Below are 88,074 nucleotides of genomic sequence, written 5' to 3'. Positions count from 1 at the left end.
TGCACAGACTGGACTTCCTCATTCCTTCCGAAAGATGTCTCGATAAGCCACCGCAGTCACACGGTTTCTTGCTTAACTGAAGACGGATGGTCGTTTCGGTAAAGCCCCGTCCTCAAGGAGTGACCGACCGTCGCAAGGCAGGAGGGAGCGAGTAGGGCGGGGTAGTTTACTGCCCCATCGCGCCCCCGAGGGGCTGGTAATGCGGGAACATCGGATGTGGGAGGTGAACACCGAGTGCCATCAATCCGTGCGCGAAAAGCACGTACCCCAGCACAACGAACACCACACCGAGTAGCCGATGAACGCGTCGCCGGTGGGCAACGTCGATCGACTGGATAATTGTCCCGTAGAGGAAGACGGCTGGAATCGTCCCGATACCGAGGGCACCGAGAGCGATTCCTCCAGTGGTGGGGGACCCGCTCGCGAAGGCGAACAGATACGCGGGATACAGCATCGGGCAGGGAAGAAGCGCGTGGACGGCGCCGAGGCCGACAATACTTGGGCTGTTCACGTGTCGGTGAACTCTCGTCGCGAGCCACGACGTGACGCGCTGGACGCCGGGTATTCGGATATCGCCTCCACTCCCCCCGATGACGTACCGAACGCCCGTCGCCACGATGAATCCCCCTACCGCGAGACCGACAGCACCCCGCAGGAGATCAGCGATCGGTGTCAACTGGTCAGCGGTGACGAACACGACGCTTCCGAGCGCGCCGAAGACGGCCCCGAGAATCGCGTACGTTGTCGCCCGGCCGACGTTGAACAGGAAGTGCTGGCGAACCTCGTAGGTCGTGAGATGACTGGCACGTCCGTCGTTGGCTGTCACCGTCCCGCCGTCTGGCTGCGGCGTCATCTGCTTCGAGTACATCGTCACAAGCGGACCGCACATCCCGATGCAGTGTGCGCCGCCGAGCACGCCGATGAGAACGAAGAGGACGACGTCAATCCGGAGGAGCGACTCGATCATAGTCGTTCTCGGTTGCGTACAGATTTGTGTCGTCTGGTGTGTCTCTCGAACGAGCCCGGACAGATACCGAGGACGTGTCACGGTAGGCTACAAGAGGTCGGACTCGGCTGGAGACGTTCGCAAGCATCGGAGTGTAGCTCTTGGCGGAACAATTCTTCACAGTAGGCGCCAATACACAGACGATGACGGACGAAATCGACATCCCAACCGAGCCGCGGGCTGCGGTCGACGCACTGGCGACCCACCTAACTGCGACCGCAGATCGCCCAGTACCGCCAGCGACGAACCGATGGCTCGGAGAGGCAGAAGCCGTCGCCCGCGATGCTGCCAGTGACGGTCTTGACACGCAAACCAGACAGAAACGGGTTCGGCAAGTTGCTACACTGCTTGAGTCGGCTGATGAAACGGGCGACGTGGTCGCCGACCGCCACATCGAAGCAGCGATCGAGTGCTGTCAAGTCATTCTCGCTAGCGAGTGACGGTAACCCTGTTTCTACCGAATGGTCCTCTCGCTAAATATTAAATTTTATTGAGTAGAGAAACCGAATTAAACCATACAAAGTTATTCATTTTCGTTAAAGAAACCGTCATAAGTTACTAACGAGTGTTCTAGCGCACCACACTTATATTTGTAGTCTCTGAAGAATACTTTGATGAGTTCAAAACAAGACGATCTCAAAGAGACGAACACCGAGGCCCGTTTCGAGTTCAAAAAGGAGGAGAAGTCTGCCTTCCAGACCGAGAAGGGGCTCACCGAGGAGACGGTCCGCGTCATCTCGGAGGACAAAGACGAACCCGAGTGGATGCTGGAGCGCCGCCTGCGAGCGCTCGAACAGTTCCAAGAGATGCCGATGCCGACCGACTGGCCCGGTCAGCCGGACCTGAGCGAAGTCGACGTCGACGAGATCGTCCCCTACATTCGGCCGGACGTCGACGTCCGCGCCGGCGTCGACGACTGGACCGAACTTCCAGACGACATCAAAGACACCTTCGACAAGCTGGGCATCCCCGAAGCCGAGAAAAACGCCCTCTCCGGCGTCGGCGCGCAGTACGAATCGGAGGTTGTCTACCAGAACATGCAGGAGCGCTGGGAGGAGAAGGGCGTCATCTTCTGTAACATGGACGAGGCGGTCCAAGAGCACGAAGAGCTCGTCCGCGAGCACTTCATGACGAACTGCGTCCCCCCGAGCGACAACAAGTTCGCGGCGCTTCACGGCGCCATCTGGTCCGGCGGCTCGTTCGTCTACGTGCCCGAAAACACCACCGTCGACATGCCCGTTCAAGCGTACTTCCGGATGAACTCCGAGGGGATGGGCCAGTTCGAGCACACGCTCATCATCGCCGAGGAGGGCTCGGAAGTCCACTACATCGANGGATGGGCCAGTTCGAGCACACGCTCATCATCGCCGAGGAGGGCTCGGAAGTCCACTACATCGAGGGCTGCTCCGCGCCGAAGTACTCGAAATTCAATCTTCACTGTGGCGGTGTCGAAGTCTTCGTCGACGAGGACGCCCACGTCCAGTACTCGACCGTCCAGAACTGGTCGAAAAACACGTACAACCTCAACACGAAACGTGCCATCGCGGAGAAGGGCGGGCGCATGGAGTGGATTTCGGGGTCGATGGGGTCGAAGGCGACGATGCTGTACCCGTCGACGATCCTGAAGGGCCGCGGCGCCTCCGACANTGGATTTCGGGGTCGATGGGGTCGAAGGCGACGATGCTGTACCCGTCGACGATCCTGAAGGGCCGCGGCGCCTCCGACAACCACATCACTATCGCCATGGCCGGCGAGGGCCAGGACATCGACACCGGCGCGAAGGTGTACCACAACGCGCCCGAGACCAAATCCACCGTCGAGTCGAAGTCGATCGCGAAGGACGGCGGTCGCACGAACTACCGCGGGCTCGTCCACATCGCGGACGGCGCCGAGAACTCCTCGACGGCCGTCGAGTGCGACGCGCTGATGTTCGACAACGAGTCGACGTCGGACACCATGCCGTACATGGAGATCAACGAGTCGAAGGTCGATGTCGCCCACGAGGCGACCGTTGGCAAGATCGGTGACGAGGACATCTTCTACCTACAGTCGCGCGGTCTCGACGACGACGACGCCAAACAGATGATCGTCTCCGGGTTCATCGAGCCGATCACCGAAGAGCTGCCGATCGAGTACGCCGTCGAGCTGAACCGACTCGTCGAACTGGAGATGGAGGGCTCGCTCGGATAGTAGTTCGTCTGGACTACGCCACCCTTATCAAGAAATTCTCATGGCTATCGATCCACACTTCGAAGCGAACCGCGATGTCGCTGAGCAACACGAGGGGCACCGAGTCTGGGGGCCGGTCGACGAACCGGAACAGCAGGGAATCCACGGCACACACGTGGCTGTCGACTTCGATATCTGTATGGCTGATGGTGCCTGCCTCGAGGACTGTCCCGTCGACGTGTTCGAGTGGACGGATACACCCGGCCACCCCGAGAGCGACATCAAAGCCGATCCGATTAACGAGACACAGTGTATCGACTGTATGCTTTGTGTCGACGTGTGTCCCGTCGACGCCATCGATGTCGATCCCGGACGAGCGGGGCGCCTGTGAGGGGTGATTGAGGAACCACTTATGACCCTACCACTCCAGTGCTACCGGTGCGGAGCAGAGTATACCTATATCGGTAAGAGTCCACATTCCGCACAGTGCCCAGCATGCGGCTCCTCTTGCGTTCCGCCGGCTGGCAGTCTCACCGTCGTCAACAGCGTTCACTGGGAGAGTGCAAACGGGCTCGCGAAAGTCTGGGTCCACAGTGTGGATGAACGTGACCGACCGTTCGAATTCGAAGTCGCTGCACACGGTCGCCGTGGCAAGTTGGTTGCGATCAAAGTTGACGGCGTACCGATTAACCCACAAGTTGACGAGACACTGGAAACGCTCCCACCGGCAGTGAAGGCCAAAATCGAAGCACAGGGAATAACAGACGTCGATATCGCGACAGTCACGAACTCGAAAGCATGATACCAAGCCAGATTACGCAACGACCGACACCCGCGAGCATCGGCTCGAAGGATGTCCTCTTACATACGGTCGAAGGGGGACGGTAAGGTGATGAGTACCGACATCAGATTCACTGACTTCAAATCCGACAAGCAGCCAACGTGGTGTCCCGGTTGCGGGGATTTCGGCACCATGAACGGGATGATGAAAGCCCTCGCGAACACCGGGAACGACCCGGACAACACGTTCGTCGTCGCAGGGATCGGCTGTTCCGGGAAGATCGGGACCTATATGCACAGCTACGCACTCCACGGCGTTCACGGTCGCGCCCTTCCCGTGGGAATCGGGGCGAAGCTAGCGAATCCGAACCTCGAAGTGATGGTCGCCGGCGGCGACGGAGATGGCTACTCGATTGGCGCTGGCCATTTCATCCACGCGGTCCGCCGCAACGTCGATATGACATATGTCGTCATGGACAACCGCATCTACGGCCTCACGAAGGGGCAAGCCTCGCCAACATCGCGTGAGGACTTCGAAACCTCGACGACGCCCGAAGGGCCGAAACAGCCGCCGGTCAACCCACTTGCGCTCGCGCTGGCTGCCGGCGGGACGTTCATTGCCCAGTCGTTCAGTTCGGACAGCCAGCGCCACACCGAGATCGTTCAGAAAGCCGTCGAACACGACGGGTTCGGCTTCGTCAACGTCTACAGCCCTTGTGTGACGTTTAACGACGTCGATACCTACGACTACTTCCGAGACACGATTGTCGATCTCGCCGAGACAGACCACGATCCGACGGCTTACGATGACGCTACAGACATGATTATGGATGGAAATAAAGAGTACCAGGGTGTACTCTATCAGGACGAGCACTCGGTTGCCTACGAAGAGCGTGAAGGGCTCTCAGACAATATGGCGGTCATACCCGACGGAGCTCCGGACAATGCAACGAATCTCGTTCGGGAGTTCTACTGATACACATGCCTGATTGTGCTACCTGTGGCGAGCATATTTCTGCTCAGTTTGTACAGGTGTTCGGCGACAAGGACGGCGTCGTTCTTGCATTCCCGTCCTGCTCGGCCAATGCTGGTATTGGAAAGGAAATACGACAGCGAACGGACGATATATGAAGATTCTCTCTCTATTGGGCCCTATTCACTCGTATTGTCACGCCCATGGGCGGGATGAGCCGTACAAATTATCAAAGCAAGCGAAGAACACTATATGACCTAAATGACCTTTTCATTTGACACGACTTACAAAGAGTTAGACTCGGAGCTGTATTCGAGAGTGACACCGAAGAGTATCGCTCATCCCGAAATTGTGGTTCGTAACGACGAGCTATGCGCTGACCTTGGGTTGGATACAGCGAAGCTTGATGCAGAGATGCTAGCAGGTCAAGATCGCTTGGAAGAACCGATCGCCCAAGCATATGCGGGTCACCAGTATGGGAGTTTTACGGTCTTGGGCGACGGGAGGGCGATGATACTCGGCGAGCACGTGCACGATGGGAGTAGATACGATATTCAACTGAAAGGGTCTGGTCGAACGCCCTACTCCGGAAGAGGCGATGGAAACGCAACTGTCAGCTCGATGCTCAGAGAGTATCTGTACTCGTATGCGATGCGAAATCTAAATATCAAAACATCGAGAAGTCTTGCGGTCGTCGAGACTGACGACGCGGTCAACCGACGCCGGACAGAGCCCGGAGCCGTCCTAGTCCGAGTAATGAACAGCCACATTCGGTACGGAACCTTCCAGTACGTCGCAGCTCGAGCATCCGACGAACTACAGCGGTTCACCGACTACGTAATTGACAGGCACTACCCGCAGCTACACGAAAAAGATCGTACATATGTGGAGTTCTTCGATGTAGTCATGCAGTCAGCGATCGAAATGGTTGTTGACTGGTTGCGTGTCGGATTCGTCCATGGTGTGATGAATACGGACAACATGAGTATCGATGGAGAGACGTTTGATTACGGACCCTGTGCCTTCATGAATTACTACGACGAGGAGACGGTCTTCAGCTCAATCGATAAGCACGGGAGATACGCATTCGGAAACCAGCGACCTGTCCTGCGGTGGAATCTCGAGCGGTTCGCGGAGGCACTCCAACCGCTGTGTACACAGTCAGCGCTCACGTATGGTGAACTCGAAGCCAAGCTAGACGAATTTGAGGATCGATTTGATGCGCAGTACTACGCAATGATGCAGAAGAAGCTGGGGATCGGCTCAGATGGCGAGGAAGAGCTCGTCGATGAATTCCTGGAGTGGCTTCGCAAAACGAACGCAGACTACACTAATACATTCCTCGAATTAGAGGCACCCAAGACGTTTGATGACCCGGTGTTTGCAACTGCGGAATTCGAGCAGCTGAGGGATAAGTTGGCTGCGGTCGGCCTGAATGAAGAGTTGATGCAGGAGGTCAATCCGCGGTATATTCCCCGCAATTATCTAGTTGAAGAGTCACTAGATGAGTATCTCGAAACTGGAGAGCTATCCAAATTCAAGCGGTTACTGACCGTGTTGGAAACCCCCTATACGTCAAAGGATATGGGTTCGCAGTTCCAGCAACCACCGCCACGAGAGTTCGATGCCGAGTATACAACGTACTGTAACACGTGAGCAGACAGCATCACATCGGCATGTATGATTATGAGAAAATGCTCTGTTGAACGCAAGACAGCGACAGAATCAGTATTATGACATTAGATTTTTCACGGGTAACTACGCTCTCTCTGCGGATTCTAAGATCGGACGATTCAATTTTAGCGGCTTTACGCAGTGATCAAAACATCAGTTTCACAGGATACCGCACGAAGGATGAGGTGGACGATGGCGATGCCTCTTCCGGATACGTCCGGAGAAAGGGAGCAGGCGGCGAGCCCTAACTCGCCGCCTGCGTTAGGTTATGTACGATGCACTTGCGCGTGAGCTCCCGGAATTGGCCATGCCAGCTCCGGGAGCGGATCTCGTCGCCGTCGTCCTTCAGCATCGCAAACACTGTCTCACTCATCGACCGCTGGTTGTAGACGTCGTCGTCAATTCTGGCGTTGTGAGCTTTCTTCAGTGCGTTTTGCTCACAGTGTTTGATCACTGGTCGCGTTGACGCGTCACGGCAGGCTTCACGGAGATCGCTCCACGAGTGCATTTTGTCAGCCAGCAACTCCTGCAGGTCTTCGGCGTTACGCCGACAGACCTGCAGTCCGATATGGCCGTCATAGGCTTTCTTCGTCGTGAAATGAGCGTCCATGATGGCAAGTGAGTCCGTATCAACGAGCAGCGTCGTCTTCATCGCATTGAACGAGTAATCGACTCGATTTCGGTAGTGTGAGCTGGCTTGATCTCGTTGGAAGCCACTGGCGTCAATCGACGCAGTGCCCGAAAGCCCCGCCTGCTCCGCTGACTGGCGGAGCAGGCGGCGCAACTCTTTCATCGGAAATTCACCGTCCCAAACGCTGGACGACGAGTAATCAGGATATTTCTCAAGGCCGAACACATTAAGGATTCCCGGCATCTCGTTCAGGTAATCTTCGAGCTTCCGGAGTGGTTTGTTGATTTCCTCTTTAAGCAGAAGCAGCGCGATTTTCGTGGAGTTAGCGTACCCGCCCGCGCCGTCCGGCGCGGCGGGTACGTCTGGTTCTTCTACGTGGTTCGTGGCAAAGTCTCGAAACGTCTGTGCGAGGGTCTTGAGACGCCCCATATCGCAAGACGGCGTCGAATCCCCCTGAAATCAGCGATATAATCCGCAGACGGCGTCAGGATTCAACGGAGCATCCGAGGGAAGTTCCTCGGCCTCGTCGAGAAGCGTGTGCCGACTCACGCTGAATGGCATATCTGTATGAATGACGCCGGGAGGACAAAACTCCGCGGCTAACGCTCTCACCCCGATACACGTTCCAGACGAGTATATTCGAGTGAGCTACCCTCCACCACTGTGGTCGTCGCCTTCGAGCGCGTCCCGAAGCCCGTCCGGGAGTAGGGAAAACGGCTTCTCCGCGTGAAAGGCGACGTTCTCGTAGGCCTGCTCGACGTGTTTTCGCTTCGAGTCTGCACACTCCTCGGCGAGCGTGTCCAGTTCGTCCATCATGGACCGGAGTTCGTCCTCGGCTTCGAGCATCTCGGCGGTCAGCGCCAGTTCCTTGGTCGCCTTGGCGGCCGCGCGTCGCACGCGGCCGTCGTCGTCGCGGAGCGCGTCCGCGTAGAGGTCCCGCAGTCGTTCGCGGTGGGTCGCGATTTCGTCGAGCGTCCACTCACCCGGTAACGCCTCGTCGGTGAGGTCCGCACCGACCGTTCGATAGGCCAAGCGCGGATACAGACTGGCCGCAAAGCGAATCACGGACTGTCGCTGGTATCCATCGTCGGCCTCGTAAAGGTCGAGACACATATCGAAATACTCGTCGAACAGGGCGGCTCGTTCCTCGAGTTCGGTATTCTCGATTTCGTCGATCGCCCGATTCACGCGCTCGGTGTCACCCGAGGAGAGTGCGTCGGCGAACGCATCGGGAGTGTGATCCATACGCGCTCTTGGTCGGATGGCGGCGTAATTCCTCGGATTGGCCTTCGAGAGAATCTCCGTTCCTCACCGGGCGGCGTCGTTGACGTAGTCTTCACGCCACCAGACGGTCCGGCCTGCAGGCGACCTGACCGCAGTCGCCGTGAACACCTCGACGGAGAACGTTTCCGTTACGGCCGTACCCGATCCGTGTAGATGGGTAGCGAGATAGCGCAGTAATTCTGGGATCGCTTCGTCACTCCACCTTCTCCCGGAGCACGAGCAGGGCGTATGTCCGATCCTCGTCGAGTGATCAGATCGTGGCTGTGGCGAGCTGGCGTTGACGTGATCGTCGGCGACCACGTCCGGGTGTGTGGTGTCGATGTGCCAGAGTGTCGCTTCTTCGGACTGAAAGAGCGGAAGCGGATCGAGGTTCTCAGACTGGAGATGTTCGGGCGTCAGTTCCATATGTGGTTTGTACGGTCGGCAGAGAATAATCTGTCCAGCACGGGGAATTCTAAAGGAGAGCTACCGCGAACGAACAGTTATGGTCGACTACATCGTGGAAATCAAAGACTCGGTCTTTCACGAGACACCACTCGCGGAGGCGAATTTCGATGAGGATGGTCGACTCGCCTTCGACTCGAAAGCGGACGCAGAGGAGTGAGTGACTGAACAGAACCGAGAACACACGAAGGGGGCAACTCACGCTACACACCGCGCATCCGGCCGACACGTCGGATGTCGACGCCTGCGTCGTCTTCCAGCCGGTGAAAGGCGTCTGGGTTCCAGATTCGTAGGCACACAGCCACCCAACCGTCCACCACAATTACTACGGGTTTAATCCGTAGATACCATACGAGCGATGGTTGATCCCGACCCGACACTCACGGAGGCAGCAGTCCGGGATCTGGCACGCCCCCAGTCATACGACCGGGGGGGAAACTACTACGCCGAGGGTGCCGTCGTCAATCTCGTCCGGCGCGGTGAGACGATCCGAGCGGCGGTTGAAGGCAGCCAGTACGAGCCCTACCGGGTGCGGATCGATCTCGACGAAACTGGGGTCGTTGACACGGCGTGTTCCTGTCCGTACGATCACGGTGGGATTTGCAAGCACCGTGTCGCCGTCCTCCTGACGTACGTCCGCGATTCCGATGGGATCGACCAGCGACCGCCCATCTCCGAACTGATCGCGGATGCCGAGCCCGAGATCCTCCGTGACGTTCTCACCAGCCTCATTGAGAGTCGCCCGGAGCTGGCATCCCAGATCGAATCCGAACTCGAAACAGCCGAGTCAGAAGACGAGACGGAGGATGGCGAACACGGTCGAACCCCGGACATCAATCGCGAATCGATCCGCAAGCAGGTACAGTACGTTCTCGGACCGACTAAGGGGCGAAGCGCTCACGCCTACGACCCGTACGAGGCAGCCGAAACCGACGTCGAGAAGTTGCGAGGCCTTCTCGATCAGGCACGCACAGCCGTTGAGACTGGCGACGGCGAGACGGCACTGGACATCCTCGAACCGCTGGCCAACGAACTCATGGACGAAGAGTGGCTCGCGCTCTCGTACGACGATTCGAACGCGCTCTTCAACTTCTTCGACGAGGTCGACCGAGTGCTGGCCGAGGCGCTGCTCACCGCCGACCTCTCGGAGGCCGAGCGTACCGATTGGAAGGACCGCCTCTGGACATGGGAACAGGAGATGGGAGGCCATACACACCATCCGCCGTACAGTGTCGCGCTCGAAGCCGCCCAACGGGGCTGGGATTTCGAACCGGTTCAGCGAGCGATGCAGGGCGATATCGGCTACGCCGATCTCTGGGGAGGGGATCCACCGTGGTACGCCGAGGACTTGATCAGGGCTCGCCTCAACGTCCTCAAGCGCCAAGGTCGCAACGAGGAGTACCTGGATCTGGCGGAGGCTGCGGATCTGATCGATGACTACGTAACCAAGCTCGTAGAGGATGGACGGATCGACGAGGCGATCGAATACGGCCGACACAACTTGTCCTCCCCGAACGAAGCACTCACACTGGCCCAGACGCTGCGGAACCATGATCGGCCCCAAGCAGCACTGGAGGTGGCCCAACACGGATTGACGCTGGACGGCAGCGAGAAAGCGGAGCTGGCCGAGTGGCTCCGCGATCGAGCCGCCAGCCTCGACGAACCGGAGGTGGCCTTGGAGGCGGCTATCGCCGCATTCGAAGCCTCGCCGACGCTTGCGGCCTACCAAGCGGCAGAGGAACTCGCCGGTGAGGAGTGGATGACTATTCGCGAAGAGTTGCTGACATCGCTTCGGAACAAGGACACGACGCAGCGAGTTGCGCGACGGCACGTCGAAATCTTCCTGTACGCAGAGCAGTACGAGGCGGCTATCGATATCGCGGATCGCTTTTCGGACTACAAGGTCGTGGAGCCGGTCGTCGAGGAAGTCTGGGAGGAGCACCCAGACTGGACGATCGACGCCTGCAAGGAACATGCCAAGCCAATCATCGAGGAGGGACAGTCCCAGCGGTATCGGCACGCCGTCCAGTGGCTGGAAACTGCCGGAAAGGCCGCCCGAGCTGTCGGTGAACTCGATGAGTGGTGTGTCTACGTCGAAGATCTCAGAGACGAACATTACCGGAAATATAAGCTCCGCCCGATGCTCGAGGAGCTGTTGGAGGGCTTCACGGAGTAATCGAAACCAGGTGAGGATAATGGATAGGACTACCAAAGACCGCGTTCTCACCGTGCTGGACGAGTGTGACATCGGCCTGCCTGAAGATGGGTTGACACTGGAAAAGATCAGAGAGCGGGCTTTCAGATTCCAGTTCGAAGCAGATGACATGCTCTCGTTGCGGATCGAGCGTCATCCGACGATGCACCTTTCGGACATGGGTGTGCCGGGTGTCGATGCCTCACCTGCTCGGTTTCACGTGGTGACGGAGTATCAGCTGGATTTGAACGACGAGACGTGGCATATCGAAGAACTTTCTTCGACCTTCGAGTACGAACCATGGCTGGTACTCGAAGCCGAGCTTGGAGCCGGAGGGCCTCACGAGATGATTCAGAAGGGGATCGAGGACGTCAGGGCTGCAGACGATCCAGAAGACACATTCGAGGACGTGTTCGGGTCGTGGATAGATCACTGGGAAGAGAAGTTCGACGAACTCGACGGCAGGAACGTTCCCGAGGAGGACAGAGAAGCGATCCTCGATCTCCTAGTCGGCGAGCTGAAAGAGCGGGCAAAACTCGATTGATCGGTGGCTGCTGTTCGTCCCGACATGCAGCCTCGTGCGACACGTTTTGTTGATTCCGATCGTAGGATACAGACATGCAAACCGAGACGTGGATCGAGCGGTTACTCATCGATCAACTCACTACCCACGACAGACGATACAAACACGATTACGCTGGCGTCGAAAAGACGACTGACGACCTCGTTGCAGCCTGTACGCAACTCGACGCTATCACGACAGAAGGTGGATCCGAAGAGCCGTCACTCGAAGAGCTCCTCTCGATTGATGCGGAGTTCGGACCTGAAGTCGAAACCGCGCTTCAAACACTGCAAGAACGGGGATTCGTCGAGTGTGTCGGAGAACGCGAGCGATCTGGGCCGTCGTTCGAATCAGGGGACTACGGCACGACAACCATCTGGAAGCCGACCGTCGAGGGGCGGGCCGAAGCGAGAGCGATCCGCGAGGCATATTCTGACGAGGTGGAAACACTCGCGGACTCGCACGGTGAGGAGTCCGAAGAGTTCCGCGAAGAGATCGTCTCGGTCGCCAGAACGTATGGAATCCTTCCGAGTGATGTCGAATAGCAGACTACCAAAACCATGACCGATTCAGAGACGGAGATACTGGAGCGATTTGTTATCGAAGTCAGTCAGATAGGGACTGTCGACCATATCGTCGACGTGAAAGCAGAACCAGTCGGCAGGTCGACCTATTCCCCTCGTCGGGAGTTACCCGGCGAGAAGCTGTGTGATCGGAGTACGCGCTCACCCGCGAGTGAATACATCGATTTACCGCGATATGCTGACTGGAAAGGTCTCGACAAGACGGCATTCGAGGGCGATGCGCCAGATGAGATCTGTTCGTATTGCTGGGCTGCAACACTTGAGGAGATCGACCAGCTGAGACAGGATACAAGCATGGAGGTAGAATCTCGTATCGACACCACCGGCTACCGTCTTCGCTGGAAACAGAAGGGTCGCGCTCGCGAGGAGTGGTACGATATCGTCGTTCGGCCGGAAACGACGATAGCGGAACTCGATCGGCTCGTGTGTCGATTCAGTACGCTCGATGATCTTCACCTCCGGATGTACGGCCTCGAAGACGAGTATCTGGACTCGTCACTCAACGTTCTCCCGGACCACCAGTATGAGAAGATCGACGACCCCTCGTACACGAACGCGAGTGACGTGTCGATCGGAGACATCGCTGAACGTGCGACGCTCCGAGAAGGGGATCGGCTCAGCATGGTCTACGACTTCGGAACGCCGTCACAGTACTACTGCATCGTCAAGGATGTCTACGATCCAGACGAGATCGACGACCTGCTGGCAGAATCCGACACAATCGCCGGGACAGATACCGCCGCCATCATTGACGAAAAACGACTGTAGGCGTGACAACCACCCGCTACTCGTCCATATCGGGATATTGGGACGGTGCGTGCCCTTGTTCGTCGACGACCACGGGGCTACTGTCCAACGATGCGTCGCGAGTATCCTGGAGTTCGATGTAGTGTTCCCAGTTGTCACCCATGTCGAACGTGTAGGAGAGCGCTCCCAGCTCTTCCGGATCTAACTCGTCGATCGTGGTGTCGGCGGCGTTACATCTGCTGGGCCACGTTCATTAGCCTGAGGGATCTAGAAAGGCTCTGAGGTGTAGAGAGCCGCTGTCAAAATAGTGTCACACGTGTCCCTCCCCCCCATACAGAGAGGCCATGCATGGAGACCCCCAATCCAGAAGCAATCCTTGGCACCTGCTCGTTTTGCGGCGAGACAGTCGCAGACAGACACGTGCTCATTCAGTATGAAAAAGAGTCCGGAGATCAGGGTGTTTGGGCCGAATGCCCCGAATGTCTGGAGGTCGTCGACCCCGCGTCTCAATCTCGGATATGACGCGATAATCTCTACCTGAGAATAGAACCGCCAGTCAGTGGATCCAGCTGTAGCCGTTGCTCAGTGGGACTGAAGACACATCGAGATAGTAGTACTACTCGTCGACGACGGTCGCCTCTTCAGGCGGCGCGATATCGAGCTCGGCAGCGCCACGCTCGATCTCCTCGGGCGTGGTCCCCTCAGCATCGGCGAGCATCTCAGTGAGCTCCTCGTCCGAGACCATGTCGGCGTCGGCCGGGGCTTCACGACTCATACTGCGTTCTACCCGGCCCGAACGGATAAACGTAGGTGTCGGTTCACCACCATCCGACCTCGACGGCGGGCGCCCCGGCGATCGACGCTCTTCGAAGACATCGACGAAGTACTGAGCCTCGCGTTTGAGGTAGTTGGCACAGCCGCGGATGACTGCCCCTCGACTTATCGGCAGTGGCGCATGAGGGAGTTGGAGGTGAACAGTCGGCTGCGAACGGCGGGCGACGTCGACGTGGAGTCCCTCGCGGTACACGTCATGCCCGAGTGCCGACGTCTCGTTGTGGTCCATCCGGGCGATTGCCGTCCACTCGATCGGGTCGGTCGCGACGCGATAGTGAAGCTGAACGAGGAAGCGCGGGATGTGTTGCTGGTGCTGGTCGAACCCGACCGTGAGCAGGCAGTCACGACGGCCAGCTGGGACGTGCTTGGAGACGTCGTAGCCGGTCGGGAGCGACGGGGCACTCATTCGTTCGGCCGATCGTCACCCGGTACGGTGTCGCTTTCGCTTTCGCCCTCGACGTCGGGGCGACATCCGGGCTACACTCGCTGGAGTTGCGATAGGTCAGTTCTCCCGCTCCCACCATTCATCGATTTCTTGCGCGCTGATGTCCACGGTTGCGGTGATCCCGCACGAACAGTGGATGCCGACGGTGCCGGGGTGCGTCGTGATCGGGCCCTTCTCCTGTCCACAGCCCGGGCAGTTGACGCGGAAGATATCGCCCATACACACCGATCTGTGTGGTCCGGGAAAGCCGCTCTGCTCAGTCTTAACCAACGATCGGTGGTAGAACTGCCGACTGTTGGTTAAGACTGAACGCTCTTATGTAGAAACGCGGAAAGACCGTATAATTACACTAAGTCGCCGGTAATCGGGAGGTATGACCTCCACTGAGCCAGCGTTNACGCTCTTATGTAGAAACGCGGAAAGACCGTATAATTACACTAAGTCGCCGGTAATCGGGAGGTATGACCTCCACTGAGCCAGCGTTCGGTCGTCTGTTTCAGCAGCTGATTGAATTAGATGTCATCAAGATCGATACGGAGCCGCTCGATGCCCGCATCGAGCGGCGACTCAAGGAGTTCTGGGAGAACACATCCTGTCCTCGTTGCGGGAATCAGCGTATCGTCACGTGGGAGAATACGGACCGTATTTGGTGTCGAGACTGTGATTTCAAGCCGGCCTACACCTACGGAACGCCCTTCCACGAGAAGCATCTCACCTGCGGCGAGATACTTCTCGCGTTCACGCTCTACGCCGATACGTTGCTCAGTATCAACCAGATTGCGCCGCTTCTCGATCGAGCCTACAAAACCGTTCACACGGTGATTCGAGAGGTGGAAGCCGCGGTTCAGCGCGGCTTTCCCGCGGTTTGGAAGCACCTCGACCAGATCATCGATGGACCAACGCAAGTCGACGAATCTGGCAGGGTTTGTTCGGGCTACAAAGGACAAGAGCCGCCGCGGAACAGCCGTTCTCGCGGCGGCTCGTCACAGTCTGGCCGGTCACGCTGGCGGGGGCGCCACGGTGATCAGCTGACGCTCGTCGCGGCGTGCCGCGACTCACTGCGCGTGATTCGTGGACACCGTGGAATCGACTATCAAGACGATCTTGAGCCAGTGATTCAGGAGGCTGAAGACCTCTCCCAGCCGCTGGGAGAGGTCTGGACTGATGGACTCCAAGCGTACCGAGAGATGGATCGGACCCACCGAACAGTCGTCCACAAAGAGAGATACGTATCGCCCGACGGAGTCCACATCAACCAATCTGAGTGTCTGTTTTCAATCGTCCAGCCGTGGCTACGGAAGTTCCGCGGCCTGTCCAAGCAGGGCTTGGAACAGGCCGCTCACACCTTCGGTATCGTTCGTTCACTCACTCTCGCCGGAGGATCTGTCGAGACAGCGGTTGAGTGTCTCGTTATCGGGTCTTTCCGTAGTTCTACATAAGAGCGNTCGTTCACTCACTCTCGCCGGAGGATCTGTCGAGACAGCGGTTGAGTGTCTCGTTATCGGGTCTTTCCGTAGTTCTACATAAGAGCGAACACGAATGATAGTACGAATTGACTACATTGTCTCGCTTGTAGCTAACTCGAGGTCGAGGAGACACCCCTCTATCGATGTGTTCACGATCTAGAGTGGTAGTCGAGACCGTAGCAGAAAGTGTCGACCACTTCACCTTACAACCAGAGCGTCTCCGTTGATATCGATCCTGGCTCGTGGACGTGACTGTCCGCGCGCCGTTCGCCGAGAGACACACCCCTCTATCGATGTGTTTCTACGCGAGACTCCACAGCGATTTCCTCATCACGTCTGGTGAGTATAGCGATTATCTCTCTAATATCGGCAGTAAACGCCTGCTTGAACGGTTTTAGATGGGAGAGAAGGAGAGGAGTGTAACGTCGTTTGTGAAACCACAGAACACTGCTGCTAAAACACATCGAACACATCGATAGAGGGGTGTGTGTGTTGTGTGTTAATAGAAAGAAAAGAAGAGAAGAAAGAGACGAGTTTCAATCACGGATAAAAACCGCTTAAATGGGATATCCCGTGTATTCAAGCCCGTACCGTCATCAACTGGCAGCTACTGGAATCGAGATCCCCATTCTACCCCCCCTCCCCGAGAAGACACCGAACACATCGATAGAGGGGTGTGTGTCTTCGACGGAGTTCTTTTGAACACATCGTCACTGGCTAGCGGATAACCGACGCGAATCGCGCTCCACTCGATGGTAATGAGCGAATGGACGTTTTAAACGTTGAATCACACTTCGATAGAGGTACGAACCTTTTTCATACGGGCCGGTGTCACTCCGAGTATGGATATCGACGATTCCGATGATCTCTCTGCGGATCCGGGATCGCTGGAGGACGAACCTCCGGCACACTCCGATGGAGCGAACACTGCGGACGTAGAACGCTCATCAGAGTCCTCTGCGAGGAATGGTACCGACCAGTCGGCGACCGAGCCGACTGACGCGTCCCAACAATCGATCGAGGACATGCTGCTGGAGTTCGACGAACAGCAGGGGCTCATCCGTGACCGATCACTGCTTGATCCCAATTTTGTCGTCGAGGAGGACCGTATCGTCGGTCGTGACGACCAGCTCCAGGAGGTTACGAAGATGCTTCGTGTCGCGCTCGGTGACAACCGCCCTCCGAACTTGTTTCTGTACGGGCCATCGGGAACTGGGAAATCGCTCATCACCAAAGCCGTCTGTCACAACATCAGCCGCATCTGCGAGTCCCGGGACATCCAATTCGGAACAATCGAGGTAAACTGCCAAGACCTGGATACGCTCGGCGTCGCCGTATATGAACTCGCCCAACAAGCGGCAGACGAGGCGGGCGTGGAGGTTCGTGTCCCAAAACACGGCGTGGCGACGAAGGAAAAATGGGATGAGCTGTACCGAATCGTGAATGAGAACTTCGACTCAGTCGTGTTCGTCCTTGATGAGCTGGATATGCTCGTCGGTCGGCGTGATAAACAGGATCCTGCGTTCTCACGGCTGCTGTATCAGCTCTCTCGCGCCGGTGCGAACGACGAGCTTGATGCGTACATTTCGGTTGTTGCCATCTCAAACGATACGAAAATGATGGAGGCTGTGGGCAGCCGGGCAGTCAGTTCGTTCACCCCGGAAGACGTCCATTTCGACGATTACGACGCCGACCAGCTCAAGGCCATCCTTCGGCGGCGTCAGGACGCGTTCCACGACGACGTCGTCGACGACGACGTGATCCCACTCGCAGCGGCGTTCGCTGCGCAAACCCACGGGGACGCGCGCAAAGCGATTGACTTGATGCGTGTCGCCGGCGAGCTCGCTGAACGGGAAGGTGACGGTCGCGTTCGTGAAGAACACGTCCGTGCCGCTCAGGCAAAAGTCGAAAAGAATCGTGTGTTGGAAGTTGTCCGCGGAATCAGTACCCAAAAGAAACTCTGTCTGTACGCTACTGCAGCTGTGGCGTCACAATCAGCCGATGGGACGGCACGGAGCACGACGGGATACCGTGTGTACCAGTATCTGACTGACGCGATCGACGCCGACCAGTACCATCAAGAAACGTACGTAAACAAGATGAAAGAGCTCACGACGTACTCGCTCGTCGACTTCGAACGGCGGAGTCACGGACCGAGCTCAGGGATGTTTCTCGAGTTCCAGTTCGGTGAACGGCCGGAAACAATTCTCGAGACGCTGCGTGAGGATTCGCGTATTGAGATGGTTTCCGAGAGCGAAGTGCACTCTGTCGTCAAAGCACAAATTCGGAACCAGACGTAGCGACCTCCAGCGGGTGTCTGCGAGTCACCATCGTTCCAGACACCCCTCTATCGATGTGTACACTCTGTCTGGTAGCAAATCACGTACGGCAGGTCGCGCTGAAAGCCAGCGAGGTCATACATGTCCTTCAGGGCGTGGTAGCTAACTAGCAACCAGTTGTATCCCTAACTGACACCCCTCTATCGATGTGTTCGAGAGGGAACGGGCTGGGTACACCCCTCTATCGATGTGTTGGTGGGGGAACCGACTGGATACACCCCTCTATCGATGTGTTGGTGGGGGAACCGACTGGATACACCCNCTATCGATGTGTTGGTGGGGGAACCGACTGGATACACCCCTCTATCGATGTGTTGGTGGGGGAACCGACTGGATACACCCCTCTATCGAAGTGTTTTTGATTTGTTGGTGTCAGATACCGGACCATCTGTTCTCTCCACCCCCGACCACGAAGCAGATGCAACAGCGTCAGAATCTGGGGCCAGTCTCTTGTCTTAAAATTGAAAAATATCGTATACCCACAGGTAGGAACGCCGCGAGCAACAGTGGTTTCTTGATATCAAAACGCACTTCATATATTATTGCTTATGTATACACCAACTTATTTTCAACGAGAGAAGTCGTTAGACTGAGCGAAGTAGGGTGGCGTTGTTGACTAGAGCCGGTCCACGTATCAATTTGTGTCGAAACGGTGTCAACAACCCCACCCTACTTCGCTCACCCTGACGGGTTCGCTCGTTGAGGGAGGGGCTTGTCCGTGAGCTCGGCCTCGAACCCGTCCGGGTGGGCGGTGAATCCGCCACTTGGCGTCACCGTTCCAGACTTCAGGGCGAGTTGACTGTCGCCCGTCCGTCGAGACGACTGTTGGCCTCGACGGACGTACCGCATCCCGATGTTCTTCGCCGCATTGTAATCCGCGTTCGCTTCCGACTCACACTTCATACATCGAAAGTCGTTGCGAGTTCGGCGATTCTCGTCTGCCGTGAATCCACATTCGGCGCACCGTTGGGATGTGTATGCCGACCCCACTTGCTTCACCGGGATACCGACTGCTTCGGCTTTATATTCCACCTGTTCGTACAGCGTTCCGAACGCCCACTTGTGTCCCCACGACGCTCCCGTACGGTCGCGGATATTGGTTAGGTCCTCGAACGCGATCACGTCGCACTCGTACCGGAGCGCTTCCGAGACGATAGCGTTGGATGCTCGGTGGAGTACATCCCGAACGTAGCGAAGTTCACGGCCACTCGACTGTTCGAGCGTCCGGTGGGCACTCCTCGTCCCGGTCTGTTGCAGGCCAGCGCGTACTTTCTCAAACTCTCGGAGATTGTGGGTTAACTCCCGCCCGCTGACAAAAGAGGCGGTGCTTGTGACGGCGAGGTTTTCGATACCGAGATCAACCCCCAGGACCGTTCCGTCCTCGGCGGTGTTCTTTTCAGTATCAGTTTTGGGCCGACGGAAGCCCATGTGTAAGAAGTAGTCGCCGTCACGGGCGGTGAGTGTGCTTTCCGTGACGCTCCAGGTGTCCGAGTCGAGGTACTGCCGTTGGTAGCCATCGTCGGCGTCGGGAAGGACAAGCGGACACCGAACGCGACTCTCCGTAGTGGAGAGCGACACCGTCTCGTCGTCAAACAGGGTCAGCGTCCGCGTGTCGTACTTCACTGTGGGTGCGGTGAACGTCGGTTTGCTGACTCTCTTCCCTTTGGAGCGGCGTTCGAGACAGCCAGTGATGGCTTGAGCGGCTTGGTGTGTGGCGAGAATCGCGTGCTGACTCCCGAGGTCGGTGTGTTCGCGCACGTCGTCGTAAGCGAGGGGCTGTACGTCGCTTTTCGCGTTACAGTTGCCCCACGCCATGTCGGTGGCGAGTTGGCACCCGCGCTTCCAGTTGGAGATCGTCTCTTCGAGCAGGTCGCGTTGCTCGTCTGTAACCTCCAGACGAGTGATTGCCGTCCGACGCACGTAGTCGTCTGCCACAGTTTCAATGTATATAGAAGGCTACTTATAAGTAGTGTTTATGACTGATACGAACGCGCTCCTCCCCTCCCTACTCACTCCCTTCGGTCGCTCCTTGAGGAAGGGGACTCCGCGCTACCGCTTCAGTTGATCTCAGTCTAACGAATCTGCCACGAACACCTATGAAAATATACTTTGAGTAATAATCATCATTTTTTGTATATTAATTATTAGATAATCTCGAACCTATCGAATCAATTGTATTTGGAATTCCCGAACCACACCGCTGCCGGGCGGCCGCGATCGGTTAACGCGTATCGGACCAGAACCGACTTTTCGGTCACCATCTCGCGATCGTCTCAGCCGCGTTTGTCTCCGAGGTCGGCACGTATTTGGTTATCGCAAGAGACTGTCCAATCACATCCGAATGGCTGTACTGGACGATCTCTCGGGATTTGAATTCGAGGACGTGATAGAGGACGTCTTCCGCAACCTCGGCTACGAGAACGTCCGCCAAGCTGAGAAGACTGCTGATGAGGGTCGCGACGTCATCATGGAAGAGGTCGTCGACGGCACGCGGCGAGCGATTATCGTCGAGTGCAAGCACACGGGGACGGTCGGGCGGCCGGTCGTCCAGAAGCTCCACTCGGCGATCGCGACGTTCGACTTCGACGGCCCCAAACGCGGGATGGTCGTCACGACCGGCCGGTTCACGAACCCTGCCCAAGAGTACGCCCGGCGGCTCCAGCAAAACGACGATCCATACCCCATCGAGCTGATCGACGGCGAGGACCTCCGGGAGATCGCCGACGAGATCGGCCTCGACCTCTACAACGGTCGCATTGAGATTCTCTGCGACGAGACGCTGCGCCCCTACGACCCGGCCGCTGACTTCGGCGCACCGGTCGCGGAGGCGTTCCGCGACATCGCAAACATCGAGGCCGCCGATCTCCCGACACCGCACTCGGCGGCGACGTTCCGCCCGGTGGTCGCGGTCACCGCCGACACGAACGCCGTCTTCGAGACGTCCGTCGGCGTCATCCACCGGATCAACGATCGGACCCGCTTCGTCGCTCACGCCGAACGCGGACAGCCGCAGGTCGTCGACGAGACCGTTGCGACGCTGGTCACCGAGAACCTCCAGACGAGGATCGAACTTGACCCGGAACAGTTCGGGGAGGTGTTCGACGACGTCGAGGAGCGCCGGTTCGGCCAGACCCAAACGGAGTACAAAGAGTGGGCCGTCGACCGGCTCCAGCAGCACCACACGTCGACGGTCACCTACACCGGCGACAACAACGTCACGTACAACAAGACGTGTGAGCCGAATCTCTCGGACATCTCCGTGCAATCGATCGAGCCGGTGTACCTCCCCGAGGTTCGACACACTACCGACATCCAGGAGTACACCTACCCCTACGAGTACTACGCGGCAGGGCCGTCACGAGTGACCGTCGAAGACGGTATCCATCGGTGCGTCCACTGCGAAACGAGCGGCGCCGACGAGACGTACACCTACTGTCCGAACTGCGGGGCGATCGCCTGCACCAGCCACATCAAAACGGAGCGGCTGGAGGGGGAGCCGGTCTGTACGGGCTGTGCGGTGACCGAACGGTTCGCCTTGAAGACGAAATACTTCTACGACGAACAGAATCTCGAGGCGTTCCGCGAGGAGTACGCCGAGATGCCGCTTCACGAGAAGGTGATGGAGAACAAGTTCCTGGCCGGGGGGAGCGTGGTCGCGACGCTGCTGCTCATCGTCGGACTACTCGTCATCGGCGGCATCATCTGAGCGGGCTCGGTGGTCACGCCGGTTCGGCGACCATCTCTTCGAGCCCGTCCTTCACCGGACCGTGGAACTCTTGACGAGGCCTCCATCGCTTCGTTGCCACGGACGCTCGACGGTTCCGGATGTTCCGTGACTGAAGTGGTTACCGCATCGTGACATTGCTCTTTCACACTGAAAAACCCGCGCCACGCTTCGCTGTTTCCCTGAATGACCTGGTGCGCGGCGGACGCACTGAGCGCGCCCTTGCATCTGCCACTATCTCGTACAACTATCATATTTAAATATAGTTACTTTATTCAAGCAGTCGGGTGAAAACGGAGCCACACTGCGGTTAAAAACTTGGTTGAAAAGGCTGATTCACAGCCAGCTCACAGCGAAATGTTCGGATCGAGTCACGGTCGTTCAGAAATCAATACGGGGTACCGACGACGAGCACTAGCCGTACGCTTTAGTCAATCTTGAACCTGGAATAATTTATTCGTTCGGTATTTCGACGGAATAGTCTCCGATCGTCCGAGAATAACACACCGAGTTGTGCGAAAATTCTGATATTTCCGACGCCGTAGTTCTGTCGATGACGCCGCGCACCTCGCAGGCGGTCTTCGTCGAGAATGGTCCGAGTCCCGCATCGAGATCAACGGCAGTAGAAATCAAATAGAATATATTTTAGAAGGTATGAAACTATACCTATTCGTTTTCAAACTATTCTAGTAATGCCTCATCTGTAGGCCGCGGAAACGTTGATGCTGGCTACGACGTCCGGTGGGATATTCAGTATCCTACAGCTGAGCGTTGGTCGTTTCACTCGTTTCATTCGTTTTGTTCGTTCTATTCATTTTACCCGTTCTATTCATTACCACCCTTCGCTACGCTCTTCTCTATCGTTTCGGAGCGCTGCAGACAATCGTTGAGGCGAGTCGATCGATTTGTCTAGTCTGCCCGGGGCTATCTCCGAGGAGAGGGTCCGTAGGACGCTGTCACCTGAACGGCGAATTTATCGCCTCCGTCAATTCGGTGGTAGAAGGTGTAGCCCACTGACACGCCCACGACTTCGGTCGTGGGTCACTGACACTGTGGGCAGATCTCGATGCGATCCGGGGCGTTTAGAACGATCAGCTTTGAGATGGATGTTCCGCAGGATGTGCACTCTTCCTTTATTTTTATTGTGTTATTCGGGTATTGATGCATGGTAACATGATTCTCACTCTGATATAAAAAACTACCTTGCCATGTTATATTAACAATCGGCATTCGTGTATTACTGTTATACCACATATTATGTTTGTGTAGACTCCCTGCTCTTTGGATCGTCTCTGGGCTAGAGTACGTGCTTAGACCTGCTTAACGGACACTGCAGTGAATTCCTCCAAACTTATATTATACTGAAAAACCACTGTAGCGGATATGCATCGGGAACAATCAGAAACACGAAGGGAAAAAGTGTGCCAAGCGCTCTCGATGACCGAGTGGAAAGACTGCTTCGATATCGCGAACCAAACGGGATTCACCCTCGCGGGATGTAGTAAATTGCTCGGGGAGCTATATCGAGAGGGATATCTTCGACGTCGAGCGTCAAGCCGAAACAACAACGCCGATTACGAGTATCTGCTGCGTGCCGATATTGACGATGCTAATTGAGCGTCACGCGTGGACCGGGACTACTGATCTGATGGACCGGCTATCGATATTACGTTGCTTTTCGAGAGTCACAAACGTTGGAGAGAAACGAATGTATCTGAGCGACGCGCTAGCGGCTATCGAACGCCATGTACCGCTCACTGAGTGAGTAGCAGTTGAGTCGGTGCCTTTCGGTGCCTATCGACTGGTAGCGGGTGATTAGCGATACGTCAGCCCGCCATCGGGGTGGAGAACGCTCCCGGCGATGAACGACGACTTCTCGCTGGCCAGGAACTCGACGGTGTCGACGATCTCCTCTGGCGTCCCGTTACGCGGGAGGCACTGCTGGTCGGCGATGGCGTCGAGGTATTCCTGGTCGAGTTGTTGGCTGGCCGCTGTGGTCACGAGGCCGGGCGCGACAGCGTTGACGCGGACGCCGTTTTCGCCGGCCTCGGCTGCGATCGCTCTAGTCAGAGACGGGACGGCGCCCTTCGACGTGACGTAGTGAGGGTACCCGGTCGACCCGCCGTACATCACCGCCGAGGAGATGTTGACGACGCTGCCGTGGCCTTGGGCCTCCATGTGTGGGACCAGTTCCTTACAGCAAATGAACATCCCGGTGGTGTTGACGTCGATCACGTCGCGCCACTCGTCGACCGGGATCTCGTCGTACCGGCGGTCGCGTTTCGGAACAAGCGGCCCGTAGATTGCGGCGTTGTTCACGAGTACGTCGATACTGCCGAAGCGATCGATGGTCTCTGTCGCGAGACGCTCCACGTCGTCCCGGTCAGTAACATCGGTTTGTACGCCGAGCGCCGCCGTCGAGAGTTCTGCTGCCGCTTCGTCTGCGCCCTTGACGTCGGCGATGACGACGTCGGCACCGCCGGATGCGAACCGCTCGGCCATTTGCTTGCCAATCCCCCGGCCTGCACCGGTGATTACGACTGTCGAGTCGTCAAACCTCATACCACCCCGATCGAACGACCCACGCAAAGCCGTTGTTCTTCCAGCAAAACCCGACACTTCGTGGAACGGCCCGAACGAGTCCCGTCTGCACGAGGGACAGCGTCGCTGATCTGCCCGGTCGTGCGTGAACCGTGTCGGCGTCGGGCTCGCGGGGCGCTCGGCTCGCTGGGGCTTCACCCATAGATTTAATCCCATTGTGTGGTAGTATCAGACACGATTGAGCGCATGGGTTACCGAATAGGTACTGACATCGGCGGAACGTGTACCGACTCGACGATCATGGACGACTCAGGAGCCGTAACTATCGGCAAGGATCTGACGACGTATCCGGACCTCTCAGAGGGTATATTCGACTCCCTCAGAGACGCGACGGAAGACTTGGACCTCGGGTTGTCCGAACTGCTGGCGAACACCGACCTGTTTCTCCACGCGACCTCTGTCGGGGAGAACGCCCTCTTCGAGCGAGAGGGGGCCGAGACGGGGCTGCTAGCCACGGCTGGTTTCGAGGAGACCCTCCACGCAACTCGGGGTGGGTACGGCCGCTGGTCGGGGCTCCCGTTCGAGCAAGTGAAGGACATCATCAACACTGACAAGCCCGAACCGCTGCTCCCGCGAACGCGTATCAAGGGAGTTTCCGAGCGAGCCTACCGCGACCGGATCGTCGAAAATATCGACGATGAAGAGGTACTGAAAAGCATCGACGCCCTCGTCGAGGACGGCGTTGAGTCGGTCGCCGCCTGTCTGCTGTGGTCGTTCAGTTCGCCTGAGCACGAGCGGCGAATTAAGGAATTGCTGTCGGAGCGGTACCCGGAGTTGTACGTCACTATTTCCAGCGACGTGTCTCCGACGATGGGTGAGTACGAGCGCACGTCCACCACGGTGCTTAACGCCTACCTCGGTCCGACGGCAGAGGAATACCTCACTAACCTGCGTTCGACGCTGTCCGAGTACGGCTTCGACGGCCTGCTCCTGTTGATGTTCTCGCATGGCGGGTTGGTGTCTCGAGAAGACGCCATCGAGCGCCCCGTCGGACTCATAGAATCCGGTCCAGTCGGGGGGCTATTAGGGAGCCAGTTCGTCGCTAACCGCCGGGGCATCGACAATGTCATTTCGACCGATATGGGGGGAACCACGTTCAAAGTCGGCGTCATCGATGACAACCGCATCGAGTACGCCGACGAGCCGATGGTGGGCCGCCACCACTACCAGTTCCCCAAACGCGACATCCACTCCATCGCTGTCGCGGGCGGCAGCATCATCTCTTTGGAAGAAGGGACGAACGTCCCGCAGGTCGGCCCAGAGAGCGCTGGTTCGGATCCGGGCCCGGCCTGCTACGGTCGCGGTGGGGATCGTCCAACGGTAACTGACGTGGACCTCATCCAGGGGTACTTCTCCCCCGAGTACTTCCTGGGCGGGGACAAGACGATGGACCCCGATCATGCTTATGAGGTGTTCGACGAGCGGGTCGCGGACCCGCTCGGGAAACCAACTGAGGAGGCAGCGGCGGACATCTACAAGCTCATCAACTCTATCATCGCGGACCTACTCCGGGAGACCACCGTCGAGAAGGGGATCGATCCCCGGAAGTTCAGTTTAGTCGCTATCGGCGGTGCGGCCGGCATGCACGCCGCCTCCTACGCCAGGGAGCTGGACATCCCGGAGGTGCTGGTGCCATACACCGCATCGGTCAACAGCGCGTTGGGATTACTTTCGACGGACGTGACACACGAACACCTCGACGTCCAGGGGATCAAGCCACCCTTTGACGCCGACCAGGTCAACGGGGTGTTCGACGACCTGTCAGCGACCGCCCGCGAGAAACTCATCGACGAGGGGTTCGACGCCGAGGAGGTCGTACTTGACCGCTCGATCAGCATGCACTATCAGCGTCAGGTGCACGAACTACTCACGCCCGTCAAGGCGGAGGGACGACTCACCGACGAGGACGTCGCGGCGACAGTCGACCGCTTCGAGGATCTGTACGAACAGCGCTACGGCCAGGGATCTGCGTACAAGGAGGGCGGGATCGAGATGACTGAGTTTCGCGTGCGCGGGGTCGGCCCACTGTCGACGCCCGAACTGAACGAACACCCTGTCAGCGAGTCGAACCCCGAACGGGCGCGGCTCGGGACTAAGGAGATGCACTTCGAGGCGGCCGGTGGCCGCATCGACGGCGTGCTCTACGACTTCGAGGAACTGACGCCCGGCGATGAGATCACAGAGCCGGGCGTCATTTTGACGCCGGTGACGACCATCGTCGTGAACCCCGGCGACGTGGCACAGATGGACCGATACAAGAACATCCGTATCAGCGTCCAGGAGGGTACCAATGAGTGAAACCGACCCCACCGAAGACATCGATTTGAGTGTGGAGGAGATCGACCCGGTCACGTTTCAGATCATCAAACACCGCTTGGTCAGAGTCACAGACGAGGCTGTTAAGGCGCTAAAACGGGTCTCTGGCGCGCCAAACACCAACGAGGGCCACGACCTGATGGTCGCGCTGTACACGAAGGACGGGTCATTGCTGACCGGGGGCGTCGGGTTTCTCCACCACTACCTCGGAGCCTCTGAAGCGACCAAGCATATTATTGACCGCTTTGAGGGCAACATCGGGCCCGGAGACATGTTTATTCTCAACGACCCGTACACGGCGGCGCTGCACCCACCCGACGTGTACATCATCTGTCCGATCTTCCACGACGGGGAGCTCCAGGCCTTCTCAGCGAGTTTCGTCCACGTCGCGGACATCGGGTCTATCGACCCCGGCGGCTTCTCGCCTAATGCGACGACCGTCTTCCACGAGGGGTTCCAAACCCCCGGAATGAAGCTTATCGAGGGCGGCGAGATGCGCCAGGACATCCTCGACACCATCCTTAACATGAGCCGGGACCCGGGGATGGTCGAACTCGATCTCCGGTCGGAGATTGCAGCGAACAACGTGGCGAAAGACCGGCTTCAGGAGCTGATGGCCGAGTACTCTCCGGAGACTATCGAACACGTCGGCGAGCAGCTCATCGACCAGTCCGAAAAGAAGCTCCGAAAGCGTCTCCGCGAGCTCCCCGACGGTCGCTGGGAAGAGCGCCAGTACCTCGATTCGACCAGCGAAAACCGAGCCTTCACCGTCCAGCTGGCCCTGGAGAAAGAGGGCGACTCGCTTCGCTTCGACTTTGCGGGGACCGACGAGCAGAGCGAAGTGGGATTCAACTGCACGGAGATCGGTACCATCGGGGGCGTTATCGCGCCGCTGTTACCTCTCTTGTGTCACGATATGACCTGGAACGATGGCATCATTCGCGCTATCGACGTGGACGCACCCGAAGGGACGATCGTCAACGCCGAGCGGCCTGCTCCCATCTCGATTGCCACTATCGGGACGCTTCAGATGTGCAACTCCCTCTCGACGCTTGCGGTCTCGAAGCTCCTCGGGGCCAGCGAAGCGTACGCCGACCGAGCCACCGGGGTCTGGCACGGCGCTCACTGCCACGTCGGGCTGGAGATCGAACACGGCAGTGACACACAAGTGGAGACCCTGACCGACACGTTCGCTGGTGCCGGCGGGGCCAGGGCCTTCGACGATGGCGTCGATCTCGGCGGCGAAGTCGTCAACATCGTCGCTCGGTGGGGCAACGCCGAACGCCACGAGGCGGTGCTCCCGCTGATGTACCTCTACCGTCGATTCGTCGCCGACTCCGGCGGCCCCGGGGAGTTCCGGGGGGGACTGGGCCACGAGTTCGCGGTCACGCCAGCCGACAGCGAGGAGTACGACGAGATCGACGTCGTGACGATGGCCCGAGGGATCGAGGTTCCCCAGTCGACGGGCGTGTTTGGTGGCTACCCCGGCGCGAACACCGACTTCCTCGCCTATCGCGACGGCGCGGGGACGGACGGTCAGTACCCACCGACTGAGGACTCACTCCCCGAACCCGAACACGCCAGGTGGGGCGTGGAGACTCTCGGCGACGACGACGTGTTCCACGTTCGACACCCAGGGAGCGGAGGCTACGGCGATCCGCTGGACCGCGATCCCGAGCGTGTCGCTCGAGACGTCGCCGAAAAGAAAATCTCCGCCGAGACCGCTCGCGAAGTCTACTGTGTCCCCGTCGACGAGGACGGTACCATCACTGGATCCGTCGAGGACGCCCGCGAACAGTGCTACCGCGACCGCTTAGAGCGAGCGTCAGTCCCAGACGAGACGCCCTCACCGGGGGAGATCGAGCCGACGACGTACCGTCTCGGCGCGAACGTGGCCGTCGAAGCCGACGAGGCGGAGCGACTGTACGCGACGTGTGACAGCTGTGGGACTCACGTCGGGCGCGCCGACGAGGACTGGAAGGGAACGGCCGCCGTCAGCGAGGAGTCACTCGCCACTGTTGGCGAGGCGACGCACCACACGGCGGGATACCGCCTTCGCCAGTTCCTCTGTCCGGATTGCGGAACGCTGCTCGATACGGAGGTCGCGAAGCGAGACGACCCACGACTCGTGAGCCGACTCTCCCCCTGACGAGCTTCCACAGCACGACTTCTTGATCGCCGTCGCGGGTTCACATACCCCCTCGAGGCCCGTCGCCCGCCTGCGGTGTCACACACTTCCGTCCGCAATGCCTGAGGCGACCGTAACGCGTTCAGCGGCCTCACGCGCCCGATCCAAAAGATCGGGGTACGCGTCCGCGATGCCGACCGCGGTCCCGTCTTCAACGACTACCTCGCCGCCACAGACTACCGTCTCGACCTCGCTGCCGAGCGTCTGGTGGACGAGCGCACGGACGATGTCGGGTGAGGGCGTCAACCGAGGGGCGTCGATGTCCACGACGGCGAGGTCCGCCTGCTTGGCGCGTTCGAGCGAGCCTAGCTCGTTGCCCTTCCGTATGGCCCGCGCGGCTTCGATCGTCACCATATCGAGGGCCTCGCCGGCGGTGACTACCCCGGGATCCGTGTGGTGGCCCTTGTGAGCCAGCCCGGCCAGGCGCAGGTCTGCCAACAGATTGACGGTGTCGCTCAGGGTCGAGTTGTCGGTGCCGATCCCGACCGCGATACCCCGGGCCCGCATTGCCGGCACCGGTGCAAATCCGTTCCCCAGCGCGAGGTTCGAGGCGATGTTGTGAGCGACCCGCGTGTCCGTTTCGGCCAGTAGCCGCAAGTCCCGCTCGTTCACCTGCACACAGTGTGCCAAGAGGGCGTGCTCGCCGAGCGATCCGGCGTTCCGGAGGTGTTCGATAGGCGAGAGTGCCCCACCGGCTTGGACGGGCGCCTCCGCGGTGTGGATGGTCGTCATCACGTCGTGCTCCGCGGCGAACTGATACGTCTCCGACAGTCCGTCGTCTGTCATCCCTTCGACGATTGCCGGAGCGACCCAGATCTCGTGGCGCCCGTCGGCGGTGCCGTGGTACTCGTCGTAAAGCGATTCCAGTTCGTCGAGCCAGTCGTCGATGTGCTCCACGTACCTCCCTTGACCGGGGGTGTCGACGGCCGGGTCTCGCCGGCTGATGCGTTCAATGAGCGCCACGAACGCCTCGTCTGGCGGGAGGTCACGCACGCCGCGCGCGTAGATGCTCCGCGCCCCTGCCGTTCTGTAGGCGTCGAACTTCGCTTCCATGGTGTCAAGGGCACCGTGGGGGAGTTCCCCGTCGTTTTCGACGAAGGTGGTGATACCAGCTGACAGCGCTTCCGCGCAGTACAGCGCCGCCGCAATTTCGTGATCGGTTTCAGTCATGGCTGCGATGCCGGGCTGTTTGACGTTGAACAACCAGTCGTACAGCCCCCGGTCGGTCCCGCAGCTCCCCCGTAACAGAATATCTGAGACGTGGGTGTGTGGGTTCACCAACCCGGGAATAACCGCCTTTCCGGTCGCGTCTATTCGGCGGTCCGAGTCGTACTTCTCGTCGAGACGCGCGGTCGGACCCACGTCGACGATCGTGTCCCCGTCAACCGCGACAGCACCGTTTTCCAGCACCTCCCTGTCGGAATTTTGCGTGACGACGATCCCGTTTGTGATGAGTAAGCTTACCATACACCACGATTTCCCGCATCGACGCATAAAATTGCCGCCCCACATCTGCGCTCAACTCGGCTTCGTCAGTCCTCGTCGGTCGAGCCGTGAGTCCGGACCGCCTCGCTACGGTTCGATTCGTCCCTGCTTCCCACCGATGTCAGTCCAGCGAGAGAATGACGTTTTTCGTCTGTGTGAAAGCTTTCAGCGCCTGTGTCCCCTTCGACCGTCCGATGCCGCTTTGCTTGTACCCGCCCGAGACCGCCGCCGGCGAGAGGACGGGATAGTCGTTGACCGCGACCGTTCCGCTTTCGAGTCCGCCCGCCACGGTGTGAGCGCGCGCGACCTGATCGGTCCAGACGACGTTCAAGAGGCCGTATCGGGTGTTGTTGGCCCGTTCGACCGCCTCCGCAGCGGTGTCGAACTCATGGAGCGTTACGACCGGCCCGAACACTTCCTCACAGGCGATGGGCGCGTCGTCGGCGACCCCGTCGACGAGCGTCGGCGCGTAGAAGTGACCGGTCTCTCGCGGGATCTCGCCGCCGGTGAGAACCCGTCCGTCCCCCTCCCTGACACTGTTGACGAACGCCGCGACGTTGTCGCGCGCGTCGGCCGTGACGACCGGGCCAACGTCGGGGTCATCAGCCGCCGGACCGACTGTTAGCGCCTCGACGCGTTCGACGGCCCGGTCGACGAACTCGTCGTAGATGTCCGACTGGACGAACACGCGCGTCGGCGCGAAGCAGAGCTGGCCGGCGTTGTTGAACGTCGCTGCGACACATTCCAGCGCCGCGTCGAGGTCGGCGTCGGCGAACACGATGTTGGCACCCTTCCCGCCAAGTTCGAGGTGGACGTCGGTGATCGACTCGGCGGCCGTCTGCATCACTTTCGTCCCCGTCGAGGTCGAGCCGGTGAATTCCACCGCTCGCACCCGGTCGTCGCGTATGAGTGTGGTCCCGGTCCCCGATCCGCTCCCAGTCACGACGTTCAACACGCCGTCCGGCAGTCCTACGTCGCCGGCGATGACGCCCAGTTCGATCACCGACAGCGGTGCCTGTCGGGGCGCCTTCGCAACGGTCGTGTTGCCAGCCGCTAACGCGGGCGCGATGCCACGGGCCGCCAGCACGATCGGGGCGTTCCAGGGGACGATCTGTGCAGTCACGCCGTACGGTTCGCGAACGGTGTAATCGAGGTGGTCGCCATCGGTCGGTAGCGGAATCTGTTTGCCCTCAACTTTGTCGGTGAGACCGGCGTAGTACTCGAAGTAGCCGGCGGCGGCCCGCGCCGACGCACGCGATTCGCTGACGGGTCGCCCCATCGCCCGAGTTTCGAGGTGGCCGAGTCGGTCCGCGTTCGCCCGTATCGCGTCCGCGACCTTATCGAGGATGCGTCCCCGCTCGACAGCGTCGAACTCCGCCCACGCCTCGCTCGCGGTGTCGGCCGAGGCGATAGCGTCGTCAGCCCCTTCTGTTCCCGCTTCTGGAACGGTGGCAAACACTTTTCCGGTCGACGGATCGGACACCCTCACCGCGTCGTTCGGGCGACGCCGGTCACCGTCGATTACGTAGCCGTACGCGTTTATATCCGGGCTCATCAATCGAACACTCCCGAGCCAGGAACTTATACTTTGACTCCCCCTGTCTCTGAGACCCCCCGCCACAGCGGACGTACGGACCGTACTGAATCGGCGGTCGAGTGAACGACCCCGTCGTGAGGCCGCCTCTCATTCCGCCGCTCAGTACCGCCGGTCGGTCCACTCGGTCGCCCGCTCGAACGCGTCGGCGACTTCGATCACCGTCTCCTCGTCGAAGTGACTCCCGACGAGCATCAGCCCGATAGGGAGCCCGTCCTCGTCCCTACCACAGGGGACGGAGATCGACGGGTGCCCCGTCATGTCGAACGGCATCGTGTTTCGCGTCCGTCCGCGCTTCCCTTGGGCCCGATTGACGGCCTCCTTGCGTCCGATGTCCTCCTCCAATTTGAAAGCGGTCATCGGCGTCGTCGGCATCACGAGGACGTCGTACTCCTCGAGCTGTTCGTCATACGCCTCGCGCAGGGCCGGCCTCAGATTCGACGCCTTTCCGTGGTAGCGGCCGTAGTAACGCTGTTTCACGTACTGGCCCAGGATACATTTGAGTTTCACCGTCGGCGCGAACTCGTCGGCCTGTGCGCGGCGGGCCTTGCCGAAGGCCGCAGCGTAGTCCGTGTCGTAGTGGCCGCCGGCGAAGTAACCGGTCCCCTCGGCGTCGAACATCACTGCCGTCTCCTCGTTCTCGACAGCGAGCCACACGTAGAAGCCGTCGACGTGCCACGGTATCGATACCTCCTCGGCGCTCGCACCGAGCCGTTCCAGTTCGTCGACGGCGTCGCGCACTCCGTCGTTGACAGCCGCTTCCCCGCCGTCGAACTCGAAGGCTTCGGTGACGACGCCGATTTTGATCCCGTCGATGTCGGTGTCGACCGCGTTCAGGTAGTCGCCGACCTCAACCGCCCCCTGGCGCGGGTCTTTCGGGTCCGTCCCTGCGATGGCTTGGAGGGCCCGGGCCGCGTCCTCAACGGTGCGGGCCATGGGGCCGACGTGGTCGTACGAGAATCCCAACGGGGCGATCCCGCGGAAGGAGACGAGGCCGTGTGTCGGCTTGAAACCGACACAGCCGCTCCAGGACGCGGGCGTCCGTAGCGACCCGGCCTGATCGGTCCCGAGTGCCACGTCGACGAGGCCAGTAGCGACAGCGACAGCCGACCCGCTGGAAGAGCCCCCGGAGAGGTATTCGTCGTCATACGGGTTTAACACCGGGCCGAACGCGGACATCTCGCCGCTGCCGGAGACGGCCATCTCGCTCATATTGGTCTTGGCGGTGACGGTCCCGCCCTCTGCCAGTACGTTCTCGACCACCGCGGCGTCGTAGGCCGGGGTGTAGCCGGCTAGGACCGTCGAACCAGCGGTCAGTTCGACGCCCGCGACCGCAATGTTGTCCTTGATCCCCACGTCGTACCCCGACAGTAGCCCTTCGTCGTCGCTCTCAACGCTACAGATCGTGATGACGGCGTTTTTGGGATCCTCTTCACCTGTCGCCCGGTAGCCGGGGTCTCGGCGAGCCGCCGGGCGCTCCATCGTTCGATCGGAGAGTTCGTCGATTCGCTGGCAGTACTGTATCTTCTCGGCCGCGAGATCGTGGAAATCCTCGATCTCCTCGTCACTGAGGGTCATGTGGTACTGCTCGGCGAGGTCGCGTATCTCCGCACGAGTCGGTGGCCTGAGGGTGGGGGGTAGATATGTCACACGACACCATTGGACAATCGAGATATAAATCCTTCCGTCAAACCGAGTTCCGCCGGCCGGTGCGTATCTGGTTTAATTCGTCGATCACCCGGGTCGTTAAACCCGGTCTGATCTGTCCGTTTCGCTCCCGTCGTCGTTGAGTCCCAGGTCGTCTTCAGTCCAGCCGACGGTCCAGAAGTCCGTTTCGGTGAGGCTCGCAGCGATAGTGATCAGCGAGTCCATCACTGGCGTCGCCACGCCAGCGTACCGACCGAGCGCACTCATCGGGACGACCCCGAACGGGAAGTCCTCGTGGAAGTATCGATGGTCGACCGACGACGGTGCTTTGATCGATTTGTTCGGTTCGCTCTCTCGGAGCATCCGCAGGAAGGACCCGCTTTTGCCCGCCGCCTCGGTGGTCGAGCCGATGTCGGCGAACATTCGCGGGAAGGGTTCAACGTCGAGTGCTAGCGCGTCAGCAATGGCCAGTCGCTCTTCATCGATGTCGGCCATGACGTTCGCCACGGCCGGCGTTCCGGCGTCGTAGTAGAATCGGAAATCACCGTCAGAGTGTTCGATCCAGGCCGCCGAGAGCACGGCGCCGGGTGCATGAAGCACCGCGTTGACGTTACTCAACCCAGCGTGCAACACGTCCGAGACAGGCTGAATCGAGGGATAAAGCTCCCGAACCGTCTCGATGACTGATGGTTGGTCCGACGACGGAACCGCCGCACAGCGGACGTTCTCCACCAGCGACGAGATGTGGACGTGCTCGTCGCTTCGCTTGCGACAGATGTATGTGAGCGTGTTCGTCTGTGCTACGGGTGGCAGCGGGGAACGGCCCGCCTCGCGGAGGACCCGTCGGACCACGAGTGCGCCACCGGTCCCGCCCGGATTGAGCAGTATCGGTCGCACTCCGTTGAGGTGTGTGGCCAGTTGGTCCGCCAGCGGCGCTAGGGCGTTCGCCGGGAGACAGACCATCACGAGATCCGCGCCGTCAAGCGCTTGCCCCAGATCCGTGGTGACGACCGGCACTGTCGCGAACCCTTCGCCTTCGCTGAGGACGCCACTGTACCGGATCCCGCCCTCGCGCTGGATAGCGGCGATGGTCTCCTTCGAGCGGTTGTACAGCTGTGGCGTGTGCCCGAGCGTCGAGAGGTGGGCGGCCGCGGCGAACCCGCCGTTGCCGCCCCCCAGCACGGCGATCCTTGTCACGAATTCTCTCCCATCACGCGTCCGCCTCGATACTGTATTCGGCCAGCTTCTCCTCGTCGACCTCGATACCCAGGCCCGGGCCTTCCGGAACCAGTACGGCACCGTCCTCGTAGCCGAAGGGGTCCGCAACGATGTCGTCTTCGTAGTAGACGCTAGCGATCTGGTCGTCGTAGGCCTCGGCCGGTCGATTCACCGGGGTGACGCTGGCGAGTTCCGCGATCGGGACGGCCGCGCCTAGGTGGAGATTCGCCGCGTTTCCGATTCCCATCTCGATCGAGCCGCCGATGTCGCACTGCATCCCCGCCGCCTCGGCCACGACGCCGACCTGCCGGGCGCGGTACAGTCCGCCGGGCTTGGTGACGTACAGCGCGAACAGCTCCGCCGCGCGGTGTTCTCGCAGAGAGAGAATATTCTGTCGCGTCCACGCGCCTTCGTCGGCCATGAGCGGGACGGAGACGTCCCGCGCCACCTGGGCCATGTCCTCGACATCGGACACCGGCTGTTCCATGTATGCGATGTCGTACTCGTTCATCTCCTTGATGACGCGAGCGGCCTCGCTCGGGAGGTCATAGCCCTCGTTGGCGTCGACGCGGATGGTCACGTCCGGACCGAGCGCCTCCCGCAGTCGGCGAATGAGGTCGACGTCCCGTTCCGGGTCGAGCCCAGCCTTGACCTTGATCGTCTCGACTCCCTCCTCGACGGCCTCTTCGGCTTCCGAGACGGCTTTGTCGGTCTCCATGATGCCGAGGCTATGGGCGATGGGCATGCGGTTGCGGTGCTGGCCGCCGAGCAGTTTGGAGACCGGCACGCCCAGTTCCTTTCCCGCGAGGTCGTGCAACGCGATGTCCAGCGCCGCCTTCGCGTAGGGATGGCCCTTAACGGCCTTGTCCATCGCGTGGTGGAGCGGACCGATGTCAAGCGGCGATTCTCCCTCCAGTTGGGGGAAGAGGTAGTCGGTGACGATGTGGCGGGCGGTCTTTGCAGTCTCGCCGTAGTACTCCATGTGCGGACCGCCCCAAGTGGCGATGGCCGGGGTTTCTCCCCACCCGACAGCTCCCTCGTCGGTCTCCAGACGCACGACTAGGTGAGAGCCGATGGGTGTGTCCATCTTGCTCGCCCAGTTGTGCGTTCGCCGCGGCGGCAGCTTCACGTAGTAACACTGCAGGCCGGTGATCTCCATGTTCACGATAGCCACACGGGATAACTTAATTGTACGCATCGGTCTGCATCACGGCCCGCAACAATTCGGCAGCGACCTGCGTGCCCGGTTCCGGTGGTACTCCCGAGTGACCGGTGGCTTCGGATCCGCGCTGTCACCGGTGGGTGCCGTGTCGTCGGGGCGGAGCGACCAGGTGGTCGGCACCCCTACGATTAAGTAACGCTCACCCCGTCTTTGGTATGCATGTACACGGACGACGCCAAGCAGATGTACGAATCGGACGCGTCCCAAAGCGGTGACTCCCTCGCAGGCGTCACGGCGGCCGTCGTCGGTGGCGACGGCCGGGAAGTCGAGTACCTCAGGGGACTCCAAGCGAGCGGTGCCGAGGTCCGTGCGTGCGGCCTGCCGCCGGCGGCCGAGGAGGTTATGGGTCACCCACAGACTGAGACACCCGAGGACGCCGTCGACGGGGCGGACGCCGTGTTCACCACCGTCGTCCACATCACTGAAGAGGGTGAACTGTACACTCCAGAGTGGGACGGTGACATCTACCAGACCGCCTTCTCGCATATCGACGCCGGAAGCACCCTTTTCATCGGGACGAGTACACCCGAAATTGACGGCTATGCCGAGGAGAACGGCTTCGACGTCGTCGAGTACGGGGACGACGACGAGCTCATGTACCTTCGGGCACCCACCATCATCGAGGGCGTGCTCGGGATCACTATCGATCACACGGACGTCTCGATCCACGACTCCGAGTCGATCGTGTTGGGATTCGGACGCATGGGTTTCTCTATGACCCGCACGTTGGAGGCGCTAGGCGCTCACACGACGGTTGTCGCCCGCGATGGGGCGCAACTCGCCCGCGCTCGCGAACTCGGCGCCCGCCCGGTACACCTCGACGAGCTGACCGCGGTCGTCAGCGAGGCAGACATGGTTTTCAACACGATACCGGCGGAGGTACTGACTCGGGACGCGCTCGAAGAGATGCCCCGAGACAGTTTCGTGCTCGACCTGGCGAGCACCCCCGGCGGGACCGACTTCGACGCCGCCGAGGAACTGGGGATCGACGCCGTGCTCGCACCCGGTCTGGGTGGCCGCGCGCCGAAGACCGCTGGCCGATATCAGTGGATGGGGCTCCGACGCATGTTGCTCGAGGAACTCGATCGCCAGGACTGACCGTCGTGTGACCAGCCGTCAGGGATACGGTTCGAGGCGCCGGTTTGTCATCCGAAGACCGGGAGTGACTCCGCGGCCTCGGTGAGCGTTTCGACGCCGTCTTCGGTGACAACCACTTCGTCCTCGATCAGGAACCCGCCTGTGCCCAGTTCGTTGTACGGCGGCTCGACACACATGACCATTCCCTCGGTGAGCTCGCCGGCACCCGGGACGATCGTCGGCGGGTCGTAAATCTCGACGCCGATCCCGTGACCGAGGTGGAACGGATCGAACTTCGCGACGGCGTCGACGCCGAACTCGCGGACGGCCGTGACGCCCGCCTCGTAGACTTCGCCGGTGTTCACCCCGTCGCGGATTCGCCCGAGAGCGGCGTCGAGACCCGCGTAGAGGGCTTCGTACGTTTGCTCGGCCGCGCGGTCGGCCGACCCGAACGCGTAGGTTCGCCCAATGTCCGAACAGTAGTTCTCGTACGTACACCCACCGTCCCACCGGACGAGATCGCCGGTCTGAATTTCACGGTCTCCGGGGAGGGGATGAGTGTATGCGGTCCGCTCCCCGAACCCGACAGTGAGAAACAGAGGCTCGCCGCCCTTTCGACAGACTCGCGCCCGAAACTCGTTTGCCAGATCCTGTTCGGTCATCCCCGGTTCGAGCTCCGCCATGGCCTCTTCCATCGATGTCTCGGTGATCTCAGCGGAGCGGCGCAGACGCCGTCTTTCCTCTTCGGTCTTGACCCGTCGAAGGTCGTGAAGCACGTCGGCCGCCGGTTCGAGGGTGTACCCCTCAAGCGCGCCGGAGAGCCGAGCGTAGCTGTCGGGATCGAACCCCTCGCGCTCGACGGCTACCGTCGACTCCCCAGCGAGGTCCTCGATGGCAGCCGAGAGCGCATCGATGGGATCGTCGAACTCGCCAGCCTCCTGGACGTCTAGCACGCGACGGTCGGTCGACGACAGCGAATCCCCACGATAGATGTTCGACGATCCGAACGGATACACGCCCGCCGGGTCGACTCCGTTGTCGACGAGGCTGCTCCCCTCCCGCGCTGGCATCACGAGGTACGGCCCGCCAGCGTCGGCCGACCAGAGGCAGAACGACGCTTCGCCGAGACCCTTCGTGGCGACGCTGTAGGTCCCCGAGGTATAGAACACGTTTTCGAGCGACGACGCAACAAGAAGGTCGAACTTACTCTCGTCGAGTGCGTGCTCGATCCAGTCGGTTGGCATCATGTCACATGGACTCTCCAACGGACTGAATATAAATTGTCGGATGCCTCCATCGACTTGACCGTTCGACAGGCACAGGACGTTGAGTCCGGCGAGGGTCGCCTCACCGATCGCGGCGGTAAGCTTTTCTCGGTTGGGAATGCTTCTCTCATACCGAGGGACACAAGCATGCCCGTTGTCACTATCGATATGTACGAGGGTCGGACGACCGAACGGAAGCAGCAACTCGTCGAGAGTATCACCGAGGCGATGGTCGACCACGCCGACGCATCACCCGAGCATCTCCATGTCATAATCAACGACGTACCGAAGGAGAGCTGGGGTCGAAACGGCAAGCTCGGCATCCATCGAGAGGACTGACTATGGTCGAAAACGTGGGAACGATCTCGCACCTGCTCATCCAGGCGGTCGATTTGGAACGGTCAGTTGAGTTTTATACCGATGTCGTCGGGTTCCACATCAAGGAACGAACCGACTTTGGCGACGGCCGCCCGCTCGTCATCTTCGAAGAGCGGATGGGGCTGACCGAACTTCCGGCCGATCGCGCCGAGGCAGGACAAGCGGTGGAACATGTGGCGTTCCAGGTTCCGGAGTTCGACGCCTTGGTGGAGTCGCTTGAGGCCAACGATGTCACCATCGACGATGGCCCAAAGGCGACCAGCTACGGAACGTCGGTCTACTTTTTTGATCCGGATGGAAACCGGATCGAGTGTCACGACTGACCGGGCTCGGGAGGGACCGATGACGACGGTCCCCAGATGACCCCACCTGACGGTGTCGTACTCCTCACACTGCACCAAGACGCGATCGCCCATCGCGCCGACAGTATCATTACAGATGCTACAGAACTGATCTGACGACGCAAATGGAGTATCCACAAGATGGAAAATCTACTAATAAAAGACGTCGACATCGTCATTACCGTTGACTCCAGCGACAGTGTGCTCGAGGACACATCGATCGTCGTTGAGGGAAGTACGATCGAGGATATCGGTCCTGCTGACGAGATTGGTGAGAAGTATCGCGAACCGGATTTCGACCGCGTCCTTGACGGAAGCGGCATGCTCCTCATGCCCGGACTTGTGGATTCGCACTTCCACCTCTCGGAACACCTGAGTCGGGGGCTGTTCCCGGACAATATGTCCACGCGACCGTGGGTATTCAACTGGGCGAAACCGTACTACGCGTCGGTTGATGAGGTGGCCGAACCGTGGAGCATCCGGATGGCCTGTCTGGAGATGATCAAGACCGGCACGACCTGTTTCCTCGATATGGGTTCCCAGACCGACGCCGGCATCAGCGTCAAAGCGGCCGCCGAGACCGGAATGCGTGGTGTTACCGGGCGCCACGCTGCAGACGTCATGCCCGACGAGATCCCGCCGTACTGGTCCGAAGAGATGGTCGACCACCACTTCTTCGACGATGCCGACGAGGCGCTGGCTGCCCTCAGGGAAAGCGTCGAGGAGTGGAACAACTACGCCGACGGGAGGATTCGCTGCTGGGCAAACATCGAAGGCAAAGAGCCGTGCAGTGCCGAACTCCACCGCGGGGCGAGCGAGCTAGCCGAGGAGCTCGGCGTCGGGACGACCTATCACATCGCGTCGTCGATCGAAGAGGCTGAAGGAAGCCAGGAGAAGTACGGCAAGTGGCCCGTAAGCCGTCTCGCGGACATCGATGCGCTCGGCCCGAACGTGGTGCTGGCTCACGTGGTCGCACTCAAGGACCACGAAATCGATCTCCTCGCAAAACACGACACGAAGGTCGCCTTCAACCCGGGGACCTCGTTTAAACTCGCAAAGGGCGCGGCGAACATCGGCAAGTACCCAGAAATGCTCGACGCTGGCGTCACCGTCTCGCTCGGGTGTGACGGGAACTCGGCGGCCGGGTCGGCCGACATGTTCAAGCAGATGTACATTACTGCGGGCCTCTTCAAAGACGCTCGGATGGATCCCGAACTGGTGCCCGCGAGGAAGGCCGTCCGGATGGCGACGATCGACGGGGCCCGTTCGCTGCTCTGGGACGACGAAATCGGATCGGTGGAGGTCGGTAAGCGGGCCGACCTCATCATGCTCGACCTCGACGAACTGGAGTGGACACCATTCCACCGGCCGGTCCAGACGCTCGTCTACTCGGCGAACTCCCACAACGTCCACCACTCCGTTATCGACGGCGACATCGTCATGGAAGACCGGGAAGTCACGACAATGGACGAGGCAGAAATAAAAGAGCAAGCACGCAAGCACGCGATCCGGACGGCCGAAAACTCCGGTCTCTCCGACGAGGTCCCCACGACGACGACGCTTTACGACTAACTACCCCGCGCCAGGCCAGCCTGTTACCGATTAGCGGGTTCGTGGTCTCGCGAACCCTTCTCTGCCCGCCGATAGCGGCCGCCGTCAGCGCTCATCGCGGACGACGGTACGGTCCGCGGTCAGCGGAACACCGCGACGGTGACCCTCCGCCCGACCGGGACTCCTGTTGAAAAGCACCTGACGAGATGCTGTGACCACAGTGTCACTCGCGGTTGCGTCACTCGACACGTTGGGTCCGCCTCTCCAATTCGCGCTCCTATCTTTCTCAAGTCACCCTGTCCGGCCCGAGAATAGTCAGTGGATCCGCCGCTTGCACCCGGAATGGAGCGTGGATGGACACGTGAGAATTCGTTCAATGAGAGTAAACAAATAGCTCACAGCTGTCCGTCGCCCGCCGCACCCGGAGTGGGATGGGTGCACCAACAGAAAATTACAGTCGTACTAGTGTAATTGTAGCCCTGATTACAGCGATATTCTGTCGCAACGAGGACCGATCGTCGCGTGAGGCCGTCACGGAATCCTCTTCGTCGTTTCCACACGACCTCTTAGAAGTTGGAAATATAGAGAGTTTTCTCAGCAGTTCGCGACTACTCTTGATTACATGGCACATTATTTGCCAGATATTTCACACAACTGTAAGGAACGTGTCATTGAAAACGTTTTGTTCAATTGGTACGAACGGTATCGCGCTTCACAGGCTGTCGACAGAGCCGACACGATACCGACAGTCCGGCAATTTGTCGAGGGTATCTGCCTCAGTTAATCCTCTATCGGTCGAAATCAGTCGATAAGAGAGTCGAACTCAGCTACAGTCGTTCCGGCCCGGTGTTATGCCAAGCGTTAACACGAATATCACGATCTTGTTTTGTTTAATCTTAGTAAACGGAATATTCCACCCCAGATTATAAATTATTCGCCGTGTAAAATAACTGTGACTAACCTAAACATACGGCTTTTGTCGTAATAACACCGTGAACCGATTTTGTCTGACCCCCGACAGTCGGACTCGAAGAGCCGGTCCCGCGAGGTGGTGCTGGCGGACTACCCGTACTCGACAGTGACTTCGATGCGATTTGCCGCGCTTCGGAGTCGCTCGTAGATCGGCTCCGGGGACTCCATCCGGCTGACTGTGGCGGAAACGCTCAGCGCACCGTACACATTTTGATCGACGACGATCGGTACGGCGATGCACGATACCCCCCGAAGGTTCTCCTCCTTGTCGCGCGCGTACCCCCTTTCACGGATGACGTCAAGTTGGTCCAGTAACTCGTCTCGGTCGGTGATCGTGCGCTCAGTTACCGCGGGGAGCCCGTGGCGCTCGATTATCTCTTCTACCCGATCCGGACCCATCTGGGACATGATCGCTTTGCCGAGCGCCGTCGTGTTGAGCGGCTTATGTCTCCCGGGGGTCGTCCTGAGGTCGATTGCCTCGTCGCCTTGCACCGAGTAGAGGTACACTCCGATGCCGTCTTCCTCGATCATGAGGTTCACCAGTTCGTTCAGGTCGTCCGCGACAGCGTCGACCGCCTCTTTGGCTTGGTCGAAGATCGTCCTGGAGCGCACTTGGCCACCGATCTCGAGGTACCGCAAGGAGAGCCGGTACTGGTCTCCCGACTTTATGACGAGGTCCTGATCGACTAGTGTCGACAGGTGCGTGTAGACGGTACTCTTCGGAAGTCCGAGCTCGTTCCCCAGTTCTGTCACCCCACAAGACTCCCGATCGTAGAGCGCGTTAACAACCCGCACACTCGTTTTGACCGCGTCGATATGGTTCGGATCTGAGTCCATACGGGCTAATCAGGCTGCGCCGAATTAACGTTTACTCCTAATAAACGGGTTTCTGGGCCTGATCGGCCGGCTGGAATACCCTCGACGGTGGGGGCCTCCGGTCACTATCAAATACCCGACTGACCTGTTTACCCACTGCGGCGTGCCGGGACACCCGCTCCGATTCGCCGGCCGCTGTCAGCAACCGGTCGTCGAGACGCTACCAGGACGTGACATCCACGTTTTCGAGGGGGCGGTTGAGCGGAAGCGAGACGTGTCCGCCGGTGAAGTCTGAGATGTAGAGGGCGATAATAATCTCCAGCGATCGGATCGCATCCTCGCCGCTGGAGCGGTTCGACTCCGCCCCAGTAATGACTGACTCGATGTGTTCGACAGCGTTCGCGAACCCCTTCGCGTAGCCGTCCGGATCTGGCTCCAAGTCTGGCAACTCCTTTTCGACGTGAGCGCCATCGACGAGATCCCAGTACCGCCAGGAGCCCTCGACGATGTTGACTTCAACACGCCCGTCCGTGCCGAGGAAATGATAGGCGTACGTCGACTCGTCGCGGGAGACGGTACAGTCGACCGTGGCGAAGGTCCCGTCTTCGAAGATGATGTGACCGCCACCGCCCGAATCGTCGACCGACTCGTCCGCGCCGAGCGCGTCGACTGCGTCGTTTTCCCCATTCAGATACCCGCTCACGCGCTGCCCGCGGGAGTCAGTCATCAAGGTCATCGTGTCGAGGACGTGTGTTGAGTTCCTGAGCAGCTCTCTGCGGAACAGTCCAGTCATCGAGCGAATATCGCCGATGAGTCCGTCCCTGATGTGCTCGTGGAGCGTCCGCATATTATCCGTGAACCTGGACGTGTGATTCACAACGAGCTCCGTTTTCGCCTCAGAACAGACATCCACCATGTTCCGTGCGTCCGATACGTTCGATGCGATCGGTTTCTCACACCAAATCGCGTCTGGGTCGGCGAGCTGAACGGCATCGACGACGTGGTCGTGGTGTAGGAAGGTCGGTGTCGCGACCGAGACAACATCGAGGTCCTCGGTCTCTAACATCGCCTCGTGTCCGATGTATCGTCCGGATTCTGGGATGTCCCAGACCTCACCGAACCGATTGAGCTTTTCTTCGTTGATATCCGCAACTGCGACGAGCTCGACCGAGTCGCTCTTCGCATATCCACCTGCGTGACTTGCCTGAACGGGTTTCGTCCCGATGTCACCTTCGTCGTGGACGCCGAGCAGCCCCATACCGGCAACGCCACCGGTGCCTATAATACCAGCTTGTAGACTCATACAACGCCATTGCCAGCCACCCATTAAAATAGTATCGCGTCCCCGACCGTCCCGACATCTGCACTGGACACCGACCGCAGCTTGCAGCCCGACAACTCCGGAAACTCTCGGATAGGGTAGATGTACGTCCCTACAGACCGCCGGCCGAGGTGTGGTGACACTCCCTTACAGCCCCTCAGTTTTTATTCTTGGTTGTCATTCACATGCATATGTCTCAAAAGACCGCAGCCGGTATTGACCGGTCAGCCATCCAGAAGTATCTTTCAGATGTTACGTTCGATACACTACCGGGCGAAGGGTTCGGCGAGGCGATATCACACCTGCCGGAGGGCGCGCGTCTAGCCGTCGTGCTGACGCCCAATCTGGGAATGGAACAGACGGTGGAAAAGACCGAACTAGCACGGGAACACGGCTACGAGGTGGTTCCGCACGTAGCCGCTCGATTCGTCGAGGACGCCGACGAACTCGACCGGATCGCTGGCCGGCTCAAGCAAGCCGGTGTCACCGACATCTTCGTTCCCGGCGGCGACCGGGACGAACCGATCGGGGAGTTTGAGTCCGCACTCGATGTCCTCCTCGAACTCGAACGGCTGGGATACGAGTTCGAGGAGGTGGGTATCGGAGGGTATCCCACCGGCCACAGCGAGATAGCCGCGGAGATACTGGACGAGGCCATGCAGCGCAAGGCTCCGCACGCGACCTACCTCGTCACGCAGATGTGTTTCGACGCCGAAGCCATCGTTGACTGGATCGACGGTGTCCGGGACCGGGGCATTGAACTGCCGGTCGAGACTGGGATCCCTGGCGTAATGGAGTATCGGCAACTGATGACACTGGCTCGTCGGTGGGGAGTCGCTGGTCCGCTCAGTTTCGCTAGAAAGACTGCGGGCGTGTTCACTTTCCTCCGCATGCTCATTGGGTCGGGAGGCCATTACAAACCCGACGATATGCTGCCCGTCATCGCTCCTTCGTTGGAGGATCCGCACTACAATATCAGGCGGCTCAGACTTTACACATTTAATCAAACGCGGACAACGGAGTCCTGGCGCAGGGATTGGCTCGACAAATGAGCCGACTTCGGAGCGAACAGCGACGACAAGAGTGGACGAAGGTAAGAAAGTACGAAAATAAACGAGACGGCTACGGGAGGCCCGGCCGAGTTGATAGCGAAGTGGCCCACTGAGAGAATAGGGTCGCGAGCTCGAAGCTGCGAGAGTCGAGAGGAACTACACCTCGGTCGCCTCGACGACGTCCCAGTCAATATCCACCCCTAAGCCGGGGTCGTCAGGCGGCGTCACGTACCCGTCCTCGGTGACAATCGTCTCTTTGAGCATGAAATCCCGCTCCTCCGGAAGGAATCCCGGCGGTTCGTGGGGGTACTCACACCACTGAGCCTGTGTCGCGGCCAGCAGGTGAAGGTTCGCGGCGAGGCCGATGCCGTTCGACCACGTATGCGGGGCGAACTCGAAGCCGAAGGCCTCGGCCATCCCAGCGACTTTTTTTCCGTCGAGGATCCCAGTCGCGAAGATGGCATCGGGCTGCAGCACGTCCAACGAACGGTGGTCGATGTACTCCCGGAATGAGGCGAGGCCGCCGGTCGACTCGCCGCCTGCGATCGCAATCGACGTGCTGTCTCGGAGTTCAGCGAGTCGTTGGTAATTGCGCTGTGGGAGCGGCTCCTCTAGCCACGCGACATCACCGATCGCCTCCAGTCCGGCCGCCACCTGCTTGGCCTCGGCGAGGGACCACTCGTGACCGACTTCGCCGGCTAGGCGCATACTCCAACCGTTGTTAGCATCGACCATGAGCGTCAGATCCGGAAACTCCTCGCGTATCGTACGGGCCACGTCGAGGTCTGTCTCGACGTCAGGCGATCCGAACCGGAGTTTGACCGCCTCGAACCCCTCCGCCACGCGATCTGCTACGTAGTCGAGCCGCTCCTCGGCGGGTTTTATGGCGCCGGTACTCGCGTACGCGGCGATCGGCTCGTCATCACCCCCGAGCAGTTCGTAGATCGGCTTTCCGGCGTCTTTCCCGATGATGTCCCACAGAGCCACCTCGATGTAGCGGGCGTCCGCTCCCAAGAACTCGACCGTGTCGAGGAAGTCGAGTATCCGCTCGACGTGGTGGGGGTTCTCGCCCACCAACTGGCTCTCGAAAACCGGTTCGAGGTCGAGCCCTCCTGGGAAGGACGGCATCGCCGTCACGCCGGTGATTCCTTCGTCGGTGTGTACCTCGAAGAGATCAACGGCTAGCTCTGTCTGCTGTCCGCCCGGGACCCACGAAGCGTCGAATGGGGCGGGGAGTTCGTGCTGTAGCCTGTGCTGGGTGATACCAGTGATTTCCACAGTGGCACAGAATCTGACGGCGCGTAACATAAATTCAGGGGGTGAAACGCCCTTGCTCGTCAGCAATCTCGCGAGGAGGGCGGCTGAACAGCTATCGGCGGTGGTATCTATACGGCAGCCCGCTACCGGTCGGTCCATCCGTCGTTAGATCCGCTAGCGATCCGCCATCAGTCGGTCGGCTGATTGCCCTGAGTACTTCCCAACCAGCCGACGGTTGTTGCTCCGCTCAACCGATAATAATGAATTTACGACGCTAAAATATTGGAATACGTCCGATTATAAGCTGGTTTCCAGTCTACTACATTAATTCAGTTATCATTAATCACATAGTTGGCCAGTTGAGCAAGATTTATGTGTGTGGTCGGGATTTCGTGCTATATGGGAGACAATAACAAGAAAAGTGTCAACCCGGTAACGCGCCGTAGAATAGTTCAAGGCAGCACGCTCGCGCTGGCGGGGTTGGCAGGATGCGGCGGGGACAACGGCGACACCTCGGATGGCAGTGATGGCAGTGATGGCAGCGACGGTGACGACGGCGGCGACGGCGACGACGGGTCCACTTCGGAACCGGATTTCCCTGACCAGATGACGCTTCTCCACTTCGAGACAAACCAAGACCGGCGGGACGCGATCACCGAGATCGCTGAACCGTGGGAGGAGGAGACGGGCGTCGAGTTGAACCAGCGTGCCATCGCGGAAGCAGACCTGCCAACCGAGATCGGCAGCTCTGCCGCCGCCGGGACGCTTCCGGGAACCGCGGAACTGTCGAACCGGGCGCTGTTCAGTGGTCGAGGTGTCGTCTCGAGGGAAGACCCGACGCAAGTGGTCCAGAGTATCGGGGAGGACGCCTTCTACGACCGGGCGCTCCAGTTCGTCAACGATGGTCAGGGCAACTACCTCGGCGTGCCGCTGTACGTCTGGACGCAGACGATCCCGTACAGCGAGGACTACCGACAGGAGAACGATCTGCCGGTCCCCAACACCTGGGAGGGGTTCGAGACGTTCGCGGAGGCGGCTAACGACCCCGACAACAACCAGTACGGCTGCCTGCTGGCATCCGACCAGAGCCAGTTCACCACGCAGACGTTCCAGATGTTCGCGCTCTCGAACGACGCGCACGTCTTCGACACGGACGGCAACATCGTTTTCGACGACGACGCGATGGTCGAGGCCTTGGAGTTCTACGGGCGGATGTGCCGGGACTACAACCCGCCGGGCGATATGGGGGCGGGGGACGTCGGCCCTATCTGGAACGACCGGCAGGTGTACCTCTACAGCAGTAACATCATCAGTATCTACTTCGAAACCGCGTTCCAAGCTGAGACGACTGAGGACCTAGACTACTACGACTTCGCCGCGCTGCTTGACGGTCCGGAGAAGGAGACGACCTTCGGCGAAGTGGTCTCCACGACGACTTTCAACGTGGATGCCGGGACACGCCGGGCCTCGCGGTCGTTCCAAGAGCACTTCCAAAGCACCGAAGGCGGGGTCGAGAGTCCGTACATTTCGTTCCTGCACCTCCAGCCCGCGTTGTTCAACCCACCGCGGCCGGATATCATGGAGAGCGATGCGTTCCGTGACCAAGAGATCATCCAGCGGTTCCGCGACGAGTGGATCGACGAGGTCATTCCCAACGCGATCGAGAACATGGAACGGTTCGGTCGCCGAGGCGAAGAGGTGTTCCCCGAGATCGGAGATATCACCGGCAACTTCCTCATCACCGACGCCGTCCGGTCTGTCATCGACGGTGATGACCCAGAAACGGTCGCGAGCGAGACAGCTGACGAGATGCGCGATCTGATCGAATGATCTGGCCTGATTGCAAAAATAAATAACTAAAACTAAGACAACACAACAAATGTCAACATCCTTCCGAGATTGGATCGCTGGGCGGTCGGTGTTCGACCGAGACATGACCATCAAGCAGAAAGAGATGCTGCTGGGGTACGTCCTCATTCTGCCCTCTGTGCTACTCGTTGGGGCGTCGCTGGTGTATCCGGTGGCGTACAACATCTATCTCAGTTTCACTGAAATTCCCGTCGACCCAACTCAGTCCCCCGAGTGGGTCGGCCTGGCCAACTACCAGGCGTTAGTGTCCGATCCGGAGTTCTGGGAGGCCGTCCAAAACACGCTCATCTTCACCTTTTTCAGCGACGTGGGTGCGACGGCTCTCGGACTGGGCGTAGCCCTGCTCTTCCGAAACAAGTTCCGCGGTGACGGGATCATGCGTGGGCTCGTCCTGCTGCCGTACATCGCCCCGCTGATCGCCATCGCGTTCACGTGGAGATGGCTGTTGCAGCCGACCTATGGAATCGTTCCTCACCTGCTGCAGGACGTGCTCGAACTGTACCCGTCGGGCACGAATATCCGCGAGACGCTGGGAATGGTGATCCTATTCGACACTTGGCGGTACTTTCCGTTCGCCTTTCTGCTGATCCTGGCACGGGTTCGCTCGATCCCCAACGAGCTCTACGAGGCGGCAAAAATAGATGGAGCCGGGCGAGTGGCTCGATTCAAAGATATCACGCTCCCGGAACTAAAATTCGTGCTCGCAGCGGTGTTTCTGCTGCGATGGATCTGGAACTTCAACGTGTTCTCCGACGTGTGGCTGTTCGTCGGCAACAACGTTCCAATCCTCGGCACGTTCGTCTATGTGCGGGGGTTCAACACGATCCCACCGAACCAGGGATACGCAGCAGCCGTGGCAAACTTGATGGTCATTGGGCTGTTTGTCATGGTCATCGGCTACGTCAAATACTTCTTGGACTGGTAACATGTTCACGAAAATCATCACAAAGACGTCGCAGGCGGTCAGTAGCATGAGCCGACGGCTGCGGCGCCAATCGATAGAGGCACCGTTGTGGGAACGAGTCGGGTTCTTCCTCACGCTCGGTCTCGTCGGGTTCGTGTCGGTGTTTCCGTTCTACTGGATGGGCGTCACGAGCTTCGTCGACGAGGCGTGGCTGTACCAGCGGACGCCTCAGCTAGTTCCCGCCGTGTCAGACCTGTCGCTCACCAACTATCAAACGCTATTCGGTGCTGAAACGGTCCCGTTCGTGCAGTACTTCTTGAATAGTCTGTTCATTGGTACAGTGTCGGCGGCACTCGGGCTCGCCTTCGCGATTTTCGGCGCGTACAGCTTCGCGCGTCTGGAGTACCCCGGCCGGTGGATCTTCTCCCGGGGGGTTCTCGTCAACTACATGTTTGCAGGAATCCTGCTCGTTATCCCGATTTTCCAAATTCTCGTCACGCTCGGGTTGGTCAACAACCGACTGGGCATCATCGTGACCCACTTCATCTTCGTGATCCCCCTGGGGCTGTATCTGCTGGGTAACTACTTCCGGTCGATCCCGAAAGAGATCGAGGAAGCGGGGTTGATGGACGGCTACTCTCGAATCGAAGTGATCGCGCGGATCACCATCCCGATGAGCAAACCCGCGATCGTCGCCACGTACATGTACGCGTTCCTCCTGTCTTGGAACGAGTACCTGTACGCGAGCGTCATCCTGCGTGACCAGGGGCTCTACACGCTCCCGATTGGCATCGAACAGCTCCAGTACGCCTTCGAGAACGTCTGGGGGGACGTCATGGCGGCATCGGTCGTGACGACGATCCCGGTGTTGATTATTTTCCTGTACCTCCAGAAGTACCTCGTCGAGGGACTCAGCTTCGGCAACATGGACTAACATGTCACAGATAGACACCCACACGGACGACGGTGAGTCGGGAATCGACGGCTCGACAGGCTACCGAATCACACTCGAATCGGTGACGAAACACTTCGAGGACACTGTCGCGGTCGACGGCATCTCGCTTGAGGTTCAGCCAGGCGAGTTGCTCGTCCTCCTCGGTCCCTCCGGATGTGGGAAAACGACTACCCTGCGGATGATCGCAGGCCTAGAGACGGTTACGGGGGGTCAGATCCGTATCGGTTCTGAGGACGTTACAGAGACCCTGCCCCAGAACCGGGACGTGTCGATGGTGTTCCAGAGCTACGCGCTGTATCCACACAAGACGGTCCGCGGTAACCTCGCATTTCCGCTCGGGAAGACAGACTTGGAGGGCGACGCCAAGCAGCAAAAGATCGAAGAGGTCGCCGAAATGCTCGAGATCACCGAACTCCTCGAAAAGGATCCCGACCAGCTATCGGGCGGCCAGCGACAGCGGGTAGCAGTCGGTCGGACAATCATCCGCGAACCGCGGGTCTTCCTTCTCGACGAGCCGCTCTCGAACCTCGACGCCAAGCTCCGCGTCCAGACCCGCGCCGAGTTGCACTCTCTTCAGCGTCATCTCGGCACTACCACGGTGTACGTCACCCACGATCAAGAAGAGGCCCTATCGATCGCCGACAGAGTCGTCATCATGAACAATGGGGAAATCGAACAGGTCGGCACTCCAAAAGAGGTCTACAAACAGCCGATCAACGAGTTCGTGGCAACGTTCCTCGGCGACCCCGCAATAAACCTCATCGACGTCACCGACGGCGGACTGTTCAACGGCGAGGTGCTGATGACCGAGATCGGGATTGACGCGCCCCCCGAGACGGCCCGTATCGGCGTTCGCCCGGAGGACGCGATCGTGAAGGGCGGCTCCACCGAAGGTCGATTCACGGATCCAGTGACGTTCGAGCTCGACGTGATCGAACCGCTGGGCCACACCTACGAGGCGACGCTCAAACGCAACGACCGGCTGTTTTCGATCCAGTCTCCAAACCTGACCGGTGCACCAGGTGACTCGGTCCAAGTGCAGTTCGACGTGGATCAGATCGTCGCGTTCGACAGCGCGGGGAGGCGGCTCTAATGACTCGCGTTACGCTCGAAGGCGTCTCGAAGGTGTACAACGACGCACAGGGGACCGAGCGAGCGGTCGACGACCTGAACATGACCATCGGCGATGGACAGTTCGCCGTCATCGTCGGCCCCTCCGGCTGCGGGAAGACGACGACCCTACGAATGATTGCGGGCCTCGAGACGGTCACGGAGGGGACGATCAATATCGGCGACCGAGAAGTGCAGGACTTGGCACCGGCCGAGCGTAACGTTGCCATGGTGTTCCAGAACTACGCTCTGTATCCCAGCATGACTGGCCGGGAGAACATGGCCTACGGGCTGAAACACGCCGGAGGCATGTCGAAGGACGAGCGCGACGAGCACGTCACCGAGATGGCCGAACTGCTTGAGATCACGGACATTCTCGATGACACGCCTGACGAGATGTCTGGCGGTCAGAAACAGCGGGTCGCGCTGGGTCGTGCGATCGTCCGCGAACCGGACGTGTTCCTCCTCGATGAACCCCTCTCGAACCTCGACGCCAAACTTCGGTCGGAAATGCGCCGCGAACTACAGCGCATCCACCGGGACCTCGACATCACTACAATATACGTCACTCACGATCAAAAGGAGGCGATGACGATGTCCGACCGGATCGCCATCCTGAATGACGGACGGCTGCAGCAAGCCGCAAGCCCGGAGGAGGCGTACACCCAGCCTGCGAACCGATTCGTCGGTGAGTTCCTCGGCAGTCCGTCGATGAACACCGTCGAACGCAGTGTCGACGGGGAGACTGTCAGCCTATTCGGTCAGGAACTGGGTACGATTGACTCGACGGGCGCCGACGGCAGGGTCCGGAATGTCGTGTTCGGCCTCCGACCCGAGGATATCGTCGTCGGCGAATCGAGGGACCTCTCGGCCACCGCGTCAGTGACTGAGGTAGAGTACCAAGGCGACGGTAACTTCTTGTTCCTGAGCGTCGAGAACACGGATATGACGGTGAGGGCGCCAGCGTCAGTCCGCCCCTCACCCGGGGATTTGGTTACGGCAGGCATCGACCGGGCCAATGTCTACTTGTTCGATGCGGACAGCGGCGAGGCGATCAGCCTGAAGAATCAGGCGGTTCAGTAGCCTTCAGACGACAGTGCCCCGTTCTCAGGGGCTGCTTTCGAGGTGTTCTCTGTCCGGTATTCCGCCAACTGTCTCCCTTTGGCCACGCCCGTTGTCGGCCATGTCTGTTCGTCCGCCGGTTCCGGGTAGGAGGCATCCCCGGACCGATCGCCGCCGGTCAGCCGAGGTCGAGCCCCGCGTCTCGGTACAGTCGTTCGATGGTCCGCATGTCCTCGAGGCCGTGTCGGCCGTCAGGGGCTACGTCTACGTCGGTGAGGACGCGGCTCGCGAAGTAGTCGAACTCCTCGATCATCTCGTTTTCTTCGCCCGGTTCGACGGTTAGAGTCCCTTCGTCGGTCTGGAGGGTGGCCTCGACTTCACCGAAGAAGGTCGGTTCGAGTCTGACGGTCCCCGCCGTCCCGGTGACGTGGAGGTGGCTCGTCACGTCGGATCGCTGGCTTGCCGTGTAGGCTCCCACCGTTCCGTCGTCGTAGCTGACAGTGAACGCGATCGATTCGTCCACGCCCTCGAACGCGTCGTGGCGGTTGCTCACCTGCGCGGTGACCTCGGTCGGGTCGGCATCTAGGAGGAATCGGCTGGTGTTCAGCGGGTACAACCCGAGGTCGGCCAGTGCGGCCCCGCCGGAGAGCTCCGGATCCAGACGCCATTGATTCGGGTCGGGCGAGATTGCCTCGAAGATGTCCTGGGACATGGCGCCCCTGACGTGGACCGGCATCCCGAGGGTCCCTTCACGGAGGAGGCTCCGCACCCAGCGGACGGTCGGGTTAAACTGGAGTCGATACGCTACCATCAGTGTTACACCCGCGGCCTCACACGTCTCGACCATCTCTCGAGCGCGGTCGGCCGTGGCCTCCATCGGCTTTTCACAGAGGACGTGCTTCCCGTTGGCTGCGGCGTGTTCGGCGTAGGGCAGGTGCAGGGCGTTCGGCGTCGCGATGTACACCGCGTCGTAGCTGTCGTCAGCCGTGCCGTCGAGGAACCCCTCGTACGTGACGGCCGACCCGACGCCGTGTTCCTCGGCGATTCGGTCGGCTTTCTCCGCGTCCCCACTGACAAGACAGGTCGCCTCGTTGTACGTCGACCGCTCCAAGGCAGGAATGATCCACTCGCGCGTGAATGACCCGAGTCCGACGAGTGCGAACCGAACACTGCCCTCGGGTTCGGTCTTCAGCCAGTCTCGACGACGAAAGCGTTCGAGCGACGGAACGGTCTCCATACGGACCTGACGGACGAATCGACCAAAACAGTTACGCGTCCCTCGCGGCACGGATATCGGTGAACCACCCCCGTCTCACAGTGACGGCGAGAGGTGTTCGATCCGGTTGACGATGTCGAGCCACACCTCGTCTTCGACGACCACTTCGGTGATGCTGCCATTGGCAATCTTGTAGTCCAGAAGCGCGCGGTCGATGGTAATGTCCTCTACCGCGGCGATAATAGTCCTGATAGCCCCGCTGTGGGTGACCAAGAGGACCGTCTCGTCGGTGGTCCGCAGCTCCGACCATCCGTCCAAGATGCGATCTCTAAACTGGATGTAGCTCTCCCCGTCTTCTGGCACGTTCTGCTTCGCCCCTTCTAGCCCGTCGATGACTGCAAACTCGGGGTTCTCTTGGAAGAACGTGTCTCCCCGGTCTCCTTCGTAGATGCCGAAGTCTCGCTCGCGCCACCGCGTGTCGTACTCGACGTTGAGGTCATCGAACGTGGGGGCTGAAACGACGGTTTCGGCCGTCTCCGCGGCTCGCGACAGGTCAGAGGCGACTATGCGGTTGAGATCCGGATACTGCTCCGCGAGAAACTGCGACGCTGCCCTAGACTGGCTCCGACCACGGTCGTTGAGTGAGATGTCTCGCCACCCCTGGATCCGGTCGACTCGGTTCCATTCGGTCTCCCCGTGTCGGAGTAGTAGTATCTTGCCCATCGGAATAATTAATTCACCCCTGGTATATATATCGTGTGCTGCCTGTTCGGTGTTAGCCCGCCGAATCGAGGTGTTCCCGCCGGACGATTCACTTCGCCGGTGGTCAGTGGTCGCCGATTCGTACCGTCGATCGCCGCCGAAGACGACAACGACCCGGATCAGTCCTCGTCGGCCTCCGCCAAGATGTCGTGCAGTCGATCGAGGTGGAACGCGACCGCCTTCTCGCCGGTCCATTCCGGGTATCGCGGTCGGGTGACGACCCCGTGTGAGTCGACTGCCGATCGGAGGACTGCCACGAGGGAGAAGACCGTCGGTACCGTTGGGTACGGACGGACCGACTCGTACCCGTCGCGGAACGCCGACCGGACCGGCGCGGTGTCTTCGACGTACCAGTCCGCGATAAGGTGTTGCGCTTTTGCGACGGCAAGCCCCGGTGGGGCCGCGAGCGGGTCGCCCCAGTCCAGGACTGCGGACAGTTCGCCGTCCATGGCAAGCGCGTTCCCCGGACGGAGGTCCCACGGAAAGAGACGCGGGTCCCAGTCGCTGTCGTATCCCCACGACAGAACCGCGTCTTCGAGCCGACCACGAACCGGGTCGAACGGGTCGGGCAACGCTTCGATTCCCTCCCTCGCGTATCGGCGAAACCAGCCCTCGAAGTCATCAGACTCAGCGGCGTGGAACTGCAGGCCGTCCGGTCCCATCGAACTGTTGACTTGACCCACTCCCTCAAAGCTGAACGCGTCGTGAATCTCGGCGAGGTAGTGGCCGAACTGCCGAGCGATCCGCTGCTGCGGTTCACGGTCGAGACCGGCGAACCGGCTGTGCAGGTTCTTCCCCGGAGCCAGCTCGCTGACGATGTAGCTGCTCGCTCCATGGGACCCGATTTCGACAACCCGCGGGACTGGAACGGCCGTTCGGGTGCGGATTGCGCGCGCCAATTCGCCCTCGGTCCGCAGTGACGAGTCGGTGGAGTACTGTAACACCACAGGATCCTCCTCCTCGAACCACACGGCGACCGTCCGCTTAGAGTTCCCGGCGGTCGAGGCGGATGCCGACTCGACGGCACGATCGGGGAAAACCGACGCAATCAGGCTCCTACTCTCAGGCATTACCTATCCTAAGAATCAGTTCGTTATGACTCCTTTGCCTGTCAAAGTCGGCGTGGTCCGGAGTGATCTGTCCGTGCGAATCAGTCGTGGCCGCAGTGGTTGGTCAATGTGCCGATGCCCTCGATTCCGACCTCGACGGTGTCACTGTCCTGCAAATAAATTGGCGGCTCCCGGAACGCACCCACGCCCGGTGGCGTCCCAGTGAGGATCACGTCCCCCGGCTCGAGCGTGAACGCGTCGCTACAGAACGAAACGAGGGTGTCAATGTCGAAGATGAGGTTCGATGTCGACGAGTCTTGGAGTCGCTCGCCGTTTACTTCCGTCCAGATCGAGCAGGCCTCGGGGTCGTCGAGTTCGTCTTCGGTGACGATGGAGGGGCCGAGCGGACAGAACCCGTCGAGGCTTTTACCACGGACCCACTGGTCGTCGGCGAACTGTAGATCCCTCGCGGAGACGTCGTTCGCGACGGTGTAGCCCGCGAGGTGATCCGTCGCCTCCTCCGGGGCCACTCTGCGCGTGCGGTCGCCCACGACGAGGGCGAGCTCTGCCTCGTAATCGACCTCCGCTGTTAACTCCGGGTCCCACGCAATCTCCGAGTCCGGGCCGGTGATGGCGTTCGTGAACTTCGAGAACAGGATCGGGTTCTCCGGGCGCTCCTGCCCGCCCTCCTCGACGTGTTCAATGTAGTTGAGACCCACACAGATGATTTTTCCAGGGGACTCGATGGGTGCCAGCAGCTCAACGGTTTCCGCGTCGCGTTCGCCTGCCCCGGTTTCCGCCGCGTGGGTCACGAGCAGATCGAGCTTCTCGCGCCACCGTGGCTCGGCCAGCAGTTCCGGCATGGTTTCCGAGAGCCCGACATCGAGTTCATCGCCGATCGTTTCGAGGTCGACCACCACGCCGCTATCGGGCTTGTGGACGCCGAGACTCGCAGTGGCACCGTCCGTCGCGAACCTTATCAGCCGCATACTGATAGCTCACGAGCGCCCGGGTCATATAACCGGATCACCCTGGCATGGATCGCCGGGAGATAGCCGTCTGGGAGGCGGAGGCCGCACCCGAGCACTGCGTTCACCCGTTCGCCAGAGTTCGAGCACACACCCGGGGAATGATATATTAGGGTTGGATGTGGAGGGTGTTAGTATGCCGCGTGCAACGGTCGCAGAAGCGACGGTGTTAGCAGAGCGTGACGACGGGGTGGTTCTGGACTGCGAGGTCGAGTACGACGGCGGTGAAGTCGGAAACTTTTCGCTCCCGAAAACTGGCTATCCGGTCGAAATCCGGTTTTACAACGACAGCGTGTTCCGCTTCGAGTTCTACGCGACACCTGAAGTGCGGGACGGGACCGAGACGCTGCCGCTCAACGAGAGCGTCTGGGACGGTCCCAACCAACTCGACATCCAGCAAAACGACGGAACCCTCGTGATCGAGACCACCGATTTGTGTGTCACAGTTGAGCTGACGGAGTGGTCCTTTCGGGTCGAGACCGTGGACGGCCGGTGGTTACTATCAGAACAGCGGGACGACGCCGTCGCCAAGGGCGGTGCTCGATCACGGCCACTCGGATTCACCGCGGAAGAGACGAACCGATGGCCGCTTCGGACCACGGAGACCGGTGCCGCGTTTAAACTCCAGGGAGACGAGCGCATCTTCGGGCTCGGCGAGAAGTTCACCGAATTCGAAAAGCGCGGCCAACACGTCGAGTCTTGGGTCACGCAACCGCACGGCACCGACACGACTCATTCCTACAAGAACGTCCCGTTCTTCCTCTCGTCGAAGGGGTACGGATTCCTCGCGGACACCTACCGGAAGGTGGATTTCGACATCGGGAGCGAGTCGACGGTGTCGAACGAGGTTGCCGTTCACGACGATAACTTCCAGTTTGTCTTCTTTTACGGTCCCTCATTTAAAGACATCATTGAGAACTACACGGCGTTGAGCGGACGGCCCGGTTCGATTCCGAAGTGGAGCCTCGGGATCTGGATGTCACGGCTGGCATACCAGAATCGAGAGGAGTTAGAGTCGGTCGCAACCCGGCTCCGATCGGAGGAGATCCCCAGCGACGTGTTGCATCTGGATCCGCCGTGGCTCAAGGACGACCAGTTGTGTGACCTCTTGTGGGACCGCGAGGATTTCCCCGACCCCGAGGGAATGATCGAACAGCTACACGACGAAGGATTCAAACTCTCCCTGTGGGAGAATCCGTATCTGTCGACATCGACGGAGGCATTCGATGAGGCCAGGGAGAACGGCTATCTGGTGTCCGACCCAGGGGGGAAGCCGTACATGTTGTCGCGGCTGAACTGGTCACCCACCCGCAGTAGTATCGTCGACTTCTCGAACCCCGAGGCCGTCGAGTGGTGGAAGGACCGTCACGCACACCTCTTGGACATGGGTGTTGACGCCTTCAAAACGGACTTCGGCGAATATCTGCCCGAAGACGCTATCTGTCACGATATGACGAGCGGTAAAGTCAGTCGGAATCGGCAGGCACACCGCTATACGGAGACCGTCTACGAGGCGATGGCCGAAGCCAGACCCGACCGTCGACCGATTCTATGGGCACGTCCAGGGTGGGCCGGTGGCCAGCAGTATCCCATCCACTGGGGCGGCGACCCCAACACCACCTTTGAGGCGATGGCGGCGTCCCTCCGCGGTGGGTTGAGTCTCATCCTCTCGGGCTACGCATTCTGGGGCGCGGACATCGGCGGGTTCCACGGTGAACCATCGACCGAACTGTACGTCAGGTGGGCGCAGTTCGGCTTACTCGGTAACAGCCACGCCCGGTTCCACGGGACGACCCCGAGAGAACCGTGGGAGTTCGGCGACCGTGCGCTCGACATCGTCCGTGACTACGCGCGGGAGCGGTACCGACTGTTACCGTACCTCTTCTCGTACGCTGAGCGCGCTCCCGAGACGGGCCTCCCCGTGATGCGGCCGCTCGTACTCGAATTCCAGAACGACCGTGGCGTCCAGGGCATTGGCGACCAGTTCATGATCGGTGAGAACCTCCTGCTCGCGCCGGTGTTGACACGTGACGGGTACGTCGACATCTACCTCCCGGACGGGACCTGGGTCGACTACTGGACGGGTAAGCGGTACGAGGGCGGACAGACCATCTCTCGGGAAGTCGACCTCGACGACATGCCGGTGTTTCTCCGGGCCGGCACCATCACGCCGACGATGGAACCGACTGAGTCGGTGCCGGACGCCGCCTTCGAAGCCGTGACGCTTCAGATCCCACTCGACCGCGGCCGGAACGACGCAGCCTTCGAGTACGCCGATGGTGATGTTGCCGGGACAATACGGCTCGAAGCGAACGAGACACACGAATCACTCGCGTTCAGATTCGAACCAGCAGCTGACGGGTCACTCTCGGAAACCCGGTTCAGCGCTACCGTCGAGGGGGTCGAACGGATTCCGGCGACCGTGACGATCGAGACCGAGGAGACGAGCGCCCCCGAGACACTCGAAAGGGTTGACCGGAACCCAGACGCGGGTGAGTGGGCCGTGACCGAGGACGAAACACTCGCCGTCGAGTTCTAAAAGAACAGTTCGCTGTCCTCGGTGAGGTACTCCGCTGCGACATCGCGGTCGATTTCGATGCCGAGACCCGGTCCCTCCGGGAGGTCGACGGTTCCGTCCTCGATGACCGGGCCGGACTCACCGGTTCGAGTGATGAGGTCGTCCCACCACGGGACGTCCCGGGCGTGGTACTCCAAGGCGATCACGTTCGGTATCGCGGCCATCGCGTGGACACCGCCCATCGTGCCGACCGGACTCGCGATGTTGTGCGGCGCAAGCGGGACGCCGTACATATCGCAGATCGTCGCAATCTTTCGAAGCTCCCACAGGCCGCCACACCGGTTGACGTCCGGTGCCGCGATGTCGAGCGCGTCCTGGGTCACGAGATCGTTGAACCCGTCGACGGTGACCACGTTCTCGCCGGTCAGTATCGGCGTCGTTGACTGCTCAGTGACCCGACGGTGGGCTTCGATGCGCTTGGGGGGGACTGGATCCTCGACCCACGCAAGGTCGTATGGTTCGAGTTTGTCGACGAGACGCATCGCTGTCTCGGCTGTGAAGTTCCAGTGAAGATCGACACCCAAATCGATATCGTATCCGATCTCGTCCCGCACCGCTTCGATCAGTGAGACCTTGTGTTCGATGGCCTCGTTGTCGAGGCGACGGGAAGCGGTATCCGCCGAACGGTGCGTCGGCACGTCGAGGTCGAACTTCAGGATATCAAACCCCTCGTCGACCACGCCGCGGGCCGCCTCGGCGTACGACTCCGGAGTGTAGACATCACGGGGGTCTCGCTTCTGGGCCTCTCCCAGCGACTCACCGCCGTGGGTGTCACAGTACACCCTGACTTCGTCGCGGTACTTCCCACCAAGAAGTTCGTACACGGGGAGGTCGGCAACCTTTCCTTTGAGATCGAGGAGGGCCGTCTGGACGGCGCTGAATGCCGCCTGCCCCATCGTCCCCGTCGCCGTGCGGTTCTGTTCTAAGTGTTCGCTCAGCCTATCGACGTCAAGTGGATTCTCGCCGACGAGGAGGTGCGCGTCACGCTCAACGATATCCAACGCCTCCTGACCGACGAACACCTCACCGATGCCGTAGTGGTCGGTGTCTGTCTCGATTTTTATAAGCCCCCAAGTGAAATTCCCTTGGAGAGCCATCGTCTCGATAGCAGTGATCTCCAGTTCACGCTCTGTCGGGCGATTGGCCTCGTCCATCGTCAGGTCCCGCCAAGGAACTCCCCCGCCTGGCGGGATCACGTACTCTTCGTCGGTCATTTAACTGATTAGTGCTGGGAAACCATTTGAAACTTTCCCGTTTCCTTGGCTTGCAGGGTGACGAGAGAGTGGTAGTGAATACAGCGGGCAAACCGCAGCTGCGAACTGTGGTGAACCGCGGGAACCGAAGCGTCTACCGGGATGTCCGTTTCGTGGCAAATTGCCGTTCCGAGTCGCAGACCGGTCTCTTAAGCAGGGGCCTCCGTGGAGTCGTTTCGTCTAGCCGAGTGATCCGCCAGCCGTCGCCACGACACCGGACCGGTTGAAGGACGACCCTGACGGTGTCGCCGGGACCCAGTTGTTTTAATCGTTCGCGGACCGCCTCAGCAGCGTCGATAACTTGATACGTCCGCCCGTTGACACCGCACAGCGTCACGGCCATATCGCGGTTCGGTTCCGCTACGACTCGACAGCGCCGCCGAACATTCTCAGTTGCTCCCATCGACTCGGGACACTCACGGTACGAGCATAAAACGAACTATGAGCCCGGTATACGGCGATAGAGCGCTATTGACCGGTATCGAGACGGTTGGTCCAGAACGAACACACTCTTTCGGTTCTCTCCGAGAGAAGCTTAACCCCCTAAAACTCCCTAAACGAGCATAACGAGCATAACGAACAAAATGAATAGAACGAAGTAAACGAAAATATTGAACGCGTTCTGGAAAACGAACTGGTTGAGCCTGAACTGGGTGCCTTCTATTCGATGAAAAGAATGAGAAACACGAATAAAACGAAAGAAACGAATTAAACGAACTGAATGAGTGGGTTGATGGAAACGAGTGTGTTCGGTTCAACGAGTGTAACGAGCAGTTGGTTTTAATATGGTCGTGTTCCTCCACCCGAGTGAAACTCCCTCACCGAACCTAACGAACCGAACGATCAAAACGAACGAAACGAATACAACGAGAGAAACGAAACAATGGCTGACACCAACACAGCACGAATCACGGTGGCGAATCAGAAGGGAGGCGCGGGGAAGACGACTGACGTCATTCATGCCGGCGGCGCACTCTCCGCCCGCGGCCACGACGTCCTCCTGGTCGATATCGACTACCACGGGGGACTCACCTGTTCGCTTGGCTACAACGATCTGTACTACGACACCGACCGCACGACGCTGTTCGACGTCCTCGACTTCGACCAGATGGAGTCGGTGAACGACATCGTCGTCGAACACGAGGAGTTCGACATCCTCCCCGCGAGCGAGAAGCTCGCGAACAACAAGAACATCCAGACGTTGCTCGAGGCGCCGAAGAGCCGAGAGCGACTGGAGATGGCTCTCGACGAACTCAATAAGGACTACGACTACGTCATCGTCGACACGCCGCCGTCTCTGAACGTCCTCACCGACAACGCCCTTGTCGCGACTGGCAACGTCGTCATCCCCGTCATTCCCGAGAAGCTCAACGCCAACAGCCTCCAGATTTTCGCGAAGCAGCTGAGCTCCCTCGAACCGGCATACGGCGACATCAATCGGCTCGCGATCGTTTGTAATCGGGTCGAACAGAACAGCGAACACCGAGAGACCATCGAGGAGATCAGATCGGCGTACTCTCTCCCGGTGTTCGAGATCCCGAAGCGGACCGATCTCTCCCAGTCGATTGGCGAAGGGGTGTCGGTCTTCGGGTTCGGGAAGGAGAACCAGCGCGTCGAGGATGCACGCGAACTGTTCAACGAGCTCGCCGATCTGTTCGACGAGACGTTCGAGAAGACCGCGCCCGAGAAGGTGGAAGCATGACCGACGGCTGGGGCGATGCGTCCGGCATCGAGGGTAACTACGAAGACGAGGACGATGAGGCCGATTCCGGCGAAACGAGTGAGGCGAGCGAATCGGTGAAAACCGGTTCATCGACCGAAACGACGTCATCGTCTTCAACGAGTGAAACGACCGAAACGAGTAAAACGAGCAAAACGAAGACGAACATCAAAGACGAGTGGAACGGGCGGACCATCTACATCCCCGATGCTGTCCTCTCCGAGATGGAGGATACTTACCTCGAGTCCCAGCTAAAGCTCCGGAAGGCGGGCCAGGACGAATTTAAAAAGAATCGCCACTTCTACCCACTACTTGTCCAGTTCGGTGTTGAGGCGCTCTCTGATGCGGATGCTGAGGAAATTCAGGCTCGCCTTTCAGAACTCGGCGAGGATTGACGTTCTCCCCGCCCCACACGCGGGCCTTCCCCTCGAATATCCGTAACGCTGCACACAATGACGCCGGAGGATGGACCCGCCCGCGTTGACGACGAGCGTGTCCAGCCCGAAGGGCAGTGAACACCGCGGCTGAGAGACCGGCCACGCCGCCGTCGACCACGGCCGCCGCCGCAGAGGTCGAACCGCTCCTCGGTGCTGGAAGACCGCCGAGACTTTCTCGAAGGCCTCGTACATGGTGTAGTGCCGGTAGGTGTGCCACCCGTCCGTCCGCCGGAAGGTTGTGTTCCCGATGAACGGTGCCACGTTCTCGGTCAGCTCCTCGACGTTGCTGTCGTCCAGTCCGAAGAAGGAGTTGTTGAGCGAGAAGTTGAGACTGGCCGTCACAATGCATACGGTTCTTGAACTGCTTCGTGGCTATGGACGAATCGTTTCCTTCGGCGCTTTCGTAGCTTTCACTTCTAACACTTTTTACAGAGAATACCGTATCTCTATTCAGCGATGTCGATCGACCGAGATACCTTTGAGAATACAAGTGAGGACGAGCTTGAAGAACTCTCCGTGCCTGAGCAAGTCCTCGGGTTTCTCGCTGCTAACGATGATCGCGCATTCAAGGCCCGCGAAATCGCCTCCCAGATCGCCGTCGACGAGGGCGCAGTTAGTACAGCGCTCTCCCGACTGAAGGATCGCGACCTCGTCGAACACAAAGCAACGTACTGGGCGATAACCGACGATGCTGAGCGGCTCGACGGATACAGTGGTTACGAACGCGCGACCACACTGTTCAACGAGCAACTCGGTACAGAAGACGAGGAGTCTTGGCGGGAACACGCGCCCAGCGAGCCGCACCCCAACGTCGAGGACGAACAGTGACGGACGGAGGCGCTCCGATTTTCGAGCGTGGAGACGTCGTCTACGGCGATGATCCGTTCAAAGGTGACGAGGACGCTCGACCCTGGCTCATTCTCTCGAACCACAAGGGACGGCCGTTTTACCTAAAATTCAGGCGCTAAGGCCCCGTCCTCAAGGAGCAACGCAGGGAGCGCAGCGACCGAGTAGCGCAGTAGGGCGGGGATACAGCGTCCCCAGAAATCGCAGATTTCTGGTGTGCGAACGAATCGCTCCGCGATTCGTCCACGCCGTCATCGTCTCACAGACACTCTACAACGACCGGCCCACAGGGGTCGCGTTAAGTTTGGCGTGAATTGTGGTAGACGGCGACGGCTTCGAGCCAATCTTGAGCTGTCTCGAGCGCGACATTGCTGAAACCATTCGCAAACGATGATGTTCGTCGTTCTATTTCCCAAAAGACACGTTCGATAGCATTCCGATTTCCGTGTTGAATGACTTGAAATCGATAGCCGTCTTCAGCGAGAACTGATCCGAGATAGTCTGCGTCATCGACGAGAAATTCAACGTTATTGAGCTGATAGCGCCGGTGTAGCTCGGTCAGAAACCATCGCGTCGTCTGTTTATTTGTGGTCGGATAGAGGCTCAGATGGAGGATCTCGTTCGTATACGGATCAACCGCGCCGTACAGCCAGAATTTCTGACCATGGAGGCGGATCATCTTTTCGTCAACCGCGAGTTGATCCTCTGAGACGGTCGAGATCGGCTGTAGATCGGCTTTATGAACCCAGTTATGAACAGCGACGTGACTCCGATCGATTCCAAACCTTTCGAGATGTTTACTTACCTCACGCAGTGACATACCGGCTAAGTGACAGCGGATCCCTATTTCAATCGCCCATCGTGGAGTTCGATCTCGCTCCACAAACGACAAGTTGATCCACGCAATACCTTCGCTGAGGCGTTCGATTTCGGCCATAAGCACTCTGAAGTCGAACGCCTCATCCTCTAACTTTACGCGACCCGGCTTGGGAGGACCGGTTTCTTGAGGGGTCACAGCCGTCTCTGACGACGTGTCCGAGGACTGGGTATCGGATCGCAGTGGTGTATGCCCGGGTTCGAGAACGACGATTCGATACGTCTCACCGGACTGGATGGCGTCGTGGCGTACCTCGCTCGCTGGAAGCTTGAGTGTGTAGCTTCCGTCGTCAGACCCAACAGTCGCACTGAATACCTAGCAAAGGTTGTCAGGGATTTCGACCATCACAAGAGAGGTCAACGTCCGACGCAAATAGTCGTTCCTCACGTCGTCAGTCGGGCGCGTAGGCATCAGCCACACAGTCACGAAGTTCCTCGGGTGTTGTCCACTTGTACGCACGATCCACGCGCTCCATCGAGAGGAGATAATGTGCGAACATCCCGTCGTAGGCCGCGTACTGTTCCTCCTCAGTCTCGTAAGTTCGATAAAACGCTCGCGTCCGATCCCGATAGTTCGGCTGATCGATGTAGCCTGCTTCCCACGCATGCCCGCCCTGGGAGTGTTCGTACACCCCCACGATATGATCCGCGTAGCTGACCAGCAGCTTGAATTTCGATGTGAAGAACTCCGAGACGTCCAGAATATCGTCCATCAGGAACGCGTCGACCCCGTCATCGGAGTTCGAGGCTGCGGCATCGCTCGCGAGTTGGTCGCGAACAGCTTTCAATCGTGGCCGCTCCTCCTCATCGTAGGAACCGAGAACGAAATAGGACGTGTTGTTGATGAACCGTCCGAGGTCCTCGTGCATCGCGGTTTGGATCGCCTCAACCCGTTCGGGTGTGAGCGTCTCGCCCGGCTGATCACCCAATTTGTCGATGACGGCACGGGTAGCGTCGTCGTTAGTCATACTTGGTAGGATTCACTACCGCCACCTAATGGTACGGAAATCCGACCGGAAGTGGAATACGCAAGCACTCTGACTACCACTTCGAATTTCACCAAAATGGTTATCCGACCGGGAGACAAACACCCATACACAATGTCCCGGCCTGACGCCACCCCGCTCACGCCAGCCGAGAACGCAGCCGGCCTCGATCCGATCGCAGCGTTGAGTGTCCTCGACGACACGACCCGCGCGAATATCATCGGGACGATTGTCGGTCACCCGAAAGGTGCGCCCTCGAAGAAAGAACTCGAATACTACAATCCGAGTATCGCAGCGTCGACGCTCACCGACCACCTCATACGACTGGAGGAGGTGGGACTAATCGAGGCCATCGAACGAGATCGTGAGGGGCTCGAACGGGGCCAGCCGTACCGGTTCTTTCAGCTCACCGACGCCGCCCGCGAGCTGTTCGACCGGAACAACCTCTTCGAGCCCGACGCATATCGAGAGCTATTCGCCGAAGTTGAGAAAACAGACGAAATCAAGGCCGCCGAAGACGTCGACCGTCCGAACAGACGGAACTGATACTCACCTCGGGGCGTACGTTTTGCCAGACGGAGAACTCGACATTCAAGAGATTCCGGAAGCGTAACCAGCGCAAAGCCGCCAAGGGGAGTTCAATCTCGATTTTTGGTTCAGGACGGGTGAATCGAATAGAAGGCACGCATCAACCCCAACCTCCGAGGTTGTGTAACTCCCGGGCCCCCAGTTCTATATAGCGACATATAGTTTACCCCTCTGCCCTATTGCCGAAAACGAGGCGTAGAACACCCGTGCTTCCACTCAACAGACGAATCTACCGACAATCGGATTGGGTGTGATTACTTGGATAATCACGACCACTTTGAAGTACCCCGACGCCGTCGGTGAAGCACGAATGCTGCAACCGCCTCACGACGGCGCTTCCCGTGGGGTAGAACCCCCAAGGACGGGGTTCGAGATTTCTCTGACTCTCCTCAGCCGAGGTCGAGGCGATGGCGAAATAATATATTCGATATAGAACTAATGACCTCAACCTATATTAAGACAAAGTGCGAACGGTGTTGTATGTCCGAAGACGAATCGAACTCCGAGGGCCTGATGGAACGCCAGACCACGGGTGAGGACCGCGTGAGGATGACCGTCCGGCAGTTGTCGGAGCCGCGAACAGCCAACTGGATCGCCTCGGAAGCGGGCTGGTCACACGAGCCGACCAAACGCGTCCTCGATCGGCTCGTCGACGATGGCATCCTCCACCGTGACGAAAGCGGGACTCACACCACATATTATCCTGATTACCGTCGCCAAGCGATGCAGGAGGCTATGCGGCTTCGAGACAGCGGGCACACTGTCGAGGATCTCACTGACCGTCTCGGCGATATGAAGGCGCAGATTCGCGACTGGGAGAATGAATTCGAGGTCGAATCACCGAACCAGCTTCGCGGGACGCTCGCTGACGAGTCTCTTGACGCTGAGGAGGAAGAACGTCGCCGTGAGATGGCCCGCGAGTGGGACCACCTTCAGCGGCGTATCCAGATCGTCGGCTTCGCCATCCGCGAATGGGACTTCCTGGCTCCGACGACAGAGTCTGCCGAGGCCAGCAGCTAACCGATGTCGGTCCCGCATCCAGGTGGTGACCCGAACGCAAACCTCTACGCCCAATTGAAGCGGGACGTCCTCGACTGTGTTCCCCAGATCACGGCTGTCGAGTACGTTCCTGACGATATCGAGGCCACCCAGCTGCGGGCGATTTTCGATCCGGCCCGCCTGGATCCCCCGAGAGGTCCTAATTCGCCGGAACTGACCGTCAAGTGGTATCGACAGGACCCACACGATTGGTTCCGTATCAATTACACCGACCCAAATACGGGATTTCATCCCGGCTGGCACCAGGATGAGGACCATCCCGATCTCGGACGGGCGCATTTCCAGTACTCAGTTGCCGATACGGAGGACCGCTGGGGGATTACATTCCAACACGAGACCCCTTCCCTGGTCCTCTGGGAAATCGTCGAAGAGCTCCTTGAGGACGTCCGTCCGACCTACCAGTACGCGAACGAGGGACCATGACACCCCGAGAACGCGCTGATCAGTCACTCACGAGTTCCTTCGAGCGCTACCTCCAGGACAAGGGGAAAGGCCGCGGGGGCGACGGCGGGAACTATCGACGGAACGCAGCCCGCGAGCTCGAGCGGTTCGCCGAGTGGGCCGCCGGCGACCGTGGTAGCGACAGCTGGACCGGGATCGTCCCCGAAGACGGTGACCGCGATCCCATCTTCGGAGACCTCGACGAACGCGTTTTCCGGGAGTACGCTCGGCATCTCAGTGGCGATCGGGGACTCAAACAAAACACTGTACAAACCTATTACCGCTATATCTCTGCGTGGTGCGGCTGGTGTGTCAACGAGGGGTATCTCGAGGCGCACTACGCGCAACGGGCCAGTGCGATGGCACCACTCCCCGATGACGACGGCCGCAAGCCCGGCGATCAGCAGGCTTGGACGTCAGAACAGCGCCACGCGCTCACCCGGTACGTTGACGGCCGAGCCCGCGACGCCGTCGAGACGTATACGACACTCCCGGAGGATACCGACCCGCTCGACAAACAGGGAGCGCGCTACGCGGCGCTGAAAGCGGCTCGTGACCGAGCGCTGGTGTTCGTCCTGGCGTACACGGCCGTTCGCGTCGGTGAACTCCTCCGCGATCCGAACGACCCCCGCCGGCGCGGGGTCCGTTGGGAGGACCTCTCGCTTGAGGACGGGAGTATGGACGTCTACCGGAAGAAACAGCAGTGGGACGCCGCTAGCGTTCCTGATCCGGTGATCTCGCCGCTACGCAGCTACCGTCAGCTGATGGACCCGCCGACAGAGCGATGGTCGGTGTTCCCGACGTTCGACCAACGGACGCTCGCAGAGCTCGTCGAGGAAGAGCTATCGGAGCGAGGAGACCGCCCAGAAGCGATTACTGAACACCGTGAGGAGTACGCTCGCGACATACTGCTGGCGCTCGATGAGGATATTCGCCCGCCGTCGATTACGACGGCCGGCGCACGATCGATTCTTCAACGGCTCTCAGAGGCCGCCGCGATCGATATCGACCATCCGAAACACGACTATCTCGCACCCCACGGCGGTCGACGCGGGATGGGTGAGGTCCTCGTTCGGGCCTTTGGGTACACGGTCGCAGCTCGATATCTGGATAATTCCGAGGAGATGGTCCGAGAGCGGTACTCACACATCGAGGCCGGTGAGTTAGGGGATGTCGCTACAGAGGCCCTCAACGAGATCGATTCTGTCAGCTCTTGAGACCACGCTGAACGCGATGCTTTTTCTTCGATTGTCCCGTAAGCGTCTGGGCAAACCGGCCGAAATTGGATCGCTACTCGAGTTCTAGTTCACTCGCAGCCGTCTCAAGCAGTGAATTAACTGCGGTGTGAGCCCGTCACCAGTGACATTATTACTAAGTACCCGTCAGAAATTGTTTACTGACGAGTGTCTTGGTAAAAAGATTCATACAACAACAATCTTTATGTATGTCTGTGGCCATCGAAGTATATGACTGACCAACTTTTAAGACCTAGCGTAAGTGTTCGTAGTGTTATATTCGGGCCTTCTAACAACACTCTCATACTACAGCGTACATCAGACAAAGAATGGGAACTTCCGGGTGGTCGACTCAGTTCATACGAGGGTGTTTCAGAGGGATTACACCGCGAGATCCGTGAAGAAACCTCACTCTCAGTCGACATCGAGGACATTCTGCTCGCTAATTCGTGGGTTAACGACAGGAATAGCGATCGACTCGGGGTGTACTACATGTCGAGTACCCAGCAGACGGAGGTCAGATTGAGCGAAGAGCACACGAATTTTATGTGGGTCAACTCGTCCGAAGCAGCGTACAAACTCTCAGCGGCGCAGGCTAAGGCGGTCCAACTTTCGTGTGAAGGTGTGACGACGAAACCCGTATTGGACATCTAACTCGGCTAGTGATATAAATCTGTCACGTATTACCAACCACGCCGATACCCGTTATTGACAACCTCCAAATTTATTTATAAGTACATGCTAAATCAGTGATATGGAATTAGCAGACGCGAATGTGCTTGTTACGGGTGGTGCAGGACTTATTGGAAGTCACCTAGCGACCGAACTCGTGAAGAGCGGATCGTCTGTGCGGATCGTCGATGACCTCTCGAAAGGAGATCAAGCAAGGGTTCCGGCCGCTGCGGAGTTTGTCCAGGCGGATCTCACGGATCCTCGGGCAGTCACTGAAGTTTTGACCGAAAACGTTGATATCGTGTTTCACCTCGCTGCGTACACAGACACGAACTACGATGAAGACCGGAAGCTGTTCGAAGAGAACACTGCGATGACGTACAACGTTCTTGAACGCATGAATGAAGTTGGTGTCTCGAATATTGCGTTTACTTCATCATCAACGGTGTACGGTGAGGCGCCACGTCCAACGCCGGAGGACTACGCACCGCTGGAACCCATCTCGATTTACGGATCATCGAAACTGGCTGACGAAGCGATACTCTCGACGTACGCACATTCGTACGATTTCACCGTCTGGGTCTTTCGCTTTGCGAACATCGTCGGTCCCCACCAACGCGGGACGGTGATCCCGGATTTCATTCAAAAGCTTAGAGACGATCCGTCCGAACTCACAATATTGGGTAACGGCCGGCAAAAGAAATCGTATCTGCATGTTACAGAGTGTGTCGACGCGATTCAGCACATTATCGAGACGACAACTGCCGATCTTAACACGTACAATCTCGGAACCCGAACAACGACTTCTGTCACTGAGATCGCAGACATCGTCACCGAGGAGTTAGGCTTGGATCCAACGTACGCATACACGGGCGGCGACCGCGGATGGACGGGTGACGTCCCGAAGATGCGACTCTCGATTGAAAAGCTCTCAGGCCTCGGCTGGGAACCAGCGCTATCGAGCCATGCAGCAGTGCGCCGCGCGACTCGAGAACTCGTCTCAGAAATGTCCTAACGCATTTCGCTGGCCTGTCGGCGAGAACAGTGCGACCCGGTGCGTCCGGTTCGACTTTATCCAGCACTTCTGTGGACGGTGAGTATGAGACACCAGCTGGCGATTGGTTCCGACTGTGTTCCGAGGAGGTTCAATAGCGTGGTTCCGAGGATTGCACCGACTAGTAACAGAAATATCGGTTTGAACAGCTCGCTTGGCATACGGTATCGTTTCCTGTGTATTACTAGTAAATTCGGTTTTTAGAACCACATATACCTGCGATATAGGTGTAAAAGAGCTCAGTCGTCGAGTAACGGACTAATCATACGGACTCTTGTCTACACCTCGTTGAGATGGGGATCGCTGTTACGATCAATTGTTGGTATCGCACTGAGACCAAATCGCGGTTACTCTAAGCTAGTCAGGTGTCGAGGTTCGGTGTTGGGCCATCCATGCGTAAGTGGTCCGGGTAGAGGTCGTAATGAGCGCTAAACTATCCGATATCACAAAGAGAGAACCACATCCTCAGGTGTTATACTCGATGCGAACCGGTGCTCGACGGTCTCGGCGGATACGGAGCAGCTCCAGTCCGATTTTTCAGTAATGTTAACAATAACAAACACATATCGCGGTAAATGTGAAGCAGGTAACAGAGATGAGTTCATGAGAGAGTATACTACTGAGGAAATAGATGAACGACTCGAACTGTTAGACCGGTACGAGCGACGGTCTATCGCTCGTTTCCTGCGAGAGACCGAGACAGATCACACACCGGTTAGTGATGTGGTCCGTCACCTGCAAAACCAGGTTCAGACTCCAGACGAGCGAAGCAGGCTCACGGTGGCCCTGCGACATAACCATCTACCCAAACTCGATGCAATCGATGCGTTCGATTACGATTCCCGCTCCGAAACAGTCCAGTACAATGGTGATGAACTTCTTGAATCGCTCCTCGAGTCACTCCCCGAGGCGACGGTTCACCAGTCTGAAGAGTAGGCACACTCCTATGCTCTGTGTGATCGGTGAGTACCGTCGATTCACAGGGACCGCTGAAGCTGACGTTCGAGAATCATGTCAACATCAACCTGAGAGATTCCGGCCGGGTCACGGTGAATTGGTATCTGCGTCAGTCGAACGGTCGTTATTATCTGAGCGATGGTCTTCCTCGCTGTTCATGAGTTCGAGTTCAGAGGCACGGATCGTCTCGAGCAATCGGTCCGGACGGGGTTCTGGCTCGTGAATTCCGTGCTTAATCATGTACTTACGGACCGTTTGTGCTGTCACGTCCACGTCGAGTTCCTGTCGCATTTCTTCGAATGTCGCAGTTGCCTCATATACGGCCGCCAGCTGCTCGGGGTCCTGATATTCGGGGAGCTCCTCTTGGTTATCGCTTTCGGTCATCGGGCGGGCATCCGGCTCAGTCTCAGCTCGTTCAGGTCGGGGATCTGACGCTGACGGCGTCTCATTTGCTTCGCCATCGCCCTGACTCGCAGCACCGTCCGGCTCTGTGACCGGACGTGAATGCGCGGGTGTTTGGGCTGTGGGTTCGCGTTCATACTCCGAACGGCTCCCTGCCCCGGTCCGATCTTGAGAGGCTGACCGAGAGGTATCCGGACTGTTTAGATCGACGCTGTCGACCTCGACCGTCAGATCGAACTGCAGGTTGTTGTCAACGATCTCGGTGTGATCCGCCTGGACTCGAACCCGGTCAAGGCCGTGTACTCGCGGTACCGGTATCGAGAGCCGTACCTGTGCCTCGTAGGTCTCGCCGCTGGTGTGAATATGTACACCCTTGATCTCCGTCTGTGTCGCTTCGATAGCTGCAGTTAGCGAAGCAAGGGTCCCCAGTTGCTTTTCGGCGCCGTCGTCACTCATTTGAGTAGCAACTCTCGAGGCGCCATGAGAATATTTTGGTTATGATACAGAAACTGGAGAGTACGGCAGAAAGGCGAGTCTGCGTCAGCCGAGACCGGTAGGGCGGTTGCTCGGGGCGTTCCGTTTTGATACAGTGCGGAGGAAGGTAGTCGGGACTGCCCTCACCCAGGAGGTGACGCATCCGTTACTGAGACGCCTTCTTTTTTGACCGACAGTCTGAACAAAGGCTCCGAGCTGAGAGCCCCCGCCCTAATACCTTGCCGCACTTACAACGCGGAACCGTTGGCTGCTCTGCCATACTTCTAGCCTTTTTCTTGCTCGTATATAGTACTTTTGCCTGATTTAGCACCGCTACTGCAACTTCTACAGTGATTGGTCGATCGTTCAATTTGTTCGTTTCACGCGAGTACGCGTGTCGTCCGGTGTGTGTATCTCGGCCGCGTGATCTTTTCGGCGCGTCACACGAGCAGCGATGTCCCGTCTAATCGGGCGGTGTCGACCTCGATATCCATCAGTTCCAGGATCGTCGGTGCGATGTCGAGCAGGTCGACGTCTGTCAGGTCCAGGTCAGAACTCGTAGAGAACAGACACGCATTCTCGAACTTGTGCATCCCGTTTCTGGGCCCCGTAGCAAACACCGTCTCCTTATCGGTGAACCCGGCCTTGAGATCGTACCCGTCTGCCGGGATGACGACCAGATCCGGGGCGATCGTCGTGTCGTCGCCACTGAACGCGTTCTCGCCGCGAACGATCTTTCTGCAGACCGGACGACCATCAGGTCCCGTTAACGCTTCGAGGTCAGCGATGAGTTCGTCTCGAACGGACTCGTACTCGGCTTTCGAGACCGTCCCGTTCGGCTCCCGGCCCTCCACGTTGAGGAAGACGCGACCAGGAATCAGCGAATACGCTCGGGTGCTGTCGGCGATGTCGCCGAGTTCGTCGTGGGCTTTAGTCGCGTACTCGAGCCACCCTTCCTCCTCGAGCCACTTGTTGAGGTACACTTCGTGCGTCAGGTGGGTGAACCCGTGGTCGGAGGCGACAATCAGCGTCGTCTCGGCGTCTAGCAACTGTCGAATCTCTCCGATATACGCGTCGAGCGTCCGGTAAAACACGAGGAACTCATCGGCGTACTCCCCGTCGGTCTCGTAATCACCGAAGAGGAAGTGATTCACCCGGTCAGTCGTCATATACACTCCGAAGAAGAGGTCCCAGTCGTCTTTCTGTAGGTAATGCCGGAAGGTCTTGTGGCGGGCTGCGACTGTCTCCTCTGCGTCGTTAATAAACGCAGATTTGTCATCTCTGTGTCCCAACTTCGCGTTCACATCAATCTGATACCCAAATCCCTCGATAGCGCGTTGCACATCTGCACCACTCGACGCTTCGCCGATCGAGGGAGACAGAAAGCCCGACACGTGTCGCTGGATTCGTGTTGAGGGCGGGAACGTCACTGGGACGTTGAACACAGACGCGTCGCGGCCAGCGTCTGTTACCATATCCCACACGCGGGGCCCGTCGACGTGGCTCCCCATCGGCACGTAGGTCTCATAGCTCTCCGATTCGCGGTCTTGAAACCCGTACACACCAGTCTTTCCGGGGTTCGTTCCCGTGGTCAACGCCGGCCAACAGGCGCTCGATTCGGGCGGAACGATACTCGAAATTTGACCGGCGCTTCCGGACGCAGCGATCTCTGTGAGGTTCGGAAAGACCTCAGGGTGGTCCTCAATAAGTCCATACGGCACTCCATCGATTCCGAGAAAGACGACCCGACCGCCCGAGTCGCCACCGAGTTTATCGAAAAGTCCCATATGGAGAACCACAGACTCCTCGATAAATAGTCTTGTGTACATATCACTGTTTAGAGGATCTACTCCCGGACCGCACGTGGCTACACCAGCGAGATAGTCGCAGTGAGCGCAGCGCCAGCGGCCGCGACCGGAGCGACCATCCACACAGCAATGATCCGTGCGACCATCGACCCCCGGAAAAGGGTCACCGCGGTGGGGTGGACGGCGAAGGAAGGAGGTTTCTCACAGCGGACCGTCTCCTCGCGGGTGGCCGGGGGCGACGGTGCAGCTCGATTTCTGCCTCGTTTCGCTCGTCCCCACCCCAGTCCGATTATCGCCGTGATCGTCGAGAGAGCCAGGCTGGCTGGAATGCCGAGGTAGGATAATCCGGTCGTGATCGTCGCACCGATCGTCGCCACGAGGACCGCGGCCGTCGTCGGGAGGGCAGTGAGGTCGCTCCCGACGGTCGCCATTGTTCGGCGGGCGATCGTGAAGGCACCGAACGAGATTGCCCCGACTGCGACGAGGATCGCGGCATCGATCGAGACCGTCCCACTTCCCACGAGCGGTGCCACGGCGTTCGCAACGTTGCTCGCTCCGGCGGAGAACCCCATATAACATGCGATCAACAGGAGGAGAAACGTCGATACGAGATCGGAGCGCGAGGCGGTGTCAGCGATTTGCAGGCTCGGTTTCCCCTCAGCCCAGCGTATCCTGAGCGGGCTCGTTGCCGGTTCGGTGACCCCGACGTGAGCAGCGATTTCGTCGTACGTCCACCGACCGATCGCCGCGGCCGTGCCGAACGCGAGGACCGGCGCGACGACCCACCACCGAGCGATCCGAACGAGCACATCCCACTTGACGCCCGCGCTACCGACTCCCATCCCCACCATGGCGCCGACCGCGACCATCGACGTCGAGGTGGGGATACCAAGGAGGTTCGCGACGAGCACGGTCAGACCGATACTCGCCAGCACGACGAACCCGGCCGAGAGACTAAATGCGGGGGCCGCGACGATGTCGTTCCCGACGGTCAACACGACGTCTCGACCGACAGTCCATCCACCGATGATTGCGCTGATGCTCATCAAGACGCCGGCGCCGACTCGCGTGATCGCGTTCGCGCCGATCGCCGGGCCGAACGCGACGCCGGTCGATGATCCACCGATGTTTATACCAACAAACGTTGCGAGAAACACACCAGCGATCAACAAATTCTCCATCACCTCCGCGTCTTTCGTCCGAGCGTGTAAAACTGCGGGTCACCGTGTGGGGTAAACACGAAAAGACTCTTTTTATTTCAGTGAAATCACCGGCCGTATGGCAGCCGACACTCCAACGGACGTTGATGTATCGTACACCGACGGTGAGGGCGAGGACCCGGCCGATTACCCGTCGCTCCAGCACAAAATCGAGAAGGCGATCGAGGTTACCAAAGCGGGCCTCGAGGAGTACGAAAATCCAGCGGTGATGTGGACGGGCGGGAAGGACTCGACGCTAACGCTCTACTTCATCAACCAAGTCGCCGAGAAGTACGGGTACGAGAAGCCCACTGCCGTTTTCATCGATCACTACCAGCACTTCGATGAGATCATCGACTTCGTTGAACACTGGGCTGCCGAGTGGGATATCGACCTCGTGTTCGCGCGCAACGAGGACGTCGGCTCGTACGCCGAAGAACACGGGCTCACTCCCGGCGACGAAATCCCCGTGTCAGCTCTGTCAGATCATAATACACGCCACGTTCGGGACATCCTCGAATACGAAGAGGGCACGTTCCCGTTCCTACTCGATACGTATGTCGGCAACCACCTTCTCAAGACCGTCGCCCTGAATGACGCTCTTGAGGAGTACGATATTGACGGCGTCATTTCGGGCATTCGGTGGGACGAACAGGACGCTCGGGCCGATGAGACGTTCTTTTCGCCGCGACATGATCCGGAAATCTACCCGCCTCACGATCGGATCCAACCGATCCTCCAGTTCGATGAAGCGGACGTCTGGGACGTGTTTTGGAACTACGTCGTCCCCGATACGGTCACGGTGTTCCCTGACGACGGCTACGTCCCGGACACCGATGACGACCTGCCAACTGGCGTCAGCCAAGACGAGATTCCCATCTCGCCGAAGTACTTCGCCGGGTTCCGGTCGCTCGGAAGCGAAGTCAGCACTGAAAAGACGGAAAGCGTCCCGGCGTGGAAGCAGGATTTACAGAACACGACGGAACGCGCCGGTCGTGCTCAAGACAAGGAGGACCTGATGGAGCGGCTACGGGATCTCGGATATATGTAGTGCGGCGACTGCCAGCAACGGGTAACAAGCGCTCTTGGCGACGGCCGTCGAATCGGAATCGTAAACTGACTGACGACGATGTGAAACTTCTTGATCCTCTTTTGTAGGGGACTGTTGCTCCACCCGGAGCCGCATCTCGATCCCAGTGTTGGTCCGATATTTACCCTCGACGAACGAGAGTGGCCGAAGTAAACGTCATACTGCATGGACAGTTCGGTTTACGGACATACATTTACACCAATACAAGCGTAATAGTTATACGTCAATTGAATATCAGTCGGATGCTAACGCGCCTCAATAGTTTACGTAGGTATGTCTGTAATGGTTGTTTGTTTTGTACGTTCGGTTCTATCTAACATCTATCACGACACGTGGGGAACGGGAAGTAGGGCGAGACGGGCTCGACACGCCGCGTGTTCGCGGGATCGCGGATTCGACCGGTCCATGTGTGTACGCCGTTTGGAGCGTAACGGGGGCCTACGGCATGGAGACTGCCGGGAGAGCCGGTGGGAGTCGCCGTGCACACTAGATTTTTGTAGCCGGTGGAATACTGCGTTACCTGCATGGAAAACCAACGCGTCCTCGTAACCGGAGGAGCAGGATTCATCGGTTCGAATCTCGCAAACACCCTCGCCCTCGATAACGACGTCATCGCCCTCGATAACGGCTACCTCGGAACGCCGGAGAATCTCGACGGCGGCGTCGAGTACGTTGAGGGGGACGTGCTCGATGAGACACTTCCGACGGACGTGGATGCCGTCTTCCATCTCGCCGCGCTTTCCTCACGGCAGATGCTCGAAGAGAATCCGCTCCGGGGCGCCCGGGTCAACATTGAGGGATTCGTGAACGTCGTCGAACAGGCGTTTGCGGACGGCTGTGACACGATTGTGTACGCATCCACGTCGTCGGCGTACGGCAGTCGAACCGAACCGAGCCCTGAGGATATGGATCTCGACGCGGCGACCGGCTATGATGCGTCGATGCTCGGCCGGGAGCGGTACGCGGAGTACTACAACAACTTCTACGACGGGCTCTCGCTCGCCGGCATGCGGTTCTTCTCCGTATACCAGGGGTACAGCGGTAATGAAGCGCACAAAGGCGAGTACGCGAACACGGTCTCGCAGTTCGCCGACAAAATCGCAGCCGGGGAGTCACCGGTGTTATGGGGAGACGGGTCACAGACGCGTGACTTCACGCATGTCGATGATATCGTCCGGGGGCTTGAGGCGGCAGCGGACCACGACCTCGCGGGCGTGTATAACCTCGGCACGGGCGATCCGTACTCGTTCAACGAGATGATCGAGCTGATCAACGACGTACTCGGCACGTCGGTCGATCCCGAGTACGAGCCCATCCCGCTGAACAACTACGTCCACGACACGTGTGCCGATATTTCCCGGATCCGCGAGGCGACAGGCTGGGAGCCGCAGATTCCGTTCGAGGAAGGCGTCCAACGCGTCTGTGAACCGTATCTCCTCACGCAGTAGCCCCCCTTCTCCGTTGTCCCTCACTCCACGACGCTGCTCACTGCCGGTCGGTCGCGGTCGTCTGATGTCTACAAGGTCACTCACCGTATCCGCCTTCGCCGTAACCGCCGCCGGCACCGTATCCGACGACGTACGTGACCTCTACTTTGCTCCCGCACATCGCGACGACGACGACACCAGCCAATACCTGACGTCGTCGCATTACGAGAGGTGTAGGCTACGTTCATCCAAATAATCTCCGTAAGAGTTGATTGATCGATACATAAATCCAGAAAGAGCAGTTTATTACAAATGTTTTTATACGAGTCCGGGCAGTCATAGTAGTGATAGATTCGCATGGACCGGGGCCCGACCGCCTGACACCGGAGCGCCGCAAAGACGGTCTCGTCGGGACCGCCTCACCGCCACGCCGGAGAGCCGTCCTCACCGCATCCATGCCGCCATGAACGCAGAAGCCACCAAATCAACTAATGACGTCGACAGACGCACGAGGAACGCAGTCAGTAAACCCAGTACAGCAGCCCGACGAGGCGGAGCCGCTTCTCGTCGGGCCCGATGCCGACGTGGACCCCACGGTCAGCGTCGTCATGCCGACGATGAACGAAGAGGAAGGCGTCGCTGAATGCATCGACCTCGTCAAGGCCGCAGTCCGACGGTCTGGGTACCGAACGGAAGTCGTCATCAGTGACGATTCGACGGACCGGACCCCCGAGATCGCACGCGGTGAGGGGGCAGTCGTCGTCGAGCCCGACGAACCGGGGTACGGGTACGCTTATCGGTACGCGTTCGAGCGTTGCCGCGGGGAGTACATCATCATCGGCGACGCAGATACGACGTACGACTTCGAACAGTTCCCTCGGCTGCTTAAGCAGGTCGTGGAGGGGGACGCTGACATGGTCATGGGGAGCCGATTGGAAGGCGAGATTAAAGACGGCGCGATGCCGGCGCTCCACGAGTACATCGGGAACCCGCTCCTGACGAGGTTCCTGAACGCGTTCTACGACGCCGGCGTGAGCGACGCGCACTCCGGCTTCCGGGCGTTCCACGTCGACGTCCTCGATGACCTCGACCTCGAGACGACGGGCATGGAGTTCGCCTCAGAAATGATCATGGACGCGGGCGCTCGAGGCCTCACGATCAAAGAAATCCCGATCACGTACCACGAACGCGAAGGCGAGGCCACGCTCGAGAGCTTCCGGGACGGGTGGCGTCACGTCCGGTTCATGCTGTTGAACGCGCCGAACTACCTGTTCTCGCTGCCGGGCGCTATTCTCGGCATCGCCGGGCTGTCGCTTTTGCTTTCCGGTACCACCGGCGTCACGATCGGTGGTCTCTCGCTCGGCACCACTGCAGCGATCACCGGATCCCTGCTCGTGCTCGTCGGCTATCAAGCCGCGAATATGGGGGTGTTCGCCACTTTGGCGAGCGACCCGATCCAACGGCCGAACGACGTCGTCACCGAGACCGTTATCAACCGGATGAATCTTGAGCGGCTGTCGACCGTCGGCTTGACCGCGTTCGCTGTCGGTGCGCTGTACCTCACCTGGGCGGCGATCCAGTGGGTCACCGGCAGCGTCCCCCTCTTCGCCGCGACCCCCGGACACATCGTCGCGCTCACGGTGATGATCCTCGGCGTCCAGACCGTGTTCAACGCGTTCTTCATCAGCGCCGTCGACGACGGTGTTTCAGCCGCGTGAGGAGCAGCTCACGGTGTTTGGTATGCGTCTCCAGGCTCCTTTCTCCGCTGAGACTCCACACCCGGGTCCGAGAGTGACTCGTTGTTCTATCGACGATCGACGCCGGTGATCTGGAACCTGGCACCGCCGTCTCGACTCTCCGTGGCCTCCAGTTCCCACCCGTGTGCGTCAGCGACCCCGCTTACAATCGCGAGACCGAACCCAGTGCCGTCCGATGCTGTCGAGAACCCGTTCCGGAACACTCGGTCTCGTATCGAGTCGGGAATTCCGGGGCCGTTGTCGGCGATATAGAACCCGTTACCGTCGTCCGTCTCTCCGATTGTTACCGTTACGTCCTCGCCGCCGTGTTCGATAGCGTTCCGAATGATGTTTTCGACCAGCTGTTGGAGTCGGGACGCGTCCGCTCGGATCTCGCCGGTGAAGTCGATCGTCACCTGAGCCTCCCCAGTGGAGACGTTTCGCCAACAACGTTGACACAGCGAGGCGAACTCGATCCAGCGTACCTCGTCGACGTCTTCCCCGCTTTGAGCGAGGGTTAACAGATTCTGGATCAACGTCTCCATCCGATCGTGTGCGTGCATTGCCTTCTCGAGTCGTTCGCGATAGTCGGTGTTCTCCCCCTTCAGGTCCTCGTACAGTAACTTTACGTGCCCCGAAGCGACGTTGAGTGGGTTTCGAAGGTCGTGGCTTACGACATTCGCGAACTCGCCGAAATCCCGGCTCTCGTCGGTCACGTTTCGCCCCGCGAGTTCTTCGGTGTTGATCAGGTACCACCCCTCGTCGGTCGGTTCCCGCGACCCGACGGATTTGACCCACACGTACGTGCCGTCCGCCTGCTGATATCGATACTCGACGGATTCGCTGGCTTGTGTTTGACCGCCGGTCAGCGATTGCAACATCCCGGACACCAACTCGCGGTCGTCTGGATGCACGTGGTCGGTGACGTGATCGCCGAGCAACTCCGTATGGGTGTACTCGAGGACGCGTTCAACCGAGGGACTGGTATATCGGATGACGCCGTCCTCATCGACAGCCGTGAGAACACTGTGGGGCTGCAGGGGCAGTGACTTGAGTGAGATTGTCTGGTCGGCGCTAAGCTCGGGCATACTCACCACTCAGAGTATGGTCCGATTAGTGTTCCGAATAAACGGATCCCAATTCACGCTGTCTTCCGCCGTTGGGTACTCACGTGCGCCTCCGATTCCGCCGTCACGTTTGTGTGGCGTACAGCTCGGCGTACGTCCCGTCGTCCGAGAGGAGTTGCTCGTGGGTGCCGTCTTCTGTAACACTCCCGTCGACGAGCGTGTATATCCGGTCGGCGTCGTCGATGGTCGACAGGTCGTGGGCGATACTGATCGTCGCGTACTCGCTCTCGCGGTTTCTGATCCCCTCGTACACGTCGCGTTCGATGTTCGAGTCCAGCTCGCTCGTCGCCTCGTCGAGGACGAGCACGTCGGCGTCCTTGAGCAAGGCTCGGGCGATGGCAACCCGCTGTTTCTGGCCACCGGAGAGACGAGTCCCGTCCTCACCGATCTCCGTGTCGTAGCCGTCAGGCAGCTCCGGGAGGAACTCCGTCACCTGCGCGATTTCGCACGCCCGTTTGACTTCCCGACGGGTCGCATCTTGATTGCCGATCCTCACGTTTTCTACGAGGGTATCGTCGAACAAAAACGGGGCTTGGCGAACGACTGCGATCCGCTCGCGCCACTCTTTGACATCGAGCTCGTCGATTGGGGTTCCATCGGCGAGGATCCGGCCCGAGTCCGGCCTCTGGAGGCGTCCAAGCAACGAGACGATGGTCGACTTCCCGGCGCCCGACGGGCCGACGAGCGCGACTTTCTCCCCGGTTGTCACGCTGAACGAGACGTCGTCGAGTACCCGCTCGTCGTCGTAGGCAAACGAGACGTCGTCGAACACGACTTGGTCGACGGAGTCGATCGACGTGTTGCCGTCGGTGGCCGGGATCTCTCTCTCGTGGAGGTCCTGTATTCGGGACTGTACGCGGATGAAGTGCGGCAGCTGTCCGTCCAACCGGTACACAGTCGTGTTGATCTGATTCACGACGGGCGACAGTCGGAAGACGGCGAACAGAAACACACCCAGTTCAGCCAGCGAAATGTTAGTAAACCTGATTCCCGCGTAGACGAGACCGAATACGACGAGAGCGTTGGTGAACTTGTTGAGGTTCGTGAGCGCCGCCCGATTGCGTCGCAATCGGACGCTGTTTCGCACGTATTCGTCCAGCGTGTTTTGCATCCGCCCGATGATATCGGCGCGTACGTTGAACAGCCGGACCTCGCGTGTCCCTTGGACCCCCGTCTGAGAGATGGTTTGGATACGGTCGTTCACCTTTGCGACATCGTCGCCTGCAGCGTACGCAGGTTCGAGGACGTAGCGAACCGACAGCGTGCTCAGTCCGAGAGCGACCGCAGCGATAAGAGTGAGAACCGGTGCAAGCACCGCGGCGATCGCGAGGTAAATTACGCCTCGGAGTGCAACTTCAATCACATTGTATAACCCCATCACGGTACTCGCCGAACGATTCGTCTCTGTGATGAGGCTGTTTAACAGTTCATCCGATCCGTGCTGGTCTATGTACTCGACAGGGCCGAGCATGAGCGAGTCGAACAGTTCTTGACGGAGATATCGCTGGTAACTCATGCTGAGATCCGAACGGATCCAGGCTGTAAGAAAGCTGAGTCCGAACCGGACGCACATGACGCTAGCGATGCCAAGAACAAGATACTCAAGCGTGAACGGGATACCGAAGAACGAGTAGATATCCACGAAGACACCTAAGATTCCATTAGTCCCTTCGGGTGTCGTCGACGATTGAGAAATTTCGACGATCGGTAATAGAAAGCCCAAGCCGATTCCTTCAAGCAGCGCCGTTGCAAGACTTGATATGATAATCCCAACGCCCAGCAGCGGGCGAAATAGCGCTGCTTCATACAACACAGAGAGCTTCTTTCGGATACCAACTGTCATTTTACTGTTTTCGGATAGTTATCAACGTATTGGACAATCTATTAATAAGTGTTATCCTGATCTAATTTCGTCGATCATAATACGTGATCAACACACAAATTCATATGTGTCAAATCAGTAAAAACATCTATCCTATGAACAAAACGTATCCAACCACTGCACCTCTTAGTGGTACCGACGTCTGACCACCCTGAGCGTATGTTGACGCCCACAACTCCCGAGGCCGAGTTCGTGTTCAGTCTCGTCCGTCACATCGGGAATCCAGACCAAGCTGAGACACGGATCCGGGAGATTGCACACACCAACCCCGAGTGGAGCAAAGTGCTTAGTCTTGCAGCGGACCACGGCATCGTGCCACTGCTGAATGAAGCGCTCAGTGAAATCGAGGATGCCGTTCCTCAAGAGTTCGTACAAACAGTACAGAGCCGGTGTCGCAGTCAGGCGATAGAGAATATCCGGTATATCGAACGATTACACGATCTCAACGAATCATTTCGGGAGAACCAAATCCGAGTGATCCCGTACAAGGGTCCAGTAGTTGCGGACATCGCCTACGGAAGCGTAAGTCGTCGGTGGTTCAGCGACTTAGACTTTCTCGTCGTGGAGGAGGACCCGGTTGATGCTCACGAAGTTCTCCGCCAGCAGGGATACAACCAGACAGATTTCACTGGTGTTTCTCCCTCGAAACTCGTCGAAGGTTCGATTTTCCAATGGGAAGGTGAGTTCCATTTCTTCAGCGAAGAAGACGAGATACCGATCGATCTCCGGCATAGGTTCGTGGGTGAGTATCGAGAGGCAGAAAGACTGTTCTTGGAACTGTGGGAACGTCGGACGTCAGTTACACTGGCTGGCGAGCCGATTCCCGCATTGTCACCGGAAGATCGAGTCGTTCTTCTCCTTGCACACGGCACTAAACACGGTTGGTGTCGTCTCTCGTGGGTCTGTGATATTGCTCTGCTCCTTCAAGAACATACTGCGTGGAATGAGATCCTCGATCGTGCCGCCCAGTACGGTTGGAAGACCGCCGCATTACTCGGAATTTCGGTAGCAGCCGAGTTGGCGGAGATCGATGTACCCAGCAGAGTTCGCCAGCAGATTTCTGCGGATCCACGCGCAAATATCGGGTCATCGATTCTCTGTGCGCTGTTTTTATCAGACCCGACGGGTGATCGGCTTGACCTAGACCCGTTGACGATAATTGTATTTTTGAATAACACTCCACTAGATTCGATACGTGAGGCTGTAAATAAGATAGTCTCGCCGTGGCCGGTCGACCACCGGTGGGTATCGCTACCGCCGAAGCTTTACCCGCTGTATTATTTTGTTCGGCCTCTGCGGTTACTAGTAGAGTGGATTAAAAAGTAATCGCGGGTCGGAATTTGTTTGTGGCCGATTTATTATGCTAACTTTGTAGGGGGCCAGTATTGACAGGCCGCGATTTCGTCAGTCAAAATCAAACACAGACCGCTGTATAAATTTTACTCGTGATCCGCTCAGTGCTACAATTCGATAGCAGCTTTTTGAGCTATTTTAGGGCTCTCGCGTGATGTCGAGGCCGACACTCTTCTGTTGGCAAAGAAATATTAATATAGAGTAACAGAATACCGATAACGCATGGAAAACGCTAACAAAATCGCAGAGACAACGACGGTCGTAGCGGCGGAGAACTGCATCTCTACGGCAGTTGACGGCGAAACCGTCATACTTTATCAAGACGACGGAGTGTACTACAGTGTGAACGAAGTCGGCACGCTCGTCTGGGAGATGATTCAGCAACCCAAAACGCTCGACGAAGTCTCACAAAAAGTCGTCTCGGAGTACGACGTGGCGTACGAGCGGTGTCAACGCGACGTCTCAAAGATGCTGGTCGAGATGGTGGACGAAGGCCTCGTACGTCTCGACGAATGACCACCTCAGTCGGCGACTCGACAGCGACGGTCTCATGGTCTCCCGGCGATCCGATTCGATTCCTTCTGGCAGTTGCACTTTTGTTATCACTGCCGCTTGTGCTCACGAACGTGGTCATGTCTCGAACGCGAGCATCGTTGTTGAGGATTAGCAACTATGGAGCGCTGATCGTTCCGGGAGATCCAACGGCACACAGGGTCGTTTCAGCGGTAAAGATAGCAGATTACTATCTCCCAGGCGGCCGAACGTGTCTCGTTCGGTCGTTAGCCGCCGAAACGGTGTTACGACTGTACGCGTTCGAACCGGACCACCAGATCGGTGTCACAACCGAGTCTGATACACCAATGGAGGCACATAGCTGGCTTGAATACCGTAATGAAGTGCTCATTGGAGAGCTCAACGATTTGGACCGTTACGAACCACTCGCATCAATGGACGCCGGCAAAGAGTTATGAGCGGTATCGCTGCCGTGTTCGATCGGACGGGCACCGGTCTGAATCCCGAATGGCTGCAGCAAATGCTTGCTGCTATCGAACACCGGGGCCAAGACGGCGACGGAGAGTGGTTGAACGACGTTGTCGGTATCGGACACCAGCAGCTTGTAACGACGCCACAAGGCTACGTCGACGAACAACCGTACGCCCACGACGGGTTCGTAGTCGCGTCCGACGCGCGGCTGGACAACAGAGCGGATTTACTACATCGGCTTGGTCTTACCGACGTACCGCGACAGATTCCCGATAGCCATCTCCTCTTGGAGGCGTACCGGCAGTGGGGCGACGCCTGTGTGGACGAATTAATCGGTGCGTTTGCCTTCGTCGTCTGGGACTCATCAAGAGAGACACTGTTCTGTGCCCGAGACCACCTCGGCGTCAAGCCGCTGTACTACCACGCCACTGACGACGTGTTTGCGGTCGCCTCGGAACCGAAGTCGCTCATAGCGTTGCCCAGTGTCAGACCGTCTCTGGACGAATATCGAGTCGGTGACTTCCTCCTCGGGCGGCTTGAAGACAAAACAAACTCGTTCTACGAGTCCGTTCGACGTCTCGCTCCCGCTCACGCCATGGCTGTCTCAATGGGGATGGATCAGACCTGGCAGTACTGGGATCTCGATCCGACGCGAACGCTCACGCTTGAGTCGGACGAGGCGTACGCCAACCGGTTCAGAGAACTGTTCGATCAGGCAGTAGCATCCCGTCTCCGAACCGACACGCCGACCGGTGCGAGCCTCAGTGGTGGACTGGATTCGTCGTCAATCACGGCCGTCACACGGGAGATTCTTCCCCCCGAAACCACACTGACCACGTACTCTGGAGTGTCCGATGAAAGCAGCGCCTCCGACGAGCGAGAGTATATCGAGAGGCTCGTCGAGAGGGACGGAATCGACTCCAATTACCTTTTTCTCGATGATCTGAGCGCCGTGGGCCATATCGACGAGGCTCTGCGGTACCACGATGAGCCGGTGAAAAATACAATGCATTACCTGAAATGGGAGATCGCGAAACGAGCGAGCCAAGACGGCATCGGTGTGATTCTAGAGGGCTCACACGGAGACAGTGCCGTCGATTACGGACTGGGTCTTCTCCCACAGCTGGCGCGAACCGGTCGGTGGAGGCACCTCTACAGGGAATTGGACGCGATGGGAGACGTCCTCGACCGTCGGCCGAGGGGGCTACTCGTGGGACAGGTGCTCCCGAATCTGGTACCGCGTCGAGCAAAAGATATCTTCCGGCGGCTTCGAGGCAAGCCGACGGGGACACAGCGACTCAATCCGACCCTTGACCGGTCGTTCGTGAAACGGACCGGACTCCAAGAGCGATATATGCGTTTGAACGACGAGGGTTCAGTGCTGAAGCGTAGCGCCCGTCGGTGGCAGTACCGCTCGTTGATGAGCGGGGGCATGACCGAGTTCTTCGAAGCCAACGACGTGACACACGCGGCGTTCGGTATTGAACCCAGATACCCGTTTACGGATATACGGCTAATTGAGTTCAGCCTCGCAATCCCACCGACACAGCAGCTCCGAGACGGATGGACCCGAATGATAATCCGTCGCGCGTTAGCGGACGTGCTCCCGGATAAGATCCGATGTAGACCGTGGAAAACGATGATGAACCAAGCGTTCACACACGCGCTCTCGGCCGCTGATGGCGAGGTCCAATCTCTCGTTGAGGACCCAGAGATCCTTCGACCGTACATCGACCCGCAATCGTTATCTGAAGTATACGAGCGATTCAAGAACGATCCGAAACCACGTGATCCGAATACGCTGTGGGTCGCCCTTTCATTTGCCACTTGGTTGGAAGAACAGACCATCTATCGATGACCACCGGCGCTCCTTATGACTGGTATAGTATGTGATCAAACACAGATTTTATATGAATCAAGTTAGACTATGGACATGTAGATATGAGCAAAAATAGCTCAAGTCGGTACGAAGCTCCGGAAGTTAATAAGCACGGTGCGGTAGAATCGATCACGCAAACTGGCAACAAGAAACAGCCCGGTACTGACGTTGACGAACCGGCCATCAATCTGAAAGGGTCCGTCGGTTACAAGTAGTCAGATCCGTTCTCACCAACTTATTTGAAGCGTCCAAAGTCCATACACAGTGCGTCGAAAAGCGCAGTGTCCACGCCCGTGGCCCTTCGATCGCTAGGGAGGTTCTGATACCGGTCGCAGACAGCTTATTCATACGAGAAGATCGGTACACCCCTGTATGATACTGTAGACATCTACTTCGTACCATTCGTCTACTGTCGGTCCGTGTTACTCAATCGGCTTCGGGTGTGCCTTGCCGGATATCGTTAACGACTGTTTCGACCAGTTCGGGCAGTAGGCTGTGGTTTAGCGGCCGAGCTAACACTCGGACCCCTGCGTGTTCCACGACACGAGAACACTGCTCAATGTGAATATTGGGCTGATCGGACTCTGAGAGGAGCCCCTGTACGTATCTTTGCGTGACGAGGCTTAGCAACTGTTCGGACCCGGGGAGCCGGTGCACTTCGAGTTCGTCGGTCTCGGTGAGGACATAGCAGCGGGTCAACGGGACGGTCTCGGGCACTTCTTCGATCGGAAGCATCTGTTTTTTGTACCACGATTCCTCAGAAGGCGTCGTCGTGCCTTGGAGACCGAGCGTGGTGGCGGCATCCGACTCTAGGCGGAGCTGTGGAACTCCCGGAACTACCATCGGCCCGTTCTCGTCGAGTCGGATCGCGACCACGTCGTCTTCCAACACTGAATACCCAGCTGCGTCGAACGCCGCGGCCGTCGTCGACTTCCCAGCGCCTCTCGGACCGAGAAACGTCACCGCTTTGCCGTCGACCGAAACCGCACTGGCGTGGAGCACGAGGTGATCGCGTTGGTGAAGCACCAGTCCGAGCAGTTCGTTCTCGATGAGTCGCCGGAAGAACTCCCGTTGCTCTGCCGCCTCGTCTATCGGATCGCACACGATTCGGGTTCCGTCTTCTACGAGAAACGACCCAATCGAGTCGTACGTCAGTCTGACGGCGTCGGGGGTGGCCACGATCCGACGGCCACCCCTACCTTCCACAGATTCTGGAACGGGTTCGACGGTACCCCGCTCAATCTCGATGTCAGGACCTACAGCGGTTCTATTGGCCACCGGAAGTTCTGGTAATTCGAACACAGATCTAGTCTGCAGATCATACGCAGAGTATGTGTACATACGATTGATGGATTATCTATAATACTGTGCTCATCCGATTTAATACTAAGTGGTTTGTGCACCGGCCGTTTAGATAAAAATGCCAATCAGGCGTACCGCGCTTCGTAACTCGATTTGAACTCACGATGTGGGGTCCATGAACGAGTTTCACGGGCACAGACCACGTTGAAACCGCACCACCCTTCCTTTGATCCGTACCTAAACACTACTATTTAAAAAGGCAAGAACTTATATATTGTTAGTACAATGACGATATGTGGAAATGAACTCGTATAAAAAGCCCAAAATCAGCAGAATCGGTGATGTTGAGGACATAACTGAAAGCGGAGGGACGAACGACAATGCCCAGTGTTTTTCTCGTGCGGGAAAAAGCGATGACTACAATCCCAACTGTTGACGAGTGCTTACTGACGACAACCAATACAAGTACACTGCCTTCGGAATAGACATTCAATCGACTATTCCACTCTCCGGATTTCTTTCTCACGTTCCGAATAGTCCCGATAGATCTGAGACCGATCTAACAGTCAAACTCGGGTTCCTGCCACAGCGTTCAGA

General features: G+C 58.8%; 76 protein-coding genes and 2 pseudogenes. 45 read left to right on the top strand and 33 right to left on the bottom strand.

Annotation, left to right across the window (positions count from 1 at the left end):
- Positions 1-166: 166 nt before the first annotated feature.
- The gene (locus C468_RS01030) at positions 167-967 is read right to left on the bottom strand and encodes a sulfite exporter TauE/SafE family protein (RefSeq protein ID WP_008847007.1); all 801 of its coding nucleotides are present in this window, start codon (positions 965-967) and stop codon (positions 167-169) included.
- Positions 968-1,149: 182 nt separating this feature from the next.
- Here C468_RS01030 and C468_RS01025 point away from each other — a divergent pair, with 182 nt between their 5' ends.
- The 7 genes and pseudogenes from C468_RS01025 to C468_RS01005 all read left to right on the top strand — a co-directional run bounded on the left by C468_RS01025 (position 1,150) and on the right by C468_RS01005 (position 6,584).
- Positions 1,150-1,446, top strand: coding sequence for a hypothetical protein (locus C468_RS01025; RefSeq protein WP_049911805.1), 297 nt, complete (start codon positions 1,150-1,152; stop codon positions 1,444-1,446).
- 174 nt (positions 1,447-1,620) lie between these two features.
- Positions 1,621-3,196, top strand: a pseudogene (locus C468_RS01020) (Fe-S cluster assembly protein SufB).
- Positions 3,197-3,236: 40 nt separating this feature from the next.
- A complete protein-coding gene (locus tag C468_RS01015; protein WP_008847006.1) occupies positions 3,237-3,566 on the top strand; it encodes a 4Fe-4S dicluster domain-containing protein in 330 nt (109 codons plus the stop codon).
- A 204-nt stretch (positions 3,567-3,770) separates the two neighbouring features.
- Positions 3,771-3,977, top strand: a complete 207-nt coding sequence (locus C468_RS18910) for a hypothetical protein (RefSeq protein WP_239638879.1) — start codon at positions 3,771-3,773, stop codon at positions 3,975-3,977.
- A gap of 90 nt (positions 3,978-4,067) precedes the next feature.
- Positions 4,068-4,931, top strand: coding sequence for a 2-oxoacid:ferredoxin oxidoreductase subunit beta (locus tag C468_RS01010; protein WP_008847004.1), 864 nt, complete (start codon positions 4,068-4,070; stop codon positions 4,929-4,931).
- Between the two features lie 5 nt (positions 4,932-4,936).
- The gene (locus C468_RS19400) at positions 4,937-5,086 is read left to right on the top strand and encodes a DUF7563 family protein (RefSeq protein WP_449272007.1); all 150 of its coding nucleotides are present in this window, start codon (positions 4,937-4,939) and stop codon (positions 5,084-5,086) included.
- Between the two features lie 103 nt (positions 5,087-5,189).
- Positions 5,190-6,584 carry a protein adenylyltransferase SelO gene (locus tag C468_RS01005; protein WP_049911803.1) on the top strand — a complete coding sequence of 465 codons (1,395 nt, stop codon included), beginning with the start codon at positions 5,190-5,192 and terminating at the stop codon, positions 6,582-6,584.
- Between the two features lie 262 nt (positions 6,585-6,846).
- Here C468_RS01005 and C468_RS01000 read toward each other — a convergent pair whose 3' ends face one another.
- From C468_RS01000 to C468_RS00990, 3 genes are all read right to left on the bottom strand, one after another.
- Positions 6,847-7,662 (bottom strand): IS5 family transposase, encoded by an 816-nt coding sequence (locus C468_RS01000; protein WP_008847002.1) that lies wholly within the window; start codon positions 7,660-7,662, stop codon positions 6,847-6,849.
- 219 nt (positions 7,663-7,881) lie between these two features.
- Entirely contained in the window at positions 7,882-8,478 is a 597-nt protein-coding gene (locus tag C468_RS00995) for a hypothetical protein (protein WP_008847001.1), read from the bottom strand.
- A 63-nt stretch (positions 8,479-8,541) separates the two neighbouring features.
- A complete protein-coding gene (locus C468_RS00990) occupies positions 8,542-8,922 on the bottom strand; it encodes a hypothetical protein (RefSeq protein WP_206536728.1) in 381 nt (126 codons plus the stop codon).
- Positions 8,923-9,319: 397 nt separating this feature from the next.
- On the opposite strand from C468_RS00990, the gene C468_RS00980 reads away from it, so the two are divergent.
- The 4 genes from C468_RS00980 to C468_RS00965 all read left to right on the top strand — a co-directional run bounded on the left by C468_RS00980 (position 9,320) and on the right by C468_RS00965 (position 13,069).
- Positions 9,320-11,137 (top strand): SWIM zinc finger family protein, encoded by a 1,818-nt coding sequence (locus C468_RS00980; RefSeq protein ID WP_008846999.1) that lies wholly within the window; start codon positions 9,320-9,322, stop codon positions 11,135-11,137.
- A 19-nt stretch (positions 11,138-11,156) separates the two neighbouring features.
- The gene (locus C468_RS00975; RefSeq protein ID WP_008846998.1) at positions 11,157-11,699 is read left to right on the top strand and encodes a hypothetical protein; all 543 of its coding nucleotides are present in this window, start codon (positions 11,157-11,159) and stop codon (positions 11,697-11,699) included.
- 74 nt (positions 11,700-11,773) lie between these two features.
- Positions 11,774-12,262, top strand: coding sequence for a hypothetical protein (locus C468_RS00970; RefSeq protein WP_008846997.1), 489 nt, complete (start codon positions 11,774-11,776; stop codon positions 12,260-12,262).
- Positions 12,263-12,277: 15 nt separating this feature from the next.
- Positions 12,278-13,069, top strand: coding sequence for a hypothetical protein (locus tag C468_RS00965; RefSeq protein ID WP_049911802.1), 792 nt, complete (start codon positions 12,278-12,280; stop codon positions 13,067-13,069).
- 16 nt (positions 13,070-13,085) lie between these two features.
- Here the strand turns inward: C468_RS00965 and C468_RS17205 are convergent.
- A pseudogene (locus C468_RS17205) lies at positions 13,086-13,268 on the bottom strand (IS1096 element passenger TnpR family protein); the annotation flags it as partial.
- Between the two features lie 128 nt (positions 13,269-13,396).
- On the opposite strand from C468_RS17205, the gene C468_RS19395 reads away from it, so the two are divergent.
- A complete protein-coding gene (locus tag C468_RS19395) occupies positions 13,397-13,570 on the top strand; it encodes a DUF7837 family putative zinc-binding protein (RefSeq protein ID WP_449272006.1) in 174 nt (57 codons plus the stop codon).
- Positions 13,571-13,664: 94 nt separating this feature from the next.
- On the opposite strand, the gene C468_RS00960 is transcribed toward C468_RS19395, so the two are convergent.
- On the bottom strand, positions 13,665-14,288 hold the full coding sequence (locus C468_RS00960; protein WP_008846994.1) for a DUF7718 family protein: 624 nt from the start codon (positions 14,286-14,288) through the stop codon (positions 13,665-13,667).
- A gap of 96 nt (positions 14,289-14,384) precedes the next feature.
- On the bottom strand, positions 14,385-14,546 hold the full coding sequence (locus C468_RS18325) for a hypothetical protein (protein WP_161607052.1): 162 nt from the start codon (positions 14,544-14,546) through the stop codon (positions 14,385-14,387).
- 242 nt (positions 14,547-14,788) lie between these two features.
- On the opposite strand from C468_RS18325, the gene C468_RS00955 reads away from it, so the two are divergent.
- Both C468_RS00955 and C468_RS00950 read left to right on the top strand, forming a co-directional pair.
- Positions 14,789-15,766, top strand: a complete 978-nt coding sequence (locus C468_RS00955; RefSeq protein ID WP_008846993.1) for an IS1595-like element ISHko5 family transposase — start codon at positions 14,789-14,791, stop codon at positions 15,764-15,766.
- 869 nt (positions 15,767-16,635) lie between these two features.
- Positions 16,636-18,093 carry an orc1/cdc6 family replication initiation protein gene (locus tag C468_RS00950; RefSeq protein ID WP_008846992.1) on the top strand — a complete coding sequence of 486 codons (1,458 nt, stop codon included), beginning with the start codon at positions 16,636-16,638 and terminating at the stop codon, positions 18,091-18,093.
- 717 nt (positions 18,094-18,810) lie between these two features.
- On the opposite strand, the gene C468_RS00945 is transcribed toward C468_RS00950, so the two are convergent.
- The gene (locus C468_RS00945; RefSeq protein ID WP_049911800.1) at positions 18,811-20,067 is read right to left on the bottom strand and encodes an RNA-guided endonuclease InsQ/TnpB family protein; all 1,257 of its coding nucleotides are present in this window, start codon (positions 20,065-20,067) and stop codon (positions 18,811-18,813) included.
- Between the two features lie 406 nt (positions 20,068-20,473).
- Here C468_RS00945 and C468_RS00940 point away from each other — a divergent pair, with 406 nt between their 5' ends.
- Positions 20,474-21,838 (top strand): restriction endonuclease, encoded by a 1,365-nt coding sequence (locus C468_RS00940; protein WP_049911799.1) that lies wholly within the window; start codon positions 20,474-20,476, stop codon positions 21,836-21,838.
- 1,833 nt (positions 21,839-23,671) lie between these two features.
- On the opposite strand, the gene C468_RS00935 is transcribed toward C468_RS00940, so the two are convergent.
- Entirely contained in the window at positions 23,672-24,418 is a 747-nt protein-coding gene (locus C468_RS00935) for an SDR family NAD(P)-dependent oxidoreductase (protein ID WP_161609712.1), read from the bottom strand.
- 225 nt (positions 24,419-24,643) lie between these two features.
- On the opposite strand from C468_RS00935, the gene C468_RS00930 reads away from it, so the two are divergent.
- Both C468_RS00930 and C468_RS00925 read left to right on the top strand, forming a co-directional pair.
- Positions 24,644-26,755, top strand: coding sequence for a hydantoinase/oxoprolinase family protein (locus C468_RS00930; protein ID WP_275039703.1), 2,112 nt, complete (start codon positions 24,644-24,646; stop codon positions 26,753-26,755).
- Entirely contained in the window at positions 26,748-28,922 is a 2,175-nt protein-coding gene (locus tag C468_RS00925) for a hydantoinase B/oxoprolinase family protein (RefSeq protein WP_152422836.1), read from the top strand. Before C468_RS00930 ends, C468_RS00925 begins: the two co-directional genes overlap by 8 nt.
- Before the next feature lie 78 nt (positions 28,923-29,000).
- Here the strand turns inward: C468_RS00925 and C468_RS00920 are convergent, their stop codons facing one another.
- The 5 genes from C468_RS00920 to C468_RS00900 form a co-directional block, all read right to left on the bottom strand.
- The gene (locus tag C468_RS00920; RefSeq protein ID WP_008846986.1) at positions 29,001-30,428 is read right to left on the bottom strand and encodes an amidohydrolase family protein; all 1,428 of its coding nucleotides are present in this window, start codon (positions 30,426-30,428) and stop codon (positions 29,001-29,003) included.
- Between the two features lie 139 nt (positions 30,429-30,567).
- Positions 30,568-32,001 (bottom strand): aldehyde dehydrogenase family protein, encoded by a 1,434-nt coding sequence (locus C468_RS00915; RefSeq protein ID WP_008846985.1) that lies wholly within the window; start codon positions 31,999-32,001, stop codon positions 30,568-30,570.
- Between the two features lie 141 nt (positions 32,002-32,142).
- A complete protein-coding gene (locus tag C468_RS00910; RefSeq protein WP_049911796.1) occupies positions 32,143-33,690 on the bottom strand; it encodes an amidase in 1,548 nt (515 codons plus the stop codon).
- Positions 33,691-33,786: 96 nt separating this feature from the next.
- A complete protein-coding gene (locus C468_RS00905; protein WP_049911794.1) occupies positions 33,787-34,884 on the bottom strand; it encodes an NAD/NADP-dependent octopine/nopaline dehydrogenase family protein in 1,098 nt (365 codons plus the stop codon).
- Between the two features lie 13 nt (positions 34,885-34,897).
- Positions 34,898-36,064 (bottom strand): mandelate racemase/muconate lactonizing enzyme family protein, encoded by a 1,167-nt coding sequence (locus C468_RS00900; protein ID WP_161609711.1) that lies wholly within the window; start codon positions 36,062-36,064, stop codon positions 34,898-34,900.
- 222 nt (positions 36,065-36,286) lie between these two features.
- Between C468_RS00900 and C468_RS00895 the strand changes: the two genes are divergently transcribed.
- Positions 36,287-37,225: a dipicolinate synthase subunit DpsA gene (locus C468_RS00895; RefSeq protein ID WP_008846981.1), complete on the top strand. Its 939-nt coding sequence runs from the start codon at positions 36,287-36,289 to the stop codon at positions 37,223-37,225.
- 47 nt (positions 37,226-37,272) lie between these two features.
- Here the strand turns inward: C468_RS00895 and C468_RS00890 are convergent, their stop codons facing one another.
- On the bottom strand, positions 37,273-38,709 hold the full coding sequence (locus tag C468_RS00890) for a M24 family metallopeptidase (protein ID WP_241430957.1): 1,437 nt from the start codon (positions 38,707-38,709) through the stop codon (positions 37,273-37,275).
- Between C468_RS00890 and C468_RS19270 the strand changes: the two genes are divergently transcribed.
- The 3 genes from C468_RS19270 to C468_RS00875 all read left to right on the top strand — a co-directional run bounded on the left by C468_RS19270 (position 38,617) and on the right by C468_RS00875 (position 40,760).
- Positions 38,617-38,808 (top strand): 2-hydroxymuconate tautomerase, encoded by a 192-nt coding sequence (locus tag C468_RS19270; RefSeq protein ID WP_049911810.1) that lies wholly within the window; start codon positions 38,617-38,619, stop codon positions 38,806-38,808. The genes C468_RS00890 and C468_RS19270 overlap by 93 nt on opposite strands.
- Before the next feature lie 2 nt (positions 38,809-38,810).
- Positions 38,811-39,170: a VOC family protein gene (locus tag C468_RS00880; RefSeq protein WP_008846978.1), complete on the top strand. Its 360-nt coding sequence runs from the start codon at positions 38,811-38,813 to the stop codon at positions 39,168-39,170.
- Between the two features lie 159 nt (positions 39,171-39,329).
- Positions 39,330-40,760 carry an amidohydrolase family protein gene (locus C468_RS00875; RefSeq protein ID WP_008846977.1) on the top strand — a complete coding sequence of 477 codons (1,431 nt, stop codon included), beginning with the start codon at positions 39,330-39,332 and terminating at the stop codon, positions 40,758-40,760.
- Between the two features lie 1,041 nt (positions 40,761-41,801).
- Here the strand turns inward: C468_RS00875 and C468_RS00870 are convergent.
- Both C468_RS00870 and C468_RS00865 read right to left on the bottom strand, forming a co-directional pair.
- Entirely contained in the window at positions 41,802-42,548 is a 747-nt protein-coding gene (locus C468_RS00870) for an IclR family transcriptional regulator (RefSeq protein ID WP_008846976.1), read from the bottom strand.
- Positions 42,549-42,747: 199 nt separating this feature from the next.
- Complete coding sequence (locus C468_RS00865) at positions 42,748-43,830, bottom strand: Gfo/Idh/MocA family protein (protein WP_080510562.1); 1,083 nt, start codon at positions 43,828-43,830, stop codon at positions 42,748-42,750.
- A 209-nt stretch (positions 43,831-44,039) separates the two neighbouring features.
- Between C468_RS00865 and C468_RS00860 the strand changes: the two genes are divergently transcribed.
- Complete coding sequence (locus tag C468_RS00860) at positions 44,040-44,900, top strand: methylenetetrahydrofolate reductase (protein ID WP_080510561.1); 861 nt, start codon at positions 44,040-44,042, stop codon at positions 44,898-44,900.
- Between the two features lie 156 nt (positions 44,901-45,056).
- Here C468_RS00860 and C468_RS00855 read toward each other — a convergent pair whose 3' ends face one another.
- The gene (locus C468_RS00855; RefSeq protein ID WP_008846973.1) at positions 45,057-46,178 is read right to left on the bottom strand and encodes a mandelate racemase/muconate lactonizing enzyme family protein; all 1,122 of its coding nucleotides are present in this window, start codon (positions 46,176-46,178) and stop codon (positions 45,057-45,059) included.
- A gap of 378 nt (positions 46,179-46,556) precedes the next feature.
- On the opposite strand from C468_RS00855, the gene C468_RS00850 reads away from it, so the two are divergent.
- The 5 genes from C468_RS00850 to C468_RS00830 all read left to right on the top strand — a co-directional run bounded on the left by C468_RS00850 (position 46,557) and on the right by C468_RS00830 (position 52,078).
- The gene (locus C468_RS00850) at positions 46,557-47,987 is read left to right on the top strand and encodes an ABC transporter substrate-binding protein (protein ID WP_161609710.1); all 1,431 of its coding nucleotides are present in this window, start codon (positions 46,557-46,559) and stop codon (positions 47,985-47,987) included.
- 88 nt (positions 47,988-48,075) lie between these two features.
- Positions 48,076-48,951, top strand: a complete 876-nt coding sequence (locus tag C468_RS00845) for a carbohydrate ABC transporter permease (protein WP_241430956.1) — start codon at positions 48,076-48,078, stop codon at positions 48,949-48,951.
- A 46-nt stretch (positions 48,952-48,997) separates the two neighbouring features.
- Entirely contained in the window at positions 48,998-49,864 is an 867-nt protein-coding gene (locus C468_RS00840) for a carbohydrate ABC transporter permease (RefSeq protein WP_161609709.1), read from the top strand.
- 1 nt (position 49,865) lies between these two features.
- Complete coding sequence (locus C468_RS00835) at positions 49,866-50,978, top strand: ABC transporter ATP-binding protein (protein WP_008846969.1); 1,113 nt, start codon at positions 49,866-49,868, stop codon at positions 50,976-50,978.
- Complete coding sequence (locus C468_RS00830) at positions 50,978-52,078, top strand: ABC transporter ATP-binding protein (RefSeq protein WP_008846968.1); 1,101 nt, start codon at positions 50,978-50,980, stop codon at positions 52,076-52,078. Before C468_RS00835 ends, C468_RS00830 begins: the two co-directional genes overlap by 1 nt.
- Before the next feature lie 157 nt (positions 52,079-52,235).
- Here the strand turns inward: C468_RS00830 and gfo6 are convergent, their stop codons facing one another.
- From gfo6 to C468_RS00810, 4 genes are all read right to left on the bottom strand, one after another.
- The gene (gene gfo6 / locus C468_RS00825; RefSeq protein WP_008846967.1) at positions 52,236-53,294 is read right to left on the bottom strand and encodes a D-xylose 1-dehydrogenase Gfo6; all 1,059 of its coding nucleotides are present in this window, start codon (positions 53,292-53,294) and stop codon (positions 52,236-52,238) included.
- Positions 53,295-53,369: 75 nt separating this feature from the next.
- Positions 53,370-53,996: a histidine phosphatase family protein gene (locus tag C468_RS00820; RefSeq protein ID WP_008846966.1), complete on the bottom strand. Its 627-nt coding sequence runs from the start codon at positions 53,994-53,996 to the stop codon at positions 53,370-53,372.
- A 158-nt stretch (positions 53,997-54,154) separates the two neighbouring features.
- On the bottom strand, positions 54,155-55,105 hold the full coding sequence (locus C468_RS00815) for a phosphotransferase family protein (protein ID WP_008846965.1): 951 nt from the start codon (positions 55,103-55,105) through the stop codon (positions 54,155-54,157).
- Positions 55,106-55,185: 80 nt separating this feature from the next.
- Positions 55,186-56,073 carry a fumarylacetoacetate hydrolase family protein gene (locus C468_RS00810; protein WP_008846964.1) on the bottom strand — a complete coding sequence of 296 codons (888 nt, stop codon included), beginning with the start codon at positions 56,071-56,073 and terminating at the stop codon, positions 55,186-55,188.
- On the opposite strand from C468_RS00810, the gene C468_RS00805 reads away from it, so the two are divergent.
- Positions 56,039-58,651 carry a TIM-barrel domain-containing protein gene (locus C468_RS00805; RefSeq protein ID WP_152422834.1) on the top strand — a complete coding sequence of 871 codons (2,613 nt, stop codon included), beginning with the start codon at positions 56,039-56,041 and terminating at the stop codon, positions 58,649-58,651. The genes C468_RS00810 and C468_RS00805 overlap by 35 nt on opposite strands.
- Here the strand turns inward: C468_RS00805 and C468_RS00800 are convergent.
- A complete protein-coding gene (locus tag C468_RS00800) occupies positions 58,648-59,904 on the bottom strand; it encodes a mandelate racemase/muconate lactonizing enzyme family protein (RefSeq protein WP_008846962.1) in 1,257 nt (418 codons plus the stop codon). The two genes, C468_RS00805 and C468_RS00800, sit on opposite strands and share 4 nt — an antisense overlap.
- A 922-nt stretch (positions 59,905-60,826) precedes the next feature.
- On the opposite strand from C468_RS00800, the gene C468_RS00795 reads away from it, so the two are divergent.
- A complete protein-coding gene (locus C468_RS00795; RefSeq protein ID WP_008846961.1) occupies positions 60,827-61,645 on the top strand; it encodes a ParA family protein in 819 nt (272 codons plus the stop codon).
- Positions 61,642-62,058 (top strand): hypothetical protein, encoded by a 417-nt coding sequence (locus C468_RS00790; protein WP_008846960.1) that lies wholly within the window; start codon positions 61,642-61,644, stop codon positions 62,056-62,058. Before C468_RS00795 ends, C468_RS00790 begins: the two co-directional genes overlap by 4 nt.
- On the opposite strand, the gene C468_RS00785 is transcribed toward C468_RS00790, so the two are convergent.
- Positions 62,038-62,442, bottom strand: a complete 405-nt coding sequence (locus C468_RS00785) for a hypothetical protein (RefSeq protein WP_008846959.1) — start codon at positions 62,440-62,442, stop codon at positions 62,038-62,040. The two genes, C468_RS00790 and C468_RS00785, sit on opposite strands and share 21 nt — an antisense overlap.
- 114 nt (positions 62,443-62,556) lie before the next feature.
- Here C468_RS00785 and C468_RS00780 point away from each other — a divergent pair, with 114 nt between their 5' ends.
- Positions 62,557-62,928, top strand: a complete 372-nt coding sequence (locus tag C468_RS00780) for a MarR family transcriptional regulator (protein WP_008846958.1) — start codon at positions 62,557-62,559, stop codon at positions 62,926-62,928.
- A gap of 316 nt (positions 62,929-63,244) precedes the next feature.
- Here the strand turns inward: C468_RS00780 and C468_RS17195 are convergent, their stop codons facing one another.
- Together C468_RS17195 and C468_RS00775 are read right to left on the bottom strand one after the other, a co-directional pair.
- Complete coding sequence (locus tag C468_RS17195) at positions 63,245-63,883, bottom strand: IS6 family transposase (RefSeq protein ID WP_008846957.1); 639 nt, start codon at positions 63,881-63,883, stop codon at positions 63,245-63,247.
- A gap of 331 nt (positions 63,884-64,214) precedes the next feature.
- On the bottom strand, positions 64,215-64,790 hold the full coding sequence (locus C468_RS00775; RefSeq protein WP_008846956.1) for a hypothetical protein: 576 nt from the start codon (positions 64,788-64,790) through the stop codon (positions 64,215-64,217).
- Positions 64,791-64,886: 96 nt separating this feature from the next.
- Between C468_RS00775 and C468_RS00770 the strand changes: the two genes are divergently transcribed.
- The 7 genes from C468_RS00770 to C468_RS17860 all read left to right on the top strand — a co-directional run bounded on the left by C468_RS00770 (position 64,887) and on the right by C468_RS17860 (position 70,793).
- Positions 64,887-65,354 carry an ArsR family transcriptional regulator gene (locus C468_RS00770; RefSeq protein WP_241430955.1) on the top strand — a complete coding sequence of 156 codons (468 nt, stop codon included), beginning with the start codon at positions 64,887-64,889 and terminating at the stop codon, positions 65,352-65,354.
- 480 nt (positions 65,355-65,834) lie between these two features.
- The gene (locus C468_RS00765; RefSeq protein WP_008846954.1) at positions 65,835-66,416 is read left to right on the top strand and encodes a DUF7342 family protein; all 582 of its coding nucleotides are present in this window, start codon (positions 65,835-65,837) and stop codon (positions 66,414-66,416) included.
- 3 nt (positions 66,417-66,419) lie between these two features.
- Positions 66,420-66,878, top strand: coding sequence for a hypothetical protein (locus C468_RS00760; protein ID WP_008846953.1), 459 nt, complete (start codon positions 66,420-66,422; stop codon positions 66,876-66,878).
- Positions 66,875-68,113: a phage integrase SAM-like domain-containing protein gene (locus C468_RS00755; RefSeq protein WP_008846952.1), complete on the top strand. Its 1,239-nt coding sequence runs from the start codon at positions 66,875-66,877 to the stop codon at positions 68,111-68,113. Before C468_RS00760 ends, C468_RS00755 begins: the two co-directional genes overlap by 4 nt.
- Before the next feature lie 249 nt (positions 68,114-68,362).
- The gene (locus C468_RS00750) at positions 68,363-68,785 is read left to right on the top strand and encodes an NUDIX domain-containing protein (RefSeq protein WP_049911786.1); all 423 of its coding nucleotides are present in this window, start codon (positions 68,363-68,365) and stop codon (positions 68,783-68,785) included.
- Between the two features lie 100 nt (positions 68,786-68,885).
- Positions 68,886-69,818, top strand: coding sequence for an NAD-dependent epimerase/dehydratase family protein (locus C468_RS00745; protein ID WP_008846951.1), 933 nt, complete (start codon positions 68,886-68,888; stop codon positions 69,816-69,818).
- Positions 69,819-70,400: 582 nt separating this feature from the next.
- The gene (locus C468_RS17860; protein ID WP_152422832.1) at positions 70,401-70,793 is read left to right on the top strand and encodes a DUF7344 domain-containing protein; all 393 of its coding nucleotides are present in this window, start codon (positions 70,401-70,403) and stop codon (positions 70,791-70,793) included.
- Between the two features lie 108 nt (positions 70,794-70,901).
- Here the strand turns inward: C468_RS17860 and C468_RS17855 are convergent, their stop codons facing one another.
- The 3 genes from C468_RS17855 to C468_RS00730 all read right to left on the bottom strand — a co-directional run bounded on the left by C468_RS17855 (position 70,902) and on the right by C468_RS00730 (position 74,679).
- A complete protein-coding gene (locus tag C468_RS17855) occupies positions 70,902-71,672 on the bottom strand; it encodes a hypothetical protein (protein ID WP_152422831.1) in 771 nt (256 codons plus the stop codon).
- A 458-nt stretch (positions 71,673-72,130) separates the two neighbouring features.
- On the bottom strand, positions 72,131-73,477 hold the full coding sequence (locus C468_RS00735; RefSeq protein WP_049911784.1) for an alkaline phosphatase family protein: 1,347 nt from the start codon (positions 73,475-73,477) through the stop codon (positions 72,131-72,133).
- Between the two features lie 80 nt (positions 73,478-73,557).
- Positions 73,558-74,679, bottom strand: coding sequence for an inorganic phosphate transporter (locus C468_RS00730; RefSeq protein WP_008846948.1), 1,122 nt, complete (start codon positions 74,677-74,679; stop codon positions 73,558-73,560).
- Positions 74,680-74,776: 97 nt separating this feature from the next.
- Between C468_RS00730 and C468_RS00725 the strand changes: the two genes are divergently transcribed.
- Together C468_RS00725 and C468_RS00720 are read left to right on the top strand one after the other, a co-directional pair.
- Positions 74,777-75,748: a phosphoadenosine phosphosulfate reductase family protein gene (locus tag C468_RS00725; protein WP_008846947.1), complete on the top strand. Its 972-nt coding sequence runs from the start codon at positions 74,777-74,779 to the stop codon at positions 75,746-75,748.
- Between the two features lie 563 nt (positions 75,749-76,311).
- A complete protein-coding gene (locus tag C468_RS00720; RefSeq protein ID WP_008846946.1) occupies positions 76,312-77,235 on the top strand; it encodes an NAD-dependent epimerase/dehydratase family protein in 924 nt (307 codons plus the stop codon).
- 76 nt (positions 77,236-77,311) lie between these two features.
- Here the strand turns inward: C468_RS00720 and C468_RS19070 are convergent, their stop codons facing one another.
- Positions 77,312-77,437: a hypothetical protein gene (locus C468_RS19070; RefSeq protein WP_275039702.1), complete on the bottom strand. Its 126-nt coding sequence runs from the start codon at positions 77,435-77,437 to the stop codon at positions 77,312-77,314.
- Between the two features lie 268 nt (positions 77,438-77,705).
- Between C468_RS19070 and C468_RS00715 the strand changes: the two genes are divergently transcribed.
- Positions 77,706-78,932, top strand: coding sequence for a glycosyltransferase family 2 protein (locus C468_RS00715; protein WP_080510556.1), 1,227 nt, complete (start codon positions 77,706-77,708; stop codon positions 78,930-78,932).
- Between the two features lie 86 nt (positions 78,933-79,018).
- Here C468_RS00715 and C468_RS00710 read toward each other — a convergent pair whose 3' ends face one another.
- Positions 79,019-80,038 (bottom strand): sensor histidine kinase, encoded by a 1,020-nt coding sequence (locus tag C468_RS00710; protein ID WP_241430958.1) that lies wholly within the window; start codon positions 80,036-80,038, stop codon positions 79,019-79,021.
- Between the two features lie 103 nt (positions 80,039-80,141).
- The gene (locus C468_RS00705) at positions 80,142-81,920 is read right to left on the bottom strand and encodes an ABC transporter ATP-binding protein (RefSeq protein WP_008846943.1); all 1,779 of its coding nucleotides are present in this window, start codon (positions 81,918-81,920) and stop codon (positions 80,142-80,144) included.
- Positions 81,921-82,118: 198 nt separating this feature from the next.
- Between C468_RS00705 and C468_RS17185 the strand changes: the two genes are divergently transcribed.
- The 4 genes from C468_RS17185 to C468_RS00695 all read left to right on the top strand — a co-directional run bounded on the left by C468_RS17185 (position 82,119) and on the right by C468_RS00695 (position 86,154).
- Complete coding sequence (locus C468_RS17185; protein ID WP_080510555.1) at positions 82,119-83,285, top strand: nucleotidyltransferase domain-containing protein; 1,167 nt, start codon at positions 82,119-82,121, stop codon at positions 83,283-83,285.
- Between the two features lie 249 nt (positions 83,286-83,534).
- Positions 83,535-83,828, top strand: coding sequence for a PqqD family protein (locus C468_RS17180; RefSeq protein WP_080510554.1), 294 nt, complete (start codon positions 83,535-83,537; stop codon positions 83,826-83,828).
- Entirely contained in the window at positions 83,825-84,283 is a 459-nt protein-coding gene (locus C468_RS17175; protein WP_008846940.1) for a lasso peptide biosynthesis B2 protein, read from the top strand. Before C468_RS17180 ends, C468_RS17175 begins: the two co-directional genes overlap by 4 nt.
- Complete coding sequence (locus tag C468_RS00695) at positions 84,280-86,154, top strand: asparagine synthase-related protein (RefSeq protein WP_008846939.1); 1,875 nt, start codon at positions 84,280-84,282, stop codon at positions 86,152-86,154. Before C468_RS17175 ends, C468_RS00695 begins: the two co-directional genes overlap by 4 nt.
- A 447-nt stretch (positions 86,155-86,601) precedes the next feature.
- Here C468_RS00695 and C468_RS00690 read toward each other — a convergent pair whose 3' ends face one another.
- Positions 86,602-87,354 carry a hypothetical protein gene (locus C468_RS00690; protein ID WP_008846938.1) on the bottom strand — a complete coding sequence of 251 codons (753 nt, stop codon included), beginning with the start codon at positions 87,352-87,354 and terminating at the stop codon, positions 86,602-86,604.
- Positions 87,355-88,074 lie beyond the last annotated feature (720 nt).

The sequence above is a fragment of the Halorubrum kocurii JCM 14978 genome (genome assembly GCF_000337355.1).
GTDB classification, from domain to species: Archaea; Halobacteriota; Halobacteria; order Halobacteriales; family Haloferacaceae; genus Halorubrum; species Halorubrum kocurii.
This window is presented reverse-complemented; position numbering and strand designations above follow the sequence as displayed.

Excerpts from the sequence above, each read along its gene's own strand:
- C468_RS01030 (WP_008847007.1), bottom strand. The coding sequence starts at position 967 with ATGATCGAGTCGCTCCTCCGGATTGACGTCGTCCTCTTCGTTCTCATC.
- C468_RS01025 (WP_049911805.1), top strand. The coding sequence starts at position 1,150 with ATGACGGACGAAATCGACATCCCAACCGAGCCGCGGGCTGCGGTCGAC.
- C468_RS01015 (WP_008847006.1), top strand. The coding sequence starts at position 3,237 with ATGGCTATCGATCCACACTTCGAAGCGAACCGCGATGTCGCTGAGCAA.
- C468_RS01010 (WP_008847004.1), top strand. The coding sequence starts at position 4,068 with ATGAGTACCGACATCAGATTCACTGACTTCAAATCCGACAAGCAGCCA.
- C468_RS19400 (WP_449272007.1), top strand. The coding sequence starts at position 4,937 with ATGCCTGATTGTGCTACCTGTGGCGAGCATATTTCTGCTCAGTTTGTA.
- C468_RS01005 (WP_049911803.1), top strand. The coding sequence starts at position 5,190 with ATGACCTTTTCATTTGACACGACTTACAAAGAGTTAGACTCGGAGCTG.
- C468_RS01000 (WP_008847002.1), bottom strand. The coding sequence starts at position 7,662 with ATGGGGCGTCTCAAGACCCTCGCACAGACGTTTCGAGACTTTGCCACG.
- C468_RS00995 (WP_008847001.1), bottom strand. The coding sequence starts at position 8,478 with ATGGATCACACTCCCGATGCGTTCGCCGACGCACTCTCCTCGGGTGAC.
- C468_RS00990 (WP_206536728.1), bottom strand. The coding sequence starts at position 8,922 with ATGGAACTGACGCCCGAACATCTCCAGTCTGAGAACCTCGATCCGCTT.
- C468_RS00980 (WP_008846999.1), top strand. The coding sequence starts at position 9,320 with ATGGTTGATCCCGACCCGACACTCACGGAGGCAGCAGTCCGGGATCTG.
- C468_RS00975 (WP_008846998.1), top strand. The coding sequence starts at position 11,157 with ATGGATAGGACTACCAAAGACCGCGTTCTCACCGTGCTGGACGAGTGT.
- C468_RS00970 (WP_008846997.1), top strand. The coding sequence starts at position 11,774 with ATGCAAACCGAGACGTGGATCGAGCGGTTACTCATCGATCAACTCACT.
- C468_RS00965 (WP_049911802.1), top strand. The coding sequence starts at position 12,278 with ATGACCGATTCAGAGACGGAGATACTGGAGCGATTTGTTATCGAAGTC.
- C468_RS19395 (WP_449272006.1), top strand. The coding sequence starts at position 13,397 with ATGGAGACCCCCAATCCAGAAGCAATCCTTGGCACCTGCTCGTTTTGC.
- C468_RS00960 (WP_008846994.1), bottom strand. The coding sequence starts at position 14,288 with ATGAGTGCCCCGTCGCTCCCGACCGGCTACGACGTCTCCAAGCACGTC.
- C468_RS18325 (WP_161607052.1), bottom strand. The coding sequence starts at position 14,546 with ATGGGCGATATCTTCCGCGTCAACTGCCCGGGCTGTGGACAGGAGAAG.
- C468_RS00955 (WP_008846993.1), top strand. The coding sequence starts at position 14,789 with ATGACCTCCACTGAGCCAGCGTTCGGTCGTCTGTTTCAGCAGCTGATT.
- C468_RS00950 (WP_008846992.1), top strand. The coding sequence starts at position 16,636 with ATGGATATCGACGATTCCGATGATCTCTCTGCGGATCCGGGATCGCTG.
- C468_RS00940 (WP_049911799.1), top strand. The coding sequence starts at position 20,474 with ATGGCTGTACTGGACGATCTCTCGGGATTTGAATTCGAGGACGTGATA.
- C468_RS00935 (WP_161609712.1), bottom strand. The coding sequence starts at position 24,418 with ATGAGGTTTGACGACTCGACAGTCGTAATCACCGGTGCAGGCCGGGGG.
- C468_RS00930 (WP_275039703.1), top strand. The coding sequence starts at position 24,644 with ATGGGTTACCGAATAGGTACTGACATCGGCGGAACGTGTACCGACTCG.
- C468_RS00925 (WP_152422836.1), top strand. The coding sequence starts at position 26,748 with ATGAGTGAAACCGACCCCACCGAAGACATCGATTTGAGTGTGGAGGAG.
- C468_RS00920 (WP_008846986.1), bottom strand. The coding sequence starts at position 30,428 with ATGGTAAGCTTACTCATCACAAACGGGATCGTCGTCACGCAAAATTCC.
- C468_RS00915 (WP_008846985.1), bottom strand. The coding sequence starts at position 32,001 with ATGAGCCCGGATATAAACGCGTACGGCTACGTAATCGACGGTGACCGG.
- C468_RS00900 (WP_161609711.1), bottom strand. The coding sequence starts at position 36,064 with ATGGAGATCACCGGCCTGCAGTGTTACTACGTGAAGCTGCCGCCGCGG.
- C468_RS00895 (WP_008846981.1), top strand. The coding sequence starts at position 36,287 with ATGTACACGGACGACGCCAAGCAGATGTACGAATCGGACGCGTCCCAA.
- C468_RS19270 (WP_049911810.1), top strand. The coding sequence starts at position 38,617 with ATGCCCGTTGTCACTATCGATATGTACGAGGGTCGGACGACCGAACGG.
- C468_RS00880 (WP_008846978.1), top strand. The coding sequence starts at position 38,811 with ATGGTCGAAAACGTGGGAACGATCTCGCACCTGCTCATCCAGGCGGTC.
- C468_RS00875 (WP_008846977.1), top strand. The coding sequence starts at position 39,330 with ATGGAAAATCTACTAATAAAAGACGTCGACATCGTCATTACCGTTGAC.
- C468_RS00870 (WP_008846976.1), bottom strand. The coding sequence starts at position 42,548 with ATGGACTCAGATCCGAACCATATCGACGCGGTCAAAACGAGTGTGCGG.
- C468_RS00865 (WP_080510562.1), bottom strand. The coding sequence starts at position 43,830 with ATGAGTCTACAAGCTGGTATTATAGGCACCGGTGGCGTTGCCGGTATG.
- C468_RS00860 (WP_080510561.1), top strand. The coding sequence starts at position 44,040 with ATGTCTCAAAAGACCGCAGCCGGTATTGACCGGTCAGCCATCCAGAAG.
- C468_RS00850 (WP_161609710.1), top strand. The coding sequence starts at position 46,557 with ATGGGAGACAATAACAAGAAAAGTGTCAACCCGGTAACGCGCCGTAGA.
- C468_RS00840 (WP_161609709.1), top strand. The coding sequence starts at position 48,998 with ATGAGCCGACGGCTGCGGCGCCAATCGATAGAGGCACCGTTGTGGGAA.
- C468_RS00835 (WP_008846969.1), top strand. The coding sequence starts at position 49,866 with ATGTCACAGATAGACACCCACACGGACGACGGTGAGTCGGGAATCGAC.
- C468_RS00830 (WP_008846968.1), top strand. The coding sequence starts at position 50,978 with ATGACTCGCGTTACGCTCGAAGGCGTCTCGAAGGTGTACAACGACGCA.
- gfo6 (WP_008846967.1), bottom strand. The coding sequence starts at position 53,294 with ATGGAGACCGTTCCGTCGCTCGAACGCTTTCGTCGTCGAGACTGGCTG.
- C468_RS00820 (WP_008846966.1), bottom strand. The coding sequence starts at position 53,996 with ATGGGCAAGATACTACTACTCCGACACGGGGAGACCGAATGGAACCGA.
- C468_RS00815 (WP_008846965.1), bottom strand. The coding sequence starts at position 55,105 with ATGCCTGAGAGTAGGAGCCTGATTGCGTCGGTTTTCCCCGATCGTGCC.
- C468_RS00810 (WP_008846964.1), bottom strand. The coding sequence starts at position 56,073 with ATGCGGCTGATAAGGTTCGCGACGGACGGTGCCACTGCGAGTCTCGGC.
- C468_RS00800 (WP_008846962.1), bottom strand. The coding sequence starts at position 59,904 with ATGACCGACGAAGAGTACGTGATCCCGCCAGGCGGGGGAGTTCCTTGG.
- C468_RS00795 (WP_008846961.1), top strand. The coding sequence starts at position 60,827 with ATGGCTGACACCAACACAGCACGAATCACGGTGGCGAATCAGAAGGGA.
- C468_RS00790 (WP_008846960.1), top strand. The coding sequence starts at position 61,642 with ATGACCGACGGCTGGGGCGATGCGTCCGGCATCGAGGGTAACTACGAA.
- C468_RS00780 (WP_008846958.1), top strand. The coding sequence starts at position 62,557 with ATGTCGATCGACCGAGATACCTTTGAGAATACAAGTGAGGACGAGCTT.
- C468_RS17195 (WP_008846957.1), bottom strand. The coding sequence starts at position 63,883 with ATGGCCGAAATCGAACGCCTCAGCGAAGGTATTGCGTGGATCAACTTG.
- C468_RS00775 (WP_008846956.1), bottom strand. The coding sequence starts at position 64,790 with ATGACTAACGACGACGCTACCCGTGCCGTCATCGACAAATTGGGTGAT.
- C468_RS00770 (WP_241430955.1), top strand. The coding sequence starts at position 64,887 with ATGGTTATCCGACCGGGAGACAAACACCCATACACAATGTCCCGGCCT.
- C468_RS00765 (WP_008846954.1), top strand. The coding sequence starts at position 65,835 with ATGACCTCAACCTATATTAAGACAAAGTGCGAACGGTGTTGTATGTCC.
- C468_RS00760 (WP_008846953.1), top strand. The coding sequence starts at position 66,420 with ATGTCGGTCCCGCATCCAGGTGGTGACCCGAACGCAAACCTCTACGCC.
- C468_RS00755 (WP_008846952.1), top strand. The coding sequence starts at position 66,875 with ATGACACCCCGAGAACGCGCTGATCAGTCACTCACGAGTTCCTTCGAG.
- C468_RS00750 (WP_049911786.1), top strand. The coding sequence starts at position 68,363 with ATGACTGACCAACTTTTAAGACCTAGCGTAAGTGTTCGTAGTGTTATA.
- C468_RS00745 (WP_008846951.1), top strand. The coding sequence starts at position 68,886 with ATGGAATTAGCAGACGCGAATGTGCTTGTTACGGGTGGTGCAGGACTT.
- C468_RS17860 (WP_152422832.1), top strand. The coding sequence starts at position 70,401 with ATGTTAACAATAACAAACACATATCGCGGTAAATGTGAAGCAGGTAAC.
- C468_RS17855 (WP_152422831.1), bottom strand. The coding sequence starts at position 71,672 with ATGAGTGACGACGGCGCCGAAAAGCAACTGGGGACCCTTGCTTCGCTA.
- C468_RS00735 (WP_049911784.1), bottom strand. The coding sequence starts at position 73,477 with ATGGGACTTTTCGATAAACTCGGTGGCGACTCGGGCGGTCGGGTCGTC.
- C468_RS00730 (WP_008846948.1), bottom strand. The coding sequence starts at position 74,679 with ATGGAGAATTTGTTGATCGCTGGTGTGTTTCTCGCAACGTTTGTTGGT.
- C468_RS00725 (WP_008846947.1), top strand. The coding sequence starts at position 74,777 with ATGGCAGCCGACACTCCAACGGACGTTGATGTATCGTACACCGACGGT.
- C468_RS00720 (WP_008846946.1), top strand. The coding sequence starts at position 76,312 with ATGGAAAACCAACGCGTCCTCGTAACCGGAGGAGCAGGATTCATCGGT.
- C468_RS19070 (WP_275039702.1), bottom strand. The coding sequence starts at position 77,437 with ATGCGACGACGTCAGGTATTGGCTGGTGTCGTCGTCGTCGCGATGTGC.
- C468_RS00715 (WP_080510556.1), top strand. The coding sequence starts at position 77,706 with ATGACGTCGACAGACGCACGAGGAACGCAGTCAGTAAACCCAGTACAG.
- C468_RS00710 (WP_241430958.1), bottom strand. The coding sequence starts at position 80,038 with ATGCCCGAGCTTAGCGCCGACCAGACAATCTCACTCAAGTCACTGCCC.
- C468_RS00705 (WP_008846943.1), bottom strand. The coding sequence starts at position 81,920 with ATGACAGTTGGTATCCGAAAGAAGCTCTCTGTGTTGTATGAAGCAGCG.
- C468_RS17185 (WP_080510555.1), top strand. The coding sequence starts at position 82,119 with ATGTTGACGCCCACAACTCCCGAGGCCGAGTTCGTGTTCAGTCTCGTC.
- C468_RS17180 (WP_080510554.1), top strand. The coding sequence starts at position 83,535 with ATGGAAAACGCTAACAAAATCGCAGAGACAACGACGGTCGTAGCGGCG.
- C468_RS17175 (WP_008846940.1), top strand. The coding sequence starts at position 83,825 with ATGACCACCTCAGTCGGCGACTCGACAGCGACGGTCTCATGGTCTCCC.
- C468_RS00695 (WP_008846939.1), top strand. The coding sequence starts at position 84,280 with ATGAGCGGTATCGCTGCCGTGTTCGATCGGACGGGCACCGGTCTGAAT.